The following is a 113,106-nucleotide window of genomic DNA, read 5'->3' as shown; positions in this document are numbered from 1 at the left end:
ACCCTCGGGCGGCTGTAGAGGCTTTGCAACCCCGCGCCGCGAAATTGGCGGGATTCCCGCCTTGACGGCGGGGGCGCGCTGACATAATCCACCGCCCATTGGCGTGGTAGCTCAGGGGTTAGAGCGAACGACTCATAATCGTTAGGTCGGTGGTTCAAATCCACCTCACGCCACCAAAGTCATTTCGCGAATGCGAAATGACGCTGCGCTCTCCCGAGTTCCGCCCGCGACGCGCCAGCGAAATGCCGAGAGCCGGTTCACCATCACCCGTAGACGCCCGCCCAGGGCGGATGAGGCGCGCCCGCGCCCCCTACCCCCGCGCCGCCCGGACAAGCCGCAGGATATTCTGCGCCGCCTCGGGAATGTTCGTGCCGGGCCCGAAGATCGCCTTCACGCCCGCGTCCCGAAGGAACTCGTAGTCCTGCTGCGGAATCACTCCGCCGCAGATCACCAGGATATCCTCGGCTCCTTGCGCCTTCAGCGCCTCGACCAGCCGCGGGGCGAGCGTGCGATGCCCGGCCGCCTGGCTGCTGATCCCGATCACGTGCACGTCGTTGTCCACCGCGTCCTGCGCGGCCTCCTCGGGCGTCTGGAAAAGCGGGCCGACATCCACGTCGAACCCGATATCGGCGAACGCCGTGGCGATCACCTTGGCGCCGCGGTCATGCCCGTCCTGCCCCATCTTGACCACGAGCATCCGGGGACGGCGCCCCTCTTCCTCGGCGAAATCCTCGACCGCCTTCTGGATCGCGGCGAACCCCTCGTCGCCCTCGTAGGCGGCGCCATAGACCCCGGCGAGCGTCTTGACCTCGGCGCGATGACGGCCGAACACCTTTTCCATGGCCATGCTGATCTCTCCTATCGTGGCGCGGGCGCGCGCGGCGTCGACCGCGGCGCCCAGCAGGTTGCCGCCCTCGCGCGCGCAGCGCTCGAGTTCGCCCAGCGCCTTGTCGCAGGCATCCTCGTCACGCTGCGCGCGGATACGTTCGAGCCGCGCGATCTGGCTGTCGCGGACCTTCGTGTTGTCGATATCCAGAAGGTCGATCGGGTCCTCCTTGTCGCGGCGATACTTGTTGACGCCGACGATCACCTCGGCGCCGCGATCGATCATCGCCTGGCGCGTGGCCGCGGATTCTTCGATCCGGAGCTTGGGCATGCCGGAGGCCACCGCCTTGGTCATGCCGCCCATCTCCTCGACCTCCTCGATCAGCTCCCACGCCTTTTCAGCAAGTTCGGCGGTCAGGCTCTCAACGTAGTAGCTGCCGGCCAGCGGATCGACGACATTGGTGATGCCGGTTTCCTCCTGCAATATCAGCTGCGTGTTGCGCGCGATGCGGGCCGAGAAATCCGTCGGCAGCGCCATCGCCTCGTCCAGCGCGTTGGTATGCAACGACTGCGTGCCGCCCAGCGCCGCGCTCATCGCCTCATAGGCGGTGCGGATGACGTTGTTGTAGGGATCCTGCTCGGACAGGCTCACCCCTGAGGTCTGGCAATGGGTGCGCAGCATCTTGGAGCGATCGTTCTGCGCGCCGAATTCGGTCATGATCCGGTGCCAGAGCAGGCGCGCCGCGCGCAGCTTGGCCGCCTCCATGAAGAAATTCATGCCGATGGCGAAGAAGAACGACAACCGTCCTGCAAATTTGTCGACATCCATGCCCGCATCGATCGCCGCGCGCACGTATTCGCGCCCGTCCGCCAGGGTAAAGGCCAGTTCCTGCACGAGGTTCGCGCCGGCCTCCTGCATGTGGTAGCCGCTGATGCTGATCGAGTTGAAGCGCGGCATGTTCGTTGACGTGTATTCGATGATGTCCGACACGATCCGCATCGATGGCTCGGGCGGATAGATATAGGTGTTGCGGACCATGAATTCCTTGAGGATATCGTTCTGGATCGTGCCGGACAGGTCCTTGGGGTCGACGCCCTGTTCCTCGCCCGCGACGATGTAGCTGGCGAGGATCGGGATCACCGCGCCGTTCATCGTCATCGACACGCTCACCTCGTCCAGTGGAATGCCGTCGAAGAGGATCTTCATGTCCTCGACCGAATCGATGGCCACGCCGGCCTTGCCCACGTCGCCCTCGACGCGGGGATGGTCGCTGTCATAGCCGCGATGGGTGGCGAGGTCGAAGGCGACAGAAACCCCCTGTTGCCCGGCGGCGAGGTTGCGGCGGTAGAAGGCGTTGGATTCCTCGGCGGTGGAAAACCCCGCATATTGCCGGATCGTCCAGCGCCGGCCGGCATACATCGTCGCCTTCACGCCGCGCGTGAAGGGCGGCGCGCCGGGAATGTCGCCCAGGTGTTCCAGCCCGTCGAGGTCGTCCGCGGTATAAAGCGGCTTCACGTCGATCCCCTCGAGCGTGCGCCAGGTCAACTCGTCCGGATCGCGCCCCTTGAGTTCCTTGGTGGCGATCTCACGCCAGGTGTCTTTGCCCTTGGTCATGTCGTGATCCTCTTCTCGTCTCTGCCCGCAGGGCCGGTGTTTTCACCGTGCCCGCCTCGGCGGGGGTCTCTGTCAGTATCGCCAGCCCATCCGCGCCCGCGCGCAGCCAGTAAATGTCGTCGGCGTAACTCTCGCGCATCGCGGCCTTCTGGGCAGGGTTGAACGGGGTCCATTGCGCGTCGCCCGGCGCGGCGTCCAACTGCGGGGCCTCCCCGCGCTCGGCAAGCAGGGCGCGCAATTCGTCCGGGCGCGGGCTGCGGTTCAGCCATTCGCGCGCAGCGCAGAGCGGCGGGGCGTCCATGGCGCACATCGCGGCCAGCTTGCGCTCGGGCCGGCTGGCGAAGGCCTCGTGCGGGAGCACGCAAAGCTCGGTCCCCGGCAGCGCGCAGGCGAGATCGGTGATGACGTCGCGCCAGCTGCGCGGCTCCTGCGCAATACGCTTCAGCCGCGCGGAATCGGGCAGCGCGCCGCCGCGCGGGATCGAGTAGGCCAGCAACGATGTCCAGTAGGCGTCCTGTGCCCGGATGCTCAGCACCACCCGCGCGATCCGCCCGCCCAGCGCCTCGCGATAGCGCGCCATACGCTCGCCCGCCGCAGGGTAGAGCCGCATGTCGCGGATGTTGCGGCGCGGACTGCCGATGAGATTCTCGTCGCTCAGGACGAGGCGCTGCATCCCGGCTTCGCGCAGTTTATAGACCTGCAAGGCAATGCGCCCACGGGCGCGGCGCAGCTGACGCGCCGCCGGCATAGTCCCCGGTGTGGAAATTGCGCCGTTCAGCAGCCCGTTGCGCGTCTGGCGCGGCCCCCAGAACGCGATCCCCGCCGCGCCGAGCGCGCGGCGGTTGCGCCGCATGTAGAGCTGGAAACTGGTCGAGGCGGTGCGGTGCGCCCCGAGGTGCAGTATGATGTCCATGTCCGATCGCCCCTTTTTCAGGTAGGTCTGTCGCCCTCCCTTGTGGCCCGGCAATGCTTGGCATGCGATTAAGATTGCATTTTCGGCGCGCCTCGGGGCATCTGGCATCGCAATCACGTGCCGAAAGCCTATATCAGGGCAGACAGGAGACCCGATGAAACAGTTGTTGAGCGTTGTTCTCGCTTGCCTATTGGCCCTGCCCGCCGGCGCCGGAGACGCCGCGGAACCGCCGGCGTCCGCCATCTTCATCGAGGACGCCAATGTCGAGTTGAGCGAATTTTTATGGAAAAAGCGCCCACTCGTGGTCTTTGCCGACAGTGAGTTCGACCCCCGCTTCGTCCGGCAGATGGAACTCCTCACCGCGCGTGAGGACGATATCGCCGCGCTCGCCGAGCGCGATGTCGTGGTCCTGACCGATACCGACCCCGGCGGCGGCGGCCCCCTGCGCGAGAAATTGCGCCCCCACGGCTTCATGCTGGCGCTGATCGTCAAGGACGGCACCATATACCTGCGCAAGCCCTCGCCCTGGGACGTGCGCGAAATCACCCGCACCATCGACAAGCTGCCGATGCGCCAGCAGGAGGTGCGCGAACGCCGCGAGGAGGCGCAGTAAGCCCGCCTCGTCCTCGCGGTATCGGCGCGCAGGGTGATCACTCGAACTCCATGATGACGTCGTCCACCGCCAGGCTGTCGCCGGCGTCCGCGTGGATCGCGGCGACCACGCCCTTGCGTTCGGCGCGCAGGATGTTCTCCATCTTCATCGCCTCCACGGTGCATAGCGCCTGCCCCTCCTGCACCTCGTCTCCCACCGCGACGTTCACCTTGACCATCAGCCCCGGCATCGGGCAGAGCAGCATCTTGGAGGTGTCGGGCGGCTGTTTCTCGGGCATGCGCTGCACCAGTTCGGCCTGGCGCGGGGTGCGCACATGCACGGGCATGTCGGCGCCCCGGCTGCGGATGCGGAACCCGCCCGGTATCTTGCCCACCTTCAGGACCAGCGGCGCGCCATCCACGTCCAGCGTGGCGAGCTGGTCGCCCGGCGTCCAGGCGCTCTCGACCTTCATCTCGCTGCCGTCCTCGAAGCGCACGACAGAGCCGCCGCGGTAGGCGTCGATCAGCACGCGGTGGCTCAGCCCCTGGAGGGTGACGACCCATTCCTCGCCGATGCGGCGCTCGTGGTTGTCCATTCGCCCCGAAATCCGCGTGCGCCGGATCTCGGCCACGCGGTGCATGGCGGCGCAGGCGGCGGCGACGCGGCGCAGCGTCTTTTCGTTCAGTTCGACGCCTTGGAAGCCGTCGGGATACTCCTCCTCGATGAAGGCGGTGGTGATATCGCCGCTCACGAATTTCGGGTGGTCCATCACTGCGCTCAGGAACGGGAGGTTATGCGCGATTCCCTCGATTTCAAAGGAATCGAGCGCCGTGCGCATCCCCTCGATCGCCGCCGCGCGGTCGGGCCCCCAGGTGCAGAGCTTGGCGATCATCGGGTCGTAATACATGCTGATCTCGCCGCCCTCGTAGACGCCTGTATCGTTGCGCACCACGGCCCCCTCGACGGCCAGTTCGGCGGGCGGGCGGTAGCGTGTGAGCCGCCCGATCGAGGGCAGGAAGCCGCGATAGGGGTCCTCGGCGTAGAGCCGGCTCTCGATGGCCCAGCCGTTCAGCTTCACGTCCTCCTGGGCGATCTTCAGCTTCTCGCCGTTGGCGACGCGGATCATCTGCTCAACCAGGTCGACGCCGGTGATGAGTTCGGTCACCGGATGCTCAACCTGAAGCCGCGTGTTCATCTCGAGAAAGTAGAAATTCCGCTCGCCGTCGACGATGAACTCCACCGTGCCGGCGCTGGTGTAATCGACCGCCTGCGCAAGCGCGACGGCCTGTTCGCCCATCGCACGGCGGGTCTTTTCGTCGAGAAACGGGCTCGGCGCCTCTTCTATCACCTTCTGGTTGCGCCGCTGGATCGAGCATTCGCGCTCGTTCAGGTAAATCCCGGCGCCGTGCTGATCGCAGAGCACCTGGATCTCGATATGGCGCGGCTGGGTGACGAATTTCTCGATGAAGATGCGGTCGTCGCCAAAGCTCGATTTCGCCTCGTTCTTGGAGGACTGGAAGCCGTCGCGCGCCTCCTCGTCGTTCCAGGCGATACGCATTCCCTTGCCGCCGCCGCCAGCGCTGGCCTTGATCATCACCGGGTAGCCGATGTCGGTCGAGATCTTCACCGCCTCATCGGCATCCTCGATCAGCCCCATGTAGCCGGGCACGGTGGACACACCCGCGTCCTGCGCGATCTTCTTCGACGTGATCTTGTCGCCCATCGCCTCGATCGCGCCCTTGGGCGGCCCGATGAAGGCGACGCCCTCGGCCTCGAGCGCCTCGGCGAATTTCGGATTCTCGCTCAGAAAACCGTAGCCCGGATGCACCGCCTCCGCGCCGGTCTGCCGGATCGCGTCCATCACCTTGTCGATGACGATATAGCTCTCGCTCACCGGCGGCGGGCCGATATGCACCGCCTCGTCGGCCATGCGCACATGCAGCGCGTTGCGGTCGGCGTCCGAATAGATCGCGACCGTTTCGATCCCCATCTCGCGCGCCGTCTTGATCACCCGGCAGGCGATCTCGCCGCGGTTGGCGATCAGGATTTTCTTGAACATGGCGTGTCCCCTCATGTGCGGGGCCGGTTTTCCCGGCCTCTTGAACAGAAAGGACCACCGGCGGGGAATCCGCCGATGGTCCGGAATCGAAATCGCGGGCGCGCGCCAATGGGCGCGCGCGTCAGGTCAGCATTTGTCGGGATAGGTCTGGCAATAGGCCACGTTGGCCGCGCCACCCACGGCAGCCCCGGCAAGGATATTGCCATCGAGCACCGCCGCGGTCCCCGCGCCGGCCCCGGCCCCGAGGAGCGCCTGCTCACCGAAGGTGTCGCCACAGGCGCCAAGGGCGCCAAGGGCGAGCACCGCCGCCGCAATTCTGAGAATGGTCGTCTGCATGTCTGGTCACCTCTTGTCGCCGTGGCGGAGGGCGTCCTCCTCCAAAGAGATAAAACGCGCGATCCGCCTGTTCGTTCCGCCGGCGGCCCGGTTCTGGGCCGGGTTCCGCCGCATCTCCCGTAAAAAGTGGGCGGCCTGCGCAAAACCGCGCAGAACCGCCCATCAGGGGAAGGGTAACGGTTCGGACAAAACGTCCCGGGCCCTTGGGGAAGGCCCGCCACTACATTCATGATCGTCGTCGGCTTTCGACGCGAAACCAAGCGCGCTCGGCGCGCGTGGAATAAATCGGCTGTATTCCGCGTAAAATTACACGTCATGCGCGAATTCATGCCGGGCGCCCCCGACAGAAGGCCGAGCGCCCGCGATGCGGGGCGCGACAGGGGAAACCGGCCCGCGCGCATCTACGCGCCGCCCCGGTCGACGGCGTCGGGAAAGGCGCGGCGCAGCGCCGCCTCGTCAAGCACCAGCAGCGCCTCGTAGCTCGTCGGATCGAACGGATCTTCCGCCGGCAGCACCTCGCGCCCGAACAGCCAGCTAAGCCGCCCGCCATCGAGGTTGCCGCGCTCGAACGGCTCGGTTCCGAAAGCGTCCCAAAGAGCGGCGGCGAACGCGGCGTCGGCCCGCCGGTCGGCCGGCCGGCGGTCGCGATAGCGTTCGCGCGCGATCAGCGGAGTCGCTCCCCTCGGGTTCGCACGGCGTATGGTGAACTGGAAATCGGTGCCCGGCAGTCGGCCGGGAAACCCGCGGTGCTTCTTCATGGCCGGTCTCCGGATCGCGCCGGACCGCCAAGGGTCGCAAATCTGGGCGGGTCAAGCGGGACAGGCCCTTGGGCCTGCCCCGGTCGCATTACGCGAAATCGCGTATCAGTACTTGCCGCCGTACTTGCCGGTCGACACGGGCTCGACAGTGATCGGCTCGGGCTCGACCACGACGTACTCTTCTTCTTGTTGCGCGCAGGCCGCCGCGAGGGCGACCAGACCGAGAGCGATGACGCTCTTAACTGTGTTCGACATATTTTTCTCCTGTCACTTCCTAGGTGTGATTCAAGGGCAGAGCCCACCCCATGCCCCACTTTCGAGGTTTGGATAGCTTGGGTCCATCCGATCGTGAAGATAATCGAATTCACCAATGATTGATATGAAAACACGCGATTGTAAAGTCCCTGTGGCAGCAAAGCACCACTCCGTCCAGCGCCTGAGCTATGGCCGTCAAGATATTGCGTCACAATCAAAACATTTCCCATATGCAGCGATTCCCCTCGATGCTGAAGGCTTCGAACACCTGCCTGGCGCCGGGGGCGGGCACGCCGAATTCGGTCTCGCGGTCCGCCAGCGAGATCACCAGTTGGCGCGGCTCCGGTCCGAGATCCGCAACCCTTGGCAGTGCGATGACGTCGCAAAGGAAGGCAAGATCGCGCTGGAGCGCGTCGAAATCGCTCTCGTCCGGGTCGAACCCCTCGGAAACAAAGCGAAACCTGTAAACATCTTTCTCGCCTCCGGTGTAGGCGAGCACCTCGTGCAGGTACGCCTCACCCCCGGAGGGAAGGCTGTGCGGCGCGGGGTCTTCGCCCGTCGACGCCGCGAGGTGGACCTGCGCGGTCATGACCTTGCCCCATCGGGGCCGCCACGGCGGACGCCATCGCGCCGGGCGCGCGCCGCCGCGCGCGTCAATGCGTGCGCAGCGCCTCGATCAACTCGTCCTTGGTCATGTCCGAGCGTCCATCGATCCCGATTTCCTGCGCGCGTTCGTAAAGATCGTCGCGGGTCCACTCCTCGTAAGGCGGATTCCCGCCCCCCTTCTTCGAGGGTTTCATCGAATCGTTGGCCTGCGCATTGGCGATGCGCGCGGCCTTCTCCTTGGACGCCCCATCCTCGCGCAGCGATTCGTAGGTGTCTTCGTCCTTGATGCTCGGGTTCTGTGATTTGGCCATGACATGCTCCTTTCGTCACGGCAAACGCCGGGCGGATCATGCGGGTTCCGGGCAGCAGATCACATCGGAATGTTGGCATGCTTCTTCCACGGCGTCTGAACCTTCTTGCCGCGCAGTGACGCAAAGGCGCGGCAGACGCGCTTGCGGGTGGATTGCGGCATGATCACCTCGTCGATGAAGCCGCGCTCGGCGGCGACGAAGGGATTGGCGAAGCGGTCCTCGTAGTCCTGCGCATGTTTCGCGATCTTCTCGGGGTCGTCCGCGTCGGCGCGGTGGATGATCTCGGCCGCCCCCTTGGCGCCCATCACGGCGATCTCCGCGGTGGGCCAGGCATAGTTGAAATCGGCGCGCAGGTGCTTGGACGCCATCACGTCATAGGCCCCGCCATAGGCCTTGCGGGTGATGACCGTCACCTTGGGCACCGTCGACTCGCCGTAGGCGAAGAGCAGCTTGGCGCCGTGCTTGATGACGCCGCCGTATTCCTGCCCGGTGCCGGGCAGGAAGCCGGGCACGTCCACCAGCGTCAGGATCGGGATCTCGAAACAGTCGCAGAACCGCACGAACCGCGCCGCCTTGCGCGAGCTGTCGATGTCGAGACACCCGGCCAGGACCATCGGCTGGTTGGCCACCACGCCCACGGTCTGCCCCTCGAGCCGGATGAAACCGGTGATCATGTTGCGCGCGAACTCGGCCTGGATCTCGTAGAAGTCGCCCTCGTCTGCGAGCTTCTCGATCAGTTCCTTCATGTCGTAGGGCGTGTTCGGGTTGTCGGGGATCAACGTGTCGAGCGACGGCTCGAGCCGGCCGGGCGTGTCGAAGAACGGGCGCACCGGCGGCTTGCCGCGGTTCGAGGCGGGCAGGAAATCGACCAGCCGGCGCACCTCCGCCAGCGCCTCCACGTCATTCTCGAAAGCCGCGTCCGCGACGCTCGACTTGCGGGTGTGGGTGAGCGCGCCGCCCAGCTCCTCGGCGGTGACCTGTTCGTTGGTCACCGTCTTGACCACGTCGGGGCCGGTCACGAACATGTAGGACGTGTCCTTGACCATGAAGATGAAGTCGGTCATCGCCGGGGAATAGACCGCGCCGCCCGCGCAGGGGCCCATGATGACGCTGATCTGGGGCACCACGCCACTGGCGTCGATGTTGCGCTGGAACACCTCGGCATAGCCGGCGAGGCTCGCCACGCCCTCCTGGATGCGGGCGCCGCCGGAATCGTTGATGCCGATCACCGGCGCGCCGTTCTGCATGGCCATGTCCATGATCTTGCATATCTTCTGCGCGTGGGTTTCAGACAGCGACCCGCCGAAGACGGTGAAATCCTGGCTGAACACATAGACCATGCGCCCGTTGATCGTGCCCCAGCCGGTGACCACGCCGTCGCCGTAGGGGCGGCTTTTCTCCATGCCGAAATCGGTGCAGCGATGGGTGACGAACATGTCGAACTCTTCGAAGCTGCCCTCGTCGAGCAGCAACTCGATGCGCTCGCGCGCGGTGAGCTTGCCCTTCTCGTGCTGCGCCTCGATGCGCTTCTCGCCCCCGCCGAGGCGGGCCTGCCCGCGGCGGTCGTCCAGCAGTTGCAGAATGTCCTTCATGGCGCTCCCCTTGCCTGTCGCAGGGTATCTAGCCCGAATGCCACCGGGTCAAAAGCGGATTCGGGCAAATTTGCAAAGCCTGATCCGCGTCATCCGGTAAAACTGCAAACCGGCAAACCGACACGCCCCCGCGATGGACTTCCCGGCAAGGCCGGCTTAGCCAAGATCCATGTCCACCCCGCCCGTCATACGTTTCCTCGATCGCAGCACGCCGCCGCATATCGTGACGCTCATCCTGCTGGCGGGGATCTCGGCGCTGGCGATGAACATCTTCCTGCCAAGCCTGCCCGGCATGACCGACTATTTCGAGACCGAATACCGCTTGATGCAGCTTTCGGTCGCGCTCTACCTCGGGGTGAACGCGGTCTTTCAGATCGTGATCGGACCGATGTCGGACAAGCTCGGCCGCCGGCCGATGGTGCTGGGCGGCATCGTGGTGTTCCTGCTGGCCACCGTGGGCTGCGCGCTGGCGGCCAACGTCACCGTGTTCCTCATCTTCCGCATGACGCAATCCGCCATCGTCGCCGCGATGGTGCTGAGCCGCGCGGTGGTGCGCGACATGGTGCCCCAGGACCAGGCGGCGAGCATGATCGGCTACGTCACGATGGGCATGACCGTAGTGCCGATGGTCGGTCCCGCCATCGGCGGAATGCTCGACGAACAGTTCGGCTGGCAGGCGAGTTTCTGGCTGCTGTTCCTGCTTGGCGCGGTCGTACTCTGGCTGGCGTGGGCGGACATGGGAGAAACGGCGACGCGCAGCGACCACACGCTCGCCCAGCAGTTCCGCGAATATCCGGTTCTCTTCCGCTCGCCCCGTTTCTGGGGCTACGCGATGGCGGCGGCGCTGTCGTCGGGGTCGTTCTTCGCATATCTCGGCGGCGCGCCTTACGTCGGCGACGAGGTGTTCGGCCTGTCCTCCGCCGAGGTCGGCTTCTACTTCGGGGCGCCCGCGATCGGTTATTTCGTCGGTAATTTCATCTCGGGCACGTTCTCGGTGCGCGTGGGCGTCGACCGGATGGTCTATTGGGGCACGCTGATCAACGCCGTGGGCATCTCGATCAACCTCGGGCTGTTTTATCTGGGCCTCGGCAGCGCGCTCAGCTTCTTCGGGCTGATGACCTGCATGGGGCTCGGCAACGGTATGACCATTCCCAACGCGACCGCCGGCGCGCTGTCGGTGCGCCCGCATCTCGCCGGCACGGCGAGCGGCCTGTCCGGCGCGCTGATGATCGGCGGCGGCGCGCTGCTCTCGGCGCTGGCGGGCGTGGTCCTGACCCCCGAGAGCGGCGCGACGCCCCTGCTCTGGCTGATGCTGGTCAGCGGGCTGCTGGCGATCGTTGCGATCGGCGTGGTGATGGCGCGAACCCGGCAGATTGTGCGGCGCTGAGCCCTTGCAAACCCCGCTATGCAAAACTACCCTCGCGGGTGAGCAAAGTTGCAAACCAGCGGAGCGTGACGATGGCGACCAGGAAGCTCTACGCCGGGGCCAAGCTGCGCGAGACGCGCACGCGGCTCGGCCTCACGCAAAAGGACTTCGCCGCGCGGCTGGGCGTGTCGCTGCCCTATCTCAACCAGATGGAGAACAACAACCGCCCCGTAAGCACCACGGTGGTGCTTGCGCTGGCGCAGGAATTCGGCTTCGACGTGACCGAACTGGGCAGCGGCGACGCCGAACGCATGGTCAGCGACATGCGCGAGGCGCTGGCCGACCCGGTCTTCAGCGATCCGCCGCCGCTTGCTGATCTGCGGCTGGCGGCGGCCAACGCGCCCGCCCTCGCGCGCGCCTTCCTCGAACTCCACGGCGCCTACAAGCAGACGCATGAGCGCCTCGCGTCGCTCGACGAGGCGCTGGGGCGCGACGACGCGCAGACCCAGCAGAGTCCCTGGACCGAGGTGCGCGACTTCTTTCACTACTGCGACAACTACATCGACGCGGTGGACCGCGCCGCGGAACGGTTCGGCGACAGCGGCGCGCCGGGAGAAACGATGCGCGACGTGACCCGCGCGCGGCTTTCGGAGATCGGAATTTCCGTGGCCCTGACCGACGCGGGCAAGCTGCGCCATCTCGACCGGCGCGGCGGGGTGCTCTACCTGTCCTCGCGCGCGGCGCCCGAGACGCAGACCTTCCAGATGCTGATGCAACTGGCGTTGCTGACGCGGGATTCGCTGTTCGAGGCGACGCTCGACCTCGCGCGGTTCCAGTCGGGCGCGGCCCGCGACATCGCCAAGATCGGGCTGGCCAACTACTACGCCGGCGCCGCGATGATGCCCTACGCCGCCTTCCTCGCCGCCGCGCAGGAGTGCCGCCACGACCTCGAGATCCTCGCCAACCGCTTCGGTGCCTCGATCGAGCAGGTGGCGCACCGCCTCTCGACCCTGCAACGCCCCGGCGCCAAGGGGGTGCCGTTCTTCTTCGTGCGGGTGGACCAGGCCGGCACGATCACCAAGCGGCACTCGGCCACGCTCCTGCAATTCGCGCGCTACGGCGGGGCCTGCCCCTTGTGGAACGTGCACCGCGCATTCGAAACGCCGGGCCGCTTCCTGCGGCAACTGGCGCAGACGCCGGACGGGGTGCGCTATATCAGCCTTGCGCGGGACGTGTCCAAACCGGGCGGCTCCTTCGGCGCGCCGGTGCGCAGGTTCGCCATCGCCTTGGGCTGCGAGGTGAAACACGCCGGCTCGCTCGTCTATGCCGACGATCTCGACCTCTCCAACCCCGCCGCCTATGAACCGATCGGCATTTCCTGCCGCATCTGCGAACGCACGGACTGTCACCAGCGTTCGGTCCCGCCGCTGGAGCGCCGCCTGCGGGTGGACCCGGACGCGCGCGGGGTGCTGCCCTACGAGGTGGGGTGACGGGAGGGGAAATGGGCGAGTGACGGTCCGGGGGCTCAATCAGCAGCCGCCTGTCGCCCTTTTCGGCACGCATTTCGAAACGCTGGCCCCGCCACCGCAGCCGGCAGCACCTACACCGGGCCGAAGCAGGTGATCCTTGTAGATGCACAGACAATCTTCGATCTCCGCCGCCGACAGAGGTTCGAATTCGGCAGGCAGGTCGGCCTTGTCGATCCACCCTCCTGAAAACCCGAATACTTTCGCGCCGGTGCGCGCGCCGGCGTGAAGGTATATCTTCTCCGGCTCAAGACGGCGATACGCACCGATCCGGTGACTGATATCGTAGATTGCGAGCGGACCGATTCCGCGGATCGGCGCTATCGCTGCCGACACGACCGAATATAGTTCGCCGAAGTTGCGGGCCGCTTCCACCCGAGCCTCTTCACTAAGCAACTTTCGACCCGCTTCATCCAAGGTTGCATGGGATATTCGACACTGATGCGGGTGTCTCTTGCCATTCAACAGCACGGAACGCGCTGCGACCTCCATAGCCTCCGTCAAGGTCGGTCGTTCCGCGTAGAACTTCATTTCACTCTGTTTGTGCGGTCGGACTTCTTTTATGTAATGGTCGACACAGGCTTTGACGTTCATTGCATATCCTCCAACAGCCCCCCGCTGCATCACTCCCCGCGCGGGAAGCGCTGGTTTTCCTCCACCACGTTCAGGTCCATGTGGTTGCGCATGTAGCGTTCGGACGCCCTCTGCAGCGGCTGGTAGTCCCACGGGTAATAGCCGCCCTTGCGCAGCGCATCGTAGACCACCCAGCGGCGCGCCTGGCTTTCGCGCACCTGCGCGTCGAACGCCGCGAGATCCCAGCGCGCCCGCGCCTCGGCGTCGAACTGCGCGAGCGTTTCGGCATGGGCCGGGTCGTCCGCGAGGTTGGTCAACTCGTGGGGGTCGGCCTCCAGGTCGAAGAGCTGGTCGGGGTCGAGCGCGCAGCGGTTGAATTTCCATTTGCCGTGGCGCAGCGACACCAGCGGCGCATAGGACGCCTCGGCTGCGTATTCCATCGCGACGGGCGCCTCGCGCCCCTCTCCGCGGCCCAGCGGCAGAAGGCTCTGACCCTCGGTCCAGGGCGCGATGCCGGCCATGTCGGCGCCCGCGAGGTCGCACAGCGTCGGGCAGACGTCGATGGTGCTCACCGGCGCCTCGACCCGCCCCGGCGCCATGCCCGGCGCGGCGATCATCAGCGGCACCCGCAACGAGCCCTCGAAGAAGCTCATCTTGAACCACAGCCCCCGCTCGCCCAGCATATCGCCGTGATCGGACAGGAAGACGACGATGGTGTTCTCCGCCTGCCGCGTGCCCTCGAGCGCCTCCATGATCCCGCCGACATGCGCGTCGAGATAGGAGATGTTGGCGAAATAGGCGCGGCGCGAGCGGCGGATATCCTCTTCTGTGATGTCGAAGTTGCGCCAGTCGTTGGCGTCGAAGATGCGCTGCGAATGCGGGTCGTGGTGATCGTATTGCATCGCCGGGATCTCGGGGAGCAGATGCTCGCAATCCTCGTAGAGATCCCAATATTTCCGCCGCGCGACGTACGGGTCGTGCGGGTGGGTGAACGAAACCGTCAGACACCAGGGCCGCGCGTCATGCCCGCGCCCGAGATCGTAGATCTTGCGTGTGGCGTGATAGGCGACCTCGTCGTCATATTCCATCTGGTTGGAAATCTCGGCCACCCCCGCCCCGGTCACCGAGCCAAGGTTGTGATACCACCACTCGATCCGCTCTCCGGGCTTGCGATAGTCGGGCGTCCAGCCGAAATCGGCCGGGTAGATATCGGTCGTCAGCCGCTCCTCGAACCCGTGAAGCTGGTCGGGACCGACGAAGTGCATCTTGCCCGAGAGGCTGGTCTGATACCCCGCGCGCCGAAGGTGGTGCGCGTAGGTGGGAATGTCGGCGGCGAACTCGGCGGCGTTGTCGTAGACGCGGCTGCGCGAGGGCAGGAGCCCGGACATGAACGACGCCCGCCCCGGCGCGCAGAGCGGGCTCGCCGTGTAGGCGTTGGCGAAGCGGGTCGAGCGCTCGGCCAGCGCGCGCAGGTTGGGCGCATGCAGCCACTCGGCCGGGCCGTCGGGAAACAGCGTGCCGTTCAACTGGTCGACCATGAGGATGAGGATGTTGGGATGCGTCATTGGCCTGCGCCCTCCTGCGGTGCGCCGGGCCGATGCCCCGGCGGCTTTCATGCGGCACTTAACTTTTCGTTGACTCATCCGTCAATGACAACCAACGTCTTCGGATGACGCGTTCGGCGCGCCTCGTAATCGCATGACAAGGCGACACTTTACGAGGTCGCCGGCAGGTCGGCGCCCGGCTCTTGCGACGGGCGCAACCTCCGAAGTCGCGACGATCCGGCCATGATCCACTGGCCGGCGCCGAGGCGGGTCGCTATAGTATAAACGCAAACAATCAGGGAGAAACTGATATGACACTTGTTAAAGGCGGCATGTTCGACCGCCGCGGATTTCTGAAAACCACCGCCGTGGCCGCCGCCGCGTCGGCCCTGCCCCTTGGCGGCGCGATGGCCGAACCCAAGCGCGGCGGCCATCTGCGCGTCGCCAAGGGCCATGGCCAGACCACCGACACGCTCGACCCCGGCCAGTGGGAAAACGGCTACATGATCGCGCTGAGCTTCGGCGTGCACGGCCGGCTGACCGAGGTGGCGCAGGACGGCAGCGTCCAGCCCGAGCTCGCCGAAAGCTGGGAGGCCTCCGATGACGCCTCGGAATGGCGCTTCAAGCTGCGCAAGGGCGTGACCTTCCATTCCGGCAAGCCCGTGACCGTCGAGGATGTGGTCGCGTCCATCAACCATCACCGCGGCGAGGATTCCACCTCGGCCGCCGGTCCTATCGTGGCGCCCATCCAGGAGCTCACGACCGAGGGCGACGACACCGTTATCTTCAAGCTCGACGGGGGCAACGCCGACTTCCCGTTCATCCTGACCGATTACCACCTCGCGATCTGCCCGGCCAAGGAAGGCGGCGGAATCGACTGGAAATCGGGTGACGGCTGCGGCGCCTACGTGCTCAAGGATTTCAATGCCGGCGTTTCCTCGCAGTTCGAGCGCAATGAGAACCACTGGCGCGACGATGTCGGCTGGTTCGACAGCATCGAAACGCTGGTCGTCGTCGACCAGAACGCGCGCACGACCGCGCTCGTCTCGGGCGACGTTCACGCGATCGACAAGGTCGATCTCAAATCCGCCGGCCTCCTGGAGCGCAACAAGGCGATCAAGATCGAATCCATCGCCGGGACGCAACACTACACCTTCGCGATGACGGTCACCAAGGATCCGTTCACCGACAACAACATCCGCCAGGCGCTGAAATACGCAATCAACCGCGAGGAACTGGTCGAGAAGATCCTGTTCGGTTACGGCTCGGTCGGCAACGACCACCCGATCGGACCGGGACAGCGCTATTTCAACAGTGAACTTGAACAGAAGGTCTATGACCCGGACAAGGCCAAGTGGTATCTGAAAGAGGCCGGCGTCGACAGCGTGTCGGTCCAGCTTTCCGCCTCGGACGCCGCCTATCCCGGCGCGGTCGACGCGGCCGTTCTCTACCAGGCTTCGGCCAAGACCGCCGGCATCAACATCGACGTCAAGCGCGAGGCCAATGACGGCTACTGGTCCGACATCTGGATGAAGAAACCGTTTACCGCGGTCTACTGGGGCGGTCGTCCCGTCGAGGACCAGATGTTCGCCACCGCCTACAAATGCGGCGCCGACTGGAATGACACCTTCTGGTGCAACGAGCGTTTCGAGGAACTGATGGTCAAGGCGCGCGCCGAACTCGACGACGCCAAGCGCCGCGAGATGTATTTCGAGATGCAGGACATCCTCGCCAACCAGGGCGGCGCGATCATCCCGATGTTCGCCAACTACGTCTTCGCCATCACCGACAAGATCGGGCATGGCGAATACGCCTCGAACTGGGACATGGACGGAGAGCGCTGGATGGAGCGCTGGTGGTTCGCGTAAACCACGCCCCGCCGTCACGGCAAAGGGAACCCCGGCGCGGCGCGCCGGGGTTTTTTCATGCCCGCGCGTCGGGCGCCTTCAGTATTTCGTCTGGTGAAAGGCCGGCGTGATCGCCCGGCGCTTGAGCACCGACTCGCGCCAGGTGATGAAGCTGACCGATCCCACGATCACCAGTCCGCCGAGAATCACGAACGGATCCACCCCCTCGCCGAAGACCAGCGCGCCCAGCAGCACCGCCCAGACCAGTTGCAGAAAGGTGACCGGCTGCGTCACGGTGAGCGGCGCCGCGCGGAACGCCAGCGTCATGGTGAAATGCCCCGCGGTCGCGAAACAGGCGACGCCGAAGAGGATCAGCACCTCGGTCCATGTCGGCGTGACCCAGTGCAGCCACGCCAGCGGCGCCAGCCCGATCGTGACGGTGATCGACAGCATGCCCACCACCACGGCGGGCGAGCAGTCGTCGCTCACGATCTTGGCCAGAAGGTAGGACGCGCCGAAGAACATCGCCACGAACAGCATCGCCACATGCCCCGGCCCGACCTCCTGAAAGCCCGGGCGCAAGATGATGAGCGTGCCCACCAGCGCCGCCCCGATCGCCATGACCCGCCGCAGGGCGAGCGTCTCGCCCAGGAAGAACGCCGCCCCGAGCGTCACGTAAATCGGCGACAGGTAGTTCATCGCCGTGACATCCGCGAGCGGCATGCGCGCCATCGCGAAGAACCACAGGATCACCCCGGCGGTATGCGCGGCGCCGCGCGCGGCGAAAATCCCGATCCGCCGGCGGGTGAACCGCGTGCGCAGGATCGAACGGGCCATCGGGATCAGGAACGCGAGCCCGAGGAAATACCGCAGAAAGGCCGCCTGGGTCGCGGGCACGTCGGTGCCCAGCACCTTGACGAGCGCGGTGACCCCCACGAAACACCCGCCCGTGACGATCATCCAGAAGACGCCCCAGCCGGGCCGGGAATTCGGGACAGTATCCATGGCGCGCAGAAAAGGCCACCGCGCGCGGAATGTCGAGCCTCTGCGAATATGTCTGCACAAAATCTTTTGATGTTCCCCATTTACCCGCTCTGACGGCGCCTGCCCCGGCGCAACCTCCGCCGCGCCGACGCCGCCCTCTGGACAATCGCGCCGCGCGCGGTGCAAATGCCCGAATGGACCTGCACGCCCGCTATCCCGGCCTGGCCGATCTCAAGGCCCGCGCCCGCGCCCGCCTGCCCCGCTTCGTCTGGGAATATCTCGACAGCGGTACGGGGGCCGAACGCACGCGCCACGCGAACGAGGCGGCGCTGGCCGAGGTCACGCTCATGCCGTCGATCCTGCATGGCGAATTCGCCCCCGACCTCTCGACCGAGCTCTTGGGTCGCACGCTTCCCCTGCCCTTCGGGATCGGCCCGGTGGGCATGTCCGGCCTCGTCTGGCCGGACGCCGAACGCCACCTCGCCCGCGCCGCGGCTGAGGCAGGCGTTCCCTACACGCTCTCGACCGTCGCCAGCCAGACGCCCGAGGACGTGGCGCCGGAGCTGGGCGAGCATGGATGGTTCCAGATGTATCCGCCGCGCGATCCCGAGATCCGCGCCGACATGCTGAACCGCGCCCGCGCCGCGGGGTTCTCGACGCTGGTGCTCACGGTCGATGTGCCGGTCGCGTCGCGGCGCGAACGGCAGGTGCGCTCGGGCCTCACACAGCCGCCGCGCCTCACCCCGCGCCTTCTGGCGCAGGTGGCGACGCGCCCCGCATGGGCGCTCGGCATGGCGCGGATGGGGATGCCGCGGATGCGGATGATCGACGGCTACGCCGGCGAAACCAGCGGCCTGCCCTCGACCCAGCACGCGGGCTACCTGCTGCGCACCTCGCCCGACTGGGATTACCTGCGCTGGCTGCGCGACGCCTGGGAGGGGCCGTTCATCGTCAAGGGCGTGCTCGACCCCGCGTTCGTGCCGCGCCTGGAAAAGGCCGGAGTGGACGCGATCTGGATTTCCAACCACGGCGGGCGGCAGTTCGACGCCGCCCCCGCCACCGTCGACGCGCTCCCGGCCCTGCGCGCGGCGACCGATCTGCCCATCCTCTTCGATGGCGGCGTGGGCGGGGGGCTCGACATGCTGCGCGCGATCGCGCTTGGCGCCGATTTCGTGATGATGGCGCGCCCCTGGCATTACGCGCTCGCCGCGCTCGGCCCGGATGGGCCCGCCCACCTGGCCGAGACGCTGCGGCTCGACCTCGTCTCGAACATGGGGCAGCTTGGCGCGCATCGGCTGCGCGACGTGCGCGAGCGGCTTTGCCGCGGATAAGGCGCGCGAATGTCGCACCATGTCACAGCTTGCGCGGAAAATGACGCCGCAACGCGGCGATCTTGCGTTAGACCATGTGGCAAAACCAAAGAATCGCCAGAGGGACCTCCATAGATGACGCAATTCGGGAAAATCCTGATCGCCAACCGGGGCGAGATCGCGATCCGCATCATGCGTGCGGCCAACGAGATGGGCAAGCGCACGGTCGCCGTCTTCGCCGAAGAGGACAAGCTCAGCCTGCACCGCTTCAAGGCGGACGAGGCGTATCGCATCGGCGAAGGGCTCGGCCCGGTCGCCGCTTACCTGTCGATCGAGGAAATCATCCGCGTCGCCCGCGAAAGCGGCGCCGACGCGATCCATCCGGGCTATGGCCTATTGTCGGAAAATCCCGATTTCGTCGATGCCTGCGCCGCCGCCGGCATCGCCTTCATCGGCCCGAAGGCGGAAACCATGCGCGCCCTTGGCGACAAGGCGAGCGCGCGGCGCGTCGCGCAGGAGGCCGGCGTGCCGGTCATCCCCGCCACCGAGGTGCTGGGCGACGACATGGACGAGATTCGCCGCCAGGCCGCCGAGGTGGGCTATCCCCTGATGCTCAAGGCGTCCTGGGGCGGCGGCGGCCGGGGCATGCGCCCGGTGATGTCCGAGGACGAACTGGCCGAGAAGGTGATGGAGGGCCGGCGCGAGGCCGAGGCCGCCTTCGGCAACGGCGAGGGCTACCTTGAGAAGATGATCACCCGCGCGCGCCACGTGGAGGTGCAGATCCTCGGCGACAAGCACGGCGGCATGTATCACCTGTTCGAGCGGGATTGCTCGGTCCAGCGCCGCAACCAGAAGGTCGTCGAACGCGCGCCCGCACCCTATCTTTCGGAGGCCCAGCGCGCCGAGATCTGCGACCTCGGTTACCGCATCTGCAAGCACGTGAATTACGAATGCGCCGGCACGGTCGAGTTCCTCATGGACATGGAGACCGATAATTTCTACTTCATCGAAGTGAACCCCCGCGTGCAGGTCGAGCACACCGTGACCGAGGAAGTCACCGGCATCGACATCGTGCAGGCGCAGATCCGCATCGCGGAGGGCGCGACGATCCAGGAGGCGACCGGCAAGGCGTCACAGGAGGACGTGCGCCTGAACGGTCACGCGCTCCAGACCCGGATCACGACGGAAGACCCGCAAAACAACTTCATCCCCGATTACGGCCGCATAACCGCCTACCGGTCGGCCACCGGCATGGGCATCCGGCTGGACGGCGGGACGGCTTATGCGGGGGGCGTCATCACGCGCTTCTATGACAGCCTGCTGGTCAAGGTCACGGCCCACGCGCAGACGCCCGAGGCGGCCATCGCCCGGATGGACCGCGCATTGCGCGAATTCCGCATCCGGGGCGTTTCCACCAATATCGCCTTCGTCGAGAACCTGCTGAAGCATCCCACTTTCGTCGGCAACGAATACACCACCAAGTTCATCGACGAGACGCCCGAACTGTTCCAGTTCAACAAGCGGCGCGACCGGGGCACGAAGGTTCTCACTTACATCGCCGACATCACCGTGAACGGCCACCCCGAGACCAAGGACCGCCCCCGCCCGCGCGACGACCTGAAGGACCCGCGCCCGCCCGCCCTGCGCGCGGAGCCGATGATGGGCACGCGCAACCTGCTGGAACAGAAGGGGCCGCAGGCGGTGGCCGACTGGATGAAGAAGCAGAAGCGCCTGCTGATCACCGATACGGCCATGCGCGACGGACACCAGTCGCTGCTGGCGACGCGGATGCGCAGCCACGACATGATCAAGGTCGCACCCGTCTACGCCGCGAACCTGCCGCAGCTCTTCTCGGTGGAATGCTGGGGCGGCGCCACCTTCGACGTGGCCTATCGCTTCTTGCAGGAATGTCCGTGGCAACGGCTGCGCGATCTGCGTGCGGCGATGCCCAACATCATGACGCAGATGCTGCTGCGCGCGTCCAACGGCGTGGGCTACACCAATTACCCCGACAACGTGGTGCAGGAATTCGTGCGCGTCGCGGCGCGGACCGGCGTGGACGTGTTCCGCGTGTTCGATTCGCTCAACTGGGTGGAAAACATGCGGGTCGCGATGGACGCCGTGATCGACAGCGAAAAGGTCTGCGAGGCGTCGATCTGCTACACCGGCGACATCCTCGACCCGGATCGCGCGAAATATGACCTGAAGTATTATGTCGGCATGGCCAAGGAACTCGAGGCCGCGGGCGCGCATGTGCTGGGGCTCAAGGACATGGCGGGGCTGCTGAAACCGGCGGCCGCGCGCGCGCTGATCCGCGCGCTGAAGTCCGAAGTCGGCCTGCCGATCCATTTCCACACGCATGATACGGCCGGGATCGCGTCTGCGTCGATCCTCGCCGCCGCCGATGCCGGCGTCGATGCGGTCGATTGCGCGATGGACGCGCTTTCGGGCAACACGTCCCAGGCGACGCTCGGCACCATCGTCGAGGCATTGGCGCATTCGGAACGCGACACCGGGCTCGATATCGGCGCGGTGCGCGAGATTTCCGATTACTGGGACGCGGTGCGCGCCCATTACGCCGCGTTCGAATCCGGGATGCAGGCGCCGAGTTCCGAGGTCTACCTGCACGAAATGCCCGGCGGACAGTTCACCAATCTCAAGGCGCAGGCGCGCAGCATGGGGCTCGAGGATCGCTGGCCCGAGGTGGCGCAGACCTACAGGGCCGTGAACGAAATGTTCGGCGATATCGTCAAGGTCACGCCAAGCTCCAAGGTGGTGGGCGACATGGCGCTGATGATGGTGAGCCAGGGCCTCAGCCGCGCGGATGTCGAGGACCCGGCCCGCGACGTGGCCTTCCCCGATTCGGTCGTGGACATGATGCGCGGCAATCTCGGCCAGCCGCCGGGCGGCTTTCCGCCCGCGCTGGTTAAAAAGGTGCTGAAGGACGAAAAGCCGCTGACCGAGCGCCCCGGCAAGCGCCTCGCGCCCGTCGATCTCGAGGCCGAGCGCGCGGGCCTGAGCAAGGAGTTGGAGGGCAAGCCGGTCGATGACGAGGATCTGAGCGGGTATCTCATGTATCCGAAGGTCTTCCTCGATTACATGGGCCGCCACCGCATCTACGGACCTGTGCGCACCCTGCCGACGCGCGCCTTCTTCTACGGGATGGAACCCGGCGAGGAGATCACAGCCGAGATCGACCCCGGCAAGACGCTGGAAATCCGCCTTCAGGCGGTGGGCGAAACGACCGAGGAGGGCGACGTGCGCGTGTTCTTCGAACTCAACGGCCAGCCGCGCGTGGTGCGGGTGCCGAACCGGCTGGTAACGTCGCAGACGGCGGCGCGCCCCAAGGCCGAACCCGGCAATCCAGACCATGTCGGCGCCCCCATGCCCGGCGTGGTGGCGAGCGTCGGCGTAAGCGCGGGCCAGAAGGTCAGCGCCGACGACCTGCTGCTGACCATCGAGGCGATGAAGATGGAAACCGGCATCTACGCCGAACGCGACGCCACGGTGAAGGCGGTGCGCGTCGCGCCGGGCGGGCAGATCGACGCCAAGGACCTGCTGATCGAATTCGAGGGCGACTGACATGCCGCTACGGGGCCTGCGCAAGATCATCGTGCTGACGGACCTGCATTTCATGCCCGAAGGCGGGCGGATCGGCCATCTCGACCCCGCCGCCCGGTTCCGCGCGGTGCTGGGCCACGCGCTGACCCATCAGAGCGATGCGGAGCGGATCATCATCACCGGCGACCTTGCCCATCACGGGCGCGCGGAGGAATACGCGCGGCTGCGCGCCGCGCTTGCCGACTGCCCCCTGCCCGTTCACCTGACGCTCGGCAACCACGACCGGCGCGCGGCGTTCCGCGCCGCCTTCCCGGGTGCGCCCTGCGACGATGCGGGCTTCGTGCAGCAGGTAATCGACAGCGGCGATGTGCGGCTCATCCTCCTCGACACGCTCGACGAGGATGCGGCGATCGAACACTCGGGGCGGCTCTGCGCCGAGCGGCTCGATTTTCTCCAGAGCGCGCTGGCGGGCGCCGGTGGGCGGCGCGTGGTGATCTTCATGCATCACCCACCCGTCGACGTGGGCTTTGACGCGATGGACGCCATCGGCCTTGCGGACAAGGAAGCGTTTCGCGCGACGCTCGCGCGCCATGGCGCCGTGTCGCAGATCGTCGCCGGGCACGTCCACCGGACCATTCACGGCAGCGTGGCGGGCATTCCCGTCAGCGTGCTGAAAAGTCCCTGTCACCAGTCGCCGATGATGGGGCCGGGGACGGACACCCACGCCTCGGTCGATGAGCCCGGCGCCTATGGAATCGTCTGGTTGCATGACGGCGGCGTGATCGTGCATAGCGAGGACGTGGACGTGCCGCACCGGCGGCTGCTCAGCTACGCGTGATCCGGATGAGCGCTTGCGGCGCGCCGGAAGGCTTGCAGGGGGCGCTGCCCCATGGCGTTGAATTTGCGAGAAAATTCAACGCGCCCCCGGGATATTTGGAGCAAGAAGAAGCGACGGGAAATAAAATCGCCACACCTGTGCAGTTTGCCCTTGCCAGCACGGCGCAGAGTTTATATCTCCGCGTTACCCAAGGATGCGGGTGTAGCTCAGGGGTAGAGCGTTACCTTGCCAAGGTAAATGTCGTGAGTTCGAATCTCATCACCCGCTCCAAACTTTTCCAGAAGTATCAGTGCCGTAGGCTTGGCCGTTGAGCGGATGCGCCGGAACCGATGCCCCGCCCGCGACGTTGGGTTCCGGGCTGGAGATTTGCGGGAGACATATCATGGGCGCGATCCGGGCACCCGGCGGTCGGACGATCTGGCAAAAGAACGGGCCGCGGCATGCCCGTGGCGTCTGAAAAGCGCATGGCGCGCCGCAACCAACGGGACGCATCACAGGCCGCCGAGTCGGACAGTATGCGCGCGCGCCGGCCCGGCGATCTCGGGTGGCGGACATGGTGGCGGGTCGCCGGGCGGGTCCTACGGCAGGCGGATGAACGCAACCTCGGGCTGATAGCCGCCGGGGTCGCCTTTTACGCGCTGTTGTCGATCTTTCCGGGGCTGGCGGCGTTGATCGCGCTGTGGGGGTATTTCGCCGATCCCGTGATGATCAGCGAACAGATGGGCATCGCCAAGCAGCTGTTGCCCGCGGAGGCGTTCACGATCCTGAACGACCAGACAAGCAAGCTCATCGCCGCCAACAATTCGACGTTGCAGCTGACCAGTCTCATATCCATCCTGCTGGCGATCTGGACCGCGCGCAACGGGGTTGCGGCGCTGATCCGGGGGATGAATTCGATCTACCGCGAGAGGCACCGCCCCAACCCGATCCGCCGCTACGCCGTGGCGATCCTGCTGACCGCGGTGCTGATCATCGTCGGGCTGTTCGCCTTTGCCTCGGTGGTGGTTCTGCCGGGGGTCTTTGCGCTCTTGGTCGTGACGCCGCTCACGGGCGCGCTGCTCGTGCTGGTGAAGTGGGTCGTGGTCCTCGCGGTGGTGTTCTTCGGCATCTGCCTGCTCTACCGCTACGGCCCCAACCGGCGGGGCGCGCGGGTGGCGTGGCTCACGCCAGGGGCGTTTCTATCGCTGTTCTGCTGGGCGGCGGGGTCGGCGGCCTTTACGCTCTATTTGCAGAACTTCGGGCGTTTCAACGAGGTTTACGGCTCGCTCGGGGCGGTGGTTGCCTTGCTCTTCTGGTTCTATCTCAGCGCCTATATCGTGCTGCTCGGCGCGCAGTTGAACGCCGAACTGGAGCTGAGCACCGCCCGCGACACGACCATCGGCGCGGACGCGCCGCCGGGGCTGCGCCACGCGTTCGTCGCCGATCATGTCGTGGGCAGCGACGGCGGAACCCGGATCGCCGAGGAGACGCGCGCCGAGCCGAAGACCCCTGCCGGCATAGCAGAGCCCTGAACGCCGCCCCGCGTCAGCCGTGCTTTCCGATGACCTCGTCGCCGTCGAAAATGTCCAGCAGCGCCAGCACGGTGACCAGCACCGGGATCGCGACGATCCCGCCGATCGGTCCCCAGAGCCAGAGCCACACCACCAGCGACACGAAGACCAGCAGCGGGTTGACCGAGATGTTGCGCCCGACAAGCGTCGGCGTCACGAACTGGCCTTCGATCATGTTGAGACACAGGAAGATCAGCGGCGGCACGACGGCGAACAGGCCGTTGAACGCCACCACGCCCGCGACAAGAAGCCCGGCCGTCACCGTCATCGGCCCGAGATAGAGGATATAGTTGAGTCCCGCCGCCACCGCGCCCCAGACGATCGGCGCCGGAAGCCCGATCAGCGCCAGCGCCCCCGCCAGCGCCGCGCCCAGCGCCAGGTTGATGAGCGTGATGGTGAAGAAATAGCGCGAGACCAATATTTCCGCGGTGCGAAAACGGTCGCGGATGCGGTCGGCCTGTTCGCGCGTGCGCCCCGACCAGTGCGAAATCCAGTCGTAGATGCCCGCCCGCGTGAGCAGAAAGAAGAACAGCGTGCCCAGAAAGATCAGGGCCTGCGCCAGGATGACGGGCGCGAAGAACAGAGCGTCGGTGAGGTTGGGAACGCTTTTCGCCACGTCACCCTCTTCGCCGCCCGCCGCCTTGGCCGCGCCGTTGGAGGTTCCGAGCGCCTGCTCGACCTCCTTGTTCACCTCGTCGAGACCGCGGATCAAGCCGCGCAGCTCTTCAACGAAGTAGCGCAGTTCGAAGCGGATCCTGGGCATGGCGTCGGTCAGCCGCCAGATCAGCGGCTCGATCAGGAAGGCGATGACCGCGAACAGCAATACGAAGACGACCAGCACCCCCGCCGAGACGAGGCCGCGCGGCAGCCCCATCCGCTCCATCGCCTGGGCGAGCGGCGACAGGATGACGCCCACCACCACCGCCAGCGTCATCGGCGCGAATATGTTCTCGCCGATCTTGAGCGCGGCGAACCCGGCGATGAGCGCGATCAGCACGACCGCGGTACGCAATATGTTATCTCGTTCGGAAGAGAGCGGCATCGGCAACGTCTTTCATGCGGAATCAGGCGGCAGGATCGGCGCCGGGCGCGGACAGTTTCATCAAATCAGCGGGCGTTTCATCATCTCCCGCTTTTCATCCAGCAGGCCCATTTCGCACAGTTTGCCATAGGAAAGGATTTTCAGCGTTCCGTTGCGCCATTCGGCGATTCCGCGTTCGCGCAGTTTCTTGAGCGACTTGTTCGTATGGACAAGCGACAGGCCGAGCGCATCGGCAAGATCCTGCTGCTTGTAGGGCAGCTTCATCACGCCATTCTGCGCGAGGCCGAGGGATTCGCCACGATCATGCAGCCGCACGAAAGCCCGCGCGATGCGGGCCAGTCCGTTCATGTGTCCGATGACGACAAGGCTTTCACCGAGAAAATGCTCTTCGACAGCCGCAAGCCACGTCAGGTCAAACGCGCGCTCTGGATGGTCGCGGAACAGCCCCCAGAGCGTGCGTCGGTCGAAAACGCAGAGCACCATGTCCGTGCTGGCCTCGACCGAATGCTTCATCTCGCGCATGACGCCGGCCTGGAGCCCGATAAAATCACCAGGCATCACAAAGCTGATCACCTGCCGTTCGCCGTTTTCCAGCATCTTGTAGCGCAGCCCCATGCCGTCGAGCACGGTATAGAGCTGCGGACTGCTTGACCCTTCCAACATCAGCGTGGTGCCCGGCTCCACCTTGAGCTCGCCGGCCTTGAACTCCTGCATGAAAGCGAGTTCGCATTCGGACATTTCCACGAAGACGTCCCGCTTTCGCAGCGGACAGTTGATGCATTTGGTTGGCATGACGCCCCCTGTCCCATATGTCATAATTTAATGCGTTGACCGAGGATTTGTTCCATGATCCTCTTGCCTAGAGGGAAATTCAAATGTCGAACTTGGATGGTTGCGCCGTGAAAGAACCGCCTGACTGTCTGCCAGATTCCGTGCCGACGCCCACCTATGTCGTGCTCGAGACCAACCCGATCATCGCGGCCGACCTGTGCGGCACGATCGAATCATGCGGGCATTGCCGCGTCGTGCACGTCACGGATATCCGCGCGCTCGGATCGGCATTGCAGGACATATCGCAGGTGCGGGTGGCGTATCTCGAATTGAAGCGCCCGGAACTGGAACAATCCGGGATCGGCGCGCTGCTGCGCGATCGCGGGGCGCATATTGTGCTCACCATCGGCGAAGCCGATGGCGACGCGACGCGCCACCCGAAGGTGAGCGTGCTGCCGCGCCCCTTCACCGAGCAGATGATCCTCCAGTCGCTTGCCGAGGTCTCCGCCGACTGAGGACTCTGCGCGCGGCGGCGGCCCGGCCTCGCCCGCCGCTGGGGCGGGCTTGGCCATTTCTTGCCGATGACGACGCGCGCCCCGAAGGGCCGGCGCGAAGCGGCGCAACCCGGCATCCGACCCAGCTATGGCTGCCGCTTCCGCGAAACGCCCGAAGCCGCCCGCGCGCCGGCCGACGGTTGAGGTGTCGCCTCAAGCGCGCGCGACTCGCGGTTAACGGTTGTCAGCTTGAAGCGAATCGCGCCTCGGTATAAAATTTCCCCGGTAGATTAGTTCCATATTCAACTCGCTTGCGGGCCGGCGCAATATTGTTCACACGCGTCGCGCCGTGTTCTCTGCAGGTCGAAACCGCTTCTTCCGGGTGCGATGTTTTCGGCGCGCCCGTGTAATTTCTGCACGGAGGCTCAGGGGACATTCATGGATATTTCGGCGCGACGACAGCAGCCATGCGATCTTCCCCGGGTCTTTGTCGCAAGCAACGTCAAGCTGGTGATGGAGGGGCTGCACCTGCAACTGGGCCGGTGCGACAAGATCGCGCTTCTGGGCCGTGGCCGGCTCAATGCGCGGACCGCCGCGCGGATCAACGAGAACGCCGCCGACGTGGTCGTGCTCGACGTCGGCTCGGCGGGGTCCGGCAAGTTCGCCAGGACGCTCTGCGGCACGAGCCGAGCCGTTCCAATGGTCGGCGTCGCCATCGGCAGCACCCGGCATGACATCGCGGATTGGGCGGAACTGGGCGTCAAGGGATTCGTCGACGATTCCGGGTCGATCGAGGATGTCGTGGACGCCATCGAACGGGTGGCGCGCGGCGAGTTCTCAAGCTCGCCGCAGACCACCGCCCAGCTTGTCACGCGGCTGATCGAGCGGGTCGAACGCCGCCTGTCCCCCGAGGGTGCGCGCCAGCTCACCCCGCGCGAGACGCAGATCCTCTTCAACCTTGAGCGCGGCGCCACCAACAAGGAGATCGCCCGGCGGCTGGGGATCAGCCCGGCGACCGTCAAGAACCACGTTCACCGCGTCCTCGAGAAGCTCGAAGTGCGACGCCGCCAGGAAGCCGGCGCGATCGCGAGATCCGGGCGCATCTGACGCGCGGCCCCCCGACGGCGACGGGGGCGCCATGGACCATCCCGAATGAGAAAACCCGCCCCGGCCCGTGCTGCACGGGCCTTTTTTCATGTGCGCGCTGCGATGGTCCGGACCGGTTGGCCCGGACCGTTGGCCCCTGCCCCATGGACCGCCGCGGGCCGGACGGTTCAGGGCGGAATCCGATCCCTTCGGTCCATGGCGCGGTGTGCGGCGATGGCGCAGCATGGGGCGGCACTGGAGGACGTCATGACTGCATTACCGCTCAGGGTATTGGCCGACCGGATTGCACCGATGCACTGGACATTGGTCAAAGAGGCGATTGCGCGCTGCGAAAACGCAAAGGTCGTTGCCCATGACGTCGCCCCAGAAAACATGGAAACCGCCCTCAGAAATCATGCGCCGGACGTGCTGATCCTCGGCGCGCAGGTCGCGCCCGCGCAACGTGCGCTGCTTGAGGATTGGCTGCAAGGCGGGTGGTCCCGCCGCAAGGTCATCACGCTCTTTGACGATCCGTCGCTGGGTGAGCTGCGCGAATGGCGGCTGGTTGTCGAAAGCCTCACCGACATATCGCTGAACTCGCTCTGCACCGCCATCCAGGGGAGGGGTTGAAATGGCCGACTCCTCCGCGATCAGCCATGTCAGCCAGTCGCTTCGCGCGATCCTGCTGTCCACCTTCACCGATGCCGGGCCGTTCGTCGGAACGACGATCGATCTGCGCTCACCTAGGGAGATCGGCACGCCCGCGGGCGGGGCCAATACCGTGTCGCTCTGGCTCTACCGGGTGCAGCGATTTGGCGAACTGGAGAACGCGCCGCCCACCGTCAACTCGGACGGGCGGCTGGTTCCGGCGCCGCTGGCGCTGACGCTGCATTACCTGGTGACGCCGCTGACCGCTGATGAAGTGACGGCGCACCGGCTGCTCGGACACGCGATGCAGGCGCTCAACGCGCATGCGCGGGTGGGACCGGAATTCACCCATGCCGGCCTCTCGGGGAGGGGCGACGAACCCCTCGCCGTTCATCTTGAAAAGCAGTCGTTCGAGGACAGCCTGCGGATCTGGCAGGCCCTGAACGAGCCTTACCGCCTCTCGGTCCCCTACTTCGTCCAGTACGTCGCCATCGAATCGTCGCGCAGCTTCGAGACCGCGCAGCCCGTGACCGAGCGCAACGTCGATTATCGCCAGATCATAGGTGTGTCATGAGGGGGGCGCTCGTCACCGTGGGCGGGCGCCAATACGAGGTCATCCCCGACCTGCGCGCGGTTGACCGCGCCTTTGCCATCGCCGCCGTCACCGACGACGCGGACGGGCGCGCAATCGCCCGCGAGGTGACGTTGGCCAGCAATTCCCCGGCCACCTTCTCGGCGAGATCCGACCGCGAGGTCGCGCTCGCGGGCAACCCGAACCTCGCGTTCATCGACCGTTCGGTTCCGCATTCCGTCACGCTGGACCTTTCCGCGCCGGGCTATCGCGACGCTTCCGTCGACGTGACGATCCCGGCTTTCGCACCGCTGCCGCATCGCCACGACATCGCGCTGCGCCGCCTGCCGTTCACCATGACGGGGCGGGTGTTCGGGCGCAGCGCCGGGCCGAACCCGACATTCGATCCGCTCGCCGGCGCGGCATTGACGATCTCCCCCATCCCGGCGGCGGGGGGCGAGCTGCCGCTGCTGCTGCGTCAGCCCTTGCGGGCCGACGCGGGCGCGGCGGCCACGATCCGGCGGCGCGCAATCGCGCCGCTGGCGTCCGTCGCCGCGATCGACGACGCGCTTGCGGGCCAGGCCCTGCTGGCGATCGACGACGGCTCGGGCGTCGCCGACGGTCAACTGCTGCGCGTCGGCCCGAACCATCGCCGCTTCTACGCGGAGGTGGCGCAACTCATCGCGCATCCCGACCGCCCGGCCCCCGCCGCGCTGCTCACGCTGACCGAAGGTCTGGCCGGCACGGTCGGGGCCGGCGCGATGATCGACCGCTTCAACCCTGGCGGCTTTTCCGGCAGCACCGGAAACCTCATCGGGGCCGCCCATGCCGGCGAGGCCGTGATCTCGCTGGACGCGCTGCCCGCGGCGGGCGGCGTATTGGTCCTGCGCGAGGCGGGCCAGCCGGACCGCTACCACGACGCCCAAGCGCTGAGCGGCCCCAACGGCGACTACCTCATCGCCGGCATGGCGCGCATCGACGCCCCGGCAATCGAGGTCAGCGCCGCCGGCTTCACCACCAATACCAGCACCTACGAGGCCGATCACCTGAGGGCCGGTCCCGTCGACTGGTATCTCGTCCCATGATCCCGCGATCCAACATAAGGAACATCTGCCATGGCTGAGTATCTCGCCCCGGGCGTTTTCACCGAAGAAGTCGACCTGAAGCCCCCCGCCATCGAGGCCGTCAGCACCAGCACGACCGGCATGGTCGGCCACGCGGTGCGCGGGCCGGAATTCGGGCCGCCGGTCCTCGTGACCAACATGCTGCAATTCCGCCAGCGGTTCGGCGGCCCGCTCCCGGCGGCAGCCGGAACCGCCGGAGAGATGTTCTACGCCGCGCAAGGGTTCTTCGCCAATGGCGGGCGGCGGCTTTACGTCATGCGCGCGCTCGGCCCCACGGCGAGCGCGTCGGAATTCGCGACCGAAGGCGGAATGATCACCCGGCTCGCCGCGGGCGCCGACGCCACGGTGGGCACACCCGATATCCGGGTGCGCAGCACGCTCGGGCTCGGAGCGGGGACCGCGCTGACGCTGTCCCATGTCGCAGACGGCGTGACCTACGCGTCGAGCGCGCAAACCATCGCCGCCGGGGGCATTGATGCCGGCACGGGGGACGTGACCCTCTCCGCGAATATCGACATCAGCCCGGCCGGGCCGACGGAATTCCCCGCGCGTTCGTCCTGGGTGTCGAGCGACCTTGCGACGCTGGACGCGGACGGCATCCCGCAGACCGGGGCCCGCCCGTCCAGCGTCACCTTCGCGGCGGCCGAACCGGGCGCATGGGGCGACAACATCGTTGTCACCACGCAGCGGGTCGTCGCGGCGCGCGGCGTGGCGGACGATTTCGTCGGCGTCCCGGCGGTTGACGACACGCGGATCCGGCTGCTTTCGGCGGCGGGGTTCTACGTCAATGCCTGGGTGCAGATCGACCGCGGCCCCGACGCCGACAAGATGCTGCGCCGGGTGACGGCGGTGAACGGCGCCATCGTGACGCTCGAAGGGCCGGCGGTCGCGACCGTCGCTCCCGTGGCGCCGGCGACGGAAACGGTGCTGACGGTCCAGGAATTCGCGCTGAGCGCAAGCTATGACGGCGTGACCGAGACCTATGACGCGCTCACGCTCGAGAACGTGCCGGGCAAGTTCGTCGTCGACCGGATCAACCAGGAATCCGCGCTGTTGCGGGTCGATCCGGCGTCGGTTCCGGGCGACGCCAACCCGCTCAACTTTCCGACCGGCGACGACGGGCTGACGCTTCTGGCCACGACCGCCGGGGTGGACGACGCGCCCACCGCGCTCGAGGTTCGCGGCACGGATGGCGGCCCGGGCGCGCGCACGGGGCTGCGTGCGCTGGAAGAGGTCGAGGACATCTCGATCATCGCCGTGCCGGGCTGGGGCGACAGCAGCGTGCAGGGCGCGATGATCGAACAGTGCGAACGCATGCGCTATCGCGTGGCGCTGCTCGACCCCGAGGTGACCGGCGGCGCGGTTCCGTCGTTGACCGACATCCAGTCGCAGCGGCTGCGCTTCGATACGAAATACGCGGCGATCTATTACCCGCGCATCATCATTCGCGACGCCGCCGACCAGCCCCGCGCCATCGGGCCGTCGGGCCACATGGCGGGCCTCTGCGCGCGCATCGACAATGAACGCGGCGTGTTCAAATCCCCCGGCAACGAGGTGATGCGCAATCTCACCGATCTCGAGGTGATCGTCACCAAGGGCGAGCATGAGATCCTGAACCCGCGCCCCAACAACATCAACGTCATCCGCGACCTGAGACCCGACGGCCTTGGCATCCGCATCTATGGCGCGCGCTGCATCACCAGCCTTGCAGACTGGAAATACCTGGCCGTGCGCCGTCTGTTCATCGCGATCGAACGGTCGCTTGAACTGGGCACGCAATGGGCGGTGCTGGAGCCGAACAACCCCCGCCTCTGGGATCGCCTGGTCGGAAGCGTCGATGCGTTCCTCACGCAGCAATGGCGGGCGGGGGCCTTGCTGGGCGTGAAGAAGGAGGATTCCTTCTACGTCCGCTGCGGCCTCAGCACCATGACGCTGCAGAACATCGACAGCGGCGAGCTCGTGATGGAGGTGGGCATCGCACCCGTCAAACCGGCCGAGTTCGTCATCATCCGCATCAGCCAGACCCCTAGCGGGTCGTTCTCCAGCGAAGCCTGAGAAAGGAAACGTCATGCCCGACAGACACCGCGCAAACCCGTTCACGGGATACAATTTCCGCTTCGAGGTCGACGGCGTGGGCGAAGCCGCCTTTCGCGAATTCTCGGGGCTGACCTTCGAGGTCGACCAGGTCGAATACCGCGACGGCGACGACCCCTACCTGCACGCCCGCAAGCAATACGGGCTGCGCAAGTTCACCAACCTCCAGGCCAAGCGCGGGATCACCACCGACCTGCAACTGTATAACTGGTGGCAGGAAGTCCTGAACGGCCCCCCGCAGCTCAGGGACGGGGCCATCGTCCTCACCGATGAGCTTCAGGTCGACCGGCTGCGCTGGTCCTTCCGCAACGCCTTCATCACCAAATGGGAGGGGCCGAGCTTCAACGCCACCTCGAACGACGTCGCCATCGAGATGATCGAGATCTCCGTCGATCGCGTCGAACTGACGCTGGCGGCGGCATAGAAAGGCGCGAGGACCGTGTTTCAGCCTCTCAACCCCGGCCTTCACGTCAGGCATGTGCGCAACGCTCCGCCCGAACCGGCGCGGATCGACGTGGCGGCGTTTGTCGGCATTGCCGAACGCGGCCCCGTCGGCATGGTCGAGGTGCTGGAGGGCTGGCCGCAATTCGTCGCGACCTACGGCGATTTTCAGGCCAACGCCTATCTTGGCTTCGCTGTTCGGGGGTTCTTTGACAATGGCGGGCTGCGCTGCCACGTCCTGCGCGTCGCAGCCCCCGCGCTTGAGACGCAGACGACCGGCGCCCAGCCCGCGGACCGCACCGCCAGCGCCCTTGCCGAGACCACGGGGGTGCGCGCCGGGGCGGTCGGGACGCTCGTGCAAAGCAGCGCCACCCAGAGCCAGGGCGCACAGCCCGCGGACGGCAAATCCACGGTGGTGGCCAGCCTCGCGGGAATGATCGCCGGCAATGTTGCGCATCTGCAGCAACCCGGCGCCCGTCCCGCGCGGCGCGAGATCGTCGCAGTGGACGCCGCGGCGATGTCGATCGCCTGGAGCGCGCCGATCGCAGACGCCTTCGATCTGACGCAGCCGATCAGTGTCTCTTCGACCGCGCGCGACGAGAGGCTGGTCGCAACGGTTGCGGGCAATACCGTCACCTGGTCGCACCCGTTCGAGGATCGCTTCGATCTTAGCAAGACGATCCACGTCGGCTTTGGCGCGGCGGTCGCAAGCGGCATCATCTATGACGAGGCGGGCGATCCAATTCTGACGGTCGAGGCGGCCGATCCGGGCCGCTGGGGCAATGCGCTCAGCCTGCGGATCGCGACGCATTTTTCCGGCGACTACATGAGCCGGGAAAGATCGACCCCCGACCCGGGTGACCGCCTTTCCATTGACCGGGTGGACCGGCTGGCGCCGGGCAGCCTGGTCGAGATATCGCAGGACGGCGCGACGATGCACCGCACGGTTCTGGACGCGGTCGACAGGGCCGACCTGACCGTGACGCTGGCGGATTCGCTCGTCGGGTTCGACATGACGGGTGCGGCGGATGGGACGAAACCGATCCACATGCGCCGCCGCGCCGCAACGCTGTCGGTGCGCGAGGCTGGCCGGCTGATCGAGACCCACGAGGACATCGACCTGCCGACCCCCACAGCGGCCACTGAAAGCCCGGTCAACGACCGCTCGCGACTGGTGCGGATCGCCCTTTTCCCGGGCGCCACGGATCGCTGGATCGACGCGCAGTCGCCGCTGCTGGAGCGCGGGCTGCTCATGATGCAGGGCGGGCGCGATGGAACCGCGAACCTTCAGCCCGCGGATTTCACGGGCGCGGCGGGGCTCATGCTGTTCGACGACATCGCCGAACCCGCCGCCATCGCCATGCCGGATATCATGCTGCCCGACCTACCCGCGCGCGAACATCTGCCCGAAGACCCGCCCGAACCCGATCCCTGCGCGCTCTGCCCCGATCCGGCCAATCTGCCGCCGCCCCCAGGCCCGGCCACGCTCACCGAGGCCTCGCCCGGTTTCTCCCAGGCGTCCATCGAGGGCATTCAGCGCGACATGGTCGAACATTGTGAACGGCGCGGCGACCGGGTCGCGCTGATCGACCCGCCGCTTGCGGCGGGCGGGCGCTGCCCCGACCTGCCCGACCTTATCCGCTGGCGTCAGCAGTTCGACAGCAGCTACGCCGTGACCTATCACCCGTGGATCGACGTCGCCGACCCGTTCGACCGCGCCGGGCGAATTGTCCGCCGGATTCCGCCAAGCGGGCACGCGCTCGGGCAGTTCGCGCTCGCGGATCGCGATCCCGGTCGCGCCGCCCCGGCCAACAGCCCGCTGGCCTTCACCGCCGCTGCCGCCTGCCCCATCGACGACGCGCTGCACGCCATACTGAACGAACACGGAATCAACGCCATCACGGCGCGTCCCGGGCGCGGCATCCGCATCATGGGCGCGCGCACCCTGTCGAGCCATCCGGACTGGGTGCAACTGACGGTCCGCCGCCTGATCATCCGCCTGAAGCGCGGCTTCCGGCGCGCGCTGGCCTGGGCCGTGTTCGAACCCGCCAACGCGACGTTCGAGCAACGGGTGATCGCCACGATCGAGGCCCTGCTCGAGATCGAGTGGCAGGCGGGGCGGCTGCGCGGCGCAACGCCCGACGACGCCTTTCGCGTGGTGATCGACCGCGAGGCGGCGACAGTGGACAACGGCGAATTCGTCGTTCTCGTCGCCGTGGCCCCGACGCTTCCGGCCGAGTTCGTGTTCCTCCGCCTCACCTTCACGCTCGACGCGATGGACCTCGCCGAACTGACCGCGACAGGGGGGTGGCCGACATGAGAACCGACGACCCCGTCCTTGCCCATAACTTCACCATCTCCTTCACCGAAAGCGCGGGTGTCGGGTCGCTCATCCAGTTGGCCGTCGGCAGGCCGCCCGAAGCCGGTTTCGCCGAATGTTCGGGGCTCGAGGTGACCATCCCCGCCGAGAGCTATCCCGAAGGCGGCAACAACGGCACGACGCTCAAATTCGTCGGGCGCGCGAACTGGTCGAACATCAAGCTGCGCAAGGGCGTCGTCACCTCCGCCGACCTCTGGCGCTGGCATCAGGATTTCATCGAAGGCGCCGGCAAGCGGCGCGACGGCGTCATCAGCCTGCTGGACGACCAGCGCGAAACGGTGCGGGTCTGGCGGTTCGTGCGCGGGCTGCCGGTCCGCTGGGCGGGTCCGGCGATGCATGCGGGCCAGTCGCAGGTCGCAGTCGAGGAAATCGAGATCACCCACGAAGGCCTGCGCCAGACCGGCGCGGGAAGCGGATCGCTGGCCGACACGGTCAGCAACCTGTTCAGCTAGGAGACAGACATGGATGTCGATATCCAGGAAATGACGGCAGAGGCGCTGGCCGTCGATCTTCGCGCGCTCAAGGCTGAGATCGTCGCCGAGATCATGCGCCAGGTCGAGGACGAGCGCCGCTCCGAAAAGCGCCGCGACCAGGAGCGCGGGCTGCGCGGCTCCGCGCTCCGCCGGCCGCAGGATCTGGTCTGATGCAGTGGCTCGCCAAAGCCGAGATGCAGCGCCTCAAGGCGGATGGATCGGTTGTCGGCGCGCCGCTGGAAGTGGCGTTCAATCCGACCGAGTTCACCCTGAACAAGACCGCGCAACTGGCCGAGATCGCCGTTCCGGGCCTCGATTCGACGATGCTCCAATACGTGCGCGGCGAGGCCGAGACGCTGACGCTCGACCTGTTCTTCGACAGCACCGACGAAGGCGGCGCCGGCGCCGACGCGGCCCCCGTGACCCGCAAGACCGATCCCTTCTACGACCTGGTCCGCATCGACCCCGCGACGCGCGCCCTGCCCGTCGTGCTTTTCGCTTGGGGCGCGGACAGTTTCCCCGGCGGGCGCAGCTATTCGACGCTGGGCGCCGGGCGGCATGGCTTCAAGGGCGTGGTCGAATCCGTGCGCCAGCGGTTCACCATGTTCTCCTCGCTCGGCAAACCGCTGCGCGCCACGATTTCGCTGACGCTGAAGGAATACAAGACCCTGTCCGAGATGGTCGCAGAACAGGCCGTCGCCGGCGACGAACGCGCGCAGGCGCACACCGTTTCGGAGGGCGAGACGATCACCGACATCGCCGAGCAGCAGGGCGGCGACGGTTCGGACTGGCGCGACATCGCGGAAAACAACGGCGTCGACGACCCCGAGGCGATCCAGCCCGGCGAGGTGATCGAGATGGAGCCGATGCACATCACGGGAACAGCGCCATGACCGCCGAGATCATCCGCCTCTCCGAAGACCAGCGGGATTTCTACGTTCCCGATTTCCAGGTCTTCATGTTCGGAACCGTCCCGCCGATGGACGCCGATCCCGACAGCACCGCCTACCCCTCGGGCGCCGTGCGCGATGTGGTCGAGGTGAAATACGAGGACGGGCTCGAACAGATCGACGGTTTCACCCTCGTGGTGAACAACTGGGACGCCGAGCGCAACCAGCCGATCTATTACGGCCATTACGCCACCGTGGCGAGCGACGCGCATCCCGACTTCTTCGAGCCGGGGCAGGAGCTTCTTGTTTCAATGGGTTATCACGGAAACCTCAACCACATGGTGCTTGGCATGGTCACCTCGGTCGATGTCCAGTTTTCCGAAAGCGGCCATTCCAAGATCGTCGTCAGCGGGCTGAACGTGCTCGACCGCCTGCGCGACCGACAATACACCTGGTCCTGGCCCGAGGACGGTTCGGTCGGGGTCCGCGACAGCGACATGGCCGAAACCCTGTCGCGCCCGGCGGAGCCGGACAACAACAAGCCCGGCTTCGGCATGCCGGTGCGGGTCAGCGACGCGGCCCGCGACGAAGAGCCGGTCCATGACCACATCTTCATGAACGGGCAATATCCCATCGTCTTCCTGATGCAGCGAGCCCGCGCTCTGGGGTATCACGTCGTGCTCGAGGAGGATTACGACGACGAGGGCAACCCGACCCGCGTGATCCGCTTCGGCCCCCCCGACGAGGCGGCGCGCGAGGTCAGCTACGTCCTCGAATGGGGCAAGTCGCTGGCGTCGTTCCATCCGACCTACGCGAATTCGCAGATGATCTGGTCGGCCAAGGTCTGCGGCTGGGACCGCAACGCCAAGGAACGCATCGAGGTCACCAAGACAATCGAGGACATCCCCGCGGCCGAGCGGCCGAACGCCGACCTGATCGGCGTGGCCCGCGCCGCCAATCGCGAGGAAGTCATCATCGACCCCCCCGCCCAGACCCAGCAGGAGGCTGAACGCCGCGCCATCGACGCGCTCAAGGGCAGCTACCAGACGCTTGTGACGGCAACGGCGAGCTGCGTCGGCCTGCCCCACCTGCGCGCCGGCCAGACGGTTCACATCCTCGGGGTCGGGCGGCATTTCGAAGGCGCCTACAACGTCCTGACGACAAGCCACGTCATCAACGACCAGGGCTACCGGACCAGCTTTACCGCGCACCGGATCAACCCGATCCCGCAGGGCGCCGCGAGCGGCGCGGGAGGCGGGACATGAAGACGCGCGAGGGACTTGTCACCGGGCTGGTGATCGAGGTCGACGACCCCGACGACCTCGGGCGGGTGCGCGTGCAGATGCCCGGAGAGCCGGGGCGCTCGGACACGGCGTGGGCGCCGGTCGCGGCGCCGATGGCCGGCAACGACCGTGGCATGTTCTTCGCCCCCGAGCTCGAGGACGAGGTCGTCATCGGCTTCCTCGGCGGCGATCCCGAACAGCCGGTGATCCTGGGCTACACATGGAACGGAGTGGACAAGCCGCCCACGCCCCACCCGCGCGAACGGATCATCCGCTCCAAGAACGGTCACACCATCCGGCTGATCGATTCCCCGCCGGGCGCGGAAGGCGCCGGGACGATCGCCATCGAGGACGCCAACGGCAACAGGATCGTGCTGTCGAACGGCAAGATCGTGCTCAAGGCGCTGGCGCTGATCGAGCTCGACGCGCCGATCGTGCGGATCAAGGGGCCGGGGCGCGACCGGGTCGTCAATGTCGGAGGCGCGGTGATCTGATGCTGCACGAAGACACCATCCCCGTCCCCGACGAGCTCAAGGAGCTGATGGCCCTCCCGGCCTGCGCCGACGTGTCTTTTCCGCAGGTCGGCGATCTCGGCATCAGCCTGCCGAACGGTGGACGGATACAGGCCATCCCGGACCTGACCAACGGCATCCCCGACGATTGCTCTCTGGCGACGAACCTGTTGATCCAGCTTCAGCCCTACCTGGCCAGTATCGCCTGCCTGCTGAAAGTGCTGGGCCTGATCGAGCCGCTGATCAAGGTCGTCAAGGGTCTGAACCCGCCCGACCCCATCAAGCTGGCCCAGGCGGTGCCGGATTTCATCGAGGCCGCAGCCGCGCTTGCGCCCTGTCTCGGCATGCTGATTCCCGGCGTGCCGATCTACAACTTCGTCAAGGACCTGCTGCGGCTAATCATCAAGATCATCAAATGCATGATCGGCAGCCTCCAGACCGTGCTGGGCGTCATGCAGGGCATCGGTTTGCGGCTCGAGGCGGCGGAAGCCGCGGGCAACACGCAACTGAAGGCGCTGCTGGAATGCGCGCAGGAGAACGCGAGCAACTCCGCCCGCCACGCGCAGGCCGCGCTTGGCCCGGTCGAGAACCTGATGCCGATGGTGATGAGCTTTCTCGAACTGGCCGGCGTGTCGTTCGAGCTGCCCGAACTCGGCGATCCCGAGGACGCCGAAGCTCTCGCCGAAACCATCCAGAAACTCGAGGAGACGGTCACCGTGCTCGAACAGATCATAGAGAACCTGCCATGAGCGCGCCGCGCAAATTTCTCGGAACGGGCTTTGCCTTTCCGCTGCGGGTCACGCCGAACGGCGGCATCGCGCTCGTCAGCGAGGAGCGGCTGGTGCAGCAATCCATCTGGCTGATCCTCGCCACCGGCAAGGGCGAACTGAAGCGCAACCCGACCTTCGGCTGCGGCATCCATGACTTTGTTTTCACTGACAATACCCCGGCCAGTCAGGCGCAGATCGCACATCAGGCGCGCGAGGCGCTGCTGCACTGGGAACGCCGGATCGACGTGATCGACATCCATGTCGGCGACGGCGAGGCGCCGAACCATCTGCTGATCTCGATCGAGTATCGTCTGCGCGCGACCCACGCCTTCGGCAACCTCGTCTTCCCGTTCTACCTGCTGGACGAAGGAGGGTCGGGCCGTGCCGCTTGAAGCGCCAAACCTCGACGACCGCCGCTATGACGACATCGTGGCCGAATTCCTGCGCCTCAAGCCGCGCTTCCTGCCCGAATGGACCGACTGCAACGACAGCGATCCGGGCGTCGCGTTGGCCAAGCTCTTCGCCTGGATGACGGATCTCACGCTCTACCGGATGAACCGGGTGCCGGACCGCGTCTACATCAAGATGCTGCAAATGGTCGGGATCGAGCGGATACAGGCAAGCCCCGCCGGCGCGGTCGTGCGTTTCACGCCCTCGCGCGACGACGTCGCCGAGATCGTGGTCCCCGCCGGAACGCAGGTCGCGGCAGGTGGCGACGAAGACGGCCCCATCGTCTTCGAGACGACCGAGGCGGCGCCGGTGCTCGGCGCGCCGCTCAGCGCGATCCAGGTCTGGGACGGCTTTTCACACAGCCAGGCCACCACCGCCGCCGAGGCCGAAGGCCAGACATTCCACCCGTTCGGGCCGCGCGCGCGCGATGGCGCGGCGCTGATGCTGGGCTTTGCCGGGCCGGCCCCGGCGACCAACGGGCCGATCCATCTTTACGTCCGCACCGCCGAGACCGACGGCCCGCCCCCGCGCGAAAGCCGCACCGACCCGGCAAAGGTCTATGACCTGCCGCCGCCGGCCGCCCTTGTCTGGGAATATTTCGATGCGACCCACTGGCAGCCGCTCACCCTGTTGCGGGACGAGACCACGGCCTTTACCCGCGACGGGCTTATCGTGCTACGCGGCCCCGGAACGGGCGCCAAGCTCACGGCGCGCGGCGACGTTGCCGAACCGCTCTACTGGCTGCGCTGCCGGGTCGAGACGGCAAGCTGGGAAAAGGCGCCCGACCTTGACGCGATCCTCGTCAACTGCGTCGAGGCGCGCCAGCACACCACGCTTCGGGGGGAAATCCTCGGGCGCAGCCTCGGCGTGCCGAACCAGACATTCACGCTGTCGCGCAGGCCGGTATTGATGCGCAAAACCCCGGAAACAACCGTCACCCCGGACGGGCGTGTGGTGACGATCCGCTCCGTCGCGCTCGAGGTGGACGAGGGCGCGGGCTTCACCCCCTGGCAGGAGGTCGAGGATTTCCACGCCTCCGGGCCCGAGGACCGTCATTTCACCATCAATCACGCGACCGGCCTCGTCGCCTTTGGTTCGGGCGAGAAGGGGCTGATCCCGCCGGTCTTTGCGCCCGCCAGCGGCGTGGGCAACATCATGGCGCGCGATTACCAGTCTGGCGGCGGGCGGCGCGGCAACCTGCCCGGCGGCGCAATATCGACGATCCAGAGCCACCTGCCGGGCGTTCAGGGCGTCATCAACCCGTTCCCGGCGACCGGCGGCGCCGATGAGGAAAGCGTCGATGCCGCCAAGGCGCGCGCTGCGTCCGAGATCGCCGCAAACGGCCGCGCGGTGACGGCCATCGACTTCGAAACGTTGGCGCTTCAGGCCGGGGTGCGCCGGGCCAAGGCGCTGGCGCTCACGCATCCGCGCTATCCGGGCGTGGAAATCCCCGGCTCGGTCACCGTGATCGTGGTGCCCGACGGCGACGCGCCCAACCCGACGCCCAGCGCCTACACGCTGGCGAAGGTCGCCACCCATCTTGACGGGTTGCGCCTGATCTCGACCGAGTTGCACATCGTCGCGCCGACCTACAACGAGGTGGCGATCGAGGCGGATATCGTCACCGGCCGCACCGCCAATCCCGAAACGGTGCGCGAGGATCTGGAGGCGCGTCTCAACGCCTTCCTGCATCCGCTGACGGGCGGCGCGGACGGGCTCGGCTGGCCGTTCGGCGGCAATATCTACTACTCCGACATCTATCGTCTGGTGATCGAGACCCGCGACATCCTGAGGCTTTCGGACGGGCAGCTTGCCATCCGCGTCAACGGAGAGCTCGCACCGTTCTGCCGCGACATCGAAATCTGCCCCGGCGAGCTGGTCTTCGCGGGCCGGCACAGCCTGACGCTGTTTCCGGAGGGCCGTGGCTGATGAACGCGCAACCAAGCTTCCGCCTCGATCCCCTCACCGGCTGGCGCCTCGCGTCAAGCGAGGGCATCGCCTGGAGCGCGGACGGCGCCACGCTGGCGCAGCGGCCCGGCACGCTTCGCCCGCTCGATGATCCGAGCGGCGACCTCGGCGGGCGGGCCATGCCGCGCCGGGTGGCGGCTGGACCGGGCGGGCAGCTATATCTGATCACCTCCAAGGGGCGGCTGGTCTGGTATGATCCCTGCCTTGAGCGCTTCGCGCCGGTCCCCTGCGGGCAGGACGGGCGGCTTGGGCTGCTCGACCCCATCGCCATCACCGTCACAGCCGCCGGTGAACTGCTGGCCCTCGACGGCCAGGCGCGCATGGTGACCGCGCTGTCGCTGGCCGACTGGCGCCTCAAGCGCCAATGGGGGCCGTTCGTCGTGCAGGACGGCGCGCTCTGCCCCGCGCGCCCGCGCCCCGGCATCGATCCGGCGACCGGGCGCCCCGATGGCACGCTGGTCCTGCCCGGCGACATCTGGGATCCCCGCGATCTCGCCGTCCTGCCCGACGGACGGATTGCCGCGAGCGACCGCGAGACCGGGACAATCGCGTTCTTCGACTGGCGCGGCTGGCTGCAATCGCAGACCGCTGGCGCCAGCGACGAACAGGCGCCGCTGCAAGGCCCCGACGCCTTGGCCGTCGGCGCGGATGGAACGCTCTTCGTGCTCGAGGCGGATGCGCCGGGGATTGCGCAACTGGGCTGCGATGGCCGGATCATCGCGCGCTCGGACAATGGCGACGGCCTGCCCGCGCCGATCGAGGCGGCGACGCTGGCGATCGACCGGGACGGCACGATCTGGGTGTCCACGCGCCTGCCCTGCGCGGCCCGCCCGCATTGCTGCGACCCCTCGGGACGGATCGCGCCGCATGCGGGCGACTGCCTGGCGCCAACCGGGTGCAGCCTTATGGCGTTCGACGCCGATGGTCATGCGATCCTGGGCACGTCCCGCCAGCCCTGCCTGCACCGCGCCGAAGAGATCGCGCGGCTCGAACATGGCCAGCTTGCCTTTGAGCGCCTCGACGGCGGGCGCACGGGCACGGTCTGGGACCGCGCGCGGCTTGACGCCGACATCCCCGAGGGCGCCGTGATCGAACTTCTGGCCTATAGCAGCGACAGCGCGCTTGACGCGCTGACCGTGGACGCGCTGCCCGACACTGCATGGACGGTGACCGCTCTCGGCCCCGCGACGGGCGAGGTGGTCGCCGCGATCCGCACCCGGCCGGGGCGCTATCTCTGGCTGCGGATGCGGTTCAGCGGCGATGGCCTGCTCACCCCGACGCTGCGCGCCCTGACGATCACCTATCCGCGCAACTCCTCCGCCCGCCACCTTCCCGCCGTCTGGTCGTCCGAGCCGCAAAGCGCCGATTTCCTGCAACGGTTCATGATGCTCTTCGATGAAATCCGCGCGGGCGTCACCGGGCATCTCGACGACCTGCCCGCGCTGATCGACCCGATGGCGACCCCTGCGGCCGAGGCCGGCGCGCACGGGGCCGACTTCCTTGACTGGCTGGGCGGCTGGATCGGGCTTACGCTTGATCGCAACTGGTCGGCCGCGCGCCGGCGCCGGCTGGTGGCCGAAGCGCCCGCCCTGTTCCGGATCAAGGGCACGGTCGAGGGGCTGCGCCGCCATGTCGAGATTTACACCGGCATCGACCCGAAGATTGTCGAGCATTTCCGCCTGCGCCGCTGGCTGACGCTGGACGAAAGCCGGCTCGACGGCTCCGCGGCCCTGTGGGGGCCGGAGCTGATCCGGCGTCTCGAACTCGACGGTTATGCCGAGATCGGGCGTTTCGCGCTGGTCGACGGGGGCGACCCGCTGACCGACCCGATCGCCGCCTTCGCCCACCGCGCCACCGTGTACGTGCCGGTGTCCGAGGGTTTCAGCGACCGCGATCTCGCCGCGCTCGAGGACGTGGTGGATGCCGCGCGCCCTGCGCATGTCGAGGTCGACGTGCACGTGATGCAACCGCGCTTCGTCATGGGCTGCGACACGCTTCTTGGCGTCAACACCATCCTCGGCAGCGGCATCGAGACAGCCATCGCCGACCGTTCCACCCTCGGCGACGATATCCGGCTTGCCGGTCCGCCGCACGTCTTTTCGCTGAGCCCGGGCACGCGTCTGGGCGTCGACACAACCCTCGAATGACCAGGAGCCTGCTATGAGCCACGGATGCAAACCGGTCGACTGCCCCAGCTGCGATCCTCCCCAGCTGGCGCGCAACACGCTGTTCGACGGAAAGCCGATGAGCGCCAAGGACTTCCTTGACGAACAGCTTTATTTCCTGGGCAAGCACCACCGCCACAACCAGTATCTGCACGGCTGGGGCACGGCCTGCGGGCTCAGGGTCGTTGAGCACCCGAACCCGGCATGCCGCGAACAGTTCGTCGTGGTCGAGCCTGGCTACGCGGTTGACTGTTGCGGGCGCGAGATCCTCGTGCGCGAACCGGCGATGATCGATCTGCGCGCGCTGTTCCTCGACACATGGCGCACCCGCGAGGAAACCGACGATGCGCCGGACGCGGACCAAACCCACCGCATCAGCCTGGTGCTACGCCACGCCGAATGCCCGACCGAGCCGGTGCCGGCCGTGTTCAACGGCTGCGGCGCAGAGCAGGATTGCCTGCCCGGCAAGCTGGTCGACGGCTACCAGTTCGAGGTGGCGCTCGACCGCCCGGTGACGGAGCCGGCGATCGGGCTCGACACGGTCGAGTGGACATCGACCAACAACATCGACCGCGCCAATGCGCTGATCGTCGATCGCGCCGGCGGGCGGCTTTACGTTCTGACCGACGAAGCCCCGTCCGAGCTTTTCGCGCTGGACAGCGATACCGACGCCATCGTGGCGAGCGCGGGGTTCTCGGGCATGCAGGGGCGTTCGCTGGCGCTTTCGCCCGATGGCGCGCGGCTTCTCGTCATGCTGGTCCCCGATGGCGGGGGGGATGCGGAGATTTCCGTGCTCGACACCGCCGATATCGCCGCTGCGCCGATCCGCACGCTTGCCGCGCCGGGGATCGGCGAGACGGCGTTCATGACCTTTCTGGGGGATGGGCGCCTCGCTGTGGCCTCGGCCGACGACGCCACGCTGCGCGTCTGGGACGACGATGTCGGCGCCGCCGCGGACCCGGCGGCGCCGAATGAGATTGCGCTGCCCAACACGATCGCCGGTCTGGCGCCGGGCGCGGGCGGCGGCTTTGCCTATCTGCACTACTCGGACGCGGGCGCGCTCAGCGCGCTGCGTCTGTCGGACCTGTCGCTGATCGACATGCCGCTTGCCGACGCTGGCAGCCGGATCGCGCGCGCCGCCGTCACGCTGCATGACGGCGCGGACCTGCTGGCGCTGGTCGACGAGGCGGGCGAGCGGATCCTGCTGCGCGCCGCCACCCCCGACGCGGCGAGCGCCCCTGACCGGCTGAGCGCCGTCGGCGACCCAGTCGAAGGCGTGGCTGACACGCCTCTCGCGGCGGCGTTTTCGGACGGGGGCAACTGGCTTTACCTTTTGCTCGCAACCGCGACCGGCGAGACGCAGTTGCGGCTGTTGTCCGTCTCGCGGCTGATCCTGGGCCAGCCGCCCGTGTTGAGCGGCGCGATACCGGCGCCGCCCGACGCGCGCGCGCTGGCGCTGACCGGCGACCGGCGGCTGCTGGTGACCTTCGCGGGCGACGCGCCGGACGCCGATCCGCGCGTGCCGGGGGGGCTGGCGGAGTACGACATCCACGGCGATCAGTGCATCGACCGATTGAATACCGTCCTCGATCCCTGCCCGACCTGCGAGGAAAACGACGTTCTCGTGCTGGCGACCATCGCCGGCTATCGGTGGGAAGACCCGTTCACCGACGCGGTGATCGACAACCGGGCCGAGCGCAGGTTGCTGCCCTCCACGGCGCTTCTCACCGAGATCCTGACCTGCATGGCCGGCGCCGGAACCGGTCAGCCCGGAGAGCCCGGCCCGCCGGGACCGCCCGGACCGCCGGGCGCTGACGGCGAGGACGGGCAGAACGGACAGAACGGACAGGACGGCGAAGACGGACAGGACGGCGCGGGCTTGCGCGACGACCTGCCGCGCATCGTCGGCATCAACTGGCCGCATGACGGCATTATCGAGGAAGACGGCGAGCAACTCGATCGGATCGAGCGCGACGGCCTTGTCGTGGTTTTCGACCGCGACCGCCCGGTGCTCGCGCAGACGCTGCACGCCCAGTCGGTCCAACTGTTGTTGCGCAGACCGAACGACCGCGGGGACGGGCGCCTGGATACCTATTGCTACTGCAACGTGGAACTACGGATCGAACCGCTGATCGTCGACGCGGTCTGCGGCGAAACGTTCGAAGCGCCCCCCGAGCCAAGCGCGGATCCGGTCGTCACCGGCGTCAGGCTGCGCCCGATGGGGGTCAACAACGAACCCGCGCGCCTGCCACGGGGGCGATATCGCGTCATTCTCGAAGGCGACCACATCCTCGGCGAGAAAGAGATCGAAATCCCCGATCCGAACGACCCGGACGCCACGATCCTCGTCAATCCCGCGCTCGACGGGAACCACTTTGCCCCCGGTCTTCCGGCGCGATGCCCCACGGGGGACAGGGTCGAAGGCGGCCGCTTCCTCAGCTGGTTCGCCGTCGGCTTCCAGGACGATGAGGGCTGAGCTCGAAAGGAGCAGAACAAATGTCGATGATGACCATGAAACCCGACAGTCACGATAGCTGCTGCTGTTCGCCCTGCGCCGGTCTCGAATGCGCCGAGCGCCCGCTCTTCGGCACCGGCCAGACCCTGACCGCCGCCGACCTGACGGCGGTGCAGGAATATGTGCAGACGAAAAACCGGCTGCACAACCGGTATCAGCACGGCTGGGGCGTGGTCTGCGGCCTCGAGGTGCTGTGCCACGATTGCGAGGGATCGGTCACGATCCGGCCGGGCTACGCCATCGACCCCTGCGGCGACGATATCGTCGTCGCCGACGCGGTGCGCTATGACGTGATCGAGGCGATCCGCGAGTGCACCCACGCCAGGCGCAAGCACGGCGACGATTGCGACCCGTGGACGCCGCCCCGCGACGAGGGCTGCGACGACGCGCTCAGCCACTGGTGCATCGCCCTGCGCTATCGCGAGGTGGAAACCGCCGTCGGGCAGCGGCTGACGACGGGCGGGATCGCCTGCGAAACCATCGGCAAGGGCGGCGGATCCTGCGGTTGCGGGACGGATTGCGGCTGTGGTTGCGGCGGATCGGGCGGTTCCTGCGGCTGCGGCGGATCATGCGGCTGTGGCGGATCGGGCCGCTGCGGGAAATGCGAAACGCCGCGCACCCGCGCCGTGGCCGATTACCGCCCGACCACGCTTGTCGCGAGCAACGCCTGCGCGCCGCGCCGCGTGCGCGAATGTTTCGACGTGACGCTGATCCCGCGCAAGGAACCCTGCGCGCCGGAGCCGCCACGATTCCGCGATCCCCAGCCGGGAAGCAACGTGCAGCGGCAGCCGCTTGGCCTGATTGGCTGGTTGATCCCGGAAAAGTCGTTGTTGCGCAATATCATCGACTGCGTTCTTAAAGATATCGACGTGATGCGGGACCGACTGACCGACCAGGATTCGGCAGTGCTGGCTCAGATGGCGTCCTCCTCCCCGACCCAGCTTGCGGAGAGCGATCTCGATCTTGACGCGGTGCATCTGGCGATCTGCCACGCACGGGCCGCCGTGCTCGAATTGTTGCAGGACGATCACGGCACCACGCGCTGCCAGCTCCTGCGGGCGACGGCGGAGGTCAAGCTCGCCCCGCCCGAGCGGTCCTCCGACAGCGACGATGCGGTGATCGAAAACCGCGCCGATTATATCGCCCGCGCACAAGAGATGGCGTCGGACCTGCTGGCGGCCTGGATACAGGCGATCCTGGATTGCATCTGCCGCGCCTTCCTGCCGCGCTGCCCCGAAGACCCCTGCGACGACCGGGTCGAACTGGCCTGCCTCAGCGTGAAGGGCGGCAGGATCCTGTCGATCTGCAACCACACCTGCCGGAAATACGCCGGCGCCTTCCCGTCGATGTTCTACTGGCTGTCGCTGTTCCCGCTGATCCCGCTTTTCGCGCGGATGCTGGCGATGCTCTGCTGCCGGCCGGACCTGCTGCGGCGCAACTCGCCCTTGGTGAACGATCTCATGCCGTTGCTGGATCGCGTCGACCCGTCCGGCAACCTGCGCCGCGAGGTCATGAAGAACGATTTCGAACTGCCCCGGCGCTATGTCGCGATGGCGGCGAAGGTTTCGGAAACACCGGTCGTTCCGGCGATCTCGGCCGGGCTTGAACGCGCCGTGGCGGCGATGGCCGCGCAGGGCGGGGAAGCGGAAAAACCGGATAAGGCGCCGTCTTCGGACACCGCGGATCTTCGCAAGGAACTCGCCGCGCTGAAGAAGGAAGTGGACAGTCTGAAAACAGCCGTCGCACCGAAGAAACCCGCGTCACCGTCCGGCAAAGCCACGCGCGGGGCCAAGTCGAACAAGCCACGCAAGGGCTGAGCGCCCCGGCAGGAGGAAACCGCGATGAGCGACACCATCGAACGGATGAACTACTTTCAGTTTCAGCAGGTCGGCGCCGAGGATTTCCGCCTGGAGCAGCTCTATCACCGCGACGCGCGGGCGCGTCACGACCTCGGGCCGCATAGCTGGGGGATCGTGCAGGGCTGCGAGATCGTCGAGACCGAGCGCGAGGGCGACGCCGGTTTCGTCGATATCAAGCTGCTGCCGGGCATGGCCGTCGACGGGTTCGGGCGCCGGATTCACCTGCTCGATCCGCTCGCGGTCCCGCCCGAGCTGTTCTCGGTATTCAACAGCGAACGCCTGCTCGAACTCTGGCTGCATTACGACGAGGAATCGCGGCGCGACCCGGATGACGAACGCACGACGATCTGCATCGGGGACACGGCCTTCAGCCGGGTGGTGGAGACCCATCGCCTGATCGTCGGCACGCTCAGTACCGAGCACGACCCGCTGATCGTCAGCGGGCTCGAGGCGAAACCCGCGCTGGCCGACGGGACCGCGGACGGCGACGCCCCGATCCTGCCGGCGGACAAGTCGCTGCCGACGCAGGATTTCCCCGATCCACGGTCCTCGGGGTTCTGGCCGATCCGGCTGGGAAGCGTGCGCTGGGACGGCACGGTGGGCAAGTTCCGCCCGGTCAATGCGCCCGAAGACCTCATGACCGGGCGCGTCCATGCCGGTTTCATCGGCGCGTCCCTTCTGGCCGAGGGCGGCGAATTGCGCATCGCGCCCCGCGCGCCCCATCCCGACGGCCCCGACGAGGTGGATTTCGCAACCCTTGAGGGCCGCATGACCGTCGAGGGGCGCGCGATCGCCAAGGCGGACGTGTTCCTGCATGGCGGCATGCTCAGCTTCCAGTCAGATGGCGGCAGCGACGAGACGGTTCCCCTGACCATGCGCCGCGTCCCGGACGCCAGCGGCAGCGGCGCCGATCTCAGGGTGCAGATCGGAGAGGACGCGGCGGCGGACAACGCCCGGATGACAATCGGCACGGGGCTTGACCCCTATGACAGCGACCCCGCCGCCGTCGCGCTGTCGGTGCGCGCCGACGGCATGGTCGATCTGCCGGTCGGACGGCTGCGCTTTACCGAAACCGCGCGCCAGGCGATCGACCTCGGCGTCCCGAGCGACCCGGACGCCAGCATGCGCGGCATCGGCTGGCAGGGGCCGAGCGTCTATGCGCGCACCGGCAACAGTTTCTACTGGTATCACGAGGGCGAACACGACCCGGCGGCAGGCAATCCCGGCACGGACGGCGAATTGCTGATGCGGCTGACCAGTCTCGGCGCGCTCGAGTTCGGGCAGGAGTTCCGCCAGGCGCTCAACTTCGACATGGCCGGGCAATCCTCGGGCATCGGCGTGCAGGACGAAACGCTCTATTTCCGCTCGGACGGGAATTTCGCCTGGTATCGTGGCGGCGCGCCTGACGACAGTGAGCTCAATAGCGGCGGCGGGGCGACGGCGATGTCGCTTGACGGGTCGAGCCGTCTGACCGTCGAGGGCGGGCTGCGCTCGCACGGGCGGGTCGAGCTTTACGATCAGCGGCTCGCCTTTCTCGATTCCGCGGGCGGCGACGACGGCGATCCGCTGGAAATCTACCGCCACCACGTCAGCAGCAATTCCAACCATCTCCGGGTGCGGATCGGGAACGATTCCGGTGGCGGCGACCGCTTTGTGGTCGGCCCGGACTCGGGCGGGTTCACCGAACAGTTCTGGGTCGACAACCGGGGCGACGCGTTCTTCGGGCGCGATGTCGAAGTGACGGGCGAGCTTACCTCGCAAGGCCAGGACGTGCTGTTCGATGTGATCGCGGGCGAGGTCGCGCTCAACCGCACGGGGGCCGGGTCGGGCACGCATAACCTTGTCGTCACGTCCTCGCGGCTGTCCAGCGTCGGCAGCGCACAATTGATGGTCGGGCTGTCGGATATCGGCAATTCCGGCCACGCGATCGGCGCGCGCTGGCGCGTGCATTACCAGCCGGGAACGCACAGCGTGTCGGGCGGCGACACCGTCACCTTCCCGGTGCAGTGGCGGGTGGACGATTCCGACGGCCGGCTGACCCGGTTCTCCTACGTCGCCATCCTGATGCCGTGATGGGGATCGCGTCCTCCCTGCGCGTGGGAGCGTTGCGGATGCGCGTGCATCACGCCCAAGCCGCGCCGCCCGAGATGCCGGACCGCGCGGCGCTGGCGGAGGTCATCGACCGGGTGCTGGGCGAGACGCTCGATGAGGCTGACTCCGGCTACTGGGTCATCCGCCGGCTGGCCCTGCCATTCCGCGCCGAGCCAAGCTTCGGCCTCTCAGGGCTGATGGACGCCTTCGCATGCAGACTGCGCGACGCGATGCGCCGCGTTCTCGCCGGGGAAATCGTCGATGGGGTGCGCCGGTATGACAGCCGCGCGCACTGGCTCGCCGCCTGCATCCGCGCACAGGCAAGCGACGCCGCGGCGCACCAGTGGCGGTTCTCCCGTTACCGCGAACTCGCCGCGCTGCCGCCGGGCGACGCCGTGCGCCTGACGCTGGAACGCGAGCCTCGCGACGCGCTGGCCGCGCTCGGGCTGCTGGCCGAGGGGGGACAGATACGGCCCCTTTGCGCGCGCATCGGCGAGCGCGCGGCGCGCGGCGTCCTGCGCGGGGTGTTGCCTGCGCGCGCCGGCGCGGACGCATTGCCCGACGCGCTGTTGCAGCGTCTTCTGCATGAGGAGGTCGCCGCCGCGCCGCGCGCGCCACACGGCGCCATGCTCGCCGCCGTCGCGCGCTACGCGCAGGCGCGGCTCTTGGCCCCCCTGCCCCGCTTCAGAATTCTCGCGCAGGCCGTGGCCGCCATTCCGGTCCCGCCGGGGCCATCTGCGACGGGCGCGACATGGCAGGGGGCGCCCGATCCATCCCCCGAAGTCCCCCGTTTCGACCATAGCGGAGAGATTCGGAACATCACCGGGAAAGAGGCCAACGCCGCGTCGGACACATCCCCAGAGCCCCCGCTGGCGGATGACGGCGCGCGGCTCGAAACCGGGTTCGCCGGGGTTTTCGCGCTGTGGCGCTCGGTGCTTGAGATGGGCCTGCTGTCGCTTCTCCCCGACGGCGCAGAGGGCGGGCCGGACCGGCTTGCGCTGGCCGCGACGCTGGCGGGCCCCGAGCATGCGGCCGCGTGGCGCGACCCGGCGCTGCACTGGCTCTGCGGTTATCGACCGGAGGGGGCGGACGCGCCGCCGCCCCCGCCGCCCGACCTTGGCGCGCGGTTCGCCCGGCACTTCGCCGAGTGGCGCGCGCCCCGACGGGTCGAGCCGACGATTAGCCGCATCGGTCGCGTGACCCTGCTGCGGGACCGCGCGACCGGGGATTGGCTTGCTCTCGGGGACCGGCGGCGCTGCCTTGCCGCGCAACGGGCGCTCGCCGCACCTTTGCGCGATGCGGCGCCGGGCATGCGCGACCCGTCCATCGACCTCGACTGGTTCGGCGTGCGCCATCGCAAGGCGCGCCGCGCATGGGCGCTTCTGGCGCGCGCGGCCTATGGCGATTTCGCGCGCCGCCTGCACGGGTTGGAGGGCGCAAGCGCCGCGTGGCTCTGGGACCGGCTGCTGACCGGGTGGGGCGCGCTTTACCCCGGCGCGCCCGCGATCATGGCGCTGCCCAGGGCCGATCTGGATCTCGTGCTGCGCATGGGCGGCCTTGACGGCGCGGTGATCGAGACCGCGGGCGGGCCGGTGCGACTGCAACTGCCGGGGGCGGGATGATGCGACTCGACACGCTCCGGGATGAGCCGTTCACCTCCGTCGCCGAGCACATGGCGGCCGAATTTCGCTGGCTTGACGCGCGGCTTTCGGGCCACCTGCGCGCGTTGCGCGACAGCGGGCGATTTGATGAAAGCGGGCTGCGCGGCCTGCGTCTGGACGAGCGGCACGTCGTCGCCGCGCTGGCGCCGTCGCCGCCCCGGGACGCGCCGCCCATGGATCGCCAGCGCGAGATCATCGACGCGCGCGCCGCCGCGCGTGAGCCGCCGCTCTACCGGTTGGCGAGGGCCTTCGGCCTGAGCGCCTTCGAACGCCGCGCGCTGATGATTGCGGCGGCGCCGGCGTTCGATGCGCGCTATCGCGCGGCCCTTGCGCTGGCGCAGAACGACGCCACCCGCGATTACGCGAGCCCCGATCTGATCATCGAACTGCTGGAGCCGGCCAACCGGCTTGCGCGGCTTGCCTGCTTCACGCCGGACGCTCCGCTGTTGCGCTACCGCCTGCTGACCCGTCCGACAGCCGCCGCCACGCCGCTGGCGGATCGCCCGCTTGGCGCCGACGACCGGGTCGCGATGGCCATGCTTGGCCATGATGCGGGCCTCCCGTCAGAGCTGGGCCAGGCGCTTTCGCGTCTCGACCCCGAGGCCGAGGACTGGGCGCCCGCGCTGCTGACTGCCGAGTTGAGCGACAAGCCGGTCATCGTCTTCGACGCCGGGCGCGACAGCGGCCAGCGCGCGCTTGCGGCCCGGCGCGCCCGGCGGGCGGGCCTTGGCATGCTGTGCCTTGACGCGGCCCGTCTGGGGCATGCGTCCGTTGATGCCGCCGCGCGGTTCTTGATGCTGGCCATTCGCGAGGCGCGGCTGACCGACGCCATGCTGTTCATCGACGCGGGCGCCCTCACGCGGGACGCGCCGACGGTCCCTGCCCTCGCGGGCCTCGCGGCGTCCGAAAACGGGCTTGTCGTCTGTGCGCCGCCCGATGTCGCGCATGTCATCGCCTCGGCCGATCCCGACCGTATCGCGCGCGTCGCGCTGCCGCCGCTCGACGCCACGGATCGGCTGAGATGGTGGCGCGCAGCGGCGGCAGAGCCGGATCGCCCGGAGATTGCGCGGCTCGCATGGCGGTCGCGACTCGGGCCGGCGGGCATCGGGCGCGCGCGCGGCGCGCCTGCCGCGCCGATGGACCGCCCGCTTCCCGCAATGCTGCGGCCTGTGCGCGCGCGCTGGACGCGCGACGACCTGATCCTGTCGGACACGCTGGGGCGGCAACTGGATGAACTGACCGCCTTCGTGAGCAACTGGCCCAAGGTGCTGGGCGACTGGGGGTTCGGCGCGGCCAACCCGCAAAGCCGGCATTGTCTCGCCCTGTTCTCCGGCCCTTCCGGCACCGGCAAGACGATGGCGGCCAGCATCGTCGCGCAGGCCGCCGACACACCGCTTTACCGCGCGTCGCTCGCCAGCATCTTCGACAAGTATCTCGGCGAGACCGAAAAGCAGATCGACCGGCTGTTCGAAGCCGCCGCCGACGCGGGCATCGCGATCCTCTGCGACGAGGCCGACGCGCTGTTCGGCGCGCGCACCGAGATGAACGACGCCCATGCGCGTTACGCCAACCTGACCGTGTCGCACCTGCTTCAGAGGATCGAGGAGCACGAGGGGCTGGTCGTCATGACCAGTAACCTGCCGCGCAACATGGACGAGGCGTTCGCCCGCCGGATCGGTCATTCGCTGGCCTTCACGCTGCCCGACGCCGCCGCGCGCCGGCGGCTCTGGGAGGGCGCGATCCCCGCGCGCGCCGCGCTTGGCGACGATGTCGACCTGCCGGCCCTTGCCGAGACGTTCGAACTGTCGGGCGGCGATATCCGCAACGCAGCGCTGGCGGCGGCCTATCTCGCGGCTGCGCAGGGGCAGGTGATCGGGATGCGGCACCTGCTGCGCGCCGTCGAGCGCGAGCTTGCCAAGATCGGCCGCACGCCCATCGCCGCGGATTTCGGGCGTCTGGACAAGGCGCGCTAGGGCCATGGCCGCGCGCCCCGCCTCCCCCGCAAGGGCGCAGCCGGACCTGTCGGACTCCGCCGAGCCGAGCGATTTCGTCCGGGCGACGGATGACGCGGCGCGCCGGTATCTCGCGGCGCTGCTGCGCGAGCGCGGCGCGCCGGTCGGCGGCGTGTCGGCGGACCTCGCAGCCGAGGCGCAACGCACGATCGGCAACGGCGCGACGGCGGAGTTGCTCGACCCCGCCCCCGAGGACGCGGCGCCCGAGACCATCGATACCCGCGATGACGGCGCGCCGGACGAAGTAGACGCGGAAGAGGACGAAGAAGAGCTTCTTCCCGACCCGGAAGACCCCGCGCCCGCCGACCCGGCGGAAGATCCCGCGCTCGAGGACGAAGAGCCGAGCGCGCAGGACACGCCCCCGCCCAAGGAGGGCGCAGAGGTCGAAAGCGCGCCGCCCCCGTCGAGCGATGGCGGCGGCGCCGGCCCTGGTGGCGGCGGCGGTGTTGTCGTGCCTTCGGGCGGGGGCGCGCAGGCGGTGGTCGCCGCCGCACAGCAGACGGCGCAGAACATGCCCGGCGCGCCGGCCTCCGGACAAGGCGGCGAGCGCGCCCGCCCGATGCGCCGCCGCCGACGCCGCCCGACCCGCCGGCAGATCGCCGGCCCGCCGCCGGTCCCCCTGGTCGAACCGGAATTCACCGTCAGCCCCGACCCTATAGAACCCGCGACCAAGGCGATCGAGGAGATCGCCGCGCGCCAGTTGCCCGCGCAGGAGATGCCCCCGGTCCCCGCCAGCCCCGGCGAAAACACCGTCCCGGCGCCCGAGCGGCGGCTCTCGAGCAGCGACCTGCGGCTGATCAGCCTTGGCGTCGGCGCGATGGACCGCGCCGGGCTGTCGCACGAGGGCGGGACCGCGCTACCCGAGGAAGCTGAGGCCGGCGAGACCCGCAACCGGCTGCTTGCGCTCCGCGAAAACCTGCTCAACCCCGACGCCCCCGCCGATGCTCAGTCGGGCGAAATGGCGCCCCCCGAGGACGCGGCGCGGGAAACGCCCGCGCCGCAACAGGACGGCGAGGAGACGGATGCGGAGGACGCTGCGCCCGAACCGTTCACGGTGCAGCCGGCGCCAGTGCCCTCCACCGACATGACGCTGGCCGAGCAGGAGATGTTCACGGCCGTCCTCGCCAACCTCAAGGCGGGCGGGCGGGACGCCGCGAAGACGCTGCTGAACCGGATCAAGCGGCAGATGCCCGAATATCCCGGCGGCGTCCTCGCCCGCGAGGATCCGGCGGCGCTCGACAATCTGGGCAAGGGTCTTCTGCCCGACCTCGAAGAGCGCATGAATACGCAGGTCGAGGGCGTGGCCGAGGTGATCGGGACCGCCGGCGCGGTTCTGGATGAGGCGGTGTCGCAGCGCCGCGCCGCGTTGGAGGAAGAGGCCGACTCCCAGACCGAGCGGATCCGCGCCGACGCGGAGGCGGAGCTGCTGACCATCGAGGACACCGCGCAGGCCCGGCTCGACGACGCCGCCGCCGCCGAGGCGCAGGCCGCGGATGCGCGCCGCAGGGCGGGTTCTGTCGGCGCGGCGCCCGAGCTGGGGTTCCGCCGGACCGCCGAGGCGGTCATCGGCCGGATACAAGCCAAGGTCAGCGAGGCGATCGCCGGGTTCGAGTTCGAGAAGACCGAACGCCACAAGCGCCTCGACGCCGCCAAAGCGCGCTGGATTTCCGCGATCGACCTTGCCTCGCTGGCCGATCAGTTCGACGCCGAGCGCGCGCGCGGGTTGGAGCCCGGCGCCACCCACCCGCCGGACATCAGCCGCGCCGACCGCCGCGCGATCAGCAACGCGATCAACGCCGCACGAGACTGGAAGACCCGGCAGACAACCTTTATCGACGGCGAGATCCGGCGAATGAAAGGCCAGGTCGACGCCACCGTCGCGCTCAATATCCGTGACGTGCAGGATGCCGGGGCTGCGGCGTTCCGCGCGCTGCGCGACTGGGGCAATGAACAGGACGGCAATGTCGGGGAGTGGTGGCGCGAGAAGGTCGCGGACCTCGATGAATGGGCCGAGAACGCGACCGATACGGCGAACACTTGGGCCAGCGTGGATTCCCGCCTCGCGCGGATGCAGATGCAGCGCGCCGCGCAGGCCGCGCGTCACCGCATCCAGCAGCGCATCGCCCGCGACGAGGAGGAAAACGCCGCCTACCAGGAATTGACCGAGGGGCAGAAGCGCAACTTCATCGCGCGCAACGTACTGAATTCGAACCAGTTGATCCGGCAACTGGGCGCCCCGCTGCGCCAATCCCTGTTCGAGGCCCGCCGCGAGAGCGTCGCGCAGACGGTCGAGTCCGAGCTGTTCGCCCTGCCCCGCGGGCAATGGCCGGCGCTGAACGCCGCCGCGCGCGCCAAGAACAGCAGTTTCGACGCGGAGCAACGCGCGAACAAGATCCTCGCGGCCGGGTATGACGACAATCTCGGAACCGAGGAAGACGACATCTTCAGCGCCCTGTCCGGCCTGCGCACCATCGAGCGCCTCGCCGTCACGGCGGCCTATAACGACATGCGCGGCAGCGACAATGCGCTCTACAACGACCTGGACGGAGAGCTTTCGGGCGACGAGTGGCGGCGCGCCCAACGGTTGATGTCCGGCGAGCACGGCCGCGCGGCGGCCGAGGCGATCCATGACGCGGTCTACGGGCCCGGCACTGACGAGGACCAGATCTACGAGGCGCTCGAGACGCTGAACCAGTTGCCCGAGCCGGACCGCACGAAAGAGCTGAAACGCGCGGACGCCGAGTATCGCCGCAGATACGGCGAAAGCCTGAGCAGCCGCCTGAGCGAAGACCTGAGCGGGTCCGAGGCGGGCCGCGCGCTGGCGCTTGCCGCCGGCGAAATGGACGAGGCCCGCGCGCATGAGATGAACTATGCGCTCGGCTCGCACGACGCCGACGCCGCGGCGGCGGTCTATGAGCGCATCCGCAGCGAGGAGATGGCGAACGCCCGGCGAGAAGGCTGGACGCCCGCGCAATACGAGGCCGCCGTGCTTCGCCGCAACCAGGCGCTGAACGACGCGTTCGAGACGCAATACGCCGACGTCGCCAACTACAACTGGGGCCAGGGCACGGCCCTCGAGAACGCCGTCGTCTACCAGTTCGCCTTTGACGAAGGCAGCCGGCACCGCCTTCAGGAATTCCAGGCCGGCGACCTGATCGGCGTCTCGGCCGGGCGGATGCAGGGCGAGCGGCGCAGTTTCTACGCCGACGACGAGGCGATGGGCGATGTCGTCACCGCTCAGTACCAGGCCGCCGCCGACCTGACCGAGCTGGAACGCGGACCGGAGATGCGCGCAGGCGTGCGCCGCCGGGTCGCGCGGGAGGTGCGCCGCCGAGAGGACGCGGACGACCCGATGACGGCCGAGGAGATCGAGAACTACCGCATGGCCCGGGATCGCGAGATGAACGCCGCCATGGCCGAGGCCGCGTTCGACCGCGCGGGCCGCAGCGTGGACGCGCTCGACGCGCGCCTGCAGGATCGCTACGACATCTCGCTTGACGACATGATCACGAACACGATGTCGGACAACGTGTTCGGCGACGGGGGCGATCTGTCAAACGCGCGCGAACGCATCGCGATCATGCGCCGCGACGCCGACGACGCGGGCGCGCTGCCGAGCCGACGGCTCGACTGGGCCTATACGCGGGTGCGCGACGGCATCGCGGGCGCGGGAACCGACCTGCCCGAGCTGCGCGACAGCATGGGCGGGCTGACCCGCGAGGAGATGCTGCTGCTCAATGACCGCTGGAAAAGCGAGCATGACGGCGAGACCCTGCGCGACGCGATCCAGTCGGACACCAGCGGGCGGGACGAGGACGATCTTGTCGATCTCTATGACCATGGCGCGCCAACGACCGTCGCCCAGCAGGTGGACCAGTTGCGGCGCAAACTGAACCGCGACGAGGAGAGCGTCGGCTTTCTCGGGGCCTGGGCGTCCGAGAACCACTCCACGCGCTCGCGCGAGCGGCTTGCCGAGCTCGAGGCGATGGCCGAGCGGATGCGCGACCCGAACCTGACCCCGCAACAGCGCGAGGACATCACCGCGAGCTTCACCGAGCAGCGCGGCAGCGTCGAGAACGCGATCCAGGCGCAGCGCGACCGGGTGGATTCCTACGCCGACATGGTCACCACGGTGCTGGGCTATGTCGTCAGCGCGGTCGTGATCATCGCCGCCGCCGCGCTGACCGTGGTGTCGGGCGGCACGCTGTCGCCCGCGCTCGGCGCCGCGATCGCGCTCACCGGGTCGATCGTCGGAACCGTTTCGGGGATCGCGGCCAAGGCGGCGATCAAGGGCGGCGCCTACGGGATGGAGGAACTCGGGACCGACATCGCCGTCGGGCTCGTCGATCTCGCGGTCACGATGGCGACGGCGGGGATGTTCAAGGGCGGCGCATTGTTCCGCAACGCCGGCGCGATGGTCACCGGCGTCATGGAAGAGGTCAAGGCGATCAGCCGGCAATCGCTGCGGGTGGGAATGCGCGCCGCCGCCAGCCAGACGGCGCGCGGCGCCGCCGCCGGGGCCGCGCGGGCGACGGCGCGCGAAGGGGCGGAGGCGGGCGCGTCGGGCGGGCTGCTCGCCGCCGGGCGCGCCTACGCGCGCGAGCAGGCCATCGACGCCGCGACGGCGATCCCGACGACGCTGACGGCGAACCTGCTGAACGAGGACAACTGGCGCCACGGCAACGTCGCCGCCAACGTCCTGCGCGGCACGTGGGAGGCGTCCTTGCAGAACCTGCGGGACGGCGTGATCATGGGCGGGGCGGGCAACCTCGCCAATCGCGGCGCGCGCCGGCTGATCCACCCTGCCCCGCTGACCCCGCAGCAGACCCATGCCCGCAGCCTGCGCCACTGGCGGCACGACAACCCGGGCGCTTCTCCGGCCGAATACGCCCGGTACGTCGAATCCTACGCCGCCGCGAACAGCGACCACGCCGATGTCGTGCGCGCGGCGCAGCGCGAGGCGCGCCGCTCGCTGCTCTCGGAAATTCCGCCGCGCGAACGGGGGGCGGTGGCGGATGTGCCGATCATCCATGTCAACGACCTGCAGTTCCGCACCTACAACAAGGGCAATTTCGGCGACGCCTTCGTGCATGTGCAAAACGGCCAGGCGGTGATCATCATCCGCGACGGCGCGCCGGCCTCGGCGGTCGCCGCGATCGGGCCGGACCTGCGCGACATCGTGGCGCCCGGGACGCGCGGGCGCACCGTCTACCCCGCCGAGTCCCTGCCGCCGCGCCTGCGCGACCGGGTGGAGGTCGACGTCGTGAACGACCCGGCCTTCGGCGCAGACGAGGTGCGCGCCGTGCCGCAGCGGGACCGCGACGGCAACATCGTCGGCGTTGCGCTACAGGTCGGCCCCAACGCGCGCGCGATCGACATCCAGCTTCATGTCGGCACACTCGACGCGATGCGCCGCTACGCGGGGCTTGCGGGCCGGGTGCGCATGTTCATGAACCGGATCGGACGGCGGCTTGGCATGGATATCGTCGATCCGGCGCAACTGGCCCGCTGGGAGGCGAGCCTCGAGGTCGCCAAACTGCCGGCCATCATCGACGAGCGCATGACGCGCCTGTCCGAACACGGGCTCGACCCGCGCCGCCGCGCGCTGGTGATGGAGGAAATCGCCAATCTCGAGCGCCAGTTCCTGCAAGAGGTCGCGCGCGCCGAACCGGGCGCGGCGGCCGAGGCGCGCGGCTACGTGGCGGCCAAGGCGCAGGGCGACGCGGACGCAGCGACGCGCCCCGCCGAAGAGAGCGAGACGGCGCCGCCCGACCTGACGCCGGCGCAACGCACCACCCATCTGCGCGACCTGATCCAGCGGATCCGCGCCGAGCAGACGCGGCTCGCCGAGCTTGATCAGCACCTTCTGGACGCGCAGGGCAAAGACCACTCGACCGCGCAGAACGGCATCCGCGAGCAGCGCGACTCCTACGCCGCCGCGATGCGGGAACTGAAACAGCATCTTCCCGCCGATCTTCACCCGATGATCGACTACATTGACAGGCCGCATCCTTGGCCGCCGACCGTGGCCGCCAACCATTCGGCGCTGGCGGCCCATCCGGCCTTCGCCGCCGCGCTGGCGCAGCTCGGCAAGCAGGACCAGAACACCATCACCCGCGTCGGCGCCTACCAGGAGATCATCGCCGAATTCCATCGCACGCGCGAGAGCATCGAGGCCGGTCAGCGCCGGGGCGAGGAGTTGATCGCGCGGTTGCAGGCCGAATACCGGGACATCGGCGGCGACGCGTTCATGGGGGTCGATCTTCATCCCGATCTGCCCGAACGCGCCGCGCCGCCCGGCTATCAGCCCGAATACGCCTTCGAGGCCAAGTTCCGCGATCGGCTGGGCTCGGAACTGGGCGGCGAACTGATGCAGGCCATCATCGAGCGTATCGAGATGGGGCAATCGGCGCGTTTCGACGCATTGGCCGAACAGGCCGACATCATCAGCGCGGCGCTTGGGGACAAGACGCTCGAAAAGGTGTTTGAACAGGTCCTCGCCCACCGGCAAGGCTATCGCGCCGAGCTGTCGCTCGCCAGCAGCATCGCCGAGGGGATCGACAATCTTCCCGGCAGCGGCGAACATACCGTGATCGATTTCGGCGATCCGATCGGCGCGAACGAGGCCGACGTGATTTCGGTGGACGCGGAGGGCAACGTCTTCCTGTGGGATTCCAAATATCGCGGGGAAGGCTCCGCCGCGCTGCATTCGGAAACCTTCAGCGATTCCGACCGGCGGGAGAACGCGGCGCGCGAGGCGCTGAAGATTCTCGAAGACCCCGACCGCACCCAGGGCCTTTCGGAACAGGCGCTGATCGAGGCCCGCAAGAACCTGGAGGCGGGCACGTTCTTCGCCATCACCTCGCACACCAACGATGTGTTCACCTTCAGGCATTCGCCCCCCATCGCGGTCGTCAACGGGGTGCGGCAATGACCGGCGCGCATGGCATATTCGATCCCGTCGCCGTGGCAGCGGCGTGCCGCCGGGACCGGCTCTTGCCGCTCGCACAGGAAGACCTGCCGCGCTTTGGCGAACGGGGATACTGGCGCGCGGGCGCGCAGCAGCTCATGAAGGTCGTCGCCGGCTGGTGGGTCGGCGAGGCGGCGCTGTTCGCCGATGCGCTGCAACTGGCCGTCGCCTGGCTCGACGCGCCCGAGTCCAGGGGCCACCCCTGGGGCGACAACGCGCAGGCGCACGCAGCGCGCCACCTACACGCCCGCGCGCTGGCGCACCTGATGAGCGGCCGCAACCGCCCGCCGCTGTGGGAGGCGGCGGCAAGCGCGCATGATCGCGCGTTGGAGGCGGCCGGCCCGGCCCGCGTGGCGATGCTGGCCTCGGGCGCCGCCGTCTGCGGGCTAATGGCGGGCCGCCCGCCCGGTGGGCTGCCCACCCCCGCACCAGAGGACGAGGACGGGACAGTCATCGCCGATATCCTCGCCCGTGACGGCGATCCCGCCCGCATCGGCCGACAGCTCTACGCCCGGCGGCACGCGCTCTTCTCGGAGCGTCCGGGTCTTACGCTCACGACGCTGTTCGCAGCCCTGTTCCTCCATCGCGGCGGGGTTGAGCCGCTCACCACCGCGCTAAGCGCAGGCTACGTGGTCTGCCCCGAACTGACCCTGCCGCCCGCGATGATCGCGAGCGGATGGGAGGACCGCGCCGAGGCGATCCTCACGCTTGAGCGGCAGGATTTCGCGCGGGTGGACAGGCTGCTCGGGCTGCTGGGACTGACCCGCGACGGCGAGACCGCGACGCACGACGCGCCGCCGGGTTTCGCGAGCTGGACGCGCCAGCCCGATCATTCGCTCGAGGTCGACTGGCGCGCCGCGGAGGATGCCCCCCCGCATCTCGAAATTCGCGGACCGGCGGCGGGTCGGCTTGCGCGGTTCTTCGCGCAAGGCATCGGCGGCGCGGTGCGTCCCGGCCCCGAACAGGCGCTTGCCGATCTTCTCACCGTGCCGCGGCGCGCGACGGTCGCGAACCCGTCCGCCGCGCAGGCGCGTTGGGAAATGCTGTGCGCGGCGGTGGCCGGCGAAGGAGTGTTCGGCGATCCGGCGGGGCGCGCATTGGTGACGGCGGGGCTTGCCGACAGCGATTGGCGGGTGCGGATGGTCGCGCTCTGGGCCGTCGGCCATCACCGCGTGCAAGGGCTTGCCGCCAGGGCCGAGGCCGCCGCGCTGCCCAAGCCCGGTTTCAGGGGGCTGTCGCAGGACGACCGGCGCGTGCTGCTGGCGCTGCGCGACCTCGCGGCCAGCCGCAGCGCGGGGCGCGACGACATCGCCCGCCCCGGCGCCAATGCCGGTTTCGTCGCCAGGATCGCAGCCTTGATCGACGCGGTCCCCGACACCGCTCAAAGCCGCGCCGACGCCCTGATCCGCGCGCTCTTGCGCAAACCCCTGGCGCCCGGCCAGACGCCCGCTCCCTCCGCCTGGAAACGCTGGATGGCCGCCTCGTGACGCCCGGCCATATCGCAGGGCGCAGCGGCGCGCCGCCCACGGATGACGCCGGGAGACCCACGGGAAATGTTGCAAAGCGCGGATATTGGTGATCGTATCGGCGCGAAGCGCCCGCGCAGAGACGGCGGGACTCAATCAGGGAGGAAAACATGCTCACGAAAAACATCACCGCAGGCGGTCTGCTGGCCGCGCTCGCCATCGCGGCGAACGGCGCGTTCGCGCAGGACGACTGCCCCGATCGCGGCGCGCTGGACGCGATGTATTGCGACGCCGATGGCGATCTCGTCGCCGACACGCCGACCGATCCGGCCAAGCTCAAGAACCCGGATACGCTCGTCTTCGCCTATACTCCGGTCGAGGATCCGGCGATCTACGAAGACATCTGGAACCCCTTCATCGAGCATCTCGAAGAAGTGACCGGCAAGGACGTGCAATTCTTCGCCGTGCAGTCCAACTCGGCCGAGGTCGAGGCGATGCGCTCGGGAAGGCTGCATATCGCGGGCTTTTCCACCGGGCCGACGCCGTTCGCGGTGAACCTTGCGGGGGATGTGCCCTTCGCCATCATGGGCAGCGACGACGGCACCTTCGGCTACACCTTGCAGGTCTATACCCAGGCTGACAGCGACATCCAGGAGATGTCGGACCTGGCGGGCAAGCGTGTCGCGCATACCTCGCCGACGTCGAACTCGGGCAACCTCGCGCCGCGCGCGCTCTTTCCCGATCTCGGCGTGGTGCCGGACGAGGATTACGAAGTGACCTATTCGGGCAGCCACGACCAGTCGATGCTGGGCGTCGTCGCGGGCGACTACGACGCTGCGCCGGTCGCCTCGGAGGTTGTCGTGCGCATGGCCGAGCGCGGGCTCTACGATCCCGAGGAAGTACGCATCGTCTGGGAAAGCGACCCGTTCCCGACCACCTCCTACGGCATGGCGCATGACCTCGCGCCCGAGTTGCAGGAGAAGATCAAGGAGGCGTTCTTCAGCTTCGATTTCGAGGGCACCGCGCTTGGCGAGGAATTCACCGGCGTGAGCAAGTTCGTTCCGATCACCTACAAGGACCAGTGGAAGGTCATCCGCCAGATCCAGAAGGCCAACGGCGTCGAATACACGCCGCAGGGTCTCGCCGCGGAATAATGACACCCTGCCGGGGCCGGTCCATGCGACCGGCCCGCAATGAAAGCGTTTCCATGCTGAAGATCACCGACCTCGTCAAACGCTACGGCAGCGGCGATCCGGTCCTCAAGAATCTCGACCTCACCATCGAGGGCGAAAGCGTCGTGTCGATCATCGGCTCGTCGGGCGCGGGCAAGAGCACGCTCCTGCGCTGCATCAACCGCCTGGTCGAGCCGACCTCGGGATCGATCAACCTCAACGGGACCGAGCTCACCACCCTGCGCGGCAAGGCGCTGCGCGCGGCGCGGCGCAAGATCGGCATGGTGTTCCAGGGGTTCAACCTCGTCGACCGGCTGACGGTGATGGAGAACGTCCAGTCCGGGCGGCTGGGCTATATCTCGACCTGGGCGGCCGTTTCCCGGCGCTATCCGCGCGCCGATATCCGCCGCGCCTACGAGCTGATGGAGCGCGTCGGCATCGCCCATTACGCCGACACCCGCGCCGACCAGCTTTCGGGCGGGGAGCGCCAGCGGGTCGGCGTCGTGCGCGCGCTGATGCAGAATCCCGATATCCTGCTGGCGGACGAACCCACCGCCTCGCTCGATCCCAAGACGTCCGAGCAGATCATGGGCCTTCTGCGCGACCTCGCCGGGGAGCTGAAACTGCCGGTGCTGATCAACATCCACAACGTCACCGAGGCCAAGCAATACACCGACCGCATCGTCGGCATGCGCTATGGCCGCATCATCTTTGACGACAGGCCGGCGCAGCTCGACCAGGCGGCGATGGACGAAATCTACGCTGGCAGCCCGCATGCGGACCGCACCGGCGCCGATGCGGCCGCCGCGTCATGAGCACGGCGCCGCGCGATACCTGGAGGAAGCCGCCCTTCATCGCCAACCCGGCGCTGCGCTGGACGGTCTATCTTGGCGTGATCGGCTATTTCGTCTGGGTCGGGCTGACCATGCCCATCGACTGGGACCGCGTCGCCCAGGGGATCACCCGCGCCGGGCGCATCTTTGGCGGCGCCTTCCCGCCCAGCTTTGCGCGCAGCGGGCTGCTGATCGACGGCTTTCTCGAAAGCCTCAAGATCGCGGTGCTGGCGACGGCGGGCGGGGTGGTCCTGTCGATCCCCATCGCCTTCATGGCCGCGCGCAACATCGCGCCCCTGCCCGTCTTCTATCTCGGGCGGGCCATCGTCATCGTCGCGCGCAGCTTCCACCCGGTGATCGTCGCGATCCTGTTCGTCAAGGCGGTGGGCTTCGGCCCTTTCGCCGGGGTGCTGACGCTGATCGTCTATTCCATCGGCTTCGTCGCCAAGATGCTGGCCGAGCGGATCGAGGAGATCGACTTCGGCCAGGTCGAGGCGATGCGCGCCGCCGGCGCGCCCTATCTGTCGACGCTGTTCTACGCGATCTTCCCGCAGATCCTGCCGCGCCAGATCGGGCTGAGCATCTACCAGCTCGATTCGAACCTGCGCGCCTCGGCCGTGGTGGGCATCGTCGGGGCGGGCGGGATCGGCGCGACGCTCGCCAACGCGTTCGGACGCTATGACTACGACTTCGCGCTCGCCATCACCATCGTCATCGTCGCCGTGATCCTCGTCTCCGAGGCGGTGAGCGGCGTCATCCGGAAACGCATCCAATGAGTTCGATCCGCGAAGAATTCGGCCGCGACGAATGGACGCGCTTCACTCCGCGCCAGAAGCTGGCGCGCTGGGGCGCGCTCGCGTTCTGCGCGCTGGCCATCATGTGGGCGCTTACCTCGATCGAGGTGATCTGGCCCTGGGTCTGGAGCGCGCCCGAGCAGATCGGCGACCTTTTCGGGCGGATGTACCCGCCGGACCCGAGCAACCTCGCCACCATCCTGCGGGTGCTCTGGGAGACGGTGAACATCGCCACCTTCGCCACCGCGCTCGCCGTGCTGCTGTCGCTGCCGGTGGCCTATATCGCCGCGCAGAACACCACGCCCAACCGCGCGACGCTGTGGCTGGGGCGGCTGATCCTCGTCACGTCGCGCTCGGTCAACACGATCATCTGGGCGCTTCTGTTCGTCGCCATCTTCGGCCCCGGCATCGTCGCCGGGATCGTGGCGATCATGTTCCGCTCCATCGGGTTCATCGGCAAACTGCTGGGTGAGGCGATCGAGGAGATCGACCAGCGCCCGGTCGAGGCGCTGGAGGCGACGGGCGCCTCGCGCTTCAAGGTGATCGTCTACGCAATCATCCCGCAGGTCATGCCGACCTTCTGGGCGGTGTCGATCCTGCGCTGGGACATCAACCTGCGCGAATCCACCGTACTCGGCCTCGTCGGTGCGGGCGGCATCGGCATCATCCTGCAGGGTGCGATCGATACATTCAACTGGCCCGAGGTCGCGACGATCCTGCTCGCCATCATTGCGCTGGTGGTGCTGGGCGAGATCGTCTCGGCGTTCCTGAGGCGGCGCATACTGTGAACGCTCTCGCGCCCGACGCCCCCACCCCCGTCGATCCCGCCGAGGCGTTCGCCGCCTATCTCAGGCTGCGCCACCGCCTGCCCGCGGCCGCGCGGCAGGGGCTTGCGACGCCGGCCCGGTTCCTCGACATCGTCACCCCGTTCGATCTGATCCTGTTCGACGCTTATGGGGTGCTGAACGTCGGGGAGACCGCCATTCCCGGCGCGGCGGACGCCATCGCGGCGCTGCGCGGCATGGGCAAGGCGGTGGCGGTAGCGTCGAACTCCGCCGCCTACCCCAAGAGCCGCATGATGGCCCGCTACGCCGCGCTCGGCTTCGATTTCGCGCCCGAAGAGGTCGTGACCAGCCGCGAGGCCCTGCTGGACCGGCTGACGCGCGAGCCGAACCGCCGCTGGGGCATGATGCTGAACCCGCAGGCGGATACCGCGGAGTTCTCCGGGCTCGACCACTCCATACTGACCGACGCCCCCGAGGACTACGCCCGCGCCGAGGGCTTCCTGCTGATCGGCTCGGACGGCTGGACGAACGCGCGCCAGGCTTTGCTGGAGGACGCGGTGCGCGCCCATCCCCGCCCGGTCCTCGTCGGCAATCCCGACCTGGTCGCGCCCCGCGAAACTGGCCTGTCGCGCGAACCCGGCTGGTTCGCGCACGCGCTGGCCGATGCGACGGGGGTCGCGCCCGAATTCCTAGGCAAACCGTTCCCGGACATCTTCGATCTCGCGCTGGCGCGGCGCGCCCGGCCGCCGGCCCCCGGGCGCGTGCTGATGGTGGGCGATACGCTGCACACCGACATCCTCGGCGGCCAGCAGGCCGGGTTCGCGACCGCGCTCGTCACCGCGCGCGGCGCGCTGGCCGGGCTCGATGTCGCGGACGCGATCCGGCGTTCGGGGATCGCGCCCGATTTCGTGGTGGACGCGATCTGAACCCGCTCACTTGGGGCGAGAGCGCGCCGCGCGGCCGGCCTGCATACCGATGGCGAAGCCCTCGGCCACCTGCATCAAGGGCGAGCTCTTGGGCGTCTGCGCCGCGGCGAGAGCCGCGCGTCTTTCGGCGCGGCGGCGGCGGGCCGAGGCGACCGCGAACAGTATAAGCCCCAGCCCCACGTAAAGCAGCCCGATGACCAGCGCCGCGATCAGCGCGCTTTCCGCCGCCGCCAAGAAAATCCAGAGCGCGACCGTTAGAAACGCCATTCCGACGATCAGCAGCAGCCCCCCGGCAAGCCCGAGCGCAGTCATCGCGACCGCCTCGCGCGCCTGCCGCGAGACCGCATCAACCATGGGCGTCATCCGCTTACTTCCGGCTGGTCAGAAGGCCGACGAGGAATCCGAACCCGACGGCCAGACCGACGGCGGTGGCGGGTTGCTGACGCACCGCGTTCGCCGCCTGCGACCCGAGATCCTCGGCGCGGGCCTGCATGTCGTGCAGATGCGCCTCGCCGCGCTCCCTTGCGTGCAGGGCCGCGTCGCGCACCCGCTGCTGGGCTTCGCTGCCCTTCTGCATGCCGAGGTCCGACAGGATCGTGGTGATCGCGCCGATATCGCTCTTGAGCGTCTCGATCTGCTTGCTCAGGTCGTCCACCGTCACCTTGTCCGAATTGCTTGCCATGCTTTATGCTCCTTTGATTAATCGGCCGATTATCGGCGGGTGAACGCCCGCCATGGTCATTGGTTCCGAGCAACCGAATCAGGTCAGCAGCGTCTCGGTGCTCGAGAAGAACATCGCCTGACTGACCGCCGAGAGAACCTGCTCTTCCGAGTAGGGCTTGGTGATCAGGAAGGCGGGTTCGGGCCGTTCCCCGGTCAGCAGGCGTTCGGGGAAGGCGGTGATGAACACCACCGGCACGTCGCCATGTTCCTTCAGGATATGCGCCACCGCGTCGATCCCCGAGGATTTGTCGGCCAACTGGATATCGGCGAGGATCATGTCGGGCGGATCCTTGCGCGCCAGTTCGACCGCCGCGTCGCGCGTGCGGGCGTTGCCGGTGACGGTGTGGCCCATCTGCTCGACGATGGCCATGATGTCCATCGCGATGATGGCCTCGTCCTCGATCACCATGATGCGCCCGGCCACGGCCTTCGACATCTCGGAGCGGGCGATGTCCAGCAGCTCGCGCGCCTCATTGCCGGAAACGCCGATAACCTCGCCGATCTGCTCGGTGGTCAGCCCCTCGATCGCGTGCAGCAGCAGGACCTCGCGGGTGTTCTTGGTCAGCCCGGCGAGGCGCCATTGCGCGCGATCCTCGGCAGAGCCGGAACTGCCGCCCGGTTCGCCCTTCGCCCCCTCGACCGGGGCGCCCGAGGAGACCCAGATCCCGTTGAACGCCTTGAACAGGGCGATCTTGGGCGATGTGCTTTGCTCGAAGAGGCTGCGATCCTCGAGGATCGCCTCGAGCGTCGCGGCGGCGTAGGTGTCGCCCGTTTCCTGGCTTCCAGTGAGCGCGCGCGCATAACGGCGAAGATAGGGAAGTTCCCGCCCTATGGCGTCGGCGATGCTGGTTTGTCCCACAGTTTCTGTCATGAAGTCCTCGACGTGTTTCAGGTTTTTTTGTAATTCTCGGGAACCGAACGGTTCTCGGCGGTGTTAGGTTCCGATAGCGATGTAAAAAAAAGCGCCGCGCTCACCCCGCAATTTCAGACGACACGCAGGCTGGCATATATCATGGCAACAGAAAAGAGAGGTTCTCGCTTGGACCAGGAAATCGACCGCAACCTTCAGCGTGTCTACAAGGAGACAATCGACGAAGAGGTGCCGGATCGCTTTACCCGGTTGCTTCAGCAATTGAAGGAAAGCGAAGCGGGAGCGAGCCCGAAAGAGGCGGAGGATGGGCAGGAGCAGTGACCACACAGATGGACCCGAGGGATGAGTTGGTTACTCACCTGCCGGCGCTGCGCGCCTTCGCGATGAGCCTGACGCGCAATTCGGCCACCGCTGACGACCTCGTGCAGGACGCGGTCGTGAAGGCTTGGAGCAATTTCGACAAGTTCGAGACCGGCACCAACCTGCGCGCCTGGCTGTTCACGATCCTGCGCAACACCTATTATTCGCTGCACCGCAAGCGCAAGCGCGAGGTCGAGGATCCCGACGGGATCATGGCGGACCAGCTTTCGGAAAAACCGCATCACGACGGACGCCTCGCGATGAACGACTTTCGCGAAGCCTTCGCCCAGCTCACCGACGAACAGCGCGAGGCCTTGGTGCTGGTCGGCGCCGAAGGGTTTTCCTACGAGGAAGCGGCCGAGATGTGCAACTGCGCCATCGGCACCATCAAGAGCCGCACCAACCGCGCCCGCAAGCGCCTCGCCGAACTGATGGACATGGACGACGACGAAGAGATCGAAATGACTGATGCGGCGACGCGCGCCGTGGTTTCAGGAGGGTCTTCGGCCTGATGCCCTGGCGGCGGGCGGCAAGGGTCGGGGGGCGCGCGGGTCTCGCGGTCCAGATCATCGCGATCCTGAGCATCGCGATCCTGCCGCTCGCGCTCATCTCTGTGTACCAGTCGTCCAAGATGCTCCGGGAATCGCGCAACCTGTCCCGGACCGCCCTGGCCCAGCACACCGAATCGATGACTGCCGACGAGCGCGAGCTGATCCAGTCGGCGATCGGCGCGGCGCGCGCGATTTCCTCGGCTACGGTCGTGCTGCGCAACGATCCGGAAATCTGCCGGCAAGTGCTGGAAAAGCTGGTCGCCCGGGATGCGCGGTACATTTTCGCCGGGTACATCACCGAACAGAACGAACTGCGCTGCACCTCAAGCGGGCAGCGCGGCGCGATCGACAAGGCCGACATGATCGCCGACAGCGTCGCCGACCACGAACCCCGCGTCATCACGCATTCCAGCGAGGTCCTGAGCGGACGCATGGTTCTCAGCGTGAGCGTGCCGCTCGTCGCGGAAGGGGAATTCCTCGGGGCGGTCTGGATCGCGATCCCTTACGAGGTCGCGAACGCCCTGCTCGAAGCGCCGGGGCGGGCGGTTGAACTGCTCATTTTCGGGGCAAGGGGTGAAATCCTCGCCACGGAGGCGTTCGACGACGAACGGCGGACCGCGCTGCCCGCCGGCATGGAGCTGTCCGATCTGGCCAGGGACGTGCCCCAGACGTTCCGGCGCAAGAACCGCGCCGGGCTGGTGCGCGACTTCGCCATCGTGCCGATCGTGGACGGCGTCGTCTATGGCCTCGGAAGCTGGGAGCCGCGCGAGGGCAACCTGCTGCCGGGCGTCGGGCCGATGATCAGCGTCTATTTCCCGCTGCTGATGTGGCTGGTCGCGATGGCGGTGGCCTATGTCGGCATCAACCGCCTTGCGGTGCGCCATGTCTACCGGCTGCGCAACTGGATGCGCATGTACACCGCCGGGCGCACGGATTTCTCCGAAGCGAAGCTTCAGAACGCGCCCGAAGAGTTCGAGATCGTCGCCGAGGCGTTCCGCAGGATGACCCGCGAGCTTTCCGAACACGAACGCCGGCGCGAAGAGAGCGTCGCGGAAAAGACGATACTTCTCAAGGAGATACACCACAGGGTCAAGAACAACCTGCAACTGATCTCAAGCATCATGAACATGCAGATCCGCAAGGCCGACAGCCTCGAGGCGCGTAATCTCCTGCGTCGCGTGCAGGACCGGGTGATGGCCCTGGCGGCGATCCACCGCACGCTCTACGCCGCGCGCGAGCTATCGGTCGTCCCCGCCGACGAGTTGCTGGATTCGATCGTCAGCCAGCTTGTCAAGGTCGGCAGCCTCGACGAGGACGGTCAGCACATATCCATCTCGACGCATTTCAGCCCGGCCGAGATATCGGCCGACCAGGCGGTGCCGCTCTGCCTTCTCGCGACCGAGGCGGCGATGAACGCGGTCAAGTTCGTCGGCCACGGCGACGAGTCGGGCGCCTGGATACAGATCGTGCTGCATCACCAAGGCGATCGCGAATACTGCCTGAGCGTGATCAACTCCCGCGGGCGTCAGCCCACCCCCGAGGAAAACCCGGATGCGGGCACGGGGCTCGGGTCGCGGCTGATCGCATCCTTCGCCGCGCAGCTCGACGGCACGCTCGAGATCAACGATCTGCCCGACAGGTACGAGATGCACGTCACCTTCACCGCCGAAAGCGAAAGCGAGTCCGCCCCGGTCGACTACTGAAAGCCGCGGACGCGAAACGGCCGGCGCCAGACCGCTCATCAAGCAGCGTTTTTCGCGCCCGGCCCCACCCCGGGACGGAACCGCCGCGCGCGCCGCCCGTTGTACCGTCATGCAATCACGCCGCCCCGGCGGACCCGTCGGAGCGGCAGACTATGCGACACCGGCCGCGCCCCGCGCGCGGCCCAAACTGGAGAAAAGAACATGAGCATGATGTACCTGATGCGCACGACCATCCTCGGCGGAGCCATCGCGCTGGCCGGCGGCGTCGCCGCCGCAGACCCGCTCGCCGTGTCGGACGTCGAAGTCCGCACCGATCTCACCGATTTTGAGAACAGCAACGCGCTGGACTACTGGCCCGAGCTCGCCGCCGATCTCGGCGCCGCGATCACGGAGCGGGTCAACCTGACCGGCAAGGCGGAGCACCCATCGATCACCGTCGAGGTGACGGAGATCGCCGTGGACGGCTCGACCATCCTGCCCGAAAGCGGCGAGTTCAACCAGCTGGTCGGCGTCGTGATCGGCGAGCCGGGCGAATCAACGATCGAGAAACCCGAGAAGGCGAGCGATCAGCCCCAGCCCTTCGTCAACGTGCCGGTCATCCTGCACGCCACCGAAGGCGAGGCGACCGGCGGCCCGGACGTCATCGTGATCCCGCCGTCGCAGGACGATTTCTATCACGCGATGCTCGACGCCTTCGCCGACATCGTGGTCGAGAAGGTCGACGAGAAGAAGGGCGAGGCGCTGTAACGCCGATCCTCGTTCTTCCTGAAGGCGCCGCGCCCACCCGCGGCGCCTTTCTTTTGCGCGCACCGCGTCTTCACTCCCGCGCACCCTTGGCGCGCTGGGGGCTTCTGCCTATAAGGGCGGCAGAAACCTCAGCCCCGGAAACCATACATGCGCCAAGCGACCATCACCCGCAAAACGAACGAAACCGATATCTCGGTCAAGCTGTCGCTCGACGGCTCGGGCGCCTATGACAACCAGACCGGCGTGGGGTTCTTCGATCACATGCTCGACCAGTTGGCGCGCCACGCGCTGATCGACATGACCGTGCGCTGCGAGGGCGATCTGCATATCGACGATCACCACACGGTCGAGGACGTGGGAATCGCGCTCGGCCAGGCGCTGGCCGAGGCGGTTGGCGACAAGCGCGGGATCAAACGCTACGGCGCCTGCCTGCTGCCGATGGATGACGCGCTGGTACGCGCCGCGCTCGACCTCAGCGGCCGGCCCTACCTTGTCTGGAACGTCGCCCTGCCCACCCAGCAGATCGGCAGTTTCGACTGCGAACTCGTGCGCGAATTCTTCCAGGCGTTCAGCACCCATTCCGGCATGACGCTGCACGTGGACGCGCTGCACGGCTTCAACAGCCACCACATCGCCGAGGCGGCATTCAAGGCGGTCGCCCGCGCGCTGCGCGACGCGGTCGAGACCGACCCGCGCAGGTCCGACGCGGTCCCCTCGACCAAGGGCGCGCTCTGACCGTGGCGACCGTCATCGTCGATTACGAAAGCGGCAACCTGCACTCGGCCGAGAAGGCGTTCCAGCGCATGGCGCGCGAGGCCGGCGCAGGCGTCGTCACCGTCACCTCGGACCCCGAACTGATCCGCCGCGCCGACCGCGTGGTGCTGCCCGGCGACGGCGCCTTCCCGGCCTGTCGCGCGGCGCTCTTCGATCATCGCGGCGTGTTCGAGGCGCTCGAAGAGGCGGTCGTCGCCCGCGCCCGGCCCTTCATGGGCATCTGCATCGGGATGCAGATGATGGCGACGCGCGGGTTGGAGCATGCGCCGACTCCCGGGTTCGACTGGATCGCCGGCACGGTCGCGCCGATCACGCCCGCCGATCCCGCGCTAAAGGTGCCGCATATGGGCTGGAACGACCTGGTTCTGGAGCGCCCGCATCCCGTGTTCGACGGGGTCGAGAGCGGCGATCACGCCTACTTCGTCCATTCCTACCAGTTCCGGGTGGAGGATCCCGATCAACTGCTGGCGCATGTGAACTATGGCGGGCCGGTCACGGCCATCGTCGGGCGCGACACCATGATCGGCACCCAGTTCCACCCCGAGAAAAGCCACGCCACCGGGCTGCGCATCATCGCCAACTTCCTGCGCTGGCGACCCTGAGCGCGATGGAGGACGCCGCCCTACAGCGTATCCTCGACCAGATTGCCGACGCCGCCTTCGCGACGGCGGACAAGGGCCGCGTCGCCGACTACATCCCCGATCTCGCCGGCGTCGCCCCAGACCAGTTCGCCATCGCCGTCGCCCGCCCCGGCCACCCGACGCTGACGGCCGGACGCGCGAGCCATCGGTTCTCGATCCAGTCGGTCAGCAAGGTCTTCACCCTCGCGCTCGCGCTGGGCACGCTGGGCGACCGGCTCTGGAACCGCGTCGGGCGCGAACCCTCGGGCCAGGCGTTTGATTCGATGATCCTCCTGGAACAGGAACAGGGCCGTCCCCGCAATCCCTTCATCAACGCCGGCGCGATCGTCACCACCGACGCCGTGCTCGAAGGGTCCGAGCCGCGCGAGGCCCTGGCCGCGATCCTGCGCTTCGTGCAGGCGGCGGCGAATGACGACGACATTCACATCAACGAAAGCGTCGCGCGCTCCGAGATCGCGACTGGCCACCGGAATTTCGCGCTGGCGCACTACCTGCGCTCGCACGACAACCTGCGCCATCCGCCCGACCTCACGCTCGGCGTCTATTTCCATCAATGCGCGATCGAGATGACCTGCGCGCAACTCGCCCATGCCGGGCTGTTCCTGACCGCCTGCGAGGGGGCGCCGCGGCTCGTCTCGCCGGGGCGGGTGAGGCGGATCAACGCGCTGATGATGACCTGCGGGCATTACGACGGGTCCGGCGATTACGCCTACCGCGTCGGCCTGCCCGGCAAGAGCGGCGTGGGCGGCGGCATCCTCACCATCGCGCCCGGCGTGGCGTCGATCGCGGTCTGGGCGCCGGGCCTGAACCGATACGGGAACTCCAAGCTCGGCACCGAGGCCATGCAGCGCCTGACCGACCTCACCGGCTGGTCCGTGTTCGGCGCGCCGGGCGACTGACGCGCTACTTTACCCGGGTCGAGACCTGAACCCGCCCGCGGCCGCACGCGCGGGTGTCACTTCACCCGCACCCAGGTCTGCTTGGAGCAGATCAACCCGCCCGCCACGCAGCCGCGCAGCGCCAGCCTGTCGCCGTTCAGTTGCATCTTGCCGAGGTAGATCTTGTCGTTGGAGGGCCGCCACACCCGCCCCTTGTAGGCGCCCCCGCCCTCCGGTTTCATGTCGATGACCAGCGTCTTGCCCAGGTTCGGAGACTTGTATTCGTTGCCCCCGTCCTTGAACGCGCGCACGATCTTGCCGCAGAACGCCGGACCGCAGGGCGCCATCCTGACATGCGCGAACTTGCCGTCGTCGGGCTGGGTCTGCCAGACGCCCTCGACCGGATCGGCCAGAGCCGTCCCGGCGGCCATCATCGCCGCCGCGGCGGCCAGTGCAATTTTCTTCATCCCGGTATCCTCCCTGACCAGATGCATGTCCCGAGCTTGGGGGCAATCGCCCCCGCCGATCAAGAATGACGTGGGGTCGCGTTGCATCGCGCGCGCGCCCATGCCAATGGAAGTCCGCAATCCGACCGCCATGAAAGGGCCGCGCCGATGATCCTCTACCCCGCGATCGACCTCAAGGACGGCGCCGCCGTGCGCCTGCTGCGCGGCGACATGAACACCGCCACCGTGTTCAGCGACTCGCCCGCCGAGCAAGCCGCGCAATTCGTCGCGGCGGGCTGCGAATGGCTGCACCTCGTCGACCTGAACGGCGCCTTCGAGGGCGCACCGGTCAACGCGGCGGCGGTCGAGGCGATCCTCGCGCGGGCCGGCGTGCCTGCGCAACTGGGTGGCGGTATCCGCGACATGGCGACCATCGAGATGTGGCTTGGGCGCGGTCTTGCGCGGGTGATCCTCGGCACCGTCGCGGTGGAGAATCCCGCGCTCGTGCGCGAGGCCGCGCGCGCCTTTCCCGGCCGGGTCGCCGTGGGGATCGACGCGCGCAAGGGCCGCGTGGCGACGCGCGGCTGGGCCGAGGAAACCGATGTCGACGCCACCGACCTTGCGCGGCGCTACGAGGATGCTGGCGTGGCGGCGATCATCTACACGGATATCGAACGCGACGGCGCGATGCAGGGACCGAACGTGGAGGCGACCGCGGCGCTCGCGCGGGCCGTCGAGATCCCGGTGATCGCCTCGGGCGGGGTCAGTTCACTGGAGGATTTGGTCGCTCTGCGCGATTGCGGCGCGGCGTTGAACGGCGCCATCTCGGGGCGCGCGCTTTATGACGGGGCGATCGACCTCGGCGCGGCGCTGAGCGCGCTCAGCGAATGACGCGGCGGCCGCGCCGTCACATACCCGCCGCCTTGTGCGTGAGCTTGTCCAGCGCGGCGCCCATCTTCTCGAGATAGGTCGCGTCCGGCGCGATTCCCTCCAGCCCCGTAAGCATCGCCTTCGGGTCCTGGTAGGCAAGCCAGGTCTGCCCGTCGCCGTCCTCGTAAACCAGCACGCGGAGCGGCAGGAAGAACCCGGCCAGCCGGTTGTCCTGCATCGCCGGCGTGCCGATTTTGGGATTGCCGAAGACCAGCACCCGCGTCGGGGCGAGCTCGAGTCCCGCGCTTCCGGCGCCGAGCGCGTGATCGACGCGGGTAAAGACGGTGCCCCCGGCGTCCGTTACCGCCTCGGCCAGCGCGTCCATCGTGCCGGCCACGTCGCCCGCGGCCTTGACGCGCGTGAGGCCCGCATCGTCCGCCAGCGCCACAGTCCCCATGAGCGCCGCGAGCGCGATCGCGATCAGTCGTTTCATGCTTCTCCTCCCGGTTGCGATTTCAAAGGCTATCCTCTGGCATGTCATGACGTTTGCCCATAAACGATTGCGTGACTTCAACCAGCTCGGAAAGCCCATGCTCAAGACCCGCATCATCCCCTGTCTCGACGTGGCCGACGGCCGCGTGGTCAAGGGCGTGAATTTCGTCGACCTGATCGACGCCGGCGATCCCGTGGACGCCGCGCGCGCCTATGACGCCGCCGGCGCGGACGAGCTCTGCTTTCTCGACATCAACGCCACGCACGAGAACCGCGGCGTCATGTTTGACGTGGTGCGCCGCACCGCCGAGCAGTGCTATATCCCGCTTACCGTGGGCGGCGGGGTGCGCACGCCTGCCGACGTGCGCGCGCTCTTGCTGGCCGGCGCGGACAAGGTCAGCTTCAACTCCGCCGCCGTGGCCGATCCTTCGGTCATAACCGCCGCCGCCGGGCAGTTCGGCAGCCAGTGCATCGTCGTGGCCATCGACGCCAAGACCGTGAGCCCCGGCAAGTGGGAAATCTTCACCCATGGCGGGCGCAAGCCCACGGGCATCGACGCGGTCGCCTTCGCGCGCCTCGCGGCGGCCAACGGCGCGGGCGAGATATTGCTCACCTCGATGGACCGCGACGGCACGCGCGCCGGCTTCAACCTGCCGCTCACGCGCGCGATCGTCGACGCGGTGGACGTTCCCGTGATCGCTTCGGGGGGCGTCGGCACGCTCGATCACCTTGTCGACGGGGTGCTGGAGGGCGGAGCGAGCGCGGTGCTCGCCGCGTCGATCTTCCATTTCGGCGAATACACCATCGGCGAGGCCAAGGCCCACATGGCCGCCGCCGGCATACCGATGAGGATGACGTCATGACGCTCGACGACCTGGCCGACGCCATCGCCGCCCGCGCCGGCGCTTCGCCCGACGAGAGCTGGACCGCGAAACTGCTGGCCGGCGGCCCCGAGAGATGCGCCGAGAAATTCGGAGAGGAAGCGGTCGAGGCGATCATCGAGGCGGTGCGCGGCGATAACGCCGCATTGACGTCCGAGGCGGCCGACGTTCTCTTTCACCTGCTGGTGATGCTGCAATCGCGCGGCGTCGCCTGGTCGGACGTGATGGCCGAACTCGCCCGCCGTCAGGGCCAGTCGGGCATCGCCGAGAAAGCGTCACGGGAGAACGGCAAATGATCCGTCACATCGTTTATTTCAGCGTCCGCGAGGGCTATGGCGTGGACGAGGTCCGCGAGGGGCTGATGATGCTGAGAGAGATCCCGCACGCCAGCCACTACGAGGTGGGCCGCAACATCCAGAGCGACGCGATCAACGAAGCCTCGCCCGATCTCATCGTCTACGCCGAGTTCGAGGACGATGCCGCGCTCGCCGCGTTCAAGGCGCATCCCACCTATGCCGCCTGCATCGCCCGCGTCCGCCCCATGCGCGAGATGCGTATCGCCGCCGATTTCAAAGCCGATTCGCGCGCATAGGACGCAGCCCCCAATGTTGCCGTGAAGCGGCAAAGCGCGTATCGGTATGAAGGTACCACTTCCATGAGACGCCGGATGCCGCGTAACATCGCAGTCGACCGGAGCGAGCCGATCAGGGCGCGCTACCTCGCGCGGCTGTTCTGGCGCGTCGCCGGCTTCGTCGCGCTCGGGCTGGGCGCGCTCGGCGCGATCCTCCCGCTTCTGCCGACGACCCCTTTCGTCATCCTCGCAGCCTTCTGCTTTGCAAGGGGTGCGCCCGCGCTTCATGCGCGGCTGCTCAAAAGCCGTCTGTTCGGCCCGGCGCTGCGCGACTGGCAGGCCAGCGGCGCGATCGCGCCGCGTTACAAGGTTCTCGCGATCGCGATGATGCTGGCGGCCTTCGTCGCGGCGGTCGCCGCGTCCGCGCCGCCTGTCGCGCTGATCGTGCAGGTGATTTGCATGGCGCTCGCCGCGCTGTTCATCCTCAGCCGGCCCAATGGCGACGATTGACCGCGCGCGCGCCTTGGATCACCCGAGGAGGCGGGTGATCCCCCAGAAAAGCGCCCCCGACAGGGTCGCCGCCGCCGGCACGGTGATAATCCATGCGGCGATGATCGTCATGAAATGGGACCGGCGCACCAGCTTGCGCCGCTGGCGCTCCTCGCGCGAATAGGACGGGCGATCGGGCATCGCGCGGCGGGCCTTGCGCAGACGGCGCTCCGCGTCCCATTCGCGGAAGAAGCCGACGCCGAACACGCCGCCCACCGCGATATGGGTCGAACTCACCGGCAGGCCCAGCCAGCTCGCCACGATGACGGTGAGCGCCGCCGAGAGCGCGACGCAATAGGCGCGCATCGGGTTCAGCTTGGTGATCTGGCCGCCCACCATGCGGATCAGCTTGGGTCCGAACAGGAACAGGCCAAAGGAAATCCCCAGCGCGCCGATCACCATCACCCAGAGCGGGATGCTGACCGCCTGCGTGAAATCCCCCGATTGCGACGCCTGCACGATGGCCGCCAGCGGCCCGACCGCGTTGGCCACGTCATTCGCGCCGTGGGCGAAGCTCAGCAGCGCGGCCGAGACCACAAGCGGAATGGCGAAGAGGATCTTCAGCGACTTGTTGCGGTTCTCCAGGCCCTGCGACTGCCGCCGGATCACCGGGATGGTCGCCGCCCAGACCGCGACGCCCAGCACCGCGCCGATCAGCAGCGCGTGGCCGAATTCGATGCGCACCAGCTGGCGCAGCCCCTTGAGCGCGAGATAGGCCGCAAACGTCCCCGCCATCAGCCCCACCAGCACCGGCACCCAGACGCGCGCCGCCGCGATCTTGTCCTCGCGGTAGATGATGCGCGACTTGATCAGCGCCAGGAACGCGGCGGCGATGACCCCGCCCAGCACGGGCGAGATGACCCAGCTTGCGGCGATGGCGCTCATGGTGGTCCAGTCCACGGCGGCAAAGCCCGCCGCGGCCACGCCCGCGCCCATAACGCCGCCCACGACCGAATGCGTGGTCGACACCGGCGCGCCGATCCAGGTGGCGAGGTTGACCCATATCGCCGCCGCCAGCAGCGCGGCCATCATCGCCCAGGTGAACATCGCCGCGCTTGTCATCGCCTCGGGCGCGATGATGCCCTTGGCGATGGTAGACACCACGTCGCCCCCCGCGATCAGCGCGCCGGCGCTTTCGAACACGATGGCGATGGCGATGGCGCCGCCCATCGACAGCGCGTTCGCCCCCACCGCCGGCCCCATGTTGTTGGCGACGTCGTTGGCCCCGATGTTGAGCGCCATGTAGGCCCCGAGGCAGGCGGCCATGACCACGATCAGCGTATTGTTGGCCTGCCCGAAGAACAGCGCCGCCGCCAGCCCGGCCAGCAGCACGAAGACGAAGGCCAGCCCCGGCCCCACGATCGGCCGGGCAATATAGCTCGCGGCGATTTCAAGGTTGGAAAAACGGCCAAGATCGCGATCGAGCGTCTCGAGATGACGCACATCGTCCTGGTTCGGATCGCTCATCGAATACCCCCGGGTTTCGGCGCGACCTAACCCTTCCACCCACCAAAGATCAACAGTGCAGGCGCATGCGGGCGCCGATTTTCCCGCACTTGTCCCGGCCGCGCCACGTCACAGCCTGGAAGAGATCACCCCGGTATTGAACCCGCCCATGCGCAGTTCGCCGAAAAGGCGCTGATACTCGATCTTGGGGCAGCGGTTCATCACCACGTCCACGCCGCGGGCCTGCGCGGTTTTCGCGGCCTCTTCATGCTCCACCCCGATCTGCATCCAGATCGTCCGCAAGTCCGGAAAGGCGGCGAGCGCGGCGTCGACGATGGGCGGCACGTGCTCGGAGCGGCGGAAGATGTCGACCATGTCCACCGGCTCCGCGATCTCGGCGAGATCGGCGACCACCGTCCGCCCGAAGAGCGTCTCGCCGGCGTGGCCGGGGTTCACCGGCGTCACCTCGAATCCCTTGAGCGTGAGATAGCGCGCGACGTAATAGCTCGGGCGCACGGGGTTCATCGACACGCCCACCACGGCGATCCGCCTCGTGCGGGTCAGGATATCCTTCAGAAAGGCGTCGGTGTAACTTTCGCTCATGGCCCTACCCTAAACCGCGCCATCCGGGTTTCAAGCGCGGACGGCGCAAAGAAAAAGCGCCCAGGGAAAACCCTGGGCGCCAGTCACGGAACGAGGGACAGTGAAGTGAGACGCCGAAGTTCCGGTCCGGCGCCTCTGCATCAGAGATAGGAAGGCCGCGCCGGTTAGGAAGACGCTGTAATACGCTTGTGATTTTTCGTGAGCATCCTGAAACATCGACTCGCCGGGCGCGTTCATTCCACCTGCGCGGCATATAGCGCGACCGCCGCCGCGTTCGACACGTTGAGCGAGCCGAACGCGCCCGAAGAGCCGATCCTGACGAGCATGTCGCAGGTCTCGCGCGTTTTGGCGCGCAGCCCCGGGCCTTCGGCGCCGAGCACCAGCGCAACCGCGCGGTCGCGCCGCCCCTCCAGCGCCGCCCGGATGGTCGTTTCCGCCTCCCCGTCCAGGCCCAGCACGACATAGCCCATGCCCTGCAACCGCGTGATCGCGTCCGCAAGGTTGCGCACCCTGAGATAGGGCTGGCGTTCCAGCGCGCCGCTCGCCGTCTTGGCGAGCGCCCCGGTCTCGGGCGCGCTGTGATGGCGCGGGGCGATGACCGCGCAGGCGCCGAACACCTCGGCCGAGCGCAGGATTGCGCCCACGTTATGCGGATCCGTTACCCGGTCGAGCAGGACCACGCGCGGCGGTCGCGTCCCGTCGCCGAGGCAGAGCGTCTCCATCTCGCCCCAGTCAAGCGGCTTCACCTCCAGTGCAGCGCCCTGGTGCACCGATCCCGGATCGATCGGCGCGGGAAACCTGCGCGCATCGGCGATCTCGGGGGTGACGCCCGCGGCGGCGATCTCGTCCTCGAGCTTGACTTGCGCGTTCAGCGTCACGATCAGCCGCAGCTTCTCGCGCGCGGGGTTGGCCAGCGCGTCGCGCACGGCGTGCAGGCCGAAAAGCCATACGGTCTCGGCCGCCGCGGCCTTCTTGGCCTGTTCCTTGTCGATCACCCAGCGGGGTTTCTTCATCGCGCGCCTCGCCGCCTTGTTCCTGACCCGGCATATGGTCCGGCACGCCCCTTGCGCAAGGCATTTTCCGGTTGACGGGTTCGGGGCGCGCTAGTAATCAGCGCCCGACGTCCGGGGGCATTCCCCCGGCGTCAGTGGGCGACAGGCCGCAAGGTGTGGCAGGGGACTGTAACTCCCTCGCGGAGACGCACGCTAGGTTCGATTCCTAGGTCGCCCACCAAAGGCGTTTCGCAAAGCAAAACGCCACCGACGCCCGAAACCATACACGTCCGACCGGTGGCAGGCGTTTCGCAACGCGAAATGCCGAGAACAGGTTAAACGTTTTGCCCCGCAAAGCGGCACCCACACTACGCCAATTTCCCGCCCAGCCACAGGCGTTTCGCAACGCGAAATGCTGAGAACGAGTTAACCCACATCCCCCCTGTCACCACGCCCGCATCCCGCCTATACTGCGCCCGAGGCACGAGCAGGACAGGCCCGACATGGCGGCGCAGGCAGGTGAAAGACAGCCCTTCAACATCCTCATCATAGGCCAGGGCGGGCGCCTGCAATACGAGGCGATCCTGTTCTGCGCCTCGCTGCGCGCCTGTTCGCCCGATTTCGAGGGCCGCGTGATCGTCGCCGAACCCCAGCCCGGCCCGCTCTGGAACGGCGACCCGCGCATTCGCGGCGCGCAAACCGAAGACCTGCTCGAGGAGATGGGCGCCGAGATCGTGCCCTTCGAGAGCCGTCATTTCGGCCAGGCCTACCCCTACGGCAACAAGATCGAGGCGCTGCGCATCCTCCCCGAAGGCGAGCCTTTCGTGTTCTTTGATACCGACACGCTGGTCACCGGCGACCTCGCCGCCGTGCCATTCGATTTCGATCGCCCTTCGGCCTCGCTGCGCCGCGAGGGGACGTGGCCGAAACCCGAGCTCTACGGCCCCGGCTATACCGCGACCTGGAAATCGCTCTACGACAGGTTCGGCCTCGAATTCGAAAGCTCGCTCGACCTGTCTCAACCCGACGAGTTCTGGAAACGCTACCTCTATTTCAACGCGGGCTTCTTCTACTACCGCTGCCCCGCCGCGTTCGGTGCGCGGTTCGAGGAATACGCGCTTTCCATCCGCGACGACCCCCCGCCCGAACTGATCTGCCAGTCGCTCGACCCTTGGCTCGACCAGGTGGCGTTGCCGCTAGTGATCCACTCCTTCGGCGGCGGGCGCGATGCGCTGGCGCCGGGGTATCTCGACGGCGACGTGACCTGCCATTACCGCCTGCTTCCGCTGCTCTACGCGCGCGAAAGCGACCGCGTGATCGAGGTGCTGCACGAGGTCGCCGCGCCCAACCGGATCAAGAAGGCGCTGAAGGAGCACGACCCGATCAAGCGGATGATCTACCAGGGCCGCGGCATGAAGGTGCGCGCGCTCTTCGACCAGGACAACCTGCCGCGCAAGGAGCAGGCCATCCGCAACAAGATCAAGCGCAACGGCTTCTGGATGCGATGATCTGCACGAAAATCGCGCCGCCGCCCCGCCGATCCTGAAACGGCGCGGAACGGCGGCGCCGGGCGCGGAAGATTTGCGGAATTTTCTTCCACACCACGCTGGCCTCGCGAAACATTCGTTCCCTCCTGTGCAGTTGTAGCCGTCCGCGCGATGCCCTACACCTTTGCGCAACACATTCGACAGGAGAAATACCATGACCGATGCGCCGAAATACGGTTTCGAGACACTGCAAATCCACGCGGGCGCACGGCCCGACCCGGCGACCGGCGCGCGCCAGACGCCGATTTACCAGACCACCGCCTATGTCTTTCGCGACGCCGAGCACGCCGCGGCGCTCTTCAACCTGCAGGAAGTGGGCTATATCTATTCGCGCCTCACCAATCCGACGGTGGCCGTCCTCCAGGAACGCGTCGCGACGCTCGAAGGCGGGGCCGGCGCGGTCTGCTGCGCCTCGGGGCACGCGGCGCAGATCATGGCGCTCTTTCCGCTGATGCAGCCCGGGTGCAACGTCGTGGTCTCGACCCGGCTCTATGGCGGGTCGGTCACGCAGTTCAGCCAGACCATCAAGCGCTTTGGCTGGGAGGCGCATTTCGTCGATGTCGACGATACGGACGCGGTCGCGGCCGCCGTCGACGACAAGACCCGCGCGATCTTCTGCGAATCGATCGCCAACCCGGGCGGGCATATCGCCGATCTGCGCGCGTTGGCCGACATCGCCGACGATGCGGGCATCCCGCTCATCGTCGACAACACGACCGCCAGTCCCTATCTCTGCCGCCCGATCGAACATGGCGCGACGCTGGTGGTGCACTCGATGACCAAGTATCTCACCGGCAACGGCACCGTCACCGGCGGCTGCGTGGTCGATTCGGGCAAGTTCGACTGGTCCGCCTCGGACAAGTTCCCCTCGCTCAGCCAGCCCGAGGAGGCCTATCACGGGCTCAAGTTCCACGAGACCTTCGGCCCGCTCGCCTTCACCTTCCACGGCATCGCCATCGGGCTGCGCGATCTGGGCATGACGCTTAACCCGCAGGCGGCGCATTACACATTGATGGGGATCGAGACGCTCAGCCTGCGCATGGAGCGCCATGTCGAGAACGCCAAGCGCGTCGCCGAGTGGCTCGAGCAGCACGACAGGGTCAGCGCGGTGACCTATGCCGGGCTCAAGAGCTCGCCCTACTATGATCGGGTGGCCAAGTATTGCCCCAAGGGCGCGAGCGGGCTCTTCACCGTGCAGCTCAAGGGCGGCTATGACGCCTGCGTCAAGTTCGTCGACAGCCTCGAGCTGTTCAGCCATGTCGCGAATCTCGGCGACACCCGCAGCCTCGTGATCCACTCCGCCTCGACCACGCACCGGCAACTGTCAGCCGAACAGCTGAAGGCTGCCGACGCCGGTCCGGACGTGGTGCGCATCTCGATCGGGACCGAGAACGCCGACGACATCATCGCCGATCTCGACCAGGCGCTGAACAAGGCGGGCTGACCGCCGGACATTCCCGCATGAAGATACGCCGGAGGCGCCGCGCGCCCCCGGCGGCTTCGCCCCGGCTTCCCCTCGGCAGGAAGCTGCTATAAGATCAACCGGCTATGACCGGGGACTCCCCCACCTGTGCGAGCGGTGCTAGAACGCCTTTCATGAAACCGAACTTCGCCCTTTCGCTCTCGTTCGACGGCATCAGCCTGCTGCACCGGCGCTTTCCCGGCTGGGTGCTGGTGGACGAGGTTTCGCTCGACACCGACGATCTGAACGCGGCGCTCGCCGCCCTGCATGACACGGCCACCGCGCTCGACCCTTCAGGGTTGCGCACGAAGCTGGTGATCCCCAACGACCAGATCAAATATCTCAGCGTCCCGGCAGGCGCCACGGAGGCCGAGCGCGACACCGTGCGCGAGGCGCTCGACGGGGCCACGCCCTACGCGGTGGACGAGCTTGCCTTCGACTGGGCGCGCGACGGCGATACCCTGCACATCGCGGCGGTCGCGCATGAGACTCTGGCCGAGGCCGAGGCCTTCGCCCTCGATCACGCCTTCGCCCCGGTCAGTTTCGTCGCCACCCCCGAAAAGGGCGCCTTTGCCGGCGAGCCCTTCTTCGGCGTGACCGACTGCGCGCGCGCGCAGCTTCCCGAGGGCGCCGAGGTCGAGCGCGACAGCGCCCCGATCCGCGTCATCGGCGTCAGCAAGCCCGCGCAGGACAAGGACAGCGCCGCGCCGGTCGTCCCGCCAGAGGCGGTCCCGGACGCGGCGGAACCGCCCGAAGCGGCGCCCGGGAAAACGGCGCCCCCCGCCCCGCCGGAAGAACCGGACCGCGCCGCGCCGCCCGAGGACGCGGGCGCCGACGACGCGATCGGCGAACCGGTGCAGGCCCGCGAAGAATCCACCGAAGCGTCCGAAACCCCGGACGTGCCGGAAAAGGACGAACCGGTCGACGCGCCTAACGTTACGGACGAACCGGCCAAGCCGCGCTCCGCCCCGCCGGAAGGCGTGGCCAAACCCGACGACGCGCCCTCCGCGGACGTGCCGGAAAAGGACGAACCAAACGACGCGCCGAACGTAGCGGACGAACCCCTCGCTGCCCCGGCCAAGACTGCCCCGCCGCCAACACCCTCACCCAAACCCGGCAAGCCGGACGCGCCGCAACCGTTCACCAGCATCCGCGCCAGCCGCGACGACGTGCCGGGCGCCACGCCCAAGCTCAGCGCGCCCTCGCGCCTGTCAGGGCTGAAGTCACCGGCGCGTGACGACGGCCTGCGCCCCGGTGCGGCGAAGGACGACCCGCCCCTGCGCTCCGCGGCGACGCTGCCCTCGCCGGGGGCGGAGATCCCGCTTGATTCCGCGCAGATGGCCGCCGCCGCCGCAAGCCTGCGCCCTGACCCTGAACTGCGGCTTGACGCCGACGCCGCGGCGCAGGCCGAGGCCGAAGCAGAGAAGATCGAGCCCGAGAAGCCCCGCGCGACCTTCTTCAGCGGGCGCAAGCCGCGCCACGACGGCACGGACACGCCGCCCCCGCGCCGCGGCGCCGACGCGCGGCGCAAGACGGACAGGCCCGCGAAAACCTCGTTCGAGGACGAAAAACAGCGCATGACGATATTCGGCGCGCGCCACCAGGAAGTAGGCGGCAAGCCGCGTTTCCTCGGACTGATCCTCACCGCCGTGCTGCTGCTGTTCCTCGTCGGCGTGGCCGCCTGGGCGTCGATCTTCCTCGATGACGGGCTGGCGCGGCTCTGGCGCGGCGTGAATGACGTCGAGGTCGCCGAGGTGCCCCCCGCCATCAAAGAGCAGGCGGCGGCGCCGGCCACGCCCGAGCCCGAGGCGGTGGACGACGCCGAGATCGCCGCGCCGGACCCGCAGCCGGAACCGGCCGCGCCGATGGACGGCGCGGACGCGACGGACCGGGCCGACGACGCGACCAACCCTCCGCCGCCCAAGGCCGAGGAGCTGACGCCAGATGTCGCGCTCACGCGCTACGCGGCGACCGGTATCTGGCAGATGGCCCCGGACGCCCCCGCCCCGCCCCGGTCCGCAGACGACGCGGACCGGCTGTTCGACGTCTCGCTCGACCCCGATGTGGAGATCGGAACCCCCGACACCCTGCCGGCCGCCCGCCCCGCTCCCACCGAAACGCCGCTTCCCGAGCCGGGAGAGTCGCCCCCCGCCGGGGTGACCTACGATTTCGACGAGAACGGCCTTGTCCGCGCAACACCCGAAGGGGCCGAAACCCCCTCGGGCGTCATGGTTTACGCCGCGCCGCCCAGCCTTGCGCCGCCTGCCGACATGCAGCGCGTGGATGACCCGGCCTCCGCAGAGCCGAGCGCCGAAACGCCGCCTCCTGCGGAGGAATCCGCGGTCGAGACCTCCGCGGCGGAGCCCGCGGCCGACGCCGACGCCGACACCGACGTCGCGGTAATGGGCGACCCCGCCTCCCCGCTCGCGGATATTCGCCCGCGCCCGCGCCCGGCAGACCTCGCTCCGCAGACGACCGAGACGGAAACAGGCGACGATGCGGCGCTCGACCCGGAAACCGCCGGCGGAACCAGCGTGACCGACGAAGAAACCGCCGTCGCCGCGGCGCCCCTGCAGCAGCCCGGCATCCGCCCCCGCGCGCGCCCGGCGGACGCCTCCGGCGCGGAGGCACAAGAGCAGGCCGCCGAAATCGACCCGGAGGCGCTCGAGGACGCCGTGGCGCTGGCGACCCAGCAGACCGGGCAACTGGATCAGCCCGACCCTGCCCTCTTCGAGGACGCGACGCCGCAGGCGGTCAGCGCGTCCCTCACCCCGAACCAGCGTCCCACGAATTTCGCCGCCATCGTCAAGCGCACGCAGGACAGCATGGCCGCAGAGCCGGTGGCCGCTGCGCAGGTGCTCGCACCGTCCATCCCCTCCTCGACCTCGGTGGCGCGCGAGGCGACCACCCGGAACGCGATCAAGCTGCGCGACGTCAACCTGATCGGCGTTTACGGCTCTTCCAAGAGCCGCCGCGCTTTGGTGCGCCTGCCCAACGGACGCTACAAGAAGGTGAAGGTCGGCGACGCGCTTGACGGGGGCAAGGTCGCCGCCATCGGGGATAGTGAATTGCGCTACATCAAGCGCGGGCGGAACGTCACGCTGCGCATTCCCAAAGGCTAGCGCCCGCCGCCCCGGCCAATGCCGCCGCGAACAAGGGCTTTTTTCTCTTACGGCTTTGATCCTCGCACGCCGCGCGGTATTCTTTGCGCATCGCGTTGCGATCCCGCCCGCAGACGGAACGTCATCGCCAGGCCGGCGCCGCGGCCCGCACACCCGCGCCGGCGCGCAAAAGGAGCGTGAATGGAAGGTTTCCTCTACCAGGCGTCGATCTACCTGGCCGCAGCGGTTATCGCCGTCCCCTTCGCAGCGCGGCTCGGCCTTGGGTCGGTGCTGGGCTACCTCGCGGCGGGAATCATCATCGGCCCGGTCCTGGGCCTTGTCGGGCACGAAACCGAGGAATTGCAGCATTTCGCCGAATTCGGCGTGGTCATGATGCTTTTCCTCATCGGCATCGAACTGGAGCCCAGGGCGCTGTGGGACATGCGCCACCGACTGATCGGCCTTGGCGGAGCGCAGATCGTGCTCACCACGCTGGCGGTGATGGTCGCGGCGATGACGCTTGGCGTAAGCTGGTCGATCGCGCTCGCCATCGGGATGATATTCGCGCTGTCATCGACCGCCATCGTGCTGCAGACGCTGTCGGAAAAGGGGCTGGTGCAGACCGGCGGCGGGCGCTCGGCCTTTTCCGTTCTGCTGACGCAGGACATCGCCGTGATCCCGATGCTGGCGCTGCTGCCGCTTTTCGCGCTCAGCAAGCCCTCGGACATCGTGCTGAGCGAATCGGGCGCGATCCAGCGCCTGTCGCCGGAGGGCGAAGGCGGCGGCGCGACCGACGTCGCCATGTCGCTGGTCCAGGGCATGCCCGGCTGGGCGGTGACGCTGATCACGCTCGGCGCTGTCGCGGCGGTCATCCTCACCGGCGTCTATCTCATACGGCCAGTGTTCCGTTACATCCACGCGGCTCACCTGCGCGAGATGTACACCGCGCTGGCGCTGCTGATCGTGGCCGGGATTGCCTTCTTGATGCTTCTCGTCGGCCTCTCGCCCGCGCTTGGCGCGTTCCTCGCCGGGGTGGTGCTGGCCAACAGCGAATTCCGGCACGAGCTGCAAAGCGACATCGAACCGTTCAAGGGCCTCCTGCTTGGCCTGTTCTTCATCACCGTTGGGGCGGGCATCAACTTTGCCGTCCTGCTGGCCGCGCCGTTCCTGATCCTCGGGCTTTCGCTTGCGCTGATGGTGCTCAAGGGCGCGATCCTCTACCTGCTGGGACGCATCTTCAGCCTGCGCCGCCGGGATCTGTGGCTGTTCACCCTGTCGCTGGCGCAGGCGGGCGAATTCGGCTTCGTGCTCATCTCCTTCTCCTCGCAGCAGAACGTCGTGCCGCCCGTGATGACCGAGGTGCTGCTTCTGGTGGTGGCGCTGACCATGCTGATCACGCCGCTGCTGTTCATGCTCTACGACTGGCTGTCGCACCGCATGGAAAGCGCGCAGGAGATCCGCGAGCCGGACCATGTCGACGAACAGGGCAAGGTGATCGTCGTCGGCATCGGGCGCTTCGGGCAGATCGTCAACCGCCTCGTGCGGTCGGCCGGCTACAGCACGGTTGTGCTCGATCACGATCTCCAGGCGATCCAGCGGATGCGCCGGTTCGGGGTCAAGGGATTCTTCGGCGATCCCACCCGCCCCGAGATGCTGCACGCCGCCGGCCTCAACGAGGCCAGGGTGCTGGTCGCCGCCGTCGACGACCCCGACGCGGCGGTGCGGCTCGTCGCCTTTGCGCGGCGCGAGCGGCCCGACCTGCACATCATCGCCCGCGCCCGCGACCGCACCCAGGTGTTCCGGCTGTTCCAGGCCGGGGCCAACGACATCGTACGCGAGATGTTCGACTCCTCGCTGCGCGCCGGGCGCTACGTGCTCGAGAATATCGGCCTCAGCGAATACGAGGCGGCCGAGATGGAGCGCACCTTCTACTACCACGACCGGCATTCGGTGCGCGAACTCGCCGCGCTGTGGAACCCGGACGTCCCCACGGTCCAGAACGAAGCCTACATCACCCGCGCCAAGGAGCTCGAGAAGGAGCTCGAGACGATGCTGCTTTCGCAGCTCGAGGAAAGCAGCGGCGAGCCCGAGCAGAAACGCGCCTGACCCGCGACGCCCCCGCGGTGGCCTTCATGCAGGCGGCCGCCGGCCCTCTCCGTAGAGCAGAGAGAGGGCCGCGCCCTCAACTGCGAGCACAGCCGCCCAGAAGGCCAGCTCGACGGCAACGAGGACGGGTGGCTCGCCCAGCATGTTGAACGGCGCGTGGAACTCGAAATAGAGCGCCATCAGCGCCCAGAGGATCGCCCCGAAGGCCAGTCCGCGCGGGACTGTCGCGCGCGGCAGGACCGGCTCGATCCACAGGAAGATGAGCCCGTGGACCGCGCCGATCACGGCGGCGATGGACATGTAGAGCGGACCGTTGGTGAACATGAGCGGCAGCGGCTCCGTCTCGAAAAGGACGGCGATCAGCTTGTCGCTCTGCCATCGGTTCTCAAAGAGAAATCCCGCGCCGACCTGGAAGAACAGAACGTTGCTCACGATGTTGGCGAGGACGAAGGCGACGGCGCCGCCTATCAACGCCCGGGCAAGGCGCGCGATCATGATGGTGGTCCTCCTTTCCTGTTTCAGGGTGGCGGGGCTTCACTCACGGTCCCGGTATGCGGTTTCCCGCCACGCCGCGTATCTTTTGGCCAGCCATGGCGAAACCATGCCAAGCCCCGTGTTGAGCAAGGCCATGACGAAAAAGATGGCGCCGTTCTCACTGACCCGAAAAACGAGCGCCGAGATCCCGAACATGGCTGACCACGCGAGGGACATGACCACGTTCGTCTCCCTGAACAACGGATGATCCCATAGCTCCGCAGGCGTCGTCCTGCGCGCGACAATGACCGTCCACGGACGGCCCGCGACGACGCTCGCCAGCGAGATTACGGCCAGTAGCAGAAATGCAAGCGCCGCATGGTCCATTTCCGCGTTCTAGGGGATTCGGGCGGCATTTTCAAAACGCGCCACGACGCGTCTTCCCATGGCACGGGTCCGACGCTTTCCGCGCGCGAAAAGCGCGCAAGACAGGCCGTCAAAGCTCAAGGGGCTGCATCCCGGCAGGATGCAGCCCCTTCGCATTCATCGGATCAAGATCACTCTCAGGCGGCGCGCGCCATCAGCACGTCGTCCACCTGCTTGGCGGCCTGCACCTCGCCGTCGCCGCTCACCGCGGCGACTTCGCGGGTCAGCCGCTCAAGCGCGGCCTCGTAAAGCTGGCGCTCGGAATAGCTCTGCTCGCGCTGGTCGTCGGTGCGGTGCAGGTCGCGCACCACCTCGGCGATGGCGATCAGGTCGCCCGAGTTGATCTTCTGTTCGTATTCCTGGGCGCGGCGCGACCACATGGCGCGCTTGGCCTTGGCCTTGCCCTTGAGCGTGGTCATGGCGCGCGTCACCACGTCCGGGCTGGACAGGCCGCGCATCCCGATCTCGGTCGCCTTGTGGGTCGGCACCCGCAAGGTCATCTTGTCCTTCTCGAAGGAGATCACGAACAGTTCCAGTTCGTGGCCGGCCACTTCCTGCTTCTCGATGGATACGATCTTGCCGACGCCATGCGCCGGGTAGACGACGAAATCATTGGGGCGGAATTCGAACTTCTTGGCTTTGGTCATTCAGGTTTCCTCACAGATCGGCCGCATCGCGGCGCACAGGCGCAACGCCGCGGGCTTCCGGCCCGCATTCGCGTTGAGCTGTGTAGACGCAAAAAACACCAGCCCCCGGCGGCAGGCGGGGTCAGGCGAATATCGGACAGGACACTACATTTCAGGAGCAACTATATCATAATTTTTGACCCATCGGAAGGGCCGACCACAGAAGCACGGCTTCACCTGCTTTTTATCAACAGGTTATCATCCGAACCTCATGCATGCCGCGCAGCATTTTCGCCGCTGCGGCGCGAATCAGACCGTTCGGTTCAGCCGCCCTCGCCCGGTTCCTCGGAGAAATACTTCTCGAGCTTGCCGGTCTCGCCGTCGCGCTCCTGCGCCTCGGGAAGCTCGTCCTTCTTCGTGATGATGACCGGCCACATCTCGGAATACTTGCGGTTGAACTCGACCCATTTCTCCATGTCCGGCTCGGTGTCCGGCCGGATCGCGTCGGCGGGGCATTCCGGTTCGCAGACGCCGCAATCGATGCATTCGTCCGGGTGGATCACCAGCATGTTCTCGCCCTCGTAGAAGCAGTCCACAGGGCAGACTTCCACGCAGTCGGTGTATTTGCAGGCGATGCAGTTATCCGTGACGATATATGTCATTGGGGCCTCATGGGTCGGCCGGCGCGGGGCGGTCAGGCGTCATTTATTCCACGTATCCCGATCATTCAAGCGCCCCGGGGCGATTGAGATCGAGGTCGCGCCGCTCCTTCTTGGTGGGGCGCCCTTTTCCCTCGTAGGCCGGATTCCGTGGAACGGCGTCCTTTTCCCCGCGCGGCTGCGGGGGAGACAGGTCGTCATAGAGCGTCTGCGCCTCCGGCGCGGGGCCGCGCCGCGTTCCCGGTGCGACGATACGTATCACCCGGATCTCGCGCCCCTGCGCGAAGGTCAGCACATCACCCGCACCCACCATCGCCGCCGGCTTGCCGGTGCGCGCCCCGTTGACGCGCACGCCCGCCGTCTTGACTTGGCGCGCGGCAAGGCTGCGCGTCTTGAAGAACCGGGCCTGCCAGAGCCACTTGTCGAGACGGATTTTCCCGGTTGCTTCAATATCCTGCACGTCAGCCTTCAGCTTTTGTCCTTGAGCCCCATGAGCGCGGCGGCAAAGGGGTTGTCCGGATCGATCCGGTCCTTTTTGGGCGCAGGTTTGGCCGAGGCGGTCTTGGGCCCCTTCGCGCCGTCGCCGCGCGGCTTGCCCTTGCTCTTGCGCGCGCCCTTGCCCTGCGGCTTGCCGCGCCGCCCCTCGGGGGCGGCGCCGCCCCGGCGGGGGCGTCCCGCCCAGGTAAAGGTATAGAAGGACTCGATCTCGGGCGCCCGGTCCTCGTCGGGGGCGGCCCCGGGCAGGATCTCGGTCTCGCTCGCCTCGGGGATGTCGGCGGGGACCTCGGCCTCTTCTGCCGGGTCGGCGACGACCGGAGCCTCGCCGGCGTCCTCGATCGTCTCGGCGGTCTCGGCCGGGGTTTCAGGCTGCACCGCTTCGGCGTCGACCGGGGCGGTCTGCGCGGGCGCGTCATCGATGGCGACATCGACCGGCTTGACCTTCTCTCGCTCGCCGCGCTCGGCCTTGTAGCCCAGCCCCTGCATGAGGTCGGCGAATTGTTCCAGCGTCATGCCGGTGATCGACAGCATGTCGGGCGTCGCCTCGAACCCGCCGCGGCTGTCCTGCGCGCGCAGCATGTCGGCGAGGCGTTCCAGCATGTCGATGCGGATCGCCCGCGCCCCCGCCGCGCGGTAGCCGGCCATCGTGTAATAGCCCTGCGGCGCCGATCCCGCCGGCACCGTGACGAGACCCGGCGGCGGCGCCTCGGGGAAATCGTCGAATCCGCCCGCCAGCGCCCAGAGCACCAGCCGCAGCCGGGTCGGCGCGGGCTTGAGCAGGAGCGGCATGAAGATGGTGAACTGTCCGAAGCGCACGCCGTGCTTGCGCAGCGCGCCGCGCGCGTCCTGGTCCAACGCCTTGACCTCGTCCGCGACCTCGCCGCGCGGCGTCACGCCAAGCCCCTCGACCATGCGGAAGGCGAAACCGCGCGCGAGGCCGGTCAGCGTCTCGTCCTTCGAAAGCGCCAGCAGCGGCTCGAACAGGGTCGCAATCTTGCGGTCGATGAAATGTTGCAGCCGGCGCTCGACCTTCTGCGCCACCTCGGCGCCCGCCTCCTCGTCCACGAAGGCCTTGACCGCGGGTTTCAGCGGATCGGACCCCTTGACCAGCTTGCCGACGGCGCTGCTGCCCCACATGAGGCCGCCCTGCTCGGTAAAGTCGATCTCGGTATCGGGGGCGTTGTAGAAACGATCGGCGCGCAGATGGAAATGCGGCGCGAGCGCCTGGAGGCTCGCCTGGTTCAGGGTCCTGGCCTCCTGCCCGGTCGCCGACTTGTCCGCGAGAAAGCGGAATCCCTCGAGCCGGCCGACGAATTCGCCCTCGACCGTCACTTCACCCTTGTCGTTCACTTCGGCCACAATGGCTTCCTTCTGCTTGAGCCGGCGCAGCAGCACGGCCGTGCGCCGGTCCACGAAACGTTGCGTCAGCGCCCCGTGCAGGGCGTCCGACAGGCGATCTTCTACCGCGCGCGTCTCCGCGCGCCAATGGCTTTCGTCGGCGACCCAGCCGCTGCGCTGCGCAACATAAGTCCAGGTGCGGATATACGCCAGCCTCTTGGACAACGCATCTATGTCGCCATCGGTTCGGTCGATCCGGCGAATTTGTCGCGCGAGCCAGTCGTCGGGCACCTGGCCCCGGTCGTGCAGATCGCAGAAGATCGTCTCGAGCAGCCCGGCATGTTCGCCCTGGCTGATGCCGCGGAAGTCGGGGATGCGGCACACGTCCCAGAGCAGCCGCACCGCCGCGCCGTCCGTTGCGCGGGCGCGCACCTCCGGGGCCTCGGCCAGCGTTCGCAGGGCAGAGAGGTCGTCCGCCTCCTGCGCGCGGGCCAGCAACTCGTTGCCGGGGCGCTTCTCAAGCGACGCGATCAGCGCCTCGATGCTGCCCAGCGACAGGTCGGCGTTGCGCCATTCGAGCTTGCGCACCGGGGCGAAACGATGGTCCATGATCGCTTGCGCCACCTCGTCGGCAAGCGGCGGCGCGTCGCCCGTCACGCCGAACGTTCCGCCGGTCATCCCCCGCCCCGCGCGGCCCGCGATCTGGGCCAGCTCATGGGGCATCAGCGCGCGCATCCGCCGCCCGTCGAACTTCGACAGCGCGGAAAAGGCGACATGCGTGATGTCGAGGTTGAGCCCCATGCCGATGGCGTCCGTCGCCACGAGGTAATCGACCTCGCCTCTCTGGTACATCTCGACCTGCGCGTTGCGCGTGCGCGGGCTCAGCGCGCCCATCACCACCGCCGCGCCGCCCTTCTGACGGCGCAGAAGCTCGGCGATGGCGTATACATTTTCAACAGAAAACCCGACGATAGCCGTGCGAGCGGGCAGCTTGCTTATCTTTTTCGAACCTGAGTAGACCAATTGGCTCATCCGCTCGCGCGGGATGAACTCGGCCTCGGGCACCAGCGCGCGGATCATGCCGCGCATGGTCGCGGCGCCCAGGAACTGCGTCTCGCGCAAGCCGCGCATCCGCAGCAGACGGTCGGTGAAGACATGCCCGCGCTCGCGATCCGCGCAAAGCTGGATCTCGTCCACCGCGACGAAATCGGCGCCGATCCCCTCGGGCATCGCCTCGACCGTGCAGACCCAGTATTGCGTGCGCGGCGGCACGATGCGCTCTTCGCCGGTGACCAGCGCGACGACCGACGGGCCGCGCGCACGCACGATGCGGTCATACACCTCGCGCGCGAGCAGCCGCAGCGGCAGGCCGATTACCCCGGTGCGATAGCCCAGCATCCGCTCGATGGCGTAATGCGTCTTGCCGGTGTTGGTGGGGCCCAGAACCGCGAGGATCCTTGACTGCTCGGCCATTGGCCTGCTCCCGTGTCGTTCCTGGTGACGCGGTTCAGATGTCGGAACCGCCGGTCTCGGCGTCGAGAGACTCCAGCATCAAGGCGACATCCTCGAAATGCGGGTGAATGTCCAGAACCCGCGCATAGGCCGCGCGGGCGAGATCGTCATACCCGACCTCGTGCAGCAGCGCCCCGAGCGACGCGATGGCGTCGAAATGTCGGGGGTTGAGCGCGAGCGCGCGTTCCAGATCCCCGAGCGCCGGACCGTAGAGTTCCGCCCGCGCGTAGGCGATGGCGCGCGCGTGCCAGCCATCGGCGAAACCCGGCGCATGATCGACAAGCGCCGTCAGATGCTCGATCGCGGCGCCCGTGTCGCCGGTCTCGATCGCGTCGCGCCCGCGTTTCAGCAGCAAATCCATCGAGGGCGAGCCGGATTTCGACTGCTCGAGCTGGATATCGGCGGCGATCCGCTGCGCCGCATCCGCATCCGCGTGGCCCAATTCCCCGTAAAGCTTGTCGAGCTTGCCCTGGTCCAACGCCGCCGCAGGCAGCGAAAACAGCAGCAGCGCGGCAAGTGCCGCCACGGTAGTGTTGAGATTGAGGCGATCAGCGATCATAACAAGCATGAGTTTAGCGTGCATGGCCGGAAATCAAACCCCTTCCCGCCGAAGATGACAGAAAGGATACCTTGATGAGCGAAGTTGTGACCGGGGCCGTGACCGCCCTGAACGAGAAGATGCAGGGCCAGTCCTTCGACGGAAGCGCCAAGTTCGTGATCGAGGGCGAAGGCGCCGTCGTGATCGACGAGAACGGCGCGCATGCAGGGGACGGCGAAACCGACGTGACCCTGACCGCGGACGCCGACACGTTCCAGTCGATCCTCTCCGGCGATCTCGACGCGACCGCCGCCTTCATGAGCGGCAAGCTCACCGTCGACGGCGACATGGGCATGGCCATGAAGCTGGGCAGCGTACTGTCCTGAGTCCGTTGGAAAGCGCGCCCTTCCTCGCCGACATCGACGATGGCCCGCCGGGTGGTCGGGCGGTCTGGGCGACGGGCGCGGACGGGGTGCGCATCCGCGTCGGACACTGGCCGCGCGAGGGCGCGGCCGGCACTGTCCTGCTGTTCCCCGGGCGCACCGAATATATCGAGAAATACGGCCGCACCGCGCGTGATCTAGGGGCGCGGGGCTACGCCACGCTGGCGGTCGACTGGCGCGGCCAGGGCCTTGCCGACAGGCTGGGCGAGGATGCGATGGCAGGCTACGTGCGCGACTTCGCGGACTATCAATATGACGTCGCCGCGATGCTCGGGGCGGCGGAGGCGCTCGGGGCGGCGCGCCCGCTCCATCTGCTCGCGCATTCGATGGGCGGCTGCATCGGGCTGCGCGCGCTGATCGACGGACTGCCGGCCGCCGCCTGCGCCTTCACCGGCCCGATGTGGGGCATCCGGATCGAGCCGCCGCTGCGCCCGCTGGCCTGGGCCTTGTCCTGCGGCGGCAGCCGGCTCGGCTTTGGGCACATGTATGCGCCCGGCGGCGGCCCGGAGAACTACGTGCTGCACGAACCCTTCGAGACCAACAAGCTGACCAGCGACAGCCAGATGTATCAATACATGATCGACCAGGCCCGCGCGCACCCCGAACTCGGGCTCGGCGGCCCCACCCTGCGCTGGCTTTACGAGGCGCTGACCGAATGCCGCGCGCTGGCGCGCCTGCCCTCGCCCGAACTGCCCTGCGTGACCGCCATCGGCGACGAGGAAGATATCGTCGATGTCGCCCGCATTGAGGACCGCATGGATCGCTGGCCGGACGGTCGGCTGCTCCGCTTTCCCGGCGCACGCCACGAGGTGCTGATGGAAGGCCCGGAGGTGCGCGAAGACCTGTTCGACGCGATCTGCGCGCGCTTCGACGCCGCCGCGCGGCAATGATGCGCGCCTTCCCCGCTTGAGCCTCGGCCCGCACGCCCCTATGTGTGAGGCCCGAGCCCCGAACCGGAGACCATCATGACCCATATGCCCCGCCCCGCCCTTGACGCCGCAGACGAAGGGGGCGCGCGCGACCTCGGCAAGCTGCCGGAATGGGACCTGAGCGACCTCTACGCCGCGCCCGACGCGCCCGAACTCAAGCGCGACCTCGACTGGCTGGAAGAGGCCTGCGAGAGCTTTGCAACCGATTACGAGGGCAAGCTGGCCGATCTGGACGCCGAGGGGCTGCTTGAGTGCATCCGCCGGGACGAGGCGATCAGCACCGTCGCCGGGCGCATCATGTCCTTTGCCGGGCTGCGTTATCACCAGCGCACCACCGACGCGGAGCGCGCCAAGTTCCTCTCCGACTGCCAGGAGAAGATAACCACCTACACCACGCCGCTGGTGTTCTTCACGCTCGAGCTGAACCGGCTCGAGGACGACCACCTGGAGCGGCGGCTGGCGCAGAACCCGGACCTCGCCCGCTACCGGCCCGTGCTCGAGCGCATCCGCAAGATGAAGCCCTACCAGCTCAGCGACGAGCTCGAGAAATTCCTGCACGATCTCGGCGTCGTCGGCGACGCCTGGGAGCGGCTCTTTGACGAAACCATCGCCGGGCTCGACTTCGAGGTCGACGGCGAGACGCTCAACATCGAGGGCGCGCTGAACCTGCTGACCGAACAGGACCGCGCCAAGCGCGAGGCCGCCTGCCGCGAGCTCGCCCGCGTCTTCGGCGAGAACATCCGCACCTTCGCGCGCGTCCACAACACCGCCGCCAAGGAAAAAGAGGTCATCGACCGCTGGCGCGGGATGCCCACCGCGCAGACCGGGCGGCACCTGAGCAACGACGTCGAACCCGAGGTGGTCGAGGCGCTGCGCGACGCGGTCGTCGCCGCCTATCCCCGGCTCAGCCATCGCTATTACGAACTGAAACGCAAATGGCTCGGGCTTGACCGGATGCAGGTCTGGGACCGCAACGCGCCGCTGCCGATGGAGGAAACCCGCATCATTGGCTGGGACGCCGCCCGCGCCACGGTGATGGACGCCTATAGCGGCTTCGATGCGCGCATGGCCGACCTCGCCGAGCCGTTCTTCGAGCGCGGCTGGATCGACGCGGGCGTGAAACCCGGCAAGGCGCCGGGCGCCTTCGCCCACCCCACGGTCACGACGGTCCACCCCTACGTGATGCTGAACTACCTCGGAAAACCGCGCGACGTGATGACGCTCGCGCATGAGCTGGGCCACGGCGTGCACCAGGTGCTCGCCGCCGATCAGGGCGAACTGCTGAGCTCCACCCCCCTCACCCTGGCCGAAACGGCGAGCGTCTTCGGCGAGATGCTGACCTTCCGCAAGCTGCTGGCCGCCGCGGCCAACGACGCCGAGCGCAAGGTGCTGCTCGCCGGCAAGGTCGAGGACATGATCAACACGGTCGTGCGCCAGATCGCGTTCTACGACTTCGAGTGCAAGCTGCACGCGGCGCGGCGCGGCGGGGAACTCACCCCCGACGACATCAACGCGCTCTGGATGTCGGTGCAGGCCGAATCGCTTGGCCCCGCCTTCGATTTCATGGAGGGGTACGAAACCTTCTGGGCCTATATCCCGCATTTCGTCCATTCGCCGTTTTATGTCTATGCATATGCCTTCGGCGACGGCCTCGTGAACGCGCTCTACGCGGTCTACGAGGAAAACCCCGACGGGTTCCAGGACAAGTATTTCGACATGCTGAAGGCCGGCGGCTCCAAGCACCACTCCGACCTCCTCGCGCCCTTCGGCCTGGATGCTTCAGACCCGAAGTTCTGGGACAAGGGGCTGTCGATGATCGAGGGAATGATCGACGAGCTGGAGGCGATGGAGGACTGAGCGCGCAAGAGACTTCATGCACCGGCGGGGATATCGGGAGCAAGAAGAAGAGGTCGGACCCCGCTCTGGACCTTCTTCTTGCTTCAAATATCCAATGCCGGACTGATCGGCCCGCGCGCGACCTGCATTAACGGGCCCTGTCGGGGCAGGCGGCGCTACTTAAGCTGGCTGTCCTTCGATCCCCGCCGGTTGATGCCTCCGCGCTCTGCAGTGCGACCATCGCGCTCCGAGGCGCAGTCCAAGCAGAGCTTCACGCCCGGCAGCGCGGTGCGGCGCTTCTCGGGGATCGGCTCGTCGCATTCGGCGCAATGGGTCAGGCTCTCGCCCTCGAGCGGGCGCTGCTTCATGCGCGCGAGCTCATCCTCGATCGAAGCCTCGATCTGTTCATGCACCGCGCCGTCGCGCGCCCATCCACCGGCCATGTCACGCCTCCTGCTGCTGCATCAAAGCTAGGCATCGCGGCGGCGCTTGCCAAGGGCTGCGGCGCTCACTCGAGCACGAGATACCGCCCGAGCCCGGTTGGCGGCGTTTGCCGCTGCGCGAGCAACCCGCGTAGCGCGCTCACCGCCTGCGGAGAGGACACCGGCGTCATGTGGTTGAGTCCCTCGCCGTCGCCCAGCGCGGTGAAATCGATCACCTGCACGTCAAGACCCGCGACGCTCTGCGCGCTGTCGATCACGCCAAGGCGCGGCTTGCGCCCGGTCAGGAAACCGGCGAGCGACAGCGCCCGGTCCTGGCGCGACACGAAGATGACGAAGGGCTGCGGAAGATGCCCGATCGCCTCGGCCTGCTGGCGAAACAGGTCCGGGTCGATATCCGGCGACATCAGCGTCACGCCGCTGATCCGGTTCAGCAATCGGCGGTTGCCGCGCAGCGCCGCCTGGCGCAGCACCTCCATCGTCAGGTGCGCCCCCATCGAATGCGCCAGCAGGAACACCTTCTCGCCCGGAGCCGCGGTGAGCGCGTTGAGCAGCGCCTCCATGTCGTCGCGCGCATAAAGCACGCTGTCGCGGTCATAGACATAGCCGCGCGGATCCCCCGCCGACTGCCAGGAAAAGGCGACCGCGGGCATGCCGGTGTCGAAATCGGTCTGGATCTGGGCCAGGCGATACATCACGTCCGACAGGGTGTTGTTGTAGCCATGCACGTAGACCAGCGTTTCATCGCCGCTTCGATGGGCGCGGATGTCCGCCACCATCTGCCCGACGCCCTCGAAGATGCGCGTGTCGGCGACGACGAAATCGGTCGCGGCGTCGGCCTCGCCCTCGGGCCATGAGATCGTGCCGGGCGTGTGCGTGGGCGGCACCGAGATCGTGTTGCGGAAGAAGTTGACCTTGCCGGGGCGCTTGTTGCCGAAGAACGGCCCCGTCCGGTCGAGCGCGCGCTCGGTCGCGACATAGATCGGTTGCAGGGTCGCGCCGGGGACGGGGGCGGCGTATTGCGCCGCCTCGCGCGCCGCACAGGCCGCAAGCGCGATCAGCAGCGCCCCCGCGAGGCACAGGCGCCACGCACGCGCCAGCCGCTTGGTCCGCATCGCAACGCGCATGGCAAAGCCCCTCCCGATCTCTCGGCAAGGGCTTAGCGCGTTTCGCGCGCCGCGCCAAGATGGCGCGGCGGCGTCATGCGTCGGCGAGCATGCCTTTCTCCTGCGCCAGGGCGCGCATGCGTTTCTGCAGTTTCTCGAAGGCGCGCACCTCGATCTGGCGGATGCGTTCGCGGCTGACGTCATACTGGCCGCTCAGTTCCTCGAGCGTGACAGCCTGGTCGCTGAGGCGGCGCTGGGTCAGGATGTCCTTTTCGCGGTCGTTCAGAACGTCCATCGCCTCGGCCAGCATCTCGCGGCGCGCCTCGAGCTCGTCGCGCGCCTCGTAGTCGCTGGCCTGGTCGGCGTCCTCGTCCTCGAGCCAGTCCTGCCACTGCATGGTGCCCTCGCCCTCGGCGCCGACCGTGGCGTTGAGCGAGGCGTCGCCGCCTGACATGCGCCGGTTCATCGAGATGACCTCGTCCTCGGTCACGCCAAGCTGATTGGCGATCTCGCGCACGTTCTCCGGGCGCAGATCGCCATCCTCGAGCGCGCCGATCTTGTTCTTGGCCTTGCGCAGGTTGAAGAACAGCTTTTTCTGCGCCGAAGTGGTGCCCAGCTTGACCAGGCTCCACGAACGCAGGACGTATTCCTGGATCGACGCGCGGATCCACCACATCGCGTAGGTTGCAAGGCGGAACCCCTTGTCGGGATCGAACCGCTTGACCGCCTGCATGAGGCCGACATTGGCCTCGGAGATGACCTCGGCCTGGGGCAGCCCGTAGCCGCGATAGCCCATCGCGATCTTGGCCGCGAGCCGCAGATGGGACGTGACCATCTTGTGCGCGGCCTCGGTGTCCTGCTCCTCGACCCAGCGCTTGGCCAGCATGTATTCCTCTTCCGGCTCGAGCAGCGGGAACTTGCGGATTTCCTGCATGTAGCGGTTCAGCCCGCCCTCGGGCGTCGGCGCCGGCAGATTTGCGTAATTGCTCATGTATTCGTGACCTCCACACGCCCGGATGTTTCGGGCCTTAACATTGATCTAGGGCTCCATGACGCTGTTTACAAGTGGGATAGCCTTGCTACCTTAACGCCTTATGATCGCGTTTCGTTCCGATTGCGACATTTGCGACGAAAGCTCACACAACCGTGCTTTCGCGTGTGCGCTCAGCCCCCGAGAGACGCGATCAGATCGGCCATATCCTGTGGCGGGGGCGAGGTGAACCGCATCATCTGCCCGCTCAGCGGGTGAACGAAGCCCAGTGAGGCCGCATGCAGCGCCTGGCGCGGGAACGTCTGCACGGCGTCCATCGCCGCCGTCGACAGGGCGCGCTGCGGCAGCCGTCGCCGCCCGCCATAAACCGCGTCGCCGATCAACCCGTGCCCGGTATAGGCCATGTGCACCCGGATCTGGTGCGTTCGCCCGGTTTCGAGCCGGCATTCCAGCAGCGCGCAGGCCGGGGGCGCGCCGAAGGTATCGACCACACGCGCGCGGGTGACCGCGTGCCGTCCGCCGCTGTCGCAGACCGCCTGCTTCTGCCGGTCGGTGCGATGCCGCGCCAGCCGCGCCTCGATCCGCAGCACGCCGCCCGGTTCGAAACTCACGCCGCGCAGGCCCCGCAGGCGCGGATCGCCCGCGTCGGGCACGCCGTGGCAGAGCGCGAGGTAGCGCCGCTCGGCGCTGTGGGCGGCGAACTGCGCGGCGAGACGATGATGCGCGCGGTCGGATTTCGCCACCACCAGGAGCCCGCTGGTGTCCTTGTCGATGCGATGCACGATGCCGGGGCGCGCCTGCCCGCCCACGCCCGAAAGGTCCCCGCCGAAATGATGCAGAAGCGCATTGACCAGCGTGCCCGAGGGCGTGCCGGGCGCGGGATGGACCACCATGCCGGCGGGCTTGTCCACGACGATGAGGTCGTCATCCTCGTGCAGCACCGCGAGCGGGATGTCCTCGGGCGCGATATGGCTCTGCTCGGGTGCGGGCACGGCGATAGTGACGCGATCGCCCGCCGCCACGCGCGCCTTCACATCGGTGACGGGAGCGCCGTTCAGCGTCACCTGCCCGCCGGCGATGAGCCGCGCCAGCCGGGTGCGCGACAGCGCGGCGGCCTCTGGCGCATCGCGCGCGAGTGCCTTATCAAGACGCGGCGGCGGGTCCGACCCGATCTCGACCGACAGGATGGTGGATTCCATGAACGACACTCCTCAACCCCAGCCGGTCGATGCGGGGCTTGTCCGCTACCTGCGCCTGCTGGTCACCATACTGACCGCGACGATGGTGATCGGGTTCATAGTGATCGTCGTGCTGTTTGTCACCCGCTTCTCGGACGCTTTCGGCCCCGAACCACCCGACCTGCCCGAGACGATCGCCCTGCCCGACGGGGCCGCGCCGCTGGCCTTCACGCAAGGCGGCGACTGGTTCGCGGTGGTGACGACGGAAGACGAGGTGCTGATCTTCGACCGCGCGACCGGCGAATTGCGCCAGACCATCGCAATCGAAAGTCAATAGGACCGCTTCACGCGGGCATTTCCGAAAAATCATCCATCGGCCCGGAAAGGCAAGCGGCTTCCTTATGAGGGGACTGTTGGATGATCCATATGCTAAATTCGTTGATGCTGAGTTGCAGAAGAACGCCATCAAAACCGCGACCGGTGCGTTGAGAGCCATGCATCCAGCAGCGCAGTTCGTCAGGGAGAACCGGTAAACTACTGCAATGTTTTGCTATGGTACCGCCTCCCCGGCTCGAACGGGGGACCTCTTGATCCACAATCAAGCGCTCTAACCTACTGAGCTAAGGCGGCACTGTGGGGCGATCTACCGCCCCGCCGGACCGATTGCAAGACCCAAGCCCGGCGCGAAACGCCGGGGCGGGTCAAAAAACACCGCGCTGTCCGGGCCGTTCAGAACGACAGGCGGAAACCGGTTCCGATCACGAAACCGTCGATATCGTCGCCCGGCGTCCCGGCGCCGCCGTCGCCCATGTCCTCGCGAAAGCGCGCGTAGGAAACATAGCCGAAGAGATCGCCACCAAAATCCGCGCGCGCGGGCGCGCTGTCCGGCGCGGGATCGCGCCGCCGCTTGCCCGGCGCGCCGAAAAGGTCGTAATTCACGCCCAGCGTCACCGCCTCGAGCCGCTCTTTCGCGCCGAAGGCGGCGTTTTCGTCATCCGTGTTCTCGCCGTTGAGATAGGCAAGGCTGATGCCGTACCGCCCCCGCTGGTAACGCGCGCCAAGCTCGTAGGCGCGCCCGTCGCTGACGCCCTGGGCGCTGCCGTGGCTTTCCGAATAGCTACCGCCCAGCGTGAACCCGCCATAACCGATGCTGAGCCCCGCGCCGTAATAGCCGGGATCCGCGCCCGGTGCGGCGGTGTTGTCGGCGACGCCCCACTTGCCCGAGGCGTGCAGATCGACGCCCGAGGCGGTGGCGAGGCGGTAATCCACGCCGAGGTCGATGAAATCCGCGCGGTTGGGCGCGTCCTTGGGCGATTCGGGCGCGTAGCTGGCGCCGAAACGGATCCCGCCCATGCGCGGCGTGAAGTAGCGGATGCGGCCATGGGTTTCCGCGCCCGAGTTGGCGACGCGCGTCGCGCCGAGCGTGCCGCGCCGCACGTCGCTGCCGACAAGGCGGTTGTTGTGCACCCCCGCATAGGGAAGGAAGGACGCCAGCGCGCTGTCGCTGATATGCGCGATGCCAACCATTGGACCGAAGGGCGCGGGCGCGCCCGCGTGCAGGCTGTTGCCGGGCGTGTCGAGCTTGCCGATCTCGAGCCGGCCGAACGCGCCCTCGGCATAAAGCGCGGCGCGCTCGAAGGCGAAGCGCGAATTCGTCTCGCCGTAGAACCCGTCGAGCCGCACGGATGCGCCGGCCCGCGTGGCCGCGCCGAAGGTGAGGGAGGGTTCGAAGAACAGCATCATGGCGCCCACCCCGTCGGCGCCGTCGAACCCCTTGGCGGTGGGCGCGTCGTAGGAGGCGTAGGCGAGGTGCTGCTCCATGTAGCCGCCCCACTCCATCCGGAACTCCGCCGCGCGGACAGGCGGAGCGGCGGCCAGCGCGATCAGAGCGCCGCCGCAGACGGCGCCTGTAATTGCCTGTCCGACGATCCGGTTCATTCTCGTTTCCCTCTGCCGCATGGATCGGTGCGAAGCGATCCTCGCACGGATGCGCCGCGCGGCCAAGCCCGCCACTTGAATCAACCGGGTAATCGGCCTATCCCCGGCAGTCAGCACAGGAGGCACGGATGGGCATCAATTCCGAACGCGACGTTGAGGCGAACTTGCAGATCGGGCCGACGGACCAGGGCATGGTGCGCATTTACGTCGAGTCGCAAGGCGTTGAAATCCCGATGGATTTCTCCCCCGAGGAAGCGGACGAGATCGCCGCCGAGATCACCGCCGCCGCCCGCGCGGCCGATGGGCGGAAATCACGATAGCGGATCGCGCGCCCGGTGCAGACGGCGCGCCGCCGTGCGGGCAAACCGCCGGGTGAGCGCCGTGCGCCGCGCGCCCGCCAGCCGCGTTTCCGGCCCCATGCGAACCATTTCGGCGTTGTAGGCGTCGGCGATGATCAGCCCGGTATCGGCGGGCAGGATCTCGGCGGGGAACTCCACGTCCACCGCCCAGAAGAACCGGTCGGCCCAGGCCAGGTAGCCCCGCCACTTGGAATCCGCGCGGTAGTCCGAAAGGCCGGACTTGCATTCGATCACCCAGATTTCGCCCTTCGGCCCCAGCGCCATCACGTCCACCCGCCTGCCCCGCTCGGGCGCGTATTCCTCGAGCGTGGCGAAGTCGCGCGCGCGCAGGTGGCGGCATACCCCGCGCGCGAGGATCTGACCGGGTTGCAGCGGCGCGGGCGGGGGGATCAAGCTTGTATCCTGCATGGGGCGATTATGAACAAATAGTGAACGTGTGCAAGCCCCGCAGGACGCCCGGCGCGCAGGAATTCCCCTCGCGCGCCCCTTGTCGGGGGCGGGCGGCCACCCTAGATTGGGCGGTGGCGGGTTCTGCCCTTCTCGTGAACGGTTGCATTCCGGTGGCCTTAAGCAATTCCGAGGGAGCTGGCTCTGTCCGGACCGTGGTCCGGTTACCCGGCGCCCACCTGTATATACAGGTCCTCGGGAATGAGAGAACCAAACGGTCGCGTGCGGGCCCGCCACTTCCCCCTTTCAGCATCATCCATGCGCCATGTCTGGCGAAGACAGCGCGCAGGCAAGAAGGGGATTCCGGGTCACGTCCGTGACGGGACGTTTCGAACAATCCGGCTGCGACGGGCGCGGACGCCTAGCGGTTGCGCGTAAAGTCGCGGCGCGACCCGCCCGCCTCGACCCGCACCGGGATCAGCGCGGGCTGCGGGCGCATGACGTGCTGGCGCAGGCCGCCGCCGGGGCCGTCATCGTCGTCGTCGCCCTTCATGCGCATCACCGCGATGGCGAACTGCACGCCGGCAAAGACGATCCCGTTCGCGACCCACAGCACCAGAAGCGCAAGCCAGCCCTGGTCCGACGTGCTGATCAGACGCCACAGCCCGGCGATATCGAACCACAAGAGCATCACGACGAAAACGGCGGCGATCCCGAATCCGATCGCGGCGTGGGTGATATACAGGCGGATGAGCTTGGGCATGAGTGACCTCTGCTTTGGCGTCTGTCTATCGATATAATGGTCGCGCGCGCAGTCTCAAGCCGATACGCGACAAACAGCCGACGCGGGGGTCGCTTAGAACGCCTCGGGGCGGGCCTCGCGCGCCATGTGATCGAGCACGGCGTTCACGAATTTCGGCTCGCGCCCCTCGGGATAGAAGCTGCGGGCGATGTCTACGAATTCGGAAATGACCACGCGCGGCGGGGCATCCGTAGCGACGAGTTCCGCCCCGGCGGCGCGAAACAGCGCGCGCAGCGTCGGGTCGATCCGGTCGATCGGCCATTTCGCGACCAGCGCGCGGTCGGTCATCCGGTCGATGGTGCGCTGTTCGTCCACCGCCTTGTCAAGCAGGGTGCGGAAGAGGTCAACGTCGCCCTCGACCATGTCGGACTCCTCGTCCAGTTCCGCGCCGAAGCGGTGATCGAGAAACTCGGCATAGACCGAATCGGCGTCGTGGTCCGAATGCTCCATCTGAAAAAGCGCCTGCACGGCGTAAAGCCGCGCGGCCGAGCGCATCAGCCGTTTCTTGTTGCCCGAGATCGGTTGCGCGGGGTCGGTCATGCCTTGGGCGCCCCCTTGGACGTGCCGGCGATGCGCAATTCCTCGGCGTCCGGGAGAAAGCCCACGCCCTTGCGCGGCGCGCCCCACCGCCGGGTCAGCGCAACAAGGTGCAGCGCGGCGGCGGCGGCCCCCGCCCCCTTGTTCATGCGCGCGGGATCGGCGCGGACCTCGGCCTGCTCGCGGTTCTCGACCGTGAGGATGCCGTTGCCGATGCACAGCCCCTGGAGCCCCAGCAGGGTGAGCCCGCGGCTCGAATCGTTGCAGACGGTGTCGTAATGGGTCGTTTCGCCCCGGATCACGCAGCCAAGCGCGACGTAGCCGTCGAAATTGCTCAGGCGATGCGCGATGCCGATGGCGGCGGGCAGTTCCAGCGCGCCGGGCACCTCGATCACCTCGCATGTCGCGCCGGTCGCGTCGGCTTCGGCGCGTGCGCCGGCGAGCAGGTTGTCGGCGATGTCGCGGTAGAAGGGGGCGAGCGCGATCAGCAGTTTCACCGGCTTGTCGAACTCCGCGCGCGGCAGGCTGTATTCGGTGTCGGCCATGATCCTATCCTTCGCTGAGCGGGCGCGTGCCCTTGATCGAGATTCCGTAGGCGTCAAGGCCAAGGTAGCGCGTATCGGGGCTGTCGGTCAGCAGGATCAATTCGTGCAGGCCCATCGTCGACATGATCTGCGCGCCCAGCCCGGTCTGCTTGATCGTGCGCGGGCCTTCGTCGTCGATCTCGCCCGAGAGCTTGGGCCGGGGTTGGCGGAAGAGAAAAACCGCGCCGCGTCCCTCCTCGGCGATGATGCGCATGGCGCTGGGCAGCTTGCCCCCCGGCAGCCCGCCGATCCCCAGCGCATCCTCGAGCGCGTTGAGAGAATGCGCCCGCGCCAGCACCGGCGCGCCGTCGGTCACGTCGCCCTTGGTCAGCACGATATGTTCCGTGCCGCTGATCTGGTCGGTAAAGATGCGCATCTGCCACGCGCCGCCGATATGCGCCTCGACCGTCTCGCGCCGGGTTTCACGCACGAGGTTGTCGTGCTTGTGCCGGTAGGCGATCAGATCGCTGATGGTGCCGATCTTCAGCCCGTGCTCGGCGGCCATCTCGATCAGGTCGGGCAGACGGGCCATCGTGCCGTCCTCCTTCATGATCTCGCAGATCACGGCGGAGGGATGCAGCCCGGCGAGGCGCGAGATATCGACCGCAGCCTCGGTATGGCCCGCGCGGACCAGCACCCCGCCGTTGCGCGCGCGCAAGGGAAAGACATGGCCCGGCGTGGCGATGGAACTGGCGGTGTTCTGATCGTTGATCGCGGTGGCGACGGTCAGCGCGCGGTCGGCGGCGGAAATGCCGGTGGTCACCCCCTCACGCGCCTCGATGCTGACGGTGAACGCGGTTTCGTGGCGCGAGGAATTGTGCACCGCCATCATCGGCAGGCCGAGCTGATCGATGCGTTCGGCCGTGAGCGGCAGGCAGATCAGGCCCCGCCCGTGCCGCGCCATGAAGTTGATCGCGGCGGCGTCGGCGAATTCAGCCGGGATGACGAGGTCGCCCTCGTTCTCGCGGTCCTCGTGATCGACGAGGATGAACATCCGGCCGGCGCGCGCTTCCTCGATGATCTCCTCGGTGCCAGAGATCGCGCCGCGCAGGTCGGATTCGACCGGGCCGGGTTTCTGGAATGGCGTGCTGTCCGACATGGGCCCTCTCGCTTTCGGGCCAGCAGATAGCGCAGCGCGTCGCTATTGGCCAGAGCCGATCGCGGCGCGCACGCGGGCGGCGAAATCATCGCCGCGTTGCTCGAAATTGTCGTATTGATCAAAGCTCGCCGCGGCGGGGGCGAGCAGCACCGTCTCGCCCGCCTGCGCCTCTTCATGCGCGCGCGCGACCGCGCGCTCCATCGTGGTGCAGACCTCGGCCTCCACGCCGTCGAGTTGCAGCGCGAAACCCTCCGCCTCGCGCCCGATGACATAGGCCTTGAGAACGTTCGCAAGGCCGGGTTTCAGCGCGGCGAGCCCGCCTTCCTTCTCCAGCCCGCCGCAGATCCAGCGCACCCGATCGAACGCCAGCAACGCCTTCAACGCGCTGTCCACGTTGGTCGCCTTGCTGTCGTTGACGAAGGCGACGCCGCCCGCCTCCGCGACGATCTGACTGCGGTGCGGCAGGCCCGGAAAGCTGTGCATCGCGCCCTCGATTACACGCGGCGCGAGGCCCATCGCGCGGCAGGCGGCGTAGGCGGCGCAGGCGTTCTGGTGGTTATGGGCGCCGGGCAGGCCGCGAATGGGGCGCAGATCGATGCTGCCCGCCTGCCGTCCCTTGCGGTATTCGGCCAGGAACCCCTTGCGCGCGAAGACCTGCCAGCCCGGCCCGGTGAGCTTTGCCCCCGAGGAAACGCGGATCACCCGATCATCCGCCGGCGCCTCGGAGAGTTGGTTGGCGAGGAACCGCCCCTCGGCCTCGTCCACGCCGATCACCGCGCGGTCTGGCCCACCCTCGGCGAACAGACGCCGCTTGGCCGCGAAATACCCGCCAAGCCCCGCGTGCCGGTCGAGGTGATCGGCGCTGAGGTTGGTGAAGACGGCGATGTCGGGGGTCAGCGCGCGGGCCAGTTCGGTCTGGTAGCTGGAAAGCTCCAGCACCACCGCGCCGCCGTCCCGCGGCGGGTCGATGTCGAGCACGCCGCGCCCGATATTGCCGGCAAGCTGCGCGTCGCGGCCCGACTCGCAAAGGATGTGATGAATGAGCGCGGAGGTCGTCGATTTGCCGTTCGAGCCGGTGACGGCGATGACGCGCGGCGGCTGATCGAACGCCGCCCAGCCGGCGGTCGCGAAGGAGCGGAAGAACAGGCCGATATCGTTGTCCACGGGGACGCCCGCCACGTAGGCCGCCGCGACGACCCGGTTCGGTGCGGGATAAAGATGCGGGATGCCGGGGCTGACGATCAGCCGCGCCACGCCGTCGAGCGCGCCGTCGCGGCCGAGATCGGCCAGCGCGAAATCCTCGGCCTCCGCGGCGGCGCGCGCCAGTGGGCTGTCGTCCCAACAGATCACGTCGGCCCCGCCCGCGCGCAGCGCGCGCGCCGACGAAAGGCCCGAACGCCCGAGGCCGAGAACCGCGACGCGCGCGCCGTCGAATCCGCTGACCGGGATCACCGCCGCGCCCCCCGCGCCCGGCCGCTCAGACGGGTTCCCCGTCCGGCGTCACGAGGTAGATCAGCACCGCGATGATCGTGATGAAGAAGCGGAACGCATCCGGCACGCCGTTCCATGTCTCCGACATCCACATGCCGAACCATTCGCCGCCGATCGACATGAACCCGACCTGCCACGTCAGAAAGCCAAGGGTCAGCCCGGCGATGGCCCAGCCCTTGGCCTCGTGGAACTCTCGCCGGGGCAGCGCGCGCGCCGCGATCAGGCGGAAGCCGCCGATCCAGCACAGGATCGCGGTCAGAGTCTCCAGCGCGATGATGAAGATATAGGCGGCGTGGTGCATCCAGGGGGCTTCGATCGCGCGATACTTGATCGTCGCATCCGGAAAGATCGTGTCCATCAGCAGCACGTGTTTGACGAAGGCGAAGTTCGACCCGTAATCGGTGATGTTCCCGAACGCGACGAGCGACGCGAAGAGCGCGACGGCCAGCACCATCGCGGCTTTGGAGAGGCGCAGGATCAGCATGGTTCAGGACCTTTCGTCAGTTTCGGTTCCCCTCCGGCAGTCCTATTACACCCGCCCGGGCGATACAACGCGCGCGGTTGGTTCGGGCCCCTGCCCTCATGCGAAGACGCCTATCCGGGCGGATGAGCCGCCCCTCAGCGCACCTTCAACGTCGCCAGCCCGATCATGGCGAGGATCAGCGAGATGATCCAGAAGCGGATGACGATCTGCGGCTCGGCCCAGCCCTTCTTCTCGTAATGGTGATGAATCGGCGCCATCAGGAACACGCGCTTGCCCGTGCGCTTGAAGTAGAGCACCTGGATGATCACGCTCAGCGCCTCGACCACGAAGAGCCCGCCGACGATCGCCAGCACGATCTCGTGCTTGGTGGCGACCGCGATCGCGCCCAGCGCGCCCCCCAGCGCGAGCGATCCCGTGTCGCCCATGAACACGGCCGCAGGCGGCGCGTTGTACCACAGGAAGCCCAGCCCGCCGCCGATCAGCCCGGCGACGAAGACAAGTATCTCGCCCGTCCCGGGCACGTAATGCACGTCGAGATATTCGGTAAAGTCGACGCGCCCCACCGCGTAGGCGATCACGCCCAGCGTTCCGGCGGCGATCATCACCGGCATGATCGCAAGACCGTCGAGCCCGTCGGTGAGGTTGACCGCATTCGCCGCGCCCACGATCACAATGGTCGCGAAGGGCACGAAGAACACCCCGAGATTGATCAGCGTGTTCTTGAAGATCGGCAGCGCCAACTGGTTCTGCAGTGCTTCGGGGTGATACATCGTCGCCCAGTAGGCCGCGACGCCCGCGATGATGAACCCGAGCCCGAGCCGCAGCTTGCCCGGCACGCCGGATACGTTCTGCCGCGACACCTTCGCGTAATCGTCCGCAAAGCCGATCAGCCCGAACGAGACGGTCACGAACAGCACCAGCCACACGAACGGGTTGTCGAGCCGCGCCCAGAGCAGCGTCGAGGTGAGAAGCGCGCCGACGATCAGCAATCCACCCATCGTCGGGGTGCCGGCCTTGACGACATGTCCCTCGGGGCCGTCCTCGCGAATGGGCTGCCCCTTGCCCTGACGGCGGCGCAACACGCCGATCAACGGCGGACCGAACAGGAAACCGAAGATCAGCGCGGTCAGGAACGCCCCGCCGGTGCGAAAGGTGATATACCTGAAAAGGTTGAAGAAATCCCCGCCGTCCGACAGGGCGGTCAGCCAATACAGCATTCAGTCTTCCCTCGTATGCGGACGGTGGCCCCATCCCGGTTTGCGCAGGGCGTCCACGATCAGGCTGACCTTGCTGCCCTTGGACCCTTTCACCAGGATCACGTCGCCCGCGTCTATCATGCCCGGCAGGCGCGGCGCCAGCGCCTCTGCGGTCTCGGCCCATTGGCCGCGCTTTTCTTCGGGGAGCGCGTCAAAGAGCGCGCGCATCCGTGGGCCGACGCAATGCACCAGCGACAGCGCCGCGACATGCTCAGACCCGGCGAGCGCGCGGTGCAGCTCCGTCTCGTTCGGGCCAAGCTCCAGCATGTCGCCGAGGATCGCGATCCGCCGCCCGCGCGCCACGCGGCCCACGCCGTTGTTCGGCGAGCTGGCGGCCAGCACCTCGAGCGCGGCCTCCATCGAGGTCGGATTGGCGTTGAACGCATCGTCGATGAGATCGAAGGTCCAGCTTTCCTCGCCGGGGTCAAGCTGGATCGTCTCGCGCGTGCCGCGCCCCGCGGGCGGCGCCCAGCGGGCGAGGTCAGGCGCGGCGACGCCGGGATCGGCGCCCAGCGCCTCGACCGCGGCCAGCACGGCAAGGCCGTTCATCGCGAAATGTCTTCCTGCGCTGTTGATCTTGAAGGTGACGGGAGTATTGCGCAAATCGGCCTGCACGATGGTGCGATCATCGCTCAGCCTTGCGGAAACGAGGCGATACTGGTCGCTCTTCGCGCCGAAGGTCACGACCTCCGCCCCCTTTGCTTCGGCGGCGTCCCGCAGGATCGGCGTTGTGTCCAGATCGGCGTTGACGATGGCGGCACCGCCCGGCTCCAGCCCCTCGAAGATCGCGGCCTTCTCGCGGGCGATCCCGCCTATGTCGTCGAACGCCTCGAGATGCGCAGCCGCGACGGTGGTGATAAGCGCCACGTGGGGGCGCGCCATGCGGCTGAGCGGGGCGATCTCTCCGGGGTGATTCATGCCGATCTCGATCACCGCGAACCGCGTCTCCACCGGCATCCGCGCCAGGGTGAGCGGCACGCCCCAGTGGTTGTTGTAGCTCGCCTCGGCGGCGTGGGTGCTGCCTTGCGCGGCGAGCACCGTGCGCAGCATCTCCTTGGTCGAGGTCTTGCCGACCGAGCCGGTGACGGCGATGACGCGCGCGTCCGTGCGCGCCCGTGCCGCACGGCCAAGCGCCTCAAGCGCCCCGAGCACGTCCGCGACGATGAGCAGCGGCGCATCCGGCGCCACGCCCTCGGGGATGCGGCTGACCAAAGCCGCCGCGGCGCCCTTCTCGAGCGCCTGCGCGACAAAATCATGCCCGTCCCGCGCCGCCTGAAGCGCAACGAAAAGATCACCGGGGCGCAAGCTGCGCGTGTCGATGGAAACCCCCTCCGCGTTCCAGTCGCCCTGCGCCCGCCCGCCGGTCGCGGCGGCGGCGTCGGCGGCGCTCCAGAGGGTCACGCGACGCCCCCGTCCAGCGCGCTCACCGCGACGCTGGCCTGTTCGGCGTCGTCAAAGGGCAGAACGTCCTGCCCGACGGTCTGGCCGGTCTCGTGCCCCTTGCCGAGGATCAGAAGCGCATCTCCAGGGCCGAGCGCGTCGACCCCGCGCAGAATCGCCTCTGCGCGGTCGCCTACTTCGGTCGCGTCGGGGCATCCCTGCATGACCGCGGCGCGGATCAAAGCCGGATCCTCGCTGCGCGGGTTGTCGTCGG

Annotated in this window: 103 protein-coding genes, 4 tRNA genes and 1 other RNA gene (1 of these 108 cut by a window edge); 62 read left to right on the top strand and 46 right to left on the bottom strand. The window is 67.7% G+C overall.

The annotated features are described in order from the left end of the window. The first annotated feature begins 100 nt into the window (after positions 1-100). Positions 101-176 (top strand) — tRNA-Met (locus D6850_RS08610). Between the two features lie 134 nt (positions 177-310). On the opposite strand, the gene scpA is transcribed toward D6850_RS08610, so the two are convergent. Together scpA and D6850_RS08600 are read right to left on the bottom strand one after the other, a co-directional pair. Next, a complete protein-coding gene (gene scpA, locus D6850_RS08605; RefSeq protein WP_121165870.1) occupies positions 311-2,440 on the bottom strand; it encodes a methylmalonyl-CoA mutase in 2,130 nt (709 codons plus the stop codon). Then, positions 2,412-3,353, bottom strand: coding sequence for a hypothetical protein (locus tag D6850_RS08600; protein ID WP_121165868.1), 942 nt, complete (start codon positions 3,351-3,353; stop codon positions 2,412-2,414). The genes scpA and D6850_RS08600 overlap by 29 nt, the downstream gene beginning before the upstream one ends. A 154-nt stretch (positions 3,354-3,507) precedes the next feature. Here D6850_RS08600 and D6850_RS08595 point away from each other — a divergent pair, with 154 nt between their 5' ends. Continuing rightward, positions 3,508-3,966 (top strand): DUF4174 domain-containing protein, encoded by a 459-nt coding sequence (locus tag D6850_RS08595; protein ID WP_121165866.1) that lies wholly within the window; start codon positions 3,508-3,510, stop codon positions 3,964-3,966. A 37-nt stretch (positions 3,967-4,003) separates the two neighbouring features. Here D6850_RS08595 and D6850_RS08590 read toward each other — a convergent pair whose 3' ends face one another. The 7 genes from D6850_RS08590 to D6850_RS08565 form a co-directional block, all read right to left on the bottom strand. Next, entirely contained in the window at positions 4,004-6,004 is a 2,001-nt protein-coding gene (locus D6850_RS08590) for an acetyl-CoA carboxylase biotin carboxylase subunit (protein ID WP_121165864.1), read from the bottom strand. A 126-nt stretch (positions 6,005-6,130) separates the two neighbouring features. After that, a complete protein-coding gene (locus D6850_RS08585) occupies positions 6,131-6,340 on the bottom strand; it encodes a hypothetical protein (protein ID WP_121165862.1) in 210 nt (69 codons plus the stop codon). Between the two features lie 401 nt (positions 6,341-6,741). Then, a complete protein-coding gene (locus D6850_RS08580) occupies positions 6,742-7,098 on the bottom strand; it encodes a hypothetical protein (protein ID WP_121165860.1) in 357 nt (118 codons plus the stop codon). Between the two features lie 105 nt (positions 7,099-7,203). Then, positions 7,204-7,353 carry a hypothetical protein gene (locus D6850_RS19440; RefSeq protein WP_166434026.1) on the bottom strand — a complete coding sequence of 50 codons (150 nt, stop codon included), beginning with the start codon at positions 7,351-7,353 and terminating at the stop codon, positions 7,204-7,206. A gap of 214 nt (positions 7,354-7,567) precedes the next feature. After that, entirely contained in the window at positions 7,568-7,942 is a 375-nt protein-coding gene (locus tag D6850_RS08575; RefSeq protein ID WP_121165858.1) for a DUF6497 family protein, read from the bottom strand. Positions 7,943-8,006: 64 nt separating this feature from the next. Beyond that, a complete protein-coding gene (locus tag D6850_RS08570; protein ID WP_121165856.1) occupies positions 8,007-8,270 on the bottom strand; it encodes a DUF7218 family protein in 264 nt (87 codons plus the stop codon). 59 nt (positions 8,271-8,329) lie between these two features. Next, positions 8,330-9,862, bottom strand: coding sequence for an acyl-CoA carboxylase subunit beta (locus tag D6850_RS08565; RefSeq protein ID WP_121165854.1), 1,533 nt, complete (start codon positions 9,860-9,862; stop codon positions 8,330-8,332). Positions 9,863-10,031: 169 nt separating this feature from the next. On the opposite strand from D6850_RS08565, the gene D6850_RS08560 reads away from it, so the two are divergent. Together D6850_RS08560 and D6850_RS08555 are read left to right on the top strand one after the other, a co-directional pair. Then, positions 10,032-11,249, top strand: coding sequence for a multidrug effflux MFS transporter (locus D6850_RS08560; RefSeq protein WP_121165852.1), 1,218 nt, complete (start codon positions 10,032-10,034; stop codon positions 11,247-11,249). Between the two features lie 71 nt (positions 11,250-11,320). After that, positions 11,321-12,718 carry a helix-turn-helix domain-containing protein gene (locus D6850_RS08555; protein ID WP_121165850.1) on the top strand — a complete coding sequence of 466 codons (1,398 nt, stop codon included), beginning with the start codon at positions 11,321-11,323 and terminating at the stop codon, positions 12,716-12,718. Positions 12,719-12,757: 39 nt separating this feature from the next. On the opposite strand, the gene D6850_RS19280 is transcribed toward D6850_RS08555, so the two are convergent. Both D6850_RS19280 and betC read right to left on the bottom strand, forming a co-directional pair. Beyond that, positions 12,758-13,348: a hypothetical protein gene (locus tag D6850_RS19280; RefSeq protein WP_147438880.1), complete on the bottom strand. Its 591-nt coding sequence runs from the start codon at positions 13,346-13,348 to the stop codon at positions 12,758-12,760. A gap of 29 nt (positions 13,349-13,377) precedes the next feature. Then, the gene (gene betC, locus D6850_RS08545) at positions 13,378-14,892 is read right to left on the bottom strand and encodes a choline-sulfatase (protein WP_121165846.1); all 1,515 of its coding nucleotides are present in this window, start codon (positions 14,890-14,892) and stop codon (positions 13,378-13,380) included. Positions 14,893-15,182: 290 nt separating this feature from the next. Here betC and D6850_RS08540 point away from each other — a divergent pair, with 290 nt between their 5' ends. Further along, positions 15,183-16,739, top strand: a complete 1,557-nt coding sequence (locus D6850_RS08540) for an ABC transporter substrate-binding protein (protein WP_121165844.1) — start codon at positions 15,183-15,185, stop codon at positions 16,737-16,739. Between the two features lie 78 nt (positions 16,740-16,817). On the opposite strand, the gene D6850_RS08535 is transcribed toward D6850_RS08540, so the two are convergent. Beyond that, on the bottom strand, positions 16,818-17,723 hold the full coding sequence (locus tag D6850_RS08535) for a DMT family transporter (RefSeq protein ID WP_245964140.1): 906 nt from the start codon (positions 17,721-17,723) through the stop codon (positions 16,818-16,820). Positions 17,724-17,896: 173 nt separating this feature from the next. Here D6850_RS08535 and D6850_RS08530 point away from each other — a divergent pair, with 173 nt between their 5' ends. The 5 genes from D6850_RS08530 to D6850_RS08510 all read left to right on the top strand — a co-directional run bounded on the left by D6850_RS08530 (position 17,897) and on the right by D6850_RS08510 (position 24,922). Continuing rightward, positions 17,897-19,033, top strand: a complete 1,137-nt coding sequence (locus D6850_RS08530) for an alpha-hydroxy acid oxidase (protein ID WP_121165842.1) — start codon at positions 17,897-17,899, stop codon at positions 19,031-19,033. Positions 19,034-19,147: 114 nt separating this feature from the next. Then, positions 19,148-22,594, top strand: a complete 3,447-nt coding sequence (locus D6850_RS08525; RefSeq protein WP_121165840.1) for a pyruvate carboxylase — start codon at positions 19,148-19,150, stop codon at positions 22,592-22,594. A gap of 1 nt (position 22,595) precedes the next feature. Then, positions 22,596-23,411, top strand: coding sequence for a phosphodiesterase (locus D6850_RS08520; RefSeq protein WP_245964139.1), 816 nt, complete (start codon positions 22,596-22,598; stop codon positions 23,409-23,411). A gap of 195 nt (positions 23,412-23,606) precedes the next feature. Beyond that, a tRNA-Gly gene (locus D6850_RS08515) sits at positions 23,607-23,681 on the top strand. A gap of 170 nt (positions 23,682-23,851) precedes the next feature. Next, positions 23,852-24,922 carry a YihY/virulence factor BrkB family protein gene (locus D6850_RS08510; RefSeq protein ID WP_245964138.1) on the top strand — a complete coding sequence of 357 codons (1,071 nt, stop codon included), beginning with the start codon at positions 23,852-23,854 and terminating at the stop codon, positions 24,920-24,922. 13 nt (positions 24,923-24,935) lie between these two features. On the opposite strand, the gene D6850_RS08505 is transcribed toward D6850_RS08510, so the two are convergent. Both D6850_RS08505 and D6850_RS08500 read right to left on the bottom strand, forming a co-directional pair. After that, a complete protein-coding gene (locus D6850_RS08505) occupies positions 24,936-25,973 on the bottom strand; it encodes an AI-2E family transporter (protein ID WP_245964137.1) in 1,038 nt (345 codons plus the stop codon). 90 nt (positions 25,974-26,063) lie between these two features. Continuing rightward, positions 26,064-26,795, bottom strand: a complete 732-nt coding sequence (locus D6850_RS08500; protein ID WP_121165834.1) for a Crp/Fnr family transcriptional regulator — start codon at positions 26,793-26,795, stop codon at positions 26,064-26,066. A 140-nt stretch (positions 26,796-26,935) separates the two neighbouring features. On the opposite strand from D6850_RS08500, the gene D6850_RS08495 reads away from it, so the two are divergent. The 29 genes from D6850_RS08495 to D6850_RS08355 all read left to right on the top strand — a co-directional run bounded on the left by D6850_RS08495 (position 26,936) and on the right by D6850_RS08355 (position 67,207). Then, the gene (locus D6850_RS08495; RefSeq protein ID WP_166434025.1) at positions 26,936-27,289 is read left to right on the top strand and encodes a hypothetical protein; all 354 of its coding nucleotides are present in this window, start codon (positions 26,936-26,938) and stop codon (positions 27,287-27,289) included. A gap of 417 nt (positions 27,290-27,706) precedes the next feature. Continuing rightward, the gene (locus D6850_RS08490; protein WP_166434024.1) at positions 27,707-28,375 is read left to right on the top strand and encodes a response regulator transcription factor; all 669 of its coding nucleotides are present in this window, start codon (positions 27,707-27,709) and stop codon (positions 28,373-28,375) included. A 213-nt stretch (positions 28,376-28,588) separates the two neighbouring features. After that, positions 28,589-28,984, top strand: a complete 396-nt coding sequence (locus tag D6850_RS08485; protein WP_147438878.1) for a hypothetical protein — start codon at positions 28,589-28,591, stop codon at positions 28,982-28,984. A 1-nt stretch (position 28,985) separates the two neighbouring features. Further along, positions 28,986-29,576 carry a Pvc16 family protein gene (locus tag D6850_RS08480; protein ID WP_121165826.1) on the top strand — a complete coding sequence of 197 codons (591 nt, stop codon included), beginning with the start codon at positions 28,986-28,988 and terminating at the stop codon, positions 29,574-29,576. Next, entirely contained in the window at positions 29,573-30,658 is a 1,086-nt protein-coding gene (locus D6850_RS08475; protein ID WP_121165824.1) for a hypothetical protein, read from the top strand. Before D6850_RS08480 ends, D6850_RS08475 begins: the two co-directional genes overlap by 4 nt. Before the next feature lie 30 nt (positions 30,659-30,688). Further along, positions 30,689-32,752, top strand: a complete 2,064-nt coding sequence (locus tag D6850_RS08470) for a phage tail sheath C-terminal domain-containing protein (protein ID WP_121165822.1) — start codon at positions 30,689-30,691, stop codon at positions 32,750-32,752. 13 nt (positions 32,753-32,765) lie between these two features. Continuing rightward, entirely contained in the window at positions 32,766-33,215 is a 450-nt protein-coding gene (locus tag D6850_RS08465) for a phage tail protein (RefSeq protein WP_121165820.1), read from the top strand. A 15-nt stretch (positions 33,216-33,230) separates the two neighbouring features. Continuing rightward, positions 33,231-35,552, top strand: coding sequence for a phage tail sheath family protein (locus D6850_RS08460; protein ID WP_121165818.1), 2,322 nt, complete (start codon positions 33,231-33,233; stop codon positions 35,550-35,552). Next, positions 35,549-36,064, top strand: coding sequence for a phage tail protein (locus tag D6850_RS08455; protein ID WP_121166859.1), 516 nt, complete (start codon positions 35,549-35,551; stop codon positions 36,062-36,064). Before D6850_RS08460 ends, D6850_RS08455 begins: the two co-directional genes overlap by 4 nt. A gap of 9 nt (positions 36,065-36,073) precedes the next feature. Continuing rightward, complete coding sequence (locus D6850_RS08450; protein ID WP_121165816.1) at positions 36,074-36,256, top strand: hypothetical protein; 183 nt, start codon at positions 36,074-36,076, stop codon at positions 36,254-36,256. Continuing rightward, a complete protein-coding gene (locus tag D6850_RS08445; protein WP_206019231.1) occupies positions 36,256-36,978 on the top strand; it encodes a CIS tube protein in 723 nt (240 codons plus the stop codon). Before D6850_RS08450 ends, D6850_RS08445 begins: the two co-directional genes overlap by 1 nt. Then, positions 36,975-38,240: a phage late control D family protein gene (locus D6850_RS08440; protein WP_121165814.1), complete on the top strand. Its 1,266-nt coding sequence runs from the start codon at positions 36,975-36,977 to the stop codon at positions 38,238-38,240. The genes D6850_RS08445 and D6850_RS08440 overlap by 4 nt, the downstream gene beginning before the upstream one ends. Continuing rightward, entirely contained in the window at positions 38,237-38,752 is a 516-nt protein-coding gene (locus D6850_RS08435) for a phage baseplate assembly protein V (protein ID WP_121165812.1), read from the top strand. The genes D6850_RS08440 and D6850_RS08435 overlap by 4 nt, the downstream gene beginning before the upstream one ends. Then, a complete protein-coding gene (locus D6850_RS08430) occupies positions 38,752-39,519 on the top strand; it encodes a hypothetical protein (protein ID WP_121165810.1) in 768 nt (255 codons plus the stop codon). Before D6850_RS08435 ends, D6850_RS08430 begins: the two co-directional genes overlap by 1 nt. After that, positions 39,516-39,932 carry a GPW/gp25 family protein gene (locus D6850_RS08425; RefSeq protein WP_121165808.1) on the top strand — a complete coding sequence of 139 codons (417 nt, stop codon included), beginning with the start codon at positions 39,516-39,518 and terminating at the stop codon, positions 39,930-39,932. The genes D6850_RS08430 and D6850_RS08425 overlap by 4 nt, the downstream gene beginning before the upstream one ends. Continuing rightward, positions 39,922-41,919, top strand: a complete 1,998-nt coding sequence (locus D6850_RS08420) for a putative baseplate assembly protein (RefSeq protein WP_121165806.1) — start codon at positions 39,922-39,924, stop codon at positions 41,917-41,919. The genes D6850_RS08425 and D6850_RS08420 overlap by 11 nt, the downstream gene beginning before the upstream one ends. After that, entirely contained in the window at positions 41,919-44,105 is a 2,187-nt protein-coding gene (locus D6850_RS08415; RefSeq protein WP_121165804.1) for a phage tail protein, read from the top strand. The genes D6850_RS08420 and D6850_RS08415 overlap by 1 nt, the downstream gene beginning before the upstream one ends. A gap of 13 nt (positions 44,106-44,118) precedes the next feature. After that, the gene (locus D6850_RS08410) at positions 44,119-46,599 is read left to right on the top strand and encodes a WD40 repeat domain-containing protein (protein ID WP_121165802.1); all 2,481 of its coding nucleotides are present in this window, start codon (positions 44,119-44,121) and stop codon (positions 46,597-46,599) included. Between the two features lie 20 nt (positions 46,600-46,619). Then, positions 46,620-48,455 carry a hypothetical protein gene (locus tag D6850_RS08405; RefSeq protein WP_121165800.1) on the top strand — a complete coding sequence of 612 codons (1,836 nt, stop codon included), beginning with the start codon at positions 46,620-46,622 and terminating at the stop codon, positions 48,453-48,455. A 24-nt stretch (positions 48,456-48,479) separates the two neighbouring features. Then, positions 48,480-50,570 carry a hypothetical protein gene (locus D6850_RS08400; RefSeq protein WP_121165798.1) on the top strand — a complete coding sequence of 697 codons (2,091 nt, stop codon included), beginning with the start codon at positions 48,480-48,482 and terminating at the stop codon, positions 50,568-50,570. Between the two features lie 38 nt (positions 50,571-50,608). Continuing rightward, positions 50,609-52,210: a hypothetical protein gene (locus D6850_RS08395; RefSeq protein WP_147438877.1), complete on the top strand. Its 1,602-nt coding sequence runs from the start codon at positions 50,609-50,611 to the stop codon at positions 52,208-52,210. Next, the gene (locus D6850_RS08390; protein WP_121165794.1) at positions 52,207-54,222 is read left to right on the top strand and encodes an ATP-binding protein; all 2,016 of its coding nucleotides are present in this window, start codon (positions 52,207-52,209) and stop codon (positions 54,220-54,222) included. Before D6850_RS08395 ends, D6850_RS08390 begins: the two co-directional genes overlap by 4 nt. Before the next feature lie 4 nt (positions 54,223-54,226). Further along, a complete protein-coding gene (locus D6850_RS08385) occupies positions 54,227-61,195 on the top strand; it encodes a hypothetical protein (RefSeq protein ID WP_121165792.1) in 6,969 nt (2,322 codons plus the stop codon). After that, positions 61,192-62,718 (top strand): hypothetical protein, encoded by a 1,527-nt coding sequence (locus D6850_RS08380; protein WP_121165790.1) that lies wholly within the window; start codon positions 61,192-61,194, stop codon positions 62,716-62,718. Before D6850_RS08385 ends, D6850_RS08380 begins: the two co-directional genes overlap by 4 nt. Before the next feature lie 149 nt (positions 62,719-62,867). Next, entirely contained in the window at positions 62,868-63,851 is a 984-nt protein-coding gene (phnD, locus tag D6850_RS08375; RefSeq protein WP_121165788.1) for a phosphate/phosphite/phosphonate ABC transporter substrate-binding protein, read from the top strand. A gap of 53 nt (positions 63,852-63,904) precedes the next feature. After that, complete coding sequence (phnC, locus tag D6850_RS08370) at positions 63,905-64,684, top strand: phosphonate ABC transporter ATP-binding protein (RefSeq protein ID WP_121165786.1); 780 nt, start codon at positions 63,905-63,907, stop codon at positions 64,682-64,684. After that, positions 64,681-65,478: a phosphonate ABC transporter, permease protein PhnE gene (phnE, locus tag D6850_RS08365; RefSeq protein WP_121165784.1), complete on the top strand. Its 798-nt coding sequence runs from the start codon at positions 64,681-64,683 to the stop codon at positions 65,476-65,478. The genes phnC and phnE (D6850_RS08365) overlap by 4 nt, the downstream gene beginning before the upstream one ends. Then, positions 65,475-66,284 carry a phosphonate ABC transporter, permease protein PhnE gene (phnE, locus tag D6850_RS08360; protein ID WP_121165782.1) on the top strand — a complete coding sequence of 270 codons (810 nt, stop codon included), beginning with the start codon at positions 65,475-65,477 and terminating at the stop codon, positions 66,282-66,284. Before phnE (D6850_RS08365) ends, phnE (D6850_RS08360) begins: the two co-directional genes overlap by 4 nt. Further along, on the top strand, positions 66,281-67,207 hold the full coding sequence (locus D6850_RS08355; protein WP_121165780.1) for an HAD-IIA family hydrolase: 927 nt from the start codon (positions 66,281-66,283) through the stop codon (positions 67,205-67,207). Before phnE (D6850_RS08360) ends, D6850_RS08355 begins: the two co-directional genes overlap by 4 nt. A 6-nt stretch (positions 67,208-67,213) precedes the next feature. On the opposite strand, the gene D6850_RS08350 is transcribed toward D6850_RS08355, so the two are convergent. From D6850_RS08350 to D6850_RS08340, 3 genes are all read right to left on the bottom strand, one after another. Next, entirely contained in the window at positions 67,214-67,561 is a 348-nt protein-coding gene (locus D6850_RS08350) for a phage holin family protein (RefSeq protein ID WP_245964136.1), read from the bottom strand. Positions 67,562-67,574: 13 nt separating this feature from the next. Then, positions 67,575-67,889, bottom strand: a complete 315-nt coding sequence (locus D6850_RS08345; RefSeq protein ID WP_121165776.1) for an ElaB/YgaM/YqjD family protein — start codon at positions 67,887-67,889, stop codon at positions 67,575-67,577. A gap of 78 nt (positions 67,890-67,967) precedes the next feature. Then, positions 67,968-68,801, bottom strand: a complete 834-nt coding sequence (locus D6850_RS08340; RefSeq protein WP_121165773.1) for a response regulator — start codon at positions 68,799-68,801, stop codon at positions 67,968-67,970. A gap of 141 nt (positions 68,802-68,942) precedes the next feature. On the opposite strand from D6850_RS08340, the gene D6850_RS08335 reads away from it, so the two are divergent. The 7 genes from D6850_RS08335 to D6850_RS08305 all read left to right on the top strand — a co-directional run bounded on the left by D6850_RS08335 (position 68,943) and on the right by D6850_RS08305 (position 74,476). Beyond that, on the top strand, positions 68,943-69,122 hold the full coding sequence (locus D6850_RS08335) for a NepR family anti-sigma factor (protein ID WP_121165771.1): 180 nt from the start codon (positions 68,943-68,945) through the stop codon (positions 69,120-69,122). 8 nt (positions 69,123-69,130) lie between these two features. Continuing rightward, a complete protein-coding gene (locus D6850_RS08330) occupies positions 69,131-69,673 on the top strand; it encodes an RNA polymerase sigma factor (RefSeq protein ID WP_121165769.1) in 543 nt (180 codons plus the stop codon). Further along, positions 69,673-71,415 (top strand): sensor histidine kinase, encoded by a 1,743-nt coding sequence (locus D6850_RS08325; protein ID WP_121165767.1) that lies wholly within the window; start codon positions 69,673-69,675, stop codon positions 71,413-71,415. The genes D6850_RS08330 and D6850_RS08325 overlap by 1 nt, the downstream gene beginning before the upstream one ends. A 201-nt stretch (positions 71,416-71,616) precedes the next feature. Then, positions 71,617-72,162: a hypothetical protein gene (locus tag D6850_RS08320; RefSeq protein WP_121165765.1), complete on the top strand. Its 546-nt coding sequence runs from the start codon at positions 71,617-71,619 to the stop codon at positions 72,160-72,162. A 147-nt stretch (positions 72,163-72,309) separates the two neighbouring features. Then, positions 72,310-72,897, top strand: coding sequence for an imidazoleglycerol-phosphate dehydratase HisB (gene hisB / locus D6850_RS08315; protein WP_121165763.1), 588 nt, complete (start codon positions 72,310-72,312; stop codon positions 72,895-72,897). Positions 72,898-72,899: 2 nt separating this feature from the next. Continuing rightward, positions 72,900-73,538 carry an imidazole glycerol phosphate synthase subunit HisH gene (hisH, locus tag D6850_RS08310; RefSeq protein ID WP_121165760.1) on the top strand — a complete coding sequence of 213 codons (639 nt, stop codon included), beginning with the start codon at positions 72,900-72,902 and terminating at the stop codon, positions 73,536-73,538. A gap of 5 nt (positions 73,539-73,543) precedes the next feature. After that, positions 73,544-74,476 (top strand): glutaminase, encoded by a 933-nt coding sequence (locus tag D6850_RS08305; protein WP_121165758.1) that lies wholly within the window; start codon positions 73,544-73,546, stop codon positions 74,474-74,476. A 56-nt stretch (positions 74,477-74,532) separates the two neighbouring features. On the opposite strand, the gene D6850_RS08300 is transcribed toward D6850_RS08305, so the two are convergent. Beyond that, entirely contained in the window at positions 74,533-74,922 is a 390-nt protein-coding gene (locus D6850_RS08300) for a DUF2147 domain-containing protein (protein ID WP_121165756.1), read from the bottom strand. Between the two features lie 147 nt (positions 74,923-75,069). Here D6850_RS08300 and hisA point away from each other — a divergent pair, with 147 nt between their 5' ends. Then, on the top strand, positions 75,070-75,792 hold the full coding sequence (gene hisA, locus D6850_RS08295; RefSeq protein WP_121165754.1) for a 1-(5-phosphoribosyl)-5-[(5-phosphoribosylamino)methylideneamino]imidazole-4-carboxamide isomerase: 723 nt from the start codon (positions 75,070-75,072) through the stop codon (positions 75,790-75,792). Positions 75,793-75,808: 16 nt separating this feature from the next. On the opposite strand, the gene D6850_RS08290 is transcribed toward hisA, so the two are convergent. Continuing rightward, positions 75,809-76,264 carry a DUF302 domain-containing protein gene (locus D6850_RS08290; RefSeq protein ID WP_121165752.1) on the bottom strand — a complete coding sequence of 152 codons (456 nt, stop codon included), beginning with the start codon at positions 76,262-76,264 and terminating at the stop codon, positions 75,809-75,811. Positions 76,265-76,361: 97 nt separating this feature from the next. On the opposite strand from D6850_RS08290, the gene hisF reads away from it, so the two are divergent. The 4 genes from hisF (at position 76,362) to D6850_RS08270 (ending at position 78,225) form a co-directional block, all read left to right on the top strand. Further along, the gene (gene hisF, locus D6850_RS08285; protein WP_121165750.1) at positions 76,362-77,126 is read left to right on the top strand and encodes an imidazole glycerol phosphate synthase subunit HisF; all 765 of its coding nucleotides are present in this window, start codon (positions 76,362-76,364) and stop codon (positions 77,124-77,126) included. After that, complete coding sequence (locus tag D6850_RS08280) at positions 77,123-77,440, top strand: phosphoribosyl-ATP diphosphatase (RefSeq protein ID WP_121165748.1); 318 nt, start codon at positions 77,123-77,125, stop codon at positions 77,438-77,440. The genes hisF and D6850_RS08280 overlap by 4 nt, the downstream gene beginning before the upstream one ends. Next, positions 77,437-77,736 (top strand): Dabb family protein, encoded by a 300-nt coding sequence (locus D6850_RS08275; protein WP_121165746.1) that lies wholly within the window; start codon positions 77,437-77,439, stop codon positions 77,734-77,736. Before D6850_RS08280 ends, D6850_RS08275 begins: the two co-directional genes overlap by 4 nt. A gap of 75 nt (positions 77,737-77,811) precedes the next feature. After that, positions 77,812-78,225 carry a YbaN family protein gene (locus D6850_RS08270; protein WP_121165744.1) on the top strand — a complete coding sequence of 138 codons (414 nt, stop codon included), beginning with the start codon at positions 77,812-77,814 and terminating at the stop codon, positions 78,223-78,225. Between the two features lie 18 nt (positions 78,226-78,243). Here the strand turns inward: D6850_RS08270 and D6850_RS08265 are convergent, their stop codons facing one another. The 3 genes from D6850_RS08265 to rlmB all read right to left on the bottom strand — a co-directional run bounded on the left by D6850_RS08265 (position 78,244) and on the right by rlmB (position 81,326). After that, complete coding sequence (locus D6850_RS08265) at positions 78,244-79,731, bottom strand: inorganic phosphate transporter (protein WP_121165742.1); 1,488 nt, start codon at positions 79,729-79,731, stop codon at positions 78,244-78,246. A 108-nt stretch (positions 79,732-79,839) separates the two neighbouring features. Next, on the bottom strand, positions 79,840-80,313 hold the full coding sequence (locus tag D6850_RS08260) for a CoA-binding protein (RefSeq protein WP_121165740.1): 474 nt from the start codon (positions 80,311-80,313) through the stop codon (positions 79,840-79,842). Positions 80,314-80,546: 233 nt separating this feature from the next. Further along, positions 80,547-81,326, bottom strand: coding sequence for a 23S rRNA (guanosine(2251)-2'-O)-methyltransferase RlmB (gene rlmB, locus D6850_RS08255; protein ID WP_121165738.1), 780 nt, complete (start codon positions 81,324-81,326; stop codon positions 80,547-80,549). Positions 81,327-81,462: 136 nt separating this feature from the next. Between rlmB and D6850_RS19435 the strand changes: the two genes are divergently transcribed. Beyond that, positions 81,463-81,546: transfer RNA gene (locus D6850_RS19435), tRNA-Tyr, on the top strand. Positions 81,547-81,808: 262 nt separating this feature from the next. Then, positions 81,809-82,813, top strand: a complete 1,005-nt coding sequence (locus D6850_RS08250; protein WP_121165736.1) for a hypothetical protein — start codon at positions 81,809-81,811, stop codon at positions 82,811-82,813. Here the strand turns inward: D6850_RS08250 and D6850_RS19430 are convergent. After that, positions 82,785-82,928: a hypothetical protein gene (locus D6850_RS19430; RefSeq protein ID WP_166434023.1), complete on the bottom strand. Its 144-nt coding sequence runs from the start codon at positions 82,926-82,928 to the stop codon at positions 82,785-82,787. The two genes, D6850_RS08250 and D6850_RS19430, sit on opposite strands and share 29 nt — an antisense overlap. Positions 82,929-83,006: 78 nt before the next feature. On the opposite strand from D6850_RS19430, the gene D6850_RS08245 reads away from it, so the two are divergent. The 3 genes from D6850_RS08245 to D6850_RS08235 all read left to right on the top strand — a co-directional run bounded on the left by D6850_RS08245 (position 83,007) and on the right by D6850_RS08235 (position 89,521). Next, positions 83,007-84,296 carry an O-acetylhomoserine aminocarboxypropyltransferase/cysteine synthase family protein gene (locus tag D6850_RS08245; RefSeq protein WP_121165734.1) on the top strand — a complete coding sequence of 430 codons (1,290 nt, stop codon included), beginning with the start codon at positions 83,007-83,009 and terminating at the stop codon, positions 84,294-84,296. A 152-nt stretch (positions 84,297-84,448) separates the two neighbouring features. Then, on the top strand, positions 84,449-87,436 hold the full coding sequence (locus tag D6850_RS08240; protein ID WP_121165732.1) for a hypothetical protein: 2,988 nt from the start codon (positions 84,449-84,451) through the stop codon (positions 87,434-87,436). A 180-nt stretch (positions 87,437-87,616) separates the two neighbouring features. After that, positions 87,617-89,521, top strand: coding sequence for a monovalent cation:proton antiporter-2 (CPA2) family protein (locus D6850_RS08235; RefSeq protein ID WP_121165731.1), 1,905 nt, complete (start codon positions 87,617-87,619; stop codon positions 89,519-89,521). A gap of 24 nt (positions 89,522-89,545) precedes the next feature. On the opposite strand, the gene D6850_RS08230 is transcribed toward D6850_RS08235, so the two are convergent. The 7 genes from D6850_RS08230 to D6850_RS08200 all read right to left on the bottom strand — a co-directional run bounded on the left by D6850_RS08230 (position 89,546) and on the right by D6850_RS08200 (position 95,622). Then, positions 89,546-90,016 (bottom strand): hypothetical protein, encoded by a 471-nt coding sequence (locus D6850_RS08230; protein WP_121165729.1) that lies wholly within the window; start codon positions 90,014-90,016, stop codon positions 89,546-89,548. 39 nt (positions 90,017-90,055) lie between these two features. Continuing rightward, entirely contained in the window at positions 90,056-90,382 is a 327-nt protein-coding gene (locus D6850_RS08225) for a hypothetical protein (RefSeq protein WP_121165727.1), read from the bottom strand. Between the two features lie 176 nt (positions 90,383-90,558). Further along, complete coding sequence (locus D6850_RS08220; protein WP_121165725.1) at positions 90,559-91,068, bottom strand: CarD family transcriptional regulator; 510 nt, start codon at positions 91,066-91,068, stop codon at positions 90,559-90,561. A 302-nt stretch (positions 91,069-91,370) separates the two neighbouring features. Continuing rightward, the gene (gene fdxA, locus D6850_RS08215; protein WP_121165723.1) at positions 91,371-91,709 is read right to left on the bottom strand and encodes a ferredoxin FdxA; all 339 of its coding nucleotides are present in this window, start codon (positions 91,707-91,709) and stop codon (positions 91,371-91,373) included. 61 nt (positions 91,710-91,770) lie between these two features. Next, a complete protein-coding gene (locus D6850_RS08210; protein ID WP_121166855.1) occupies positions 91,771-92,157 on the bottom strand; it encodes an RNA-binding S4 domain-containing protein in 387 nt (128 codons plus the stop codon). Positions 92,158-92,174: 17 nt separating this feature from the next. Beyond that, entirely contained in the window at positions 92,175-95,015 is a 2,841-nt protein-coding gene (locus D6850_RS08205; protein ID WP_121165721.1) for a helicase-related protein, read from the bottom strand. Positions 95,016-95,049: 34 nt separating this feature from the next. Then, positions 95,050-95,622 carry a tetratricopeptide repeat protein gene (locus D6850_RS08200; RefSeq protein ID WP_342769531.1) on the bottom strand — a complete coding sequence of 191 codons (573 nt, stop codon included), beginning with the start codon at positions 95,620-95,622 and terminating at the stop codon, positions 95,050-95,052. A gap of 65 nt (positions 95,623-95,687) precedes the next feature. Between D6850_RS08200 and D6850_RS08195 the strand changes: the two genes are divergently transcribed. The 3 genes from D6850_RS08195 to D6850_RS08185 all read left to right on the top strand — a co-directional run bounded on the left by D6850_RS08195 (position 95,688) and on the right by D6850_RS08185 (position 98,821). After that, entirely contained in the window at positions 95,688-95,978 is a 291-nt protein-coding gene (locus tag D6850_RS08195; RefSeq protein ID WP_121165719.1) for an SCP2 sterol-binding domain-containing protein, read from the top strand. Between the two features lie 5 nt (positions 95,979-95,983). Further along, the gene (locus D6850_RS08190) at positions 95,984-96,925 is read left to right on the top strand and encodes an alpha/beta hydrolase (RefSeq protein ID WP_121165717.1); all 942 of its coding nucleotides are present in this window, start codon (positions 95,984-95,986) and stop codon (positions 96,923-96,925) included. A gap of 75 nt (positions 96,926-97,000) precedes the next feature. Beyond that, positions 97,001-98,821, top strand: coding sequence for a M3 family oligoendopeptidase (locus tag D6850_RS08185; RefSeq protein WP_121165715.1), 1,821 nt, complete (start codon positions 97,001-97,003; stop codon positions 98,819-98,821). 155 nt (positions 98,822-98,976) lie between these two features. On the opposite strand, the gene D6850_RS08180 is transcribed toward D6850_RS08185, so the two are convergent. The 4 genes from D6850_RS08180 to D6850_RS08165 form a co-directional block, all read right to left on the bottom strand. Then, a complete protein-coding gene (locus D6850_RS08180) occupies positions 98,977-99,243 on the bottom strand; it encodes a DksA/TraR family C4-type zinc finger protein (RefSeq protein ID WP_121165714.1) in 267 nt (88 codons plus the stop codon). A gap of 65 nt (positions 99,244-99,308) precedes the next feature. Then, positions 99,309-100,367 (bottom strand): alpha/beta hydrolase, encoded by a 1,059-nt coding sequence (locus D6850_RS08175; protein ID WP_245964135.1) that lies wholly within the window; start codon positions 100,365-100,367, stop codon positions 99,309-99,311. Between the two features lie 73 nt (positions 100,368-100,440). Then, entirely contained in the window at positions 100,441-101,337 is an 897-nt protein-coding gene (gene rpoH, locus D6850_RS08170) for an RNA polymerase sigma factor RpoH (protein ID WP_121165712.1), read from the bottom strand. Positions 101,338-101,510: 173 nt separating this feature from the next. Then, positions 101,511-102,536, bottom strand: a complete 1,026-nt coding sequence (locus tag D6850_RS08165; protein ID WP_121165710.1) for an RluA family pseudouridine synthase — start codon at positions 102,534-102,536, stop codon at positions 101,511-101,513. Here D6850_RS08165 and D6850_RS08160 point away from each other — a divergent pair. After that, positions 102,535-102,852 (top strand): DUF6476 family protein, encoded by a 318-nt coding sequence (locus D6850_RS08160; protein WP_121165709.1) that lies wholly within the window; start codon positions 102,535-102,537, stop codon positions 102,850-102,852. The genes D6850_RS08165 and D6850_RS08160 overlap by 2 nt on opposite strands. Positions 102,853-103,068: 216 nt before the next feature. On the opposite strand, the gene D6850_RS08155 is transcribed toward D6850_RS08160, so the two are convergent. Both D6850_RS08155 and D6850_RS08150 read right to left on the bottom strand, forming a co-directional pair. Beyond that, positions 103,069-103,145 (bottom strand) — tRNA-His (locus D6850_RS08155). A gap of 99 nt (positions 103,146-103,244) precedes the next feature. Further along, positions 103,245-104,453, bottom strand: a complete 1,209-nt coding sequence (locus D6850_RS08150; protein WP_166434022.1) for a porin — start codon at positions 104,451-104,453, stop codon at positions 103,245-103,247. Between the two features lie 128 nt (positions 104,454-104,581). On the opposite strand from D6850_RS08150, the gene D6850_RS08145 reads away from it, so the two are divergent. Continuing rightward, positions 104,582-104,773, top strand: a complete 192-nt coding sequence (locus tag D6850_RS08145; protein ID WP_121165705.1) for a DUF6324 family protein — start codon at positions 104,582-104,584, stop codon at positions 104,771-104,773. Here the strand turns inward: D6850_RS08145 and D6850_RS08140 are convergent. Then, positions 104,765-105,220: an MmcB family DNA repair protein gene (locus tag D6850_RS08140; protein WP_121165702.1), complete on the bottom strand. Its 456-nt coding sequence runs from the start codon at positions 105,218-105,220 to the stop codon at positions 104,765-104,767. The genes D6850_RS08145 and D6850_RS08140 overlap by 9 nt on opposite strands. Before the next feature lie 117 nt (positions 105,221-105,337). Here D6850_RS08140 and ssrS point away from each other — a divergent pair. Further along, a non-coding RNA gene (gene ssrS, locus D6850_RS19930) (6S RNA) lies at positions 105,338-105,494 on the top strand. A gap of 126 nt (positions 105,495-105,620) precedes the next feature. Here ssrS and D6850_RS08135 read toward each other — a convergent pair. The 9 genes from D6850_RS08135 to D6850_RS08095 all read right to left on the bottom strand — a co-directional run. Further along, positions 105,621-105,962, bottom strand: a complete 342-nt coding sequence (locus D6850_RS08135; protein WP_121165700.1) for a hypothetical protein — start codon at positions 105,960-105,962, stop codon at positions 105,621-105,623. Positions 105,963-106,055: 93 nt separating this feature from the next. Then, complete coding sequence (gene nusB / locus D6850_RS08130; protein WP_121165698.1) at positions 106,056-106,541, bottom strand: transcription antitermination factor NusB; 486 nt, start codon at positions 106,539-106,541, stop codon at positions 106,056-106,058. Further along, positions 106,538-107,083 carry a 6,7-dimethyl-8-ribityllumazine synthase gene (locus D6850_RS08125; protein ID WP_121165696.1) on the bottom strand — a complete coding sequence of 182 codons (546 nt, stop codon included), beginning with the start codon at positions 107,081-107,083 and terminating at the stop codon, positions 106,538-106,540. The genes nusB and D6850_RS08125 overlap by 4 nt, the downstream gene beginning before the upstream one ends. Before the next feature lie 4 nt (positions 107,084-107,087). Next, complete coding sequence (ribB, locus tag D6850_RS08120) at positions 107,088-108,221, bottom strand: 3,4-dihydroxy-2-butanone-4-phosphate synthase (RefSeq protein WP_121165694.1); 1,134 nt, start codon at positions 108,219-108,221, stop codon at positions 107,088-107,090. Between the two features lie 42 nt (positions 108,222-108,263). Further along, positions 108,264-109,673, bottom strand: coding sequence for a UDP-N-acetylmuramoyl-L-alanine--D-glutamate ligase (murD, locus tag D6850_RS08115; protein ID WP_121165692.1), 1,410 nt, complete (start codon positions 109,671-109,673; stop codon positions 108,264-108,266). A 25-nt stretch (positions 109,674-109,698) separates the two neighbouring features. Beyond that, a complete protein-coding gene (locus tag D6850_RS08110; protein WP_245964134.1) occupies positions 109,699-110,196 on the bottom strand; it encodes a DUF2165 family protein in 498 nt (165 codons plus the stop codon). A gap of 134 nt (positions 110,197-110,330) precedes the next feature. Next, the gene (mraY, locus tag D6850_RS08105) at positions 110,331-111,413 is read right to left on the bottom strand and encodes a phospho-N-acetylmuramoyl-pentapeptide-transferase (protein WP_121165690.1); all 1,083 of its coding nucleotides are present in this window, start codon (positions 111,411-111,413) and stop codon (positions 110,331-110,333) included. After that, positions 111,414-112,853, bottom strand: coding sequence for a UDP-N-acetylmuramoylalanyl-D-glutamyl-2,6-diaminopimelate--D-alanyl-D-alanine ligase (locus tag D6850_RS08100; RefSeq protein WP_121165688.1), 1,440 nt, complete (start codon positions 112,851-112,853; stop codon positions 111,414-111,416). It lies immediately after the preceding gene. Further along, positions 112,850-113,106, bottom strand: partial view of a UDP-N-acetylmuramoyl-L-alanyl-D-glutamate--2,6-diaminopimelate ligase gene (locus D6850_RS08095; protein WP_121165686.1) — the final stretch only. The gene runs 1,231 nt beyond the window's last position; only the last 257 of its 1,488 coding nucleotides appear in the window; the start codon falls outside the window, past its right edge — the gene reads right to left on this strand; the stop codon is at positions 112,850-112,852. Before D6850_RS08095 ends, D6850_RS08100 begins: the two co-directional genes overlap by 4 nt.

It is taken from the genome of Roseovarius spongiae (assembly GCF_003651245.1).
Lineage (GTDB): Bacteria > Pseudomonadota > Alphaproteobacteria > Rhodobacterales > Rhodobacteraceae > Roseovarius > Roseovarius spongiae.
This window is presented reverse-complemented; position numbering and strand designations above follow the sequence as displayed.

Bases quoted from the DNA above. Each gene is read 5' to 3' on its own strand.
- ribB (WP_121165694.1), bottom strand. From the start codon at position 108,221: ATGTCGGACAGCACGCCATTCCAGAAACCCGGCCCGGTCGAATCCGAC.
- D6850_RS08305 (WP_121165758.1), top strand. From the start codon at position 73,544: ATGGAGGACGCCGCCCTACAGCGTATCCTCGACCAGATTGCCGACGCC.
- D6850_RS08430 (WP_121165810.1), top strand. From the start codon at position 38,752: ATGCTGCACGAAGACACCATCCCCGTCCCCGACGAGCTCAAGGAGCTG.
- D6850_RS08600 (WP_121165868.1), bottom strand. From the start codon at position 3,353: ATGGACATCATACTGCACCTCGGGGCGCACCGCACCGCCTCGACCAGT.
- D6850_RS19430 (WP_166434023.1), bottom strand. From the start codon at position 82,928: ATGTTTCGCGAGGCCAGCGTGGTGTGGAAGAAAATTCCGCAAATCTTC.
- D6850_RS08475 (WP_121165824.1), top strand. From the start codon at position 29,573: ATGAGGGGGGCGCTCGTCACCGTGGGCGGGCGCCAATACGAGGTCATC.
- D6850_RS08110 (WP_245964134.1), bottom strand. From the start codon at position 110,196: ATGCTGATCCTGCGCCTCTCCAAAGCCGCGATGGTGCTGGCCGTCGCG.
- D6850_RS08220 (WP_121165725.1), bottom strand. From the start codon at position 91,068: ATGACCAAAGCCAAGAAGTTCGAATTCCGCCCCAATGATTTCGTCGTC.
- fdxA (WP_121165723.1), bottom strand. From the start codon at position 91,709: ATGACATATATCGTCACGGATAACTGCATCGCCTGCAAATACACCGAC.
- D6850_RS08205 (WP_121165721.1), bottom strand. From the start codon at position 95,015: ATGGCCGAGCAGTCAAGGATCCTCGCGGTTCTGGGCCCCACCAACACC.
- D6850_RS08525 (WP_121165840.1), top strand. From the start codon at position 19,148: ATGACGCAATTCGGGAAAATCCTGATCGCCAACCGGGGCGAGATCGCG.
- D6850_RS08400 (WP_121165798.1), top strand. From the start codon at position 48,480: ATGAGCGACACCATCGAACGGATGAACTACTTTCAGTTTCAGCAGGTC.
- D6850_RS08270 (WP_121165744.1), top strand. From the start codon at position 77,812: ATGCCGCGTAACATCGCAGTCGACCGGAGCGAGCCGATCAGGGCGCGC.
- D6850_RS08175 (WP_245964135.1), bottom strand. From the start codon at position 100,367: ATGCGCGTTGCGATGCGGACCAAGCGGCTGGCGCGTGCGTGGCGCCTG.
- D6850_RS08380 (WP_121165790.1), top strand. From the start codon at position 61,192: ATGACCGGCGCGCATGGCATATTCGATCCCGTCGCCGTGGCAGCGGCG.
- D6850_RS08485 (WP_147438878.1), top strand. From the start codon at position 28,589: ATGGCGCAGCATGGGGCGGCACTGGAGGACGTCATGACTGCATTACCG.
- D6850_RS08540 (WP_121165844.1), top strand. From the start codon at position 15,183: ATGACACTTGTTAAAGGCGGCATGTTCGACCGCCGCGGATTTCTGAAA.
- D6850_RS19440 (WP_166434026.1), bottom strand. From the start codon at position 7,353: ATGTCGAACACAGTTAAGAGCGTCATCGCTCTCGGTCTGGTCGCCCTC.
- D6850_RS08345 (WP_121165776.1), bottom strand. From the start codon at position 67,889: ATGGCAAGCAATTCGGACAAGGTGACGGTGGACGACCTGAGCAAGCAG.
- hisB (WP_121165763.1), top strand. From the start codon at position 72,310: ATGCGCCAAGCGACCATCACCCGCAAAACGAACGAAACCGATATCTCG.
- D6850_RS08385 (WP_121165792.1), top strand. From the start codon at position 54,227: ATGGCCGCGCGCCCCGCCTCCCCCGCAAGGGCGCAGCCGGACCTGTCG.
- D6850_RS08135 (WP_121165700.1), bottom strand. From the start codon at position 105,962: ATGCCCAAGCTCATCCGCCTGTATATCACCCACGCCGCGATCGGATTC.
- D6850_RS08510 (WP_245964138.1), top strand. From the start codon at position 23,852: ATGCCCGTGGCGTCTGAAAAGCGCATGGCGCGCCGCAACCAACGGGAC.
- D6850_RS08395 (WP_147438877.1), top strand. From the start codon at position 50,609: ATGCGCGTGCATCACGCCCAAGCCGCGCCGCCCGAGATGCCGGACCGC.
- D6850_RS08350 (WP_245964136.1), bottom strand. From the start codon at position 67,561: ATGGTTGATGCGGTCTCGCGGCAGGCGCGCGAGGCGGTCGCGATGACT.
- hisA (WP_121165754.1), top strand. From the start codon at position 75,070: ATGATCCTCTACCCCGCGATCGACCTCAAGGACGGCGCCGCCGTGCGC.
- hisF (WP_121165750.1), top strand. From the start codon at position 76,362: ATGCTCAAGACCCGCATCATCCCCTGTCTCGACGTGGCCGACGGCCGC.
- D6850_RS08200 (WP_342769531.1), bottom strand. From the start codon at position 95,622: ATGCTTGTTATGATCGCTGATCGCCTCAATCTCAACACTACCGTGGCG.
- D6850_RS08590 (WP_121165864.1), bottom strand. From the start codon at position 6,004: ATGTTCAAGAAAATCCTGATCGCCAACCGCGGCGAGATCGCCTGCCGG.
- scpA (WP_121165870.1), bottom strand. From the start codon at position 2,440: ATGACCAAGGGCAAAGACACCTGGCGTGAGATCGCCACCAAGGAACTC.
- D6850_RS08465 (WP_121165820.1), top strand. From the start codon at position 32,766: ATGCCCGACAGACACCGCGCAAACCCGTTCACGGGATACAATTTCCGC.
- D6850_RS08165 (WP_121165710.1), bottom strand. From the start codon at position 102,536: ATGGAATCCACCATCCTGTCGGTCGAGATCGGGTCGGACCCGCCGCCG.
- D6850_RS08585 (WP_121165862.1), bottom strand. From the start codon at position 6,340: ATGCAGACGACCATTCTCAGAATTGCGGCGGCGGTGCTCGCCCTTGGC.
- D6850_RS08340 (WP_121165773.1), bottom strand. From the start codon at position 68,801: ATGACAGAAACTGTGGGACAAACCAGCATCGCCGACGCCATAGGGCGG.
- D6850_RS08410 (WP_121165802.1), top strand. From the start codon at position 44,119: ATGAGCCACGGATGCAAACCGGTCGACTGCCCCAGCTGCGATCCTCCC.
- D6850_RS08470 (WP_121165822.1), top strand. From the start codon at position 30,689: ATGGCTGAGTATCTCGCCCCGGGCGTTTTCACCGAAGAAGTCGACCTG.
- D6850_RS08240 (WP_121165732.1), top strand. From the start codon at position 84,449: ATGAAACCGAACTTCGCCCTTTCGCTCTCGTTCGACGGCATCAGCCTG.
- D6850_RS08490 (WP_166434024.1), top strand. From the start codon at position 27,707: ATGGATATTTCGGCGCGACGACAGCAGCCATGCGATCTTCCCCGGGTC.
- D6850_RS08265 (WP_121165742.1), bottom strand. From the start codon at position 79,731: ATGAGCGATCCGAACCAGGACGATGTGCGTCATCTCGAGACGCTCGAT.
- D6850_RS08480 (WP_121165826.1), top strand. From the start codon at position 28,986: ATGGCCGACTCCTCCGCGATCAGCCATGTCAGCCAGTCGCTTCGCGCG.
- D6850_RS08570 (WP_121165856.1), bottom strand. From the start codon at position 8,270: ATGGCCAAATCACAGAACCCGAGCATCAAGGACGAAGACACCTACGAA.
- D6850_RS08250 (WP_121165736.1), top strand. From the start codon at position 81,809: ATGGCGGCGCAGGCAGGTGAAAGACAGCCCTTCAACATCCTCATCATA.
- D6850_RS08145 (WP_121165705.1), top strand. From the start codon at position 104,582: ATGGGCATCAATTCCGAACGCGACGTTGAGGCGAACTTGCAGATCGGG.
- D6850_RS08335 (WP_121165771.1), top strand. From the start codon at position 68,943: ATGGCAACAGAAAAGAGAGGTTCTCGCTTGGACCAGGAAATCGACCGC.
- D6850_RS08280 (WP_121165748.1), top strand. From the start codon at position 77,123: ATGACGCTCGACGACCTGGCCGACGCCATCGCCGCCCGCGCCGGCGCT.
- D6850_RS08565 (WP_121165854.1), bottom strand. From the start codon at position 9,862: ATGAAGGACATTCTGCAACTGCTGGACGACCGCCGCGGGCAGGCCCGC.
- D6850_RS08580 (WP_121165860.1), bottom strand. From the start codon at position 7,098: ATGAAGAAGCACCGCGGGTTTCCCGGCCGACTGCCGGGCACCGATTTC.
- D6850_RS08390 (WP_121165794.1), top strand. From the start codon at position 52,207: ATGATGCGACTCGACACGCTCCGGGATGAGCCGTTCACCTCCGTCGCC.
- D6850_RS08450 (WP_121165816.1), top strand. From the start codon at position 36,074: ATGGATGTCGATATCCAGGAAATGACGGCAGAGGCGCTGGCCGTCGAT.
- D6850_RS08455 (WP_121166859.1), top strand. From the start codon at position 35,549: ATGAGAACCGACGACCCCGTCCTTGCCCATAACTTCACCATCTCCTTC.
- D6850_RS08555 (WP_121165850.1), top strand. From the start codon at position 11,321: ATGGCGACCAGGAAGCTCTACGCCGGGGCCAAGCTGCGCGAGACGCGC.
- D6850_RS08300 (WP_121165756.1), bottom strand. From the start codon at position 74,922: ATGAAGAAAATTGCACTGGCCGCCGCGGCGGCGATGATGGCCGCCGGG.
- D6850_RS08440 (WP_121165814.1), top strand. From the start codon at position 36,975: ATGACCGCCGAGATCATCCGCCTCTCCGAAGACCAGCGGGATTTCTAC.
- betC (WP_121165846.1), bottom strand. From the start codon at position 14,892: ATGACGCATCCCAACATCCTCATCCTCATGGTCGACCAGTTGAACGGC.
- D6850_RS08445 (WP_206019231.1), top strand. From the start codon at position 36,256: ATGCAGTGGCTCGCCAAAGCCGAGATGCAGCGCCTCAAGGCGGATGGA.
- D6850_RS08405 (WP_121165800.1), top strand. From the start codon at position 46,620: ATGTCGATGATGACCATGAAACCCGACAGTCACGATAGCTGCTGCTGT.
- D6850_RS08535 (WP_245964140.1), bottom strand. From the start codon at position 17,723: ATGGATACTGTCCCGAATTCCCGGCCCGGCTGGGGCGTCTTCTGGATG.
- D6850_RS08245 (WP_121165734.1), top strand. From the start codon at position 83,007: ATGACCGATGCGCCGAAATACGGTTTCGAGACACTGCAAATCCACGCG.
- phnD (WP_121165788.1), top strand. From the start codon at position 62,868: ATGCTCACGAAAAACATCACCGCAGGCGGTCTGCTGGCCGCGCTCGCC.
- D6850_RS08185 (WP_121165715.1), top strand. From the start codon at position 97,001: ATGACCCATATGCCCCGCCCCGCCCTTGACGCCGCAGACGAAGGGGGC.
- D6850_RS08150 (WP_166434022.1), bottom strand. From the start codon at position 104,453: ATGAACCGGATCGTCGGACAGGCAATTACAGGCGCCGTCTGCGGCGGC.
- D6850_RS08260 (WP_121165740.1), bottom strand. From the start codon at position 80,313: ATGAGCGAAAGTTACACCGACGCCTTTCTGAAGGATATCCTGACCCGC.
- D6850_RS08290 (WP_121165752.1), bottom strand. From the start codon at position 76,264: ATGAAACGACTGATCGCGATCGCGCTCGCGGCGCTCATGGGGACTGTG.
- phnC (WP_121165786.1), top strand. From the start codon at position 63,905: ATGCTGAAGATCACCGACCTCGTCAAACGCTACGGCAGCGGCGATCCG.
- D6850_RS08235 (WP_121165731.1), top strand. From the start codon at position 87,617: ATGGAAGGTTTCCTCTACCAGGCGTCGATCTACCTGGCCGCAGCGGTT.
- D6850_RS08225 (WP_121165727.1), bottom strand. From the start codon at position 90,382: ATGGACCATGCGGCGCTTGCATTTCTGCTACTGGCCGTAATCTCGCTG.
- D6850_RS19280 (WP_147438880.1), bottom strand. From the start codon at position 13,348: ATGAACGTCAAAGCCTGTGTCGACCATTACATAAAAGAAGTCCGACCG.
- D6850_RS08415 (WP_121165804.1), top strand. From the start codon at position 41,919: ATGAACGCGCAACCAAGCTTCCGCCTCGATCCCCTCACCGGCTGGCGC.
- D6850_RS08230 (WP_121165729.1), bottom strand. From the start codon at position 90,016: ATGATCGCGCGCCTTGCCCGGGCGTTGATAGGCGGCGCCGTCGCCTTC.
- phnE (WP_121165782.1), top strand. From the start codon at position 65,475: ATGAGTTCGATCCGCGAAGAATTCGGCCGCGACGAATGGACGCGCTTC.
- D6850_RS08180 (WP_121165714.1), bottom strand. From the start codon at position 99,243: ATGGCCGGTGGATGGGCGCGCGACGGCGCGGTGCATGAACAGATCGAG.
- D6850_RS08125 (WP_121165696.1), bottom strand. From the start codon at position 107,083: ATGGCCGACACCGAATACAGCCTGCCGCGCGCGGAGTTCGACAAGCCG.
- mraY (WP_121165690.1), bottom strand. From the start codon at position 111,413: ATGCTGTATTGGCTGACCGCCCTGTCGGACGGCGGGGATTTCTTCAAC.
- nusB (WP_121165698.1), bottom strand. From the start codon at position 106,541: ATGACCGACCCCGCGCAACCGATCTCGGGCAACAAGAAACGGCTGATG.
- D6850_RS08520 (WP_245964139.1), top strand. From the start codon at position 22,596: ATGCCGCTACGGGGCCTGCGCAAGATCATCGTGCTGACGGACCTGCAT.
- D6850_RS08500 (WP_121165834.1), bottom strand. From the start codon at position 26,795: ATGCCAACCAAATGCATCAACTGTCCGCTGCGAAAGCGGGACGTCTTC.
- D6850_RS08435 (WP_121165812.1), top strand. From the start codon at position 38,237: ATGAAGACGCGCGAGGGACTTGTCACCGGGCTGGTGATCGAGGTCGAC.
- rpoH (WP_121165712.1), bottom strand. From the start codon at position 101,337: ATGAGCAATTACGCAAATCTGCCGGCGCCGACGCCCGAGGGCGGGCTG.
- D6850_RS08275 (WP_121165746.1), top strand. From the start codon at position 77,437: ATGATCCGTCACATCGTTTATTTCAGCGTCCGCGAGGGCTATGGCGTG.
- phnE (WP_121165784.1), top strand. From the start codon at position 64,681: ATGAGCACGGCGCCGCGCGATACCTGGAGGAAGCCGCCCTTCATCGCC.
- D6850_RS08140 (WP_121165702.1), bottom strand. From the start codon at position 105,220: ATGCAGGATACAAGCTTGATCCCCCCGCCCGCGCCGCTGCAACCCGGT.
- D6850_RS08320 (WP_121165765.1), top strand. From the start codon at position 71,617: ATGAGCATGATGTACCTGATGCGCACGACCATCCTCGGCGGAGCCATC.
- D6850_RS08560 (WP_121165852.1), top strand. From the start codon at position 10,032: ATGTCCACCCCGCCCGTCATACGTTTCCTCGATCGCAGCACGCCGCCG.
- D6850_RS08325 (WP_121165767.1), top strand. From the start codon at position 69,673: ATGCCCTGGCGGCGGGCGGCAAGGGTCGGGGGGCGCGCGGGTCTCGCG.
- D6850_RS08425 (WP_121165808.1), top strand. From the start codon at position 39,516: ATGAGCGCGCCGCGCAAATTTCTCGGAACGGGCTTTGCCTTTCCGCTG.
- D6850_RS08530 (WP_121165842.1), top strand. From the start codon at position 17,897: ATGGACCTGCACGCCCGCTATCCCGGCCTGGCCGATCTCAAGGCCCGC.
- rlmB (WP_121165738.1), bottom strand. From the start codon at position 81,326: ATGAAGAAACCCCGCTGGGTGATCGACAAGGAACAGGCCAAGAAGGCC.
- D6850_RS08595 (WP_121165866.1), top strand. From the start codon at position 3,508: ATGAAACAGTTGTTGAGCGTTGTTCTCGCTTGCCTATTGGCCCTGCCC.
- D6850_RS08160 (WP_121165709.1), top strand. From the start codon at position 102,535: ATGAACGACACTCCTCAACCCCAGCCGGTCGATGCGGGGCTTGTCCGC.
- D6850_RS08330 (WP_121165769.1), top strand. From the start codon at position 69,131: ATGGACCCGAGGGATGAGTTGGTTACTCACCTGCCGGCGCTGCGCGCC.
- D6850_RS08195 (WP_121165719.1), top strand. From the start codon at position 95,688: ATGAGCGAAGTTGTGACCGGGGCCGTGACCGCCCTGAACGAGAAGATG.
- D6850_RS08575 (WP_121165858.1), bottom strand. From the start codon at position 7,942: ATGACCGCGCAGGTCCACCTCGCGGCGTCGACGGGCGAAGACCCCGCG.